This is a genomic window from Lamprobacter modestohalophilus (genome assembly GCF_016583905.1).
Taxonomy (GTDB): domain Bacteria; phylum Pseudomonadota; class Gammaproteobacteria; order Chromatiales; family Chromatiaceae; genus Lamprobacter; species Lamprobacter modestohalophilus.
Map to the genome: position 1 here is coordinate 281410 of NZ_NRRY01000003.1, position 81526 is coordinate 362935.

The window sequence follows — 81526 nt, forward strand, 5'->3', positions numbered from 1 at the left end:
ACGACCGCTTCCTCAAGGGCTTGTTGATCGGTGCCGCGGCCGCCTATCTGCTCACCAATGAGAGCGTCCAACGCACCGCGATCAAGGGCGTCGTCAAGCTCTGGGGCGGTCTACAGGGCGGGGTCGAGGAGATCAAGGAGCGCTTCCACGATGCCGAGGCCGAGATCCAGGCCTCGGAGTCGCACAAGGACGCCTGAGCCCGCGCTCAACGCCGAAACCCTGAAGCTGCTCTCATCGCGTCCGTGGCGCTCACCAACTACCGAATCATCCATGAGGTGCCAGGCCGCCTGCGCCTGCGCATCCCAGCCCTGGGCGAGCCCGGCTATGAGGCCTCGGCGCTCGAGGATTGGATCGACGCCGCGGCGCCGACCCTGGAGGTGCGCGCCAATCGGTCCGCGCGCACGCTGATCATCCACTACCAGGGCGGTGCGGAGGCGCGGCGCTCGCTCTTGCGTCGGCTCGAGCACTTCTCCGGCGAGCTGATCCCCGGCTACAGCGAGGATGGCATGCGCGACGCCGAGATCGCGCCGATGATCACGACCCTGTTCACGCTGGCGGCGCTGCCCTTCTTGACGCCCAGAATGCGGGTCGTGCTCACCTTCGCCAACGTCGGCTCCACCCTCGCCAAGGGCGCCGACACCCTGATCCATGAAGGCATCAAGGTCGAGGTACTGGATGCACTCGCGGTCGGCCTCGCCGCCGCCAACGGCAAGCTGTTCACCGCCAATCTGACCGATCTGCTGCTCGATCTCGGCGCGTTCCTGGAGCGCCGCACCCAGCGCCAGTCCGATCGGTTGTTGCGTCGGTTGTTGCGACCCGACCCGGCCATGGCCTGGGTCGAGCGTGACGGCGAGCTGGTGCAGGTCTCCGGCGACGAGGTCGGCCTCGGCGAGACGGTGGTGGTCGGTGTCGGCGAGACCATCCCGGTCGACGGCCATGTCATCGATGGCTTGGCGCTGGTCAATCAGGCCGGCGTCACCGGCGAGGATGTGCCGGTGCGTAAGGAGGCGCCGGCGCGGGTCATCGCCGGCTCGGTGCTGGTGGAAGGGCGCCTGCGGCTCGAAGCCACGCGCGTCGGCGAGGACACCACCACCGCCCGCGTCTCGCGCTTCATCCAGGCCTCCCTGGCCGAGCAGGCGGCAACGCAACGCCTGGCCGATGAGCTGGCCGATAAGCGCGTCTATCTCACCCTCGGCACCGGCGCGGCTGTCTATGCGCTGACCCGCGATCTGGCGCGGCTGCAATCGGTGTTCCTGGTCGATTATTCCTGCGCGCTGAAGCTCGGCACGCCGGTCGCGTTCAAATCCGGGATGTCGCGCGCCGCTGAGCATGGCGTGCTGATGAAGGGCGGCGAGGCGATCGAGACCCTGGCCGAGATCGATACCCTGGTGTTCGACAAGACCGGCACCCTGACCCACAGCGATCTGCTGGTCACCGATGTCGTGGTGCTGCCCGGCAGCTGTGCCTGCACCGAGACCGAGCTGCTGGCGATGGTGGCCTCGGTCGAGGAGCATGCCAGCCATCCGATTGCCCAGGCCGTGGTCGAGGCCGCGCGCGAGCGCGATCTGGCGCATATCTCCCACGGCGAGGTCGACTATCTGGTTGCCCATGGCCTGCAGGCCGAGCTTGACGGCGGGCGCATCGTGGTCGGCAGCCGGCATTATCTGGAAGCGCACATGGCGATTGACTTCCAGATTCATCAGGCGCAGATCGACGCGTTGCAAGCGGAAGGCAAGACCTTGCTGTTCGTCGGCAACGCCGACGGGGCGGTGGGGCTGATCGCGCTGCGCGATACGTTGCGCGAGGAGGCCCCAGCGGCGCTCGAGCGGCTGCGCGCGCTGGGCATCAAGCAATTGATCATGATCACCGGCGATCGGCGCGAGAAGGGCGAGGCGCTAGCCGCCGAGCTGGGGCTCGATGCCGTGCATGCTGAGATGGCCCCCGAGGACAAGGCGAGCGTGATCGAAGGCCTGCAGCGAGCCGGACACAAGGTCGGCTTTGTCGGCGATGGCGTCAACGACGGGCCGGCGTTAGCAGTAGCCGATGTCGGCATCGCCATGCCGCGTGGCGCCGACATCGCCCGCGCGACCGCCGATGTGGTGCTGATGGATGATCGGCTGCAGGCCGTGGCCGATGCTCGTGAGATCGCGGCCAAGACCATGCGCCTGATCCAGCACAACTTCACCGCCGCGGTTGGCATCAACACGGCGGTGCTCGGCGGCGCCGTGATGGGATGGCTGTCACCAGTGGCCAGCGCGCTGCTGCACAATGGCTCGACCATCGGCATTCTGGTCAATGCTCTGAAGGGGGTCTCGCTGGAGGTTGAGTCGCAAGGTCAAGGTTCGACGCAAACGCCGCCATTGGCGCTCACGCACAAGGTCGATTAAGTATCCTGGACCCTATGTCCAGGACAGCTTAGCGATGCATTTAAGTTGGCCTACTCGCCTTGTGCAGCTCATCGAACACCAGCAGGGACGCTGTGGGAACCCAGCTTTGTGCCAGCATCACTCGACGGTCGGCGAGGACGTCCCAGTTAAACAGCTGAGCAGTTGAGCAGCTGAGCATCGGGAAACTGGCCGGCCATCATCTGGGCCAGCGTGGTTTTGCCCGCCTGCCGGGGACCGGTGAGAAACACCATCTTGCGGGCGAGATCCCGCTGCACCATCGGTTTGATCAGTCGTTCCATGGCGACTATTTTTCTGTCGACTGGAAAAAAGTCAAGACTCTTTCCGCTTACGCTGGAAGATAGTCGCCTTCACGCTGCGCCGGCTTGCCTGTCCATGTCCAACAGCGGATAAGTTCAACAGCGTACCGAGAGGCTGGCTGGCAGCCGCCGGTCGCCGATCAGCACCGACTTGGTCCGGCAAGGCCGGACATTCCACCCGATCTCCGCTATGCTCGCCTAACCAACCCTGTCCAACAGGCGACAGCGATGCAGCCTGCCTACAAGCCAACGCTTCCACTTTGATGCGCTGACCCTCGAGCTTAGCAAGCTCTTGAGCTAACAACGAAATTGACCTCCCCATGCGCTTCTTCAACACCGAAGGACCCGTTCGCGCCGACGATCACTACAGCCTGCCACCCTTGCAGCGCTGGGACCTGGAGGCCGTGCTGACCCTGATCGAGCAGAAGAAATACTTCCTGCTGCATGCCCCTCGGCAGACTGGAAAAACATCCTGCCTGCTGGCCTTGGCGGCGTCTTTGAACCAGGAAGGCCGCTATCGGACACTGTATGCCAATCTGGAGCCGGCCCAACCCTATCGAGAGCAGCTGGACCCCGGCATGGCTGTAGTCGTGGAGCAGATGTCCCGTGCCGCACGCGACCAACTCGGTGACGTCGCGGCCACGGACCTGGGGCGAGCGGTGATCGCCGAGTCCACCGGCGGCACACGGGTCGAGGAGTTCCTGACCCGCTGGTGTGCGCGCTCGTCGGTACCGACCGTGCTGCTGCTGGATGAAGTCGACACCCTGATCGGCGACACCCTGATTTCCTTGCTCCGTCAGTTGCGGGCCGGTTATCCGAAACGTCCCAGCCAGTTCCCGAGCACCGTGATTCTGTGCGGGGTGCGCGATCTGCGTGACTATCGGATTCACGCCAGTTCCGAGAAGGCCGCGATCACCGGCGGCAGTGCCTTCAACATCAAGGCCCAATCGCTGCGTCTGGGGGATTTCGATCGGGTCGAGGTCGCCACCCTGCTCCAGCAACACACGACGGAGACCGGCCAGCGCTTCACCGCGGAGGCGTTGGAGCGCGTGTGGGATCTGACGCAGGGCCAGCCCTGGTTGGTCAATGCGTTGGCCTATGAAACCTGTTTCGAGAGACGGGACAGCCGGGATCGGACCCGACCGATCACCATCGAGCAGATCGAGCAGGCCAAGGAGGCGCTGATCCAGCGTCGGGTGACGCACCTGGATCAACTGGCCGACAAACTGCGCGAGGACCGGGTACGGCGGGTCATCGAGCCGATGCTCGCCGGCACGGCGCTTGGCGAAGTGTCCGAGGATGATCGCCAATATTTGGTGGATTTAGGCCTGCTGCGCCGTGCCAACGGCGGCGGGCTCGTGGTGGCCAATCCCATTTACCGGGAAGTGCTACCACGCGCCTTGGCGAGCGGTCCACAGGACTCCTTGCCACAGATCGCGCCGACCTGGCTGCATGCTGACGGTCGTCTCAACCCGGACCAGCTGCTGCTGGCCTTTCTGGCGTTCTGGCGCCAGCACGGTCAGCCCCTGTTGGGCAGCGCTCCCTATCATGAGATCGCTCCGCACCTGGTCCTGATGGCCTTCTTGCATCGCGTGGTCAACGGCGGCGGGACCTTGGAGCGAGAATACGCCATCGGTTGGGGACGGATGGATCTGTGCCTGCGCTATGGTTCCCTGACCCTGGGTATCGAGCTCAAGGTCTGGCGCGATGGGGAGCCGGACCCCTTGAACGAGGGCCTGGTGCAACTGGACGGCTATCTGGCCGGCTTGGGGCTGGACAGCGGCTGGCTGGTGATCTTCGATCGCCGCAGCGGCCAACCGCCGATCAGAGAACGCACCGACAGTCGTGAACAACCCAGTCCGCAAGGACGGCACGTGACCCTGATCCGGGCGTAAAGAGTGTTGCTTGGTTGCCTGGTCTCCTGATCACACCCGGTGCTCAGGTCGGCATGCTCTTGCGTAGTCCTAGGGAGCGCCCTAGCTTGTTGATCCCGGTCACGCGGAGTACCAACGGTCTTTTTCTCGCGGACTGGCTCGATCCGGTGACGGGCGAGCGCGGTACCACCAAGGCCGCGTTGAAAGTCTGTAAGTATTGCCTCCGTGCGCTCAATTGGCGGGGGTACAGCAATCCGCGTGATCGACTGATGTTGGCAGACGGTTTGCTCCAGACTGGGCCAGCAATCTGGGAGCAGTTCTCGATTTCTGAGTTCCTGATGGAATACTCGACGTTCTTCAGAAGCCGACCGAGCCGGAGAGATACGACAGCGCCTTTGAATGTGTATGTGGATGACTGGCCGCGGATCTCAGAGGCCAGGCGACGGGCGGCAGGATGGCGCTGTGAGCAATGCGGAGTTCATCTCTCAAGTCAACCGAGCTTGCTCCACTGCCATCATAGAAGTGGCGTCGTAACGGATAACTCGAACTCTAACCTGACAGTGCTCTGTGCCTTGTGCCATGCGAGCCAGCCCGATCACGAGCACATGAGCGTGCCGGCGTCTCATCGCACACAGATCAATCGCCTGAGAATCGCCCAAGGCATTCGCCCCAAGTGACATGGAGAGCGTCGCATCGCACTAGGACGATAGTCCTCTAAACCGCAGATGACGAAACGCCTAATCTGCGGTTCAACGACGCCTTCTCAGAACTCCACTGCAAGCTGAGCGACGAAGGCGTTGGAGTTGTTGCCGGTGCCGCCATCGCGGGTGCTGTAATCCTTGTCATGCGCGTATTCAAAGGACAGTGCCGTGCCATCGAAGATGCCGATCGACCAGCCAAACGCCCAGCGCGTCTCCGGCAGCTCGAGATTGACCGCCTCGCTGCTGCCCTGATAAGCGACTGCGGCGACCGATTCCTTGCCGAAGACCTCAAAGCTGTAGCCCAGCTCGATATTCCAGGCCGCAGGCTCGGCGCCCTTGTCCTTGAAGCTCAGGCTGTCCGGGTCGAAACGTTCGGTGGCCGATAGATACTCGCCGATCAGATTGAAGTTGCGATAGACCAGCCCGAGGTTCGCGGTCCAGCCGCCAGTGCGCTCGGTGGGGTCCAGGCTGAATTGCTCTGCTTCTGCGGGGCGTAGTTCCGCGATCTCGAGCTGACGCGCGGCGCGGTTATCGGCGACGCTGTCCTGCAGGGTGTCGGAGTCGCTGAGGTCATTGATGTAGCCAGCGCCGACCGTCCAGACCAGGTCTTCGCGCTCCTGGGCAAAGGCCAGGTTCGCGCCCCAGCTGTTGATGTTGTCATCACCATCAACCTTGTTATCGCCATTGAAGGCGTAGAGGCTGCCGCTGAAGCCTTGATAGACGAAGCCAAGCTGGGCTGCGGTCTGGCGCGTCTCGCCGATCTCGAGCGTGAGCGGATCGGAGACCAGGTTGGTCTCATAGGCGCCGAAGGGCAGGTAGAACTGACCGGCCGTGAAGAACACCGGTGTGACATCGGGATTGGCGATGGTGATCATCGCTAGATCCACCTCGAGATCGGTGTCGTCCTCTTCGTAGAGCAGGGAGGCCATGGCCTCGACCCAGTCCGTGACCTGAGCGGCGATGCCGAGCTCGAAGGTCGCGAGCACCAGATCCGATTCGCTCGAGCCCTCGTAGGGATCGACATAGACGCCTTCGACCTCGATTAGGGCTCCGATCTCGATGTTCTCGAACCAGCCACCGAGGCCGGTGCCGGCGTCGCGCTTTGTCTCCAGGGTCTCTTCCAGCCGCTCGACCCGTTGCGGTGACCCTTCGAGCTGCTGTTTTTGCTGGGCGATGGTGCGCTGCTGCTGATCGATCGCGACGGCCTGCTCACGATTCTCTTGTTCGAGGCGTCGGACGCGCTCCTCTAAAGTTTGTGCCGTCGCCTGGCCTGCGGTGCTAGCACCCAGGACCATGGCGATGGCCCAACTCAGTCGTCTGGTCTTCATGTGTTGTCGCGCTCCGATTGTAGGTTCAACGAGGTAGCGGTTTGCACCGGCAACCATGGGCCGGAAGGGGCTAGCAACGGGCTATGATCTTACTTTTATAAAAAAAGTATTACAAAGCGCCTGAAATTAACCGCTGAGACTATTTTAACGAACAATACACTAAATGAGAAGTGTTTTTATTCGCATAAAACCAACCGCAGAACTTGGTGATTCAGCATGCTACTGTTGCCGACGCAGTCGGCATCGGGCCGGCTGCTGAACACCAAACGCCAAGACCTTAAGGGTCAGCAGGCACCGGAGGAGTCTCTTGATGAGAATGACAACACTCTTAGTCGCGCTGTGGTTTGGAGCAACGAGCCTAGCCGCCGTCGCAGACGATGCGGCCTTACGTGATCAGTCAACCTCGGCTGGATTGAAGCCAGTGCCCTACGGACTGCAACCGGTCTCGGACAACCCGTTGACGCGCGAGAAGATCGAGCTTGGGCGCATGCTGTTCTTCGATCCGCGCTTGTCTGCCAGTGGCTTCATTAGCTGCAACAGCTGCCACAACCTGGGCACCGGCGGCGATGACAATATGCCAACCTCAGTCGGTCATGGCTGGCAGACCGGGCCGCGTAACTCACCGACCGTACTCAATGCCGTGTTCAACGCCGCCCAGTTCTGGGATGGCCGCGCCGCGGACCTGAAAGAGCAGGCGAAGGGGCCGGTCCAGGCAGGGGTCGAGATGGCCAATACGCCCGAGGCGGTGGTTGTCACCCTGAACAGCATGCCGGAGTACGTGGAGCGCTTTGGTCGGGCCTTTCCCGGCGAGGATGACCCGGTGAGCTTCGATAACATGGCGAAGGCCATCGAGGCCTTCGAGGTCACCTTGGTGACGCCGAATGCGCCCTTCGATCAGTGGCTGGAGGGTAACGACGGCGCGCTGAGCGACAAGCAGAAGGCAGGCCTTGGGCTGTTCCTAGACAAGGGCTGTGCCGCCTGCCATAGCGGGATCAATTTTGGCGGCCAGGACTACTATCCCTTCGGCCTGATCAAGCGACCGGGCGCGGACATCCTGCCGCCAGAAGACAAGGGGCGTTTCCAAGTGACCGAGACCGCCTCGGATGAGTACGTGTTTCGGGCTGCGCCGCTGCGTAACATCGCGCTGACCGCGCCGTACTTCCATTCCGGCCAGATCTGGGATCTGGAGCAGGCCGTCGCGGTGATGGGCACGGCGCAGCTCGGTACCGAGCTGACCGATGAAGAGGCCGCGACCATCGCCGAGTTCCTGCGCAGCCTGACCGGTGAGCAGCCAGTGGTGGAATATCCGTTGCTGCCGGTCGAGACCGCGGCAACGCCGAAGCCGCAGCTCTAGGGGCGAAGACGCTCGATCAAGATGACCCTGTGGGTCGTGTAAGCTCCTGCAGCTGCTAGCACGATGTGCATATTGTTAGAGGTTCTCAGTGTTAAGGCAGCGCTCGTCGCGACACTGTTGGACCTCGATGGTCAGGTGATCGAGGCCCGGAATCGACCGCAGCCGTTGCTTGTACTCCTCGACTGGACGTGGCTCATGCGTCACTAGGGAGAGGATGCAAGCGCGGCTGGCTGCGCCAATGCGCCAAAGATGCAGATCGGCGATCGCAAGATCTGGATCTGACTCGAGCGTGGTACGAATGCGGGCGGCGATCTCGCTATGGTCCTCGGCGTCGAGCAGGGACCGGGCGCTGTCGCGGGCCAGGCTCCAAGACCAACTGCCGATCAAGGCGGCGCCGACCATCCCCATGACCGGATCGAGGAAAACCCAGCCGAACAGCATGCCTGCCCCGAGCGCGGTGATCGCCAGCAAGGAGGTCATGGCATCGGCGAGCACATGCAGGTAGGCAGCGCGCAGGTTGTGGTCCTTGTGCTCGGCACCACGCGAATGAGGGGGCGCGTGATGATGGTCTTTATCAGGATCATGGCCATGTCCATGTCCATGTCCATGTCCGTGATGATGTCCGTGGCCATGATCATGGCCACCACCCTGCGCCAAGATCCAAGCACTGGCCAGATTCACCAACAGCCCGAGGCAGGCGACCAGCATCGCATCGGCATAGCGGATCTCGATCGGTTGGAACAGCCGACTGATGGATTCGACCAGCATCCAGACGGCACCCAGCCCGAGCAGCAGGGCGCTGCTGTAGCCGGCGAGGGTCGGAATCTTGCCCGTGCCGAAGGTGAAGCTCGGACGTTTGGCCCAACGCCGCGCGAGACCATAGGCGAAGACACTCAAGCCAAGCGCCGCCGCATGGCTGCCCATGTGCCAGCCGTCGGCGAGCAGCGCCATCGAGCCGGTCAGCCAGCCAGCGGTGAGTTCCACTATCATGGTCACCAGCGTCAGATAGACGACCCAGCGCGTTCTTCGCTCGGCCTTGAGCTCCGCGCTGGTGCTGAAATCGTGCTGGTGCTGCCAGGCGTCGACACTGTGGAATGGCATCATGGGGTCTCGTCAGCGTTCGATCGGTTCGTAGAGCTCCGGCGGGCTGAGGCCGCACTTGCTGCAGCCGCTGCTGCTGCAGAGCCCGCCAACGGGTAGCTTACGCACCCGGCCTTTGCGCTCCAAGACCTCAAGCATCGCCCGCAGCGCATCGGTATCAGCATCGAAGTGGTGCGCCATATCCTGCACAGAGACCCGCCGATGCTCGGTGATGTATTGACTGAGCTGGGAGAGGATCATCAGGCTGCGTCGGCGGCCATCGCTCGGAACAGACGCCGCTTCTCGCGCATGCCCCACCAACGCAGCGCCAAGATCACGCTGACGAACAGGGCCAACATGGCGCCGATCCAACTCGCTGAGAGCGCCGGGTTGCGGGCAAAGATCGCGGCCTGATAGAAGACCGTCGCCGCGATGTAGGCGATGCCCGTGGTCCAGCCGGCGACAAACAGGGTCCAGCCGAGGTTGGTCTCGCGGTAGACCGCAGCCAGTGCGGCCGTGCAGGGGAAGTACAGCAGGATGAACAGCAGATAGGCGAAGGCCCCTGCGGCACCATCGAAGCGCGACTGCATGGCGCCGAAGATGCCTGTGGAGACGGCCTGCTCCTCCGCGGCCAGCGCTGGATCGCCCAGATCACCGACGGCGAGCCCAAGCGGATCACCCCAGCTGCCGATTGCATCGCTCAGATTAGCGGGGATGGTCGCCAGCGAAGCGCTGATACCGCTCCAGAGGTCGAAGGGTTCGACCGGGGCCTCGGCCTCACCGGCGGCAGCGGCGTCGGCTTGTGCCATCGCGGTGTACATCGAGTCCAGGGTGCCAACCACCGCCTCCTTCGCCAGCACGCCGGTGAAGATACCAACGGTCGCCGGCCAGTTCTCGGCGTCGAGCCCCATGGGCGCGAAGGCCGGCGCAATACCACGCCCGACCTCGCTGAGCACCGATTGATCGCTGTCTTCGTTGCCGAAGCTGCCATCGGTGCCGAGCGCGTTGAGGAAGTTCAACACCAGGACCATCGGCACGATGATCTTGCCAGCACGGAAGACGAAACTGTTGGTGCGCTCCCAGGTGCGCAGGCTAACACCCTTAATTGTTGGCAGGTGATAGGGAGGCAGCTCCATGACGAAGGGCGTGGTCTGGCCTTGCAACAAGGTGTTCTTCATGATCAGCCCGGTCAGCACGGCGATGGCGATGCCGATCAGATAGAGCCCGAAGACCACGTTTTGGCCGCCGATCGGGAAGAACGCGGCCGCGAACAGGGCGTAGACCGGCAGCCGGGCGCCGCAGGACATGAACGGGGCCATGACGATGGTCATGATGCGATCACGCTGTTGCTCGAGGGTGCGGGTGGCCATGATCGCCGGCACATTGCAGCCGAAGCCGACGATCAGCGGCACGAAGGATTTGCCGGGCAACCCGACCGCGCGCATCGCGCGATCCATGACAAAGGCCGCGCGTGCCATGTAGCCGCTGTCCTCGAGCATCGAGAGGAACAGATAGAGCGCCGCGATCACCGGGATGAAGGTGGCGACCACTTGGATGCCGCCGCCGACGCCGTTGGCGAGGACCACAATCAGCCACTCCGGTGCGCCGATGGCTGCCAGCCCCTCGGCAACGCCATCCACGAACAGAGTGCCAGCGAGGCCGTCGAAGAAGTCGATGAAGGCACCACCGATGTTGATGGTGAACATGAACATCAGATACATCGCGGCGAGGAAGATCGGAATCCCCAGCGCACGATTGAGCATGACCCGATCGATGCGATCGGAGAGACTGCGCGAGACCTGCGCCTTGCGCTTCACCGCCGCGCTGCTGACGCGGTGGGCGAAGCCGTAGCGGCCGTCGGCGAGCAGGATGTCGACATCGTCTGGTAGCGCCTCACGCAGGGCATCCAGCTCCGCCGCGTTGACGCAATCGGCGCCGATCGCCAGCGCAAGATCGTCAGCTTCGAGCAGTCGCGAGGCGAGCCACCGGGGATCAGCGCCAGCCGCCTGCGCGGCGCTCTCGAGCTTGGGCCGCAGTGCGGTGATGGCTTGCTCGAGTGCGCCGTCGTAGCGCAGTTCGGCGCCAGACAGCGGCTTCTCCACCACGGCCTTGGCCAGTGCCTGCTTTAAGGCCTTGATGCCCTCGCGCTTGACCGCAACCACCGGCACAACCGGGCAGCCAAGCTGCTCGGCAAGACGCTCGACGTCGATACGCAGGCCGGCCGCCTCGGCGGCATCCATCATGTTGAGCGCCACCAGCATCGGCCGGCGCATCTCCAACAGCTGTGATGTCAGGTAGAGATTGCGCTCCAGATTGGAGGCATCGACGATGTTGAGGATCAGGTCGGCCTCGCCGCTATGCACATAGTCGCGGGCGATCTTCTCGTCCAACGAGACGTCTTCGCTGGTCACATCCAGTGCATAGGTGCCCGGTAGGTCGACCAGCTCAAAGGCCGCATCCTCGAGCTGATAGCGGCCGATCTTGCGCTCGACTGTCACCCCGGGCCAGTTGCCGACCCGTTGCTTGGCGCCGGTGAGCGCATTGAAGAGGGTGGTCTTGCCGCAGTTGGGGTTGCCAACCACGCCGATCCGATACGGCTCGCTCATCATCGTAGCTCCACTTGAACAGTCTCGGCCTCACCGCGGCGCAAGCTGAGCTTGAAGCCACGCAACTTGATCTCGACCGGATCACCCATGGGCGCGACCCGGGTAATACTGAATTCAGTGCCTGGGGTCAGGCCCATCGACAGGAGCTTCTTACGGTACGGGCGGCCACCTTCGGCGAAACCGGCAACGATGCCGGTCTCACCCACGGCCATGTCTTTCAGGGTCATTGTGTTGCGCTCCTGAGTGCTGCCCCGCGTGGCGGAGTGAATCGGGGTTGGGAGGAAAATGGGGTTACGGCTTAGGAACCGCTTCAGGCCGGGGCGACGATGATCTTGGTCGCCATGCCGCCACCGAGTGCGATCCGCGCCTGATCGCGCAAGACCACCAGGCCGCCACCCTGGCGCTGCAGTACGCAGAGCTCACTGCCGATATTCAGCCCCAGGTCCGTCAGCCGACGGTCGAGCCCTCGGCCCGCTCGCAGGCCGACGACCCGCACGCGCTGACCTTCATCGGCCATTGCAAGGGCGAAGGAGGCCGGTCGTTGGTCTTTCATCTCGGCAAGTCCGGTGGGGCGCTTTGGTCAGTGACATGGTGATCGATACTATAGTGCAAACGCGAACGAATCGCAATAGTAATGTCTGCTCTGGACCTTGCTCCTGCTCGGAGGGCACCTCGCTCGATACCCAAGCAGCTCTTGGCATCAAAAACCAGATCGATGGCGCACTGGGGCGCCAAAAAAGACGAGGACGCTGAGGTCCTCCTCGATATCGAAGAAGGCGTGATCACAGGCGGTGCGCACGTACATCATGGTGCCTTTTTCGACATGATGATCCTCGTCTTCGACCCTTAGCCGAGCGCGTCCTTCGAGCACCAGGTAGAGCTCGTCTTCTTCATGCGCACTCTGCATCTCCTTGGAGCCAGCCGGGATGTGGTAGAGCGAGCAGCTCAATGAGGGCGTTCGCAGTAGCTCCTTGAACCGGGTGGCGTTCGCGTCTTGCTGAGACATCAGTTCGGGCAGTTGGAAGACTAACCAGTTGGGATTGCTCATCGGTGGTGGGCCTCTGGGTTGGCGATCTAACGACACACAAATTACAGGGATTAAAAAGCGATGCGAATGATTTGCATCAGCTATCGATCTGAGAATACAATGCGAACCGTTCCCGTTGCGAATCTTCCTTGCAAGCTAACCCTTAGATGTTGGAGTCCCTGCCAAGATGAGCCAGTACATCCATCACGTTCCCGGTCGTATTCGTGTCCGTTCGAAGGCGTTTCAGTGTCATGGCGAGCGTGCGCAGCAGGCGCAGATCCGGTTGCTGGCCATGGACGGTGTTCGCGATGTTAAGATCAATCCGCGGGCCTCGAGCATCCTGGTCCAGTATGATCCGGAGTGCCTATCGCGGGTCGAGCTGTTTGCCGCGCTTGAAGAACTTGGCTGCATGGCCCCCGCGCGCCGGGATCAGGGTCATTTCAGCTCCCCCGGCGAGACCTTTGGTAAGGCGTTGGTGGGTGCGGCCGTACAGAAGGTGCTCGAGCACTCGGCGCGCTCGCTGGTGGGGGCCTTCGTATGATACTGGTGGAACTATGCCCAACCCCGATCAGCACGACAATCCAGCGGAGACGTCAGCCGATCCGCAGACCGTTTGGCAGGCCGACGAGATCGACAAGGTCAGCACGCTGTCATGCCGCACTGTTGCCGCCATTCGTGCCGTAGACGCAGAAGATGCGACGGTTCCCTACGAGGAGCCACTGGCTGCCTGGCTTGCTGGTGACGACTGGCTCGGGCGTATCCGCCAGATCAAGCAGGCGAGCGATCAGTATCACAAGGGACTCATCAACGATGTCTCTTTGCGCTGCATCGCGATTGACGCCGCCGTGCTAGACGCCTGTCACGGCAGCGCTGGCATCAAACAGGTCGTACTCCTCGGCGCCGGCATGGACACGCGGCCCTACCGCCTCGAGTTCCCCGATGTCGCTTGGTTCGAGGTTGACGTGCCGGCCATGTCTGACCTCAAACGGCGGCTGATCGAGCAGGTTCCCGAGCCTCTTCGGCCGTGCACCCTGCTGCGCACAAGGCGCCTCGAACGCGTGCCCCTAGACTTGGCAACGTCGCTGGACGAGCTGCTGCCGCTGTTGATCGCACGTGGCTTCGACGCGCATGCCCCGGCGCTCTGCGTCATGGAGGGCTTGGTGTATTACCTCTCCAGCGACGAGAACCGCGAGCTGTTCCGCCAGCTGCCGGCGTCGCCGGGCTCACAGGCATTGGTGACCTGTATCCCGGCCGCGCTGAAGACCATGGTCAACGACCCCGCCGTGCAGGAGAAGATGCCGCACTATCGGATGATCGCGCCGGCATGGAAGACGGATTTGGACGAGTTCCGGGGAACGGTCGGCAGCCGGTGGACCATCACTCAGGAGGTCAATCTCTTCGACTACGCAGAGCGCAGCGGCAGGCTATTAGCCGTGGACAAGGGGATTGAGCTTGATCACCGTGATGTGGCCGAGCGTTATCTCGTGATGAACGCCACCTGAGCCGAGCGGGCTGATGGTCTAGACTTTGGAATCAGGATTGACTCATGTCGGCCCATGCTGTCAGTTCGCAGCAACGGGCGCGATTCCGGAGACGCCGATGATGGGGTTTGGTCAGAAACAAGCACTCGCGCTCGCGGAGCCCGCCGGTCGCTATGACGCTAGCGACAGCCCGGGCGCATCACCGGGCCAGCGCCGGGACCAGCGCCGGCATCAGCGCCTCAGCTACCGCGATCCGGTCCAGGCGCGGCTGATCGGTCTGCCCGGCGCGATGGGCGCGACGCAGCTATGGGCGCTGCTCGCGCATGACCTCAGCGAAACGGGTTCGATGCTGTCCTCGCCGGAGCTGTTTCCGGTGCATTCTCGCCTGCTGCTCGTGATCAGCCCGGCCGAAGTGAGTGAGCCGATTCGCGTCGTTGGGCGGGTCATTTGGGTGGCCCGCGAAGACCTTCAGGAACGCTATCAGTTGGGTGTCCACTTCGAGGAAGCGAGCGATCTGGCACGGGTGCGGCTGCAACAGTTGGTGGCTAAGCGTGCTCGGTCAGCAGCTGGCGCTAGATCGGATCGAGACTGAGATCAATCGAGATGATCATTCGAGATGTTGCTGCGTTGAGCGCGTATCATCGGGCCACACCCGATCTCGCTCTCAGGCCAGGCCTTGAAGTTTATCCACAGCGCTGATGTTCACCTTGATAGTCCGCTGCGCGGTCTCGAGCGCTATGAAGGCGCGCCGGTCGACGAGATCCGCGGCGCCTCGCGTCGGGCGTTCCAGAACCTGATCCAGTTTGCAATCGACGAGGAGGTGGCCTTCGTCCTCCTCGCCGGCGACCTGTTCGATGGCGACTGGCGGGATTACAACACCGGCCTGTTCTTCATTCGGCAGATCGCCCGCCTGCACGACGCCGGTATTCGAGCGTTTTTTGCGGCGGGGAATCATGACGCGGCGAGCCAGATGACAAAGACGCTCCGACCGCCGCCGAATCTACACTTGTTCGCGACTCGGGCCGCAGAAAGCGTCCTGCTCGAGGACCTTGGCGTGCTGATCCACGGACAAGGATTCGCCTCCCGCGCCGTGACCGAAGACCTGTCGGCCGGATACCCACTCGCTGACCCGGCCCTGTTCAACATCGGCCTGCTACATACCGCGTTGGACGGCCGATCTGGGCACGAGACCTATGCGCCCTGCACGCTGGATGGGCTGCGTTCGCGCGGCTACCAATACTGGGCGCTTGGCCATGTGCATCGTCGGGAGGTCGTCGCCGAGGACCCTTGGGTGGTCTTCCCGGGCAATCTACAAGGCCGCCATGCGCGCGAGACCGGGGCCAAAGGCTGCTCGCTGGTGCGGGTCGAGGCTGGACAGGTTGCGTCCGTCGAGCACCGTGCGCTGGACGTGGTGCGCTGGTCGCTGTGTGAGCTGGATGTCAGTGAGGCACAGACGCTGGACGAGGTCTATGACCTGGTGATGCCGGCGCTCGCCGATGCGCTCCATGCGGCCGAGGGTCGCCTGGTCGCGGCACGGGTGCGGCTGCATGGGGCCTGCTGCATCCACCGGCGGCTGCGCGCAGAACGCGAGCGGGTGACCAATGAGTGCCGTTCGCTCGCGCAGACGATCGGTTCTGGCGCCATCTGGATCGAGAGGCTGCTGCTGGAGACGCGACCATCGGTGTCGGAGGCGTCCGCGCTGGCTCGTGATGATGCGTTCAGCGGTCTACTGCGATCGATTCGTGACCTGGATCTGGACTCGGATCGCCTAGCGATGCTGGCGGCGGATTTCGCGGACCTGAGCACGAAGCTTCCCGTCGATCTGCGCTCAGGGCCTGACCCTATCGATCCATCAGAGCCCGAGCAGATTCGTGCCCGCTTAGAAGACGCCAAGGCCCTGTTGTTGGAGCGGCTGTTGCGCGAGGGGCATCATCGGTGAAGATCCTCGACCTCCATCTTCTCGCCTATGGACCGTTTACCGACCGGACGCTGGATCTCAGCGACGGCAGTGAGGGGCTACATCTGGTCTACGGCGCAAACGAAGCCGGAAAAAGCTCAGCGCTGCGCGCATTGCGAGCGCTTCTCTACGGCGTGCCGGAACGCACACAGGACGACTTTCGGCATGCAAGAACCGAGTTGAGGGTCGGCGGTCGGCTGCGCGGCGCTGCCGGCGACGAGCTTCACTGTTATCGGCGCAAGGGGCGCAAGAACACGCTGCTCGATGCGGAAGGCAGCCCGCTTGCCGAAGACCGCCTGCAGCAACTGCTTGGTGGGGTGGCGGAGCCGCTGTTTGAACGTTTGTTCGGGATCGATCATCAGGCGTTGGTGAGCGGCGGACAGGCACTCCTGGTTGAGCGCGGGCGCGAGGCCGAGGCGCTGTTCGGGACCGGCCTCGGCAGTACCTCGGTCCACGCCCTGCTAGCCAGTTTTGAGCAAGAGGCGCAGTCACTGTTTGCTCCGCGGGCGTCGAAACCGGCGCTCAACGCTGGCTTGAGTCAATTGTCAGAGCTCAAGCAGCAACAGCGCGAGCTGTCGCTCTCGGCCCGGCATTGGGACGAGTCGCGTCAGGCGGTTGACGAGGCCATCGGGCGATTAACCGAGATTGATCGCGAGCTGGCCGAAGCCGCCAGGCACCGAAACACCTTGGAGCGTATCAGGCGTGCGTTACCCGGCCTGGCCAAACGCCGTCACCTTCGCGAGCAGCTCGGTGGCCTCGGTGAAGTGCCTTCGCTTGAAGAGGATTTCGGACAACGGCGGGAAGCCGCGTTGACCAAGCGCAGGGTTGCGCTCGAAGGTCGTTCCAAGGCTGAGGGACGGCTCAAAGGGCTGAGAGCAGATGCAGCCAGCTTGCAGATCTCACCGGAACTGCTGGCCGAGTCAGAAGGGATCGACGAGCTGCGCGATCGGCTCGGCGGCTACCTCAAGGCCAGTCGTGACCGGCCCGGCCTGCTCGAGCGACGGTCGACACTGATCGAGCAGGCCCGGCAGCGATTTGCCGAGATTCGTGCCGATCTGGCCTTTGATGAGGTCGAGCAGTTGCGGCCGATGCTCGGTCGTCGGCGTCGGGCGACCGAGCTCGGCGGGCGGCGCGAAGCCCTGGAGTCTGCGGTCAAGCAGGCTACCGAGAGCTTGGAGGCAGCAGCAGACAAGCTCAACCAGAAGCAGGGGCAGCTGAACGGTTTAGCGGCGCCGATTGCTGATGATGCGCTGAGGCAGGCCGTCAGCGATGCCCGTCGAGCGGGCGATCTCGACCATGCGGTCGTCGAGGCGACGGCAAGGTCCGCCCAACATCAGGCGGTCTGCGAGCGCGAGCTTCAGGCTTTGGGACTCTGGCGCGGTGACCTTGCAGGGCTGGCCTGCGTGGCAGTGCCTAACGCGCAGACGCTAGCGCGATACAGCGATCAATTCCAAGCGCTCGAGGACGAGGAGCGCCGCTTAAACGCGAGCATCGCCGACCTGCATAAAGAGCAGCGCCAGACCGAGTCGGCGCTGCAGGCGCTGCGCCTTGCGGGGGAGGTGCCCACTGAAGGTCAGCTTCAGAGCGCGCGCGCGCGACGCGATCTGGGCTGGCAGCTGTTGAAGCGGCAGTGGATCGATCAGGAAGACGTCAGCGCCGAGGCTGAAGGCTACGACCGGGAGGCGCCGCTGCCGGAAGCGTTTGAGCAAGGCATCGCGATCGCCGATGAGGTTGCAGACCGGCTGCGGCGCGAGTCACAGCGTGTCCATGAACAGGCGACCGCGCAAGCAAGGCTCGAACAGTGCCGTCAGCTCAACGCCGATGCGCTGGCCGCATTGCAACGGATTGAACAACAGCGGCGGGAGCTCGAGGCGTCATGGCAAGCCCTCTGGAAGTACATGGACCTCGCGCCGCTGCCGCCGCGCGAGATGTCGGCATGGGTCGAGCAGCTGTTACGGCTGCGCGAGAAGACCGGGCAGGGTGAGGAACTGCGCGAGACGGCGAATGCACTCGCGCTGAACCGGGATGCTCAACGCCAGCATCTGATCCGTGCGCTGACGGTTTGTGGGCAACCGCAACCGAAAATCGAGCCGACGCCGACGCCGACGCCGACGCCGACGCTAAGGCCCTTGCTCGAGCATGCCGAGTCTTGTCTCAGCGCCATCGAACGCAGCGCGAGTCTGCGGGCAGGGTTGGAGAAAGATGTCGCAGAGCTTGAAGAGACAACGCGGTTGCTCGGCCGGGAGCTCGCGCGTACTGAAAAGGCGCTTGCTGCCTGGACGTCCGAGTGGGCGGTGCTCATGCGCGAACTTGGGCTGGACGACCAGACCACGCCCGGTGAGGTCTCGGACCATCTGCAATCGATCGCCGATGGCTTGCGCTTGGTGGACGACGCGAAGCAGATCGAGATCCGTATCCAGGCGATCGAGCGCGAGGCGGAGGACTTCGAGCGCGATGTCCAGGCCTTGCTGCTGCGGCTGGCTCCGAACCTCTCCGGTCGACCGGTGGACGAGGCGATGCATCAGCTCTCCTCCCATCTCACCGAGCAGCGCGCGGCAAAGAGCCGGCTCGACGAGCTCAACAAACAGCTTCGCCAGGCTGAGAAAGAGGCGCGCGACGCCGATGCGGAGCTGCACGCGGCCGATGCGGTGCTGGGTGAGCTCTGCCGGCAGGCGGGGTGCGACAGCGTGGATCAGCTCGAGGTCATCGAGCGACGTTTCTTGGAACAGCGAGCGCTGACCGAGGAGCTGCGCGAGGTCGAGCGCGAGCTGATCGATAGCGGCGATGGACTGAGCCTGGAAGGATTAGAAACCGAGGCCGCGGAAGTGGATCGCGACCAGGTGCTCGCCGAGATCAACGCGCTCGACCAGCGCATTGACCGCGAGCTCAATCCACAACGCGGGGTGATCTTCGAGCAAAAACTGGTTGCGGAACAGCAGTTCCAGGCGATGGCCGGGTCGGATGAGGCATCCGCGTTGGCAGAACAGGCCCAGCAGACCCTGTCGGAGGTGCGCGCTCATGCTGAGCGCTACATCCGTTTGCGGCTTGCGGCGCGCCTGCTGCGCGACGAGATCGAGGCCTTTCGGCGCAAGCATCGCGATCCCATCCTGACCCAAGCCAGCCGCTACTTCAGCAAGCTCACCTGCGCCTCGCTCAGCGGCGTGGAGACCGACTTCGACGAATCGGATCAGCCGGTTTTGGTGGGCGTTCGACCCAATGGCGAACGGTTGCGCGTGGAGGCCATGAGCACCGGCACCCGAGATCAGCTCTATCTGGCGCTCCGGCTAGCGGCGCTAGACCACTACGCCGAAAGCGCAGAGCCGTTGCCGCTGATCGTCGACGATATCCTGATCCAGTTCGATGACGATCGATCGCGCGCGACGCTCGACGCCCTCGCCGAATTTTCGAGCAAGACCCAGGTCATCCTGTTCACCCACCATGAGCGGGTTGCCGATGAGGCGAGGCGGCTAGAGCGCGCGAGCGAGCGCGTCTTCGTTCATGCGCTTGCGTAGGCGGCGTAGGCGATTGCTGTCCGAGCTTTTCCGGCAATCGACTTAACTCTGGCTAGCACTCGTGGTTGGCCGATAGAATAGGTGGCGGCCGATCTGGGCGGTGCGTTGGAACGATCGTGACCATTTCGGGGAGACGTAGGTCGCGTGGTAAAACAGCGCGCCGTCGGTTGGGTCTGATACCTGTTCTGCCAAGACGCGTCGACCCAGGTCTAGCGATTTCCGCCAAGCCTTCATTTCCGTCGGCTGGTCCGACTTACCGTCACACCACCAGGAGAACTGGCAGCGATTGCGTTTCTGGCCACCTTGCTTCACGACCTCGCACACCGAATGCGGGAAGGACTTGGACGCGACCCGGTTCAGGGTCACCTGAGCAACCGCGAGCTGACCGGACAGCGGTTCTGACCGGGCCTCGTGATAGATGTTGAGCGCTAGACAATGGAGGTCTTCATCAATAGGGATTGAAGCTTGAGCGGCCCGAGCCGTCGGTGCCTCAGGAGGAAGCGCAGATGCAATCGGCACTGCGGACGTCGTCTTGGTGACGGCAAGTGCTGGAGAAATTGGGGTGATAGGCTCAAGCTCTAGCTTGGCTGGGTAGAGCCGCGGCGTTTCGCGCGGTTCTGGTACCGAAGACAAGAGCAGTGGGGGGAAAAGAGTGGCCACAAACGCAGTCATGGAGAGGGTTCGCATAAGCTAAGACCTAGTTATTCTTGATCATCTGGCGACATTAGAGCCTTATGATATTCGAATTCCCCGCATAAGGGAAATCCCTAAGGTCCAGCCGCGTCTCCTCGCGGCCTTGCGCACAGCAAAGAATAAGGTTAGATCGTCCAACGAGCGTCTGAACTGAACCGGACGCTCGCATCCCTGCAGAAGTTTAGGGTATGCTAATAAAGTTTTTGTCAAGCTGTACCCACACTGAAAAAGGCGCTAGCCATCGGCTTGGCGTGAAAGCTAGGAGAGATTCGTTGTGAGCCCTGTCAAATCGAAGCGTCAAGACGGCCAGACCGTCTCACTTGTCGTTCTTTTCATGCTAGCGGTCATCATTGCCGTTGGTGTTTTCCTGCGCGGGCAGGCCTTTCTAGCGACCGAGGTCGTCGAGCCGCTACAGGCTGGCTCAGCGGATGCCTACGCCTTGGCGCAAACGCTGAGTAGCCAAGGCGCTTATAAGGTCTTGACAGCACCGATCGAGGCCGGTTCGGACGCGGACTCAGCACAGACATTCGGCAGTCTCGGTTATCCGTTGTTCCTGTCGCTGTTTGCGACCCCGGAGGCGGGCGCGAGCAGCATCAATGCCGCTGTCATCGCGCAGCTCGTGCTCGGTGCCTTGGCGATCCTCTTGGTGTTCATGTTGACCAGCCGGCTGATGGACCCGCAATGGGCGCTGACCGTCGCCTTCCTGACTGCGGTGAGTCCGTCGCTGGTCAACATCAGCCTCTATCTGGTCAGCGCCACACTGTTGATGATCGCAATGCTCCTGTACCTCGTGACAGCGGCGAAGATCAGCGACCGCTGGGCGATCATCCGCAGCTTCATCGCGGCCGCTTTGCTTGGCATCGTGGCCTGGGTCGACCCGACCTACGAGTTCCTGATCCTGCCTTGGCTGGTGGTCTTGTTTATGTCCAGCAAGGGCGTCTCGAAGCTGTTCACGCCGGTTGCCGCCATCCTCGGCTTCACGTTGGTGTTTGGTCCCTTTATGGCGCGCAATCAAGAGGCTATCGAAATTCCGATCGCCACAGCGCCTATCGCGGCCAGCATTCAGCAGGGCCTGCCGCCCGCCCAAACGAGTGATGCAGCCGTGCAGGCGGGGGAGACGACGAGTCCCGCCGCTGCGATCGGCCAACTTGGCGGCAGCTTCATCGACGACCCGCGTGGCTTCTTGAAGTGGTACTTCGTCGAAAAGCCGAAAGTGCTCTGGTCCCTGGGCGAGCCTGCCGGCGTTGAGCAGACCTTTGTCTATCCGGTCGCGGCGACGCCCTATACAGAGAACCCCATCTTCCTCACCAGCGAGGAATTCATGCAACTGCTGTATGGTCCTGTAGCGTTGATCGGGGTGCTGGGCGCGATTCTCGTCTGGCTGCCGATCGCCGGCCGCCGGCTAACACCGAAACAGCGCATCGGCCTGCGCAGCGTGAGCTTAGTCCTGATCTACGCCACCCTCGCCAAGGTCTTTGGGACCGCGGCCCCGCAATACGCGACACCACTGATGCCGCTGCTGTTCGTGATGGCGTTAACGCCGCTGTACCTCATCACCGCGCCTCGGCTTGAGGCTGCGCCGAAGAAGGAGTCGAAATCGAAGGCGAAAGCCAACGAGGCTAAGGAAGAGGCCGGCGAGGCGCAGCCTGAAGCCGCCTAGGCTTCTCGAGGCCGCATGACGAGTTAAGGTCGGGTCGCGAAAGGAATCGCGCGGCCTTGCTTTTAGCTTATCCCCCCGCGCGCTATCCTATGATGCGCCGATCCTCTCCGTTTTGCGCCGAGCGTCGTTCTCAGCTCTGGTGCAGCTGTACATCAATGCATTGATCAGGGCCAAGACAGCGTCAAGCGTTGCGTCGATGGTTGGCGCGCATCAACTGAGCCTGCTCTTGAAGCCAAACAGCTAGCAAGTGCCGCAAAGCGTCATTTTTTGACAGGATGCGTCACTTCTTTTCATCTTTGCTTGCGCGCCGCCGAAACGACAGCGGGACACCCAGCCAAGCAAGATAGGCGTTATCGAGCCACCGCCCGAGAGCAAAATGACAAAACGCAATGTTTAGTCATCGCTGGCGCCTGTTTGGGTTCGTCCCAGATGCCAAAATCGCGACTTGCATCACAGATTTCTGTGACATCTTCCGAACGTTTTCTCGCGGCTACCACTCTCGTCATCGAGCCGTCTAAGCGCATAAGCATCTGGCCTCGATGTTGCTCATTAACGTCCGAGGCGAGAAGCATGGGCGCGGTCTTCTTGAAGCGAGGACGCTGAACGAAACCGGCCCCGGTACCATCACTCCGCAGAGAGAGCACAGCCATGAAGAAACGCCAGTCCGGCTTTACACTTATTGAGCTCATGATCGTCGTGGCGATCATCGGTATTTTGGCAGCGATTGCCTTACCGGCCTATCAGGATTACACGAACCGGGCGAAGGTCTCGGAACTCGTGCTCGCGGCAAGCTCCGCTCGTACTTGTGTCAGCGAAATCTATCAGTCCACTGGTGAACTGGGGGACGCTGATTCTTGCGGCGATGACTTTACCAGCACGAAATATGCCGAAACTTTAGAGGTTGCAGATGGTGTGGTTACCGTCACCGGTTCAGATGAATTCCCTGGCGAGGACACGGTAGAAATAGAGCTTGAGCCAACCGTAGATGAGACGAGCGGAGCGATTACAGCATGGGTTTGTACTGGCAGCCCCGCAAAGTGGATGCCTGGTTCTTGCCGTGGCGCAGGTGGCGGCGAAGAGGCAGGTGGCGACGAAGAGTAAGGTTGATAATAGATAAAAAACGACAATGAACCCCGGTTTTGCACCGGGGTTTTTCTTAATGAGGCATGCCCTGTGAGGGGGCAGCATTCTCGACTCTTAACCCGGCATCATCGGCGCAAGGCGCGCCCCGCTCGTTTCTGAACCGTTCCTGGCGAAAATCGATTCCATGCCACTGCATGATTAAGGATTGTTTTCAAAGTCGGGCCATTACCCTGGGGCTCAACTCGCGTTCCCCGCGAACAGGTGCAGCCGGCTCGAGAAGACAACGTTTGAAGCGACCTGTGGTAGGTGCTTACAACACCGGCCCAAGCATCGCAACAGTGTTGTTGACCAACCGCCGGTGGCGGGGCCAGGCGGCGACTTGCTCGGCGTCGACGAGCACAGCGCTGTCGAGATAGTGCTGCTGGCGCGCTCGAATCTGCTTGGTCAGGTCCGGATCGTAGAGCAGGATGTTGTTTTCGTAGTTGAGGTCGAAGCTGCGGCGGTCCATGTTGGCGGAGCCGATGAGGCTGATCTCGCCGTCGAGGGTGAGGGATTTGGTGTGCAGCAGGCCGCCGACGTATTCGTAGATGCGCACGCCGGCGGCGAGGAGGTCGGCGTAGTAGCTGCGGCTGGCGGCGGCGACGATGCGGCTGTCGTTGCGTTGCGGGAAGACGATGAGGGTTTCGACGCCGCGACGGGCGCTGGCGCAGAGCGCGGCCTGCATGGATTCGTCCGGTACATAGTAGGGCGTGGTGATGACCAGGCTGCGGCGGGCGCTGTAGATCAGGGCTTCGAACAGCTCGGGCATGGCCGAGTAGCGTACCGTTGGACCGGTGCCGACCACCTGGGCGCTGATGCGGGTTCCGGCCGCGGAGGTGTTGGTGGATTCAGCGGTGCTGCTAGGAATGGGGCGGCGCAGTAGCGCGTCGATGTCATCCTCGACATGTGCCATCCAGTCGCCGGCGAACAGGTGCTGGTTCTGGCGCGCGATCGGTCCCTCGAAGCGGATCATCATGTCGACCCAGGGGGCGTATTTGGCCTTGACGCGAAACTCGGGGTCGGCGCAGTTCTGGCTGCCACAGTAGGTGATCCAGTCGTCGATGACGACGATCTTGCGGTGGTTGCGCAGGTCGATGCGGCCGCCGAGCATGCGCAGGAGTGGGTTGCCGATGGGCAGGGCGCGGGCCAGCTTGACGCCGGCGGCCTGCATCGATCGCCAGTGCTCGGAGTGGATCATGGCGCGCGAGCCGAGATCGTCGGCCATGGCGCGGCAGGTGACGCCGCGCTGGGCCGCGCGCATCAGGGCCTGGGCGACCTCGAGGCCGTTGTTGTCGGCGAGCCAGATGTAAAAGAGAACATGGACATGATCTTGGGCGGCGTCGATGTCGGCGACCAGTGACTCGACGACGGCGTTAGAGTCGGGCGGGAGGTGGGCGCGGTTGCCGCCGATCGGATGGAAGCTGCTGATGGATTGTCCGACCTGGAACAGGTGCGCGTGGCGCTCCGGGATCGAGGGCCTGAGCTTGAGGGCGTCGATGCCGGGCGCGGCGCTGACGTGGGGCATCTGTTCGAGCACGCGACGCATGCGCTCGGCGCGCTTGCGGCCAATGTTGGTCTCGCCGAGTAGCAGATAGGCGATGATGCCGGCGATGGGCAGGGCGATGACCACCACCACCCAGGTCAGCCGGGCGGTGGGGTCGCGGTGCGGTTTGAGCAGTACCCGGATGATCAACAGCACCTGAATCACCAGATGCAGTGCGACGCCGAGCGTGGTGAAGAGGACGGAGTCGCTGATGCCGTTCATTCGTTGGTGCCGCCTGATGTCGAGACTGCTGGGAAATCATCTGTATGCTTGGGTTTGCCTAGTGCGGCTGCTGTGTAGCCGCTGCCGCGCTCAATGCGCGCATCTGGGTGTCGGCGGTGAAGGCTGCCCGCCATCGCCGATTAGGGCGCGATGGAGGTCGCGATCGGCTATCAGCCGAGCTCGAAGCTGGTGACCCCAAAGATCTGTTGATGGGCAATGTCAGGGACCGCTCCGAGGTACATGCGCGCGCAGCCGAAGACCTCGACCATGCCGTGGCGCTGCACGAGCGCGAGTGCGGCTGGATTGTTCTCCGGTGCATCGATGAAGATCGGATGATCGCCGGCGAAGGCCGCGAGCGGGGTAAACAGGGTCTGCGCGGCCTCGGCATCGTCGGCGAACAAGGGGCCGATCTTGTAGCCTTCGACGCAGCGGCGTGTGACACCAAAGCCGCTCAACGCGCCATCGCGCAGTAGGCCGAGCGCGAGTCCGTCTTGCTGGGTGATCCAGCCTTTGAGGAAGCCAGGGCGCGGGGCCGGGAAGCAGGTGCGGTCGTAGGCGAGGAGGCTGTCGAAGGGGATCTCGGTCAGCGGCATCAGGGTGCTGCTGTGCGAGTCGTCCTGGACGTGGCTTGCGGCCTTAGCGCTGGCGGCGCCCACTTGCGCGCCGCCCGATTCGCCAATCAGGTCGTCGCCCAACTGCTGGCCTAACTTGGCGCCGAATTCGCCTCGAAAGCGGATGTTGCGATGCGAGAAGACGAAGCCCCCGCGAGCATAGTAGTCCTGCATATTGAAGACACCATCGAGACCGATGGCCGCACCCTGCCGCAGCCGGACGGGCAAGCGCTCACAGAGGGCTTGCCAGAGCTGATGGCCGAGCCTAAGGCCGCGGAATTCAGGGCGCAGGATGAAGAGGCCCATGAAGCCGAACTCGCCCGAGTAGGAGGTGATGACGCCACCGCCGATCAGCTCGCCATTGAGATCCGCGGCGATGAAGGCGTCGGGATCGGTGGTCCAGAACAGCTCCGCATCGTGCAGGCCTGGGTTCCATCCTTCCAATTGAGCCCAGTGGATCAGCTCATTGACCTCGGCGTGAGTCATCTGGCGAATGTTCAGCGCGTTTGTCATGGTGCGGCGGTATCTGGTTATTGTTGATAAAAAGTGACCTCAGCTCAGTTGGTCGGTCATGGCGTTAACCTGCTGAAGCCGTGCATCCAGCATTCGGCGATGGTAGTCGGTTTCCAGACGCTGATCTTCATGCGCGGCCCAGGCTTGTTTGCCTACATAATGCGCTCGTGCTGCCTCAAGGTCATCGCGCGCCTTGGAAATCTTGTTCAAACCGATTGTCGTCCTCGCGATGTTGAGCGGACTCAGACTATTGGCGCTGGCCTTGGCGAGTGGATTGGCGGGCCGGTCCGATGTCGGCGTCGCCGTTGACCAGGCTGGGTCATGCGCCGGCAAACCGAGTGCTTGCCGCGCGCGCGCTAGGTGCAGGTCACCGCGCATCAGCGGGTCATCGCCAATCCCTGGGTAGTCGAGCCAGGTCTCGACGCTGAGCCAGTCACCCTCGCGCAGCAGCACCCGCATGGCGTCGCGCGCAAAGTCCTCGCGATGGCCGTCGATCTCCTCGAGCCAGCGGAGTACGCGGCGGGCCGTGGTGACCGCGTCACCGCGCGCACCGGCTGGCTCTGGGATGCCGGCGCGATAGCAGAGTAGCCGCACCTGCTCGGCGCGCAGCCGATCGCCTTCGAGCGTCTTAGGTGCAGCATTGATCTCGCGGCACCAGTGGCTCAGCGCCTTGGCGTCACCAAACATGAAGCTCACCTCGGCAAGCTTGATCTGGTAGGAGGCGAGGGTGAAGCATAGCGAGCCGGTATCGACTTGCTGGTGCTCGTAGGCCGCGCGATAGTGCTGCAGTGCTGCTTGCCAGTCACCCCGACGCGCGGCCAGATCGCCCTCGCTCAGGTCGAGCATGTGGCGTGAGCGCTGCTGGTCATGTTGCTCCAGGTGTGCGCGCCCCCGCGCAATGAGTGCCTTGGCCTCGGCCAGCGGGCGCTCAAGGATGCTGATGTTCAGTAGCGTTGAGATGGCATTGAACACATCGCTCGGGTCGGCCGGCGGCTCGGCTTTAGCGGCGCGACTCAGCGCCGCGACAGCCTGCTCTGTCTGCTTGAGCTGCCAGTGGCTCTCGCCCAGCCAGACGAGCATCAAGGTCTGGGTTGCGATGTCATGGCTAGCTTCGGTTAGATGCAGACCTTCGGTCGCTAAGTGGATGCAAGCCGCCAAGTCGCGGGCGCGATAGGCGTCGCTAAATCGGCGTCGAATCTGGTTCAGCTCGGTCTCGCTCATCGGGGCTCGTGATGACTGTTCGAACCGCGAATGCTATACCAATAGCATCACTCAGTGCTCATGGTCAGCTGGCTCATCCATGGCGACGGCATCCAGCACCGGCTGATTGACCTGTTCGGGCGGGGGCATTTTTTCAACCTCAGGGCCGAGCAGGATGGCGATCGGGCGCGTGGTCGGGCTTGCATCCAGCGCGATGACCAAGGTCACCGTGAGCGGGACGGCGAGGAACATCCCCACGCTGCCGAACAGCCAGCCCCAGAACAACAACGCTAAGAATACCGCTAGGGTCGAGATGCCGAGTCCCTTACCCATGATGCGCGGCTCGATGATGTTGCCGATGGCGGTATTAATGACTAAGTAGCCGATGATGACCATCAGTGCAGTCGAGAGGTCGGCCTGCACCAGCGCGAGCAGCGCCGGCGGGATCATCATGATGACGTTGCCGACCACCGGTATGAAGTTCAGGAAGAACGCCAGGATGGCCCAGAAGATGGCAAAGTCGATACCGAGGAGCCAAAGCAGGAAATAGGCACAGACGCCCGTCGCGAAGCTGGTTGCCGCCTTGATCTGCATGTAGCGATTGATCGAGCCGAACAGCCGACGGATGCGCTCTTCGCCCTCGGGCGTCAGGGAGAAGGCCGCGTGTAGCTTGGCCCAGAGCGTTGGCGCCTCGAGCAGGATGAAGATGACCGTCAGCAGTACGAGCAGGCCATTGGCGAAGATGCCGCTGGCATTCGATAACAGCAAGCGCACGCCAATCATTAGTTTGCTCGGGTCGAGCAGATTGGGGACTGCGTCGCCTGAGTTGTCCATGCCGGCAGCCTCCAGCCAGTTGCCGAACTGACCCGCAAGCAAGGTCAGGCGCTCCTGATAGGACGGGATACTCTCGCGAAAACCCTCAACGGCCCCGGTCGTGACCAGTGCTAGGAGGCTGCCAACGTCAAGGAGCACGAAACCGATGACGACCAGCGCGGCCCATTTCGGCACTCCCTTGCGCCGCATCCAACCTAACGCGGGGGTGACGACGATGGCGATGAACACCGCCAACAGGATCGGCGCCAGCAGCGAGGATGCCATTTTGAGGACAGTGACGACCAAGGCGAAGGCGGCCGCGACGATCAGGCCACGCGCGGGAGCACTGAAGTCTGAGAGTGCGTTCATGAACCGTTGGTCCTCTTGATAGGAAGCTGTGCAGAATGGGAAGCTGTGCAGAGTAGCCGAAACCGGAGCCTTTGGAAGTAGTTGACCAAGGGGTCGGTTATTTAGTATTTTCGACGGTTTACCGCTGCGGCTTGGCGGCTGGGCTCGTGGTAACGCTCGCTCGGTCAAGCGGCTCACAGAATTTCCAGCGTCTGTCGGCGTGCGGTACCTTGTCAAGCCTTTCGCAGCCCCTCAGATACGGTCGCTGGGCCGGGCGTTGCGCGAGCCTCTGCTTGGCATACTTGACATCTCACCGGTCGCTGCGTCGGTGGCTGCGAGCGCGATGATGCGCATCCAGGCCGCCGAGTCGATCCGTACGGAGGACGCCTGCGTGCATTCTAATCTGGCCGATCGGCCTGCCCCCACAAAGACCGCTGAAACGGGCGTGCCTGACGGCGCTGGTGCCAATGTTGCCGCTGCGGCACCTATGCTCAGCGGCGCTGAGATCACTATCCAGGCGCTGATTGACGAAGGTGTTGAATACGTCTTCGGTTATCCTGGCGGCGCTGTGCTGCATATTTACGATGCGTTATTTCAGCGCGGCGATGCCATCAAGCATGTCTTGGTACGCCACGAGCAAGGGGCGACGCACGCGGCAGACGGCTACGCGCGCGCGACCGGAAAATGTGGTGTCTGCCTCGTGACCTCGGGCCCTGGGGCCACGAACGCGGTGACGGGCATCGCCACGGCGCATCTGGATTCGATCCCGATGGTGGTGATTACCGGACAGGTGCCAACGCCTGTCATTGGCAGCGACGCCTTCCAGGAGGTCGATACCGTCGGTATCACACGCCCCTGCGTGAAGCACAATTTTCTGGTCAAGCGACTCGAGGACTTGGCCCTGACCATCCGCAAGGCCTTCTTCATTGCGCAGTCCGGTCGTCCTGGGCCGGTGGTGGTCGACATCCCTAAGGATGTCACTGATCCGAACATCAAGGTTCCTTACGTCTATCCGCGCGACCTCAGCATCCGCTCCTACAATCCGGCGAAGCGGGGCCATCTAGGCCAGATTCGCAAGGCGGTCGAGGCCATGCTCGATGCCAAGCGGCCGATCTTCTACACCGGCGGTGGCGCGATCCTGGACGATGCCGCGGCACCGCTGACCGAATTGGTGCGCGCCCTCGGCTTCCCGATCACCAGCACCCTGATGGGGCTGGGCGCCTACCCGATGACCGACAAGCAGTTCGTCGGCATGCTCGGGATGCACGGCACCTACGAGGCCAATATGGCCATGCACGAGACCGATTGCCTGATCGCGATCGGTGCGCGCTTCGATGATCGCGTCACCGGTAAGATCGAGCACTTCTGCCCGCATGCCGAGATCATCCATGTCGATGTCGACCCGTCCTCGATCTCGAAGAATGTCAAGGTCCAGGTGCCGATCGTTGGCCCGGTCGGCAGTGTCGTCACCGATATGCTCGGTGTCTTGCGCGAAAGCGGTGGACGGCCGGATCAGACCGCGCTCGCGGCCTGGTGGAAACAGATCGATGAGTGGCGCAGTATCGACTGCATGCGCTACGACCGGTCGAGCCCGATGATCAAGCCGCAGTTTGCCGTTGAGACGCTCTACAAGGTGACCGATGGCGACCTGTTTCTGACCTCGGATGTCGGCCAGCATCAGATGTTCGCGGCCCAGTTCTATCCGTTTGACAAGCCGCGGCGTTGGATCAACTCGGGCGGGCTCGGCACCATGGGCTTCGGCCTGCCGGCGGCCATGGGCGTACAGCTCGGTCATCCGGACGCGCAGGTGGCCTGTATCTCAGGCGAGGCCAGCATCCTGATGTGCATCCAGGAGATGGCGACCTGCAAGCAGTACAGTCTGCCGATCAAGGTCGTGCTCTTGAACAACGGCTACATGGGCATGGTGCGCCAGTGGCAGGAGTTCTTCTACGAGAGCCGCTACGCACATTCCTATGTCGATGCCTTACCTGACTTCGTCGCGCTGGCGCAGAGCTTCGGCCATGTTGGCATGCGGGTTGAGAAGCCAGATCAACTCGAGGCGGCGATGCGCGAGGCTTTCGCGATGAAGGATCGGTTTGTGTTCCTCGATGTCATCGTTGACCCGTCCGAGAACGTCTATCCGATGATTTGTGCAGGCAAGGGCCATCACGAGATGGAACTGCCGCCGACCATGTCCGAGCGGGAGCTGGCCTAAGGCCTGAGAGCAGGTATGAGACACATCATTTCGATGCTGGTTGAGAACGAGTCGGGTGCGCTATCGCGCATTGCTGGTCTGTTCTCGGCCCGCGGCTACAACATCGAATCCCTCACCGTCGCGGCGACCGATGAGCCTTCGCTCTCGCGCATGACCCTGGTGACGCGCGGCAATGACGATATCGTTGAGCAGATCAAGAAGCAGCTCAACAAGCTCATTGATGTCGTCAAGCTGCAAGACCTCTCCGAGGGCGAGCACATCGAGCGCGAGATGATGCTGATCAAGCTCAAGGCGGCAGGGCCAGACCGGGAGGAGCTTAAGCGCCTGACCGAGATCTTCCGCGCCAAGATCATCGACGTGACTGAGGCGAGCTACATCGTCGAGCTGACGGGGGCGTCGCGCAAGCTCGACGCCTTCATCGAGGCCGCGCCCGAGGGGCTGATTACCGAAGTCGTCCGCTCCGGGCCGACCGGTATCCTGCGCGGTGCCAAGGGCTTGACGCTCTGACAGCAATCCCAAAGGCCCGTCAGGGGCAACCCTGAGGCCTGCAACCTATAAGCCGCAGATGACGCGGATTTGACCGGGTCGATAAAGGATCTTGGTTAGGATCTCAACGTCATTTTCTTCTGTGCTGATCTGCGAAACCTGCGGTTCAACAACTCTTTTCGGGCCCAAGGCCCATTGATTCAAAGGGGCTTACCGATCCAGGTGCCCTCAATCAACTTAGGAGCCATCATGGCCATCAATGTTTACTACGACAAAGACGCCGACCTCTCGCTGATTCAGGGCAAGAAGGTCGCGATCATCGGTTACGGCTCGCAAGGACATGCCCACGCAAACAATCTCAAGGAATCCGGTGTCGATGTCGTTGTCGGCCTGCGCGCGGGCTCCAATTCGGCCGCCAAGGCTGCTGACGCAGGGCTTGCGGTCAAGGACATCCCGGACGCCGTCAGCGGTGCCGATGTGGTGATGATCCTGGCACCCGATGAGCACCAGGCGAAGCTCTACCGCGATCAGGTCGCTCCGAATATCAAGCAGGGCGCGGCACTGGCCTTCGCGCACGGCTTCAATATCCACTTCGGCCAGATCGAGCCGCGCGCGGATCTCGACGTCATCATGATCGCGCCCAAGGGACCGGGTCATCTGGTGCGCTCGACCTACACCCAGGGCGGCGGCGTGCCTAGCCTGATCGCGGTGCATCAGGACGCGACTGGTAAGGCGCGGGATATCGCGATGGCCTACGCGTCAGCCAACGGTGGCGGCCGTGCTGGCATCATCGAGACCAGCTTCCGCCAGGAGTGCGAGACCGATCTGTTTGGCGAGCAGGTGGTGCTCTGTGGTGGCCTCACCGCGCTGATCCAGATGGGCTTCGAGACCCTGGTCGAGGCCGGCTACGAGCCTGAGATGGCCTACTTCGAGTGCCTACACGAGGTTAAGCTGATCGTCGACCTGATCTACGAGGGCGGCATTGCCAACATGCGATACTCGATCAGCAACACCGCCGAGTACGGCGACCTGACCCGCGGCCCGCGCATCATCACTGAAGAGACCCGTGACGAGATGCGCAAGATCCTGCGCGAGATCCAGAACGGTCAGTTCGCCAAGGAATTCACGCTCGAGAATCAGGCTGGTGCGCCGTCGATGAAAGCGATGCGCAAGCTCTCGCAGGAGCATCAGATCGAGCAGGTCGGCAGCCGGCTGCGCGAGATGATGCCCTGGATTCGCGAGAAGCAGCTGGTCGATAAGTCGCGGAACTAAGTGCGGAACTAAGTGCAGAACTAAGCGCGAAAGGCGCAAGTACTCAGCAAAAAGGCCCCGTTTTGGGGCCTTTTTGCTGTCTGGTATTCGTTGATTATTGGGCTCGGAAGACTTTGACGCTAGAGGCAGGCTCTTGCTCGACTCGTGTGAGCTCAAGCTCACCTGTGAACGGCTGAATGACGCGCGCGCTTAGCGAATCTGCTCCGGCTCATCCTTGCGCAGATAGGCCTCTTCTTCTGGCGTGAGATCCACCTCGTCGAAGCCGGTGACCATCGGCATGACATGTTCGCGGAATGAGTGCCCGGTGGTCAGCATGTAAACGTGGATGAACACAAAGGTGAGGATCGCGAAGGCGGCAGCGGTATGCACTAGCGCAACACCTTCGAGCCAAGCCGGTGCGTCTGGGAGATCGCGCCAGGCGAAATAGAACAGATAGGCGAGGCCGCTGATCCAGATCGCCGGGAACAGTACGATCTTGAGCATCAGATAGGCCAGCGCCTGCAGCGGATTGTGCTTGCGCCAATAGGCCTTGCGGTAGGGATGGCGCTCGCCCTTGAAGATGCCATAGGCATAGTAGCGCAGCACGCCCCAGAGGCCGGTGATGGTCGGGATGAAGTGGCGCCAGGTGCGGGTGGTGAAGAGCCAGAAGATACTGAAGGCCCAGAGCAGCAGCAATGCCAGCGCCGCACCAGTGTGCCAGGTGACGGCGGTCTCGAAGCTGAGCAGGTTGTGGAATCCGTGCAACCCGAAACCGGTAATCAGCAGGATGACGATCAGCAGCATCTGCGACCAGTGCCAGAAGCGCTCGAAACCACTAAAGATTTTGACGTGATGCAGGGCCATCAGTGGTGGCTCCCCTTAGGCGAAAAGAAGCGAATACCGGCATGGATGAGGATGCCGCCGAAGGTGCCGGCGACGATCAGGGTGCCGATGATGTCGAGCCAGCGGTTACGATCGCGACCGGGCAGATAGACGCCTTTGACCTCGGCGAGGCGGCTATCCTTGGGCGTATGGCAATCGCCACAGGCCAGCGCCTGCTCCTTGGGCGTGACCATGTGTGTGATCGGCCACCAAGAGAGTGTCTCGATAAAGCCGAACTCGCCGGAGTAGTCGAGGCCGAAGTCGGCCATGCCCTTCTCGATTGCGGCGCCCATGTCGTAGTTGCCCCAGTAGGCGGTATCGTCTTCACCCCAGAGATGGGTGTAGACCAAGGTGCCGTTGCCTTTGTCGTAGGGCTGCCAGGTGTGCATGCGCTTGAAGGGCCAGATGCGTGAGCGCTTATCCTCGCGCGAGCCGCTGAAGCCGTTGATCTCGATCTCTTTGGCGTTGGGATCGAATTGGGTGTCGATGGTGGTGTAGACCATCTGGCCATCGAACCAGTCGTACTCAGGGATGATGTTCTCGTCGTAGACGAAGTCGCCCTTGATCGACTTATAGGTATAGCGGTGGTCGCCGTTACCTTGGATATAGCCCTCTTCATGATAGCCCTCGCCATCGCGGGTCTTGCCGGCGGTACGCCAATCCCAGTCGATCACGGTGGCGACGCCGCCACGGGCGAATTCGGGGATATGGCAGGTTTGGCAGGCGATGCTTTGGACATGGTCGTTGAGCTTGAATCCAGCCAGCGAGTCGACCGGGTGGGGTGCCAGCCCATGGCAGGATTCACAGGTGGCGACATCGGTGCGTTGGCCGGGGAGGCCAGTGCCCTCGGTGTCTTTGGAGACGATCTGATAACGGCTGCCGGCCCAGACATGCTTGTTGGTCACATGGCAGGCGGTACAGGCGAAGTTGAGCCCATCGACGCCCATGTGCACATCAAGCGAGCGCGGTGGCTGCGTCAGCGCGGTCGAGAGGTCGCCATGCTTGACGTTATCGCCTCCGCCGCCATTGAAATGGCAGAAGCCACAGTTGGCACGCTGCGGCAGGTCGACACTCTGCGCGGCAGCGGCGAAGTCGATCGGCGGCTTGCCTTCGAACATCACCGAGCAGGCCGGGCTGCCTTCGGAGTTGGGTTTTTTGTAATAGGTGCCCGTGGTCTCGTGGCAGACCAGGCAGTCGATCTTGGTCTCATCGGTGAAGTCGAAGCCCTCGTCTTTCCAGCCATAGCCGGCGTGGCATTGGGCGCACATGCCCTCGTTGCCGCGCGAGTTGGTGCAGAAATTGTTGATCAGGTAGCGCTTGCCGAGCTGCTGGCCGGTGTTCTTGTCCTGATACGACCAGGTCCAGTGGATGTTCTTCATGAAATGCTGGCCGGTCTCGGTGTGGCAGCTGAGACAGGCCTGGGTCACTTGCGAGCCGTTTTCGAACGGTCCCTTAAGCTCGGCGAATTTGGTGTGATCGGCGGTCCCGCCTTGCAACGGACCTGAGATCTGGGGTGGTGGCGGTGTGCTGGCGGCCGGTGGCGTTGGCCAGCTGCTTGCGCCGGCATTGACCACCTGGGTAAAGCCGCTGAAGGCGCATGCAAGCAGGCCTGCGCAAGCATATCGGCCGATGATCCGCAGAGATGAAAGGCGACGGTGACCGCGCATGAATGGCTCTCCTGTCGGTGATCGGTTGCACAAGCCCAGCCTTTGGGGCTCGCACAGAATCGCTAAGCATGCGGGGCAACCTGAACTTCGTCCGTGATATGCCGCAAGAGACTGGCGCGATGGGCGGTTGGCCTGCGCCGGATCAATCAAGAAAAAACCCGCCGGGTAGCGGGTTTCGAGAACGGCGTGCTCCGCCGGGGTTGGCGGAGCGCGCCGAAAGCGCTCAGCGCTTAGCCGAGTTCGTCGGCGCCGATCTGCTTCATCAGGTTGAAGCTCTTGACGAAAGGCCCAGCCATACGCGGGTCCTTGACCATGGCTGAGTAGTCACCGGTCTTGAACTTGAGCTTACCGGTGGCGTAGGCGGTGCCCATGCCGACCATGCCGATGCCTTTCTCGACCCATTTCAGCCAGTCTTTCATGTCGGCGCGCATGTCCCAATCGGGGCTCTCGCCTGACCAATCTCCAGCGCGTACACAAACGCCGTTCTCGACCACGAAGACGCCTCGTGGGTCCGTCTCATCCTTGAATCCACAGGAGATAATGGAGTTGAAGCCGATCTCAGCGAGCTTGCCGCTGACCTCGGGATCGTTGTTCCATGCGTCTTTGAGCTGGTTCATCCAGTCTGCGGAAAAGAGTTTGGCCATGATTGCGTGTCCTCCGTTATTCGGTGTCTGGGGCGGCGTTTTTTGGATGGCGGAAGGTTACCGTAAAACAAACGCTTCATCGTCCGCGGTGGCGATGTGCGATGTCCGTTAGCCGAGCTTGTGGCGGGGTTCGCCTCGACCTCGGTGCTGCAGGCGGAAACCTCGCCCGCCAGGATTCTACCAGCAAGCAGGCTCGGGTTGGGTTAATCCGTCAGGCTTGCGGCACCTCGGACGACCTGTGATCACGGCCTGTGATCACGGCCCGCGATCGCGGCCTAATGATCGCGACCTGTGATCAACCGACATCCAGCGTGATGCCGGCGGCGGCGAGACGCGCTCCCTCTTCCTCGAATTCCAGTCGAGTCAACGGATGGTCATCAAGCCAATGCGTCGGAAAACGCAGTCGCAGCGTCTCGCCATCCGCCTCCAACTGGGGGTTGGGCTCGGCGCTGGCGGAGCGGCCGCGGTGCATCAGCACAGCGAGCCGCAGCAGGATCGTCAGCCGCCGACCACACTCGCGAACAGGGCGCGGCAAGGCCATGAAGACGTCGATCGGGAATTTGCGCCGATGCCCGAGGACCAGGGCCGCGAGCGCATCCTGCTCTTGGCGCGTGAAGCCGGAGAGATCAGCGTTGCGCAGCAAATAGGCGCCATGTTTCTGGTACTGGCTATGCGAGACCGCGAGCCCAATCTCGTGCAGCTCAGCGGCCCAGCCGAGCATCTTCGGATGATTGTCGTGGCTCAGTGCCCAGACCTCGCGCACTTGCTTGTAGAGTTCGAGCGCCGTGTCGCGCACCCGCCCGGCATGCTCCGGATCGGTATCGAAGCGGCGGCAGAGGGTCGCGACGGTGCGCTCACGCACGTCCTCATGGTGGACACGTCCGACCATCTCGTAGATCAGCCCCTCGCGCAGCGCCTCGTCTGAGGCCCGCATCTTGTCGATCGCCAGGTTCTGGAACACCGCCCGTAACACGGCTACACCGCCGGCGAAGACCGGTCGGCGCTCATCGCTGAGCCCCTTGAGCTCAAGCGCCGAGACCTTGCCACAGTCGATCATGGCTGCGCGCAGTTTGGCGAGTCCGTCGGCGGTAATGCCGTCGTCGCTCCAGCCCTCGGCCGCCATCACCGCCGCGATGGCCTTGATGGTGCCCGAGCTTCCGGTCGCCGTGGTCCAGCCTGCTTGGCGAAACAGCTCGCGCACCGGGCGAATCTCCAGCGCACAGGCCAGCTCAGCCCGATCCATCAGCTTGGTGCTGATCTTGTCGCCAGCGAAGTAGCGTCGCGAGATGCTGACACAGCCCATGTGCAGGCTCTCGCGCAGCGTGGCACGAAAGCCTTGGCCGACGATGAGCTCGGTGCTGCCGCCGCCGATATCGACCACCAGACGCCTCTCGTCGCCGATGGCGAGTCCATGCGCAACCCCCAGATAGACCAGTCGGGCCTCCTCACGCCCGGCAATCACCTCGATAGGGTGCTGAAGGACGGCTTCGGCGGCTTCAACGAAGTGCGTCTCCGGTCGTAATTGCCGCAAGGTGTTGGTGCCGACGATGCGCACATTGGCTGGATCGACGCCGCGCAGGCGCTGGCCAATACGCTCCAGGCAGGCTAGGGCGCGCTCGGCGACTTCGGGATCGAGGTACTTGTCTTCGGTCAGCCCCTCGCCGAGGCGCACCATCTCCTTGTAGCGGTCGATGACCTGAAGGCTGCCGCCGTCGACGCGCGCGACCAGCAGGTGAAATGAGTTCGAGCCCAGGTCCACGGCGGCAAAGCTGTCGGGCGGCGCGGAAGGGAGGCGGTCGGCGGATGGGGCGACGGAGACGGCGGCGTCGGCCATGCGATCCTCGGTAGCGTTGGCGGCATCGGGGCCTGAGTATAGTCGCCTTTGGCGTCGATAGGGGCGGGATGCCGGCGCTTCATGGTGCCGCAGGTCCGCGAGTCAGGGCAAACAGCGATAGCATCAAGGCGCTGGTGCTGGTGCTGGTGCTGGTGCTGGTGCTGGTGCTGGTGCTGGTGCTGGCTCGCTGTGTGCGGAGTCAGCAGGGTGGGTTGGCGGGCGACGCATCATGATCTCAATCGGCTCGGCCGAGCGCAGATGGATGTCACGCTGCGGGAAGGCGATGCCGATACCGGCTGCGCGGAACTTGTCGTCGATCGCCTGATGCAGCTCGGTCATCACCGTCAACCTGAACTCGAGCGTCTCGAGATAGCAGCGCAGCACGAGGTTGAGCGCATTATCACCGAAGCCTTCAAAGGTGATCATGGGCGCTGGATCATCGAGAATCCTCGGATGCTCAGCGGCGACCTCGCTCAGCAGGGCAAGCGCCTTGCGCGTATCACTGCCGTATTCGATGCCGACCGGAATCACCATTCGGTTCAGCTGATCGGTCAGGGTCCAGTTCAGTAAGCGCCCAGTAATGAACTCCTTATTGGGCACCAGCAGTTCCTGCTTGTCCCAATTGCGAATGGTGGTCGCGCGGATCTGAATCCGCGTGACCGTGCCGGTGACGTCGCCGATGGTCACCGTGTCACCAACCCGCACCGGGCGCTCAAAGAGGATGATCAAGCCACTGATAAAGTTGGCAACGATCTCCTGCAGCCCGAAGCCGATACCGACGCTGAGTGCCGCTACCAGCCATTGCACCTGCGACCACTGCAGGCCGAGGGTGCTGACGATCAGCAGCAGACCCACCGCAGTGATCGTATAGCGCGTCAGGGTGACCAGCGTATAGCGCCCGCTGGTGCTGACCTCGGTGTTCTTCAGCAGCAGGATCTCGAGCAGTGCCGGCAGGTTCTTGACCGCAATCAGCGCCGCCGTGGCGATCACCAGGATCAGGCCGAGATCAGCCAGGGTCACCGGAACCAGCTCCTTGGCGCCGTCAACCATCGCCGTATAGCTCCAGAGCGTGATCCCTTCGAATAGGTTCAGCGCTGGTAAGACATCTGACCAAATCACCCAGATGCCAACGGCCGCGATGATGACGATGCTGCTGTTGAGCAGTTTCCGGGTCTGGCTATCGAGCGCGGCTAGGTCGACCGAGTCCTCAGTCAGCTCGACCCGCTGCGCGCCTTGTTGCAGCGCTTCACGCTGAGCCTCGCGCTGTGCGCGCCGCTCCAGGGCGGCCTCAAGCGCAAGACCACGGCGGGTGAGGATCAGCCAGCGCACGATCAGCTGATGCAGGACGACGAGGGCCAGGGCGAGCCAAAGCTGAGCCGCCACCGAAGCCAGCAGGGTGCCCGCCGTGTAGACATACCCGGCGAGCGCGAGGACCGCGAGTGCGGCGGGCATGAGCACCGAGAGCGGGTACCAGATGAACCGCAGCCGGTTGAGCAAGCCCGCTGGCTGCTCGGCAAGCAGCGCTTTGAAGACGCCGCGCTCCGGGTGGATCAGCCAGGCCGTGAGTGCCGCGAGCCCAAGGCAGAGCAGCACCAGCGCGAGCCGAACCAGGGTGCCGTCGAAGGCCGGGTCTTCGGCGAAGCCACTGGTCTCAGCGGCGAACCCGATCGGTAGCAGCAGCAGCGCGGCGATCTGGAAGCCACGCCGCAGCTTGATGAGCGTCTCCGAGCCCCAGCGGAAGTGCCGCGCGGCGACGCCGCCGGGCATGCACAGCAGTCGAAATGCCCGCAGATAGTAGAACGGGAGCACAATCGCGAGCAGACCGTTGCCAACGGCGAGGGCGAACGGATGCGTCTGCGGGGCGATGCTCAGCTGCCATCCGAGCAGGGCGCTGAGTAATGGCCAGGGCAACGCAACCAAGAGCGTCAGACCGAGCGCGGAGACGGTGTAAACGAAACGGTCGGTGCTGATGCGGCGCATCGGCTCGGCAGAACTGCGAATCCGTCGACGTATCGATGGCCCGAGCACCAAAAGCCCGATGACGACCGCAATGCCAAGCCAGAAGAGGGCCGATGAAACGGCGGTTTGGACCAAGATATCGACAACGCTCGCCCACTGCTCTGGGGCGATCAACCACCAGACCGCTTTCGGAAGTGCTGCGAATGGTTGCTGCGTGATCGGGGTCGCGCTTCGCACCCACAGCAGGTTCTCGGCCAAGAAATCGCGGTATCGATTGACCAGATCGCTGTACTGGTCGGCGGTGAAATCGAGGTCGCCGAGCGCGCGTTGATAGCTTTCCTGGAGTCGCAACGCACGCTGCAACAGGTCACGCTGCCTCAGCAATTGCTTCCTCAGCTGCGTTTGCAGCTGCTCTTGCTGCTGAGGTGTCAGGTCGCCGGTACCTTGGTTGGCACTCTCACTGGGACCCTCGTCAGTACTCTGGCCGACAACCTCAGGGGTTGCTTCGGCTAGCGCTCGAGCAACGGCAGCATCGATGTTCTCGAGCCCACGGAGCGCCTCGCTGAGGCGCAATTGGCTCAGCGTCAGCTCGGCGATTGTCTCGGCGCGGCGCGCGGCCTGTTCACGCAAGCTGCTCGCGTCCGGCAGATCGGTTCGCTCGTCGACCAGGATCTGCCCAACCGCTTGGCTCAAGCCCGCGGCGCTGATGCGTGCTCGGGCGTCCTTGAGATCTGTCTGGGTCTCGCGCAGCCTCTGCTCCAGCTCCGCCTGCTGCTCATCGAGCCGGCTCAGCGCCTCAGTCACCGTGCTGATGGTATGACTGACCTCTCGGTTCTTCTCTGCGAGGCTGCGCAGAATCGGATCTGCATCGCCAAGCTCACGCGCAGCGGATTCGGTTTCTTTGCGTGCGCGTTCGGCCTCGATGGAGCGTAGCCGGTCTGCTTCATTCTCGAGATAGGCACGACGCAGCCGCAGCCGCTGCAGTGCCGAGGTGCGTTGCTCGCGTTGGGCTTCGGCGAGCTGCCGGCGCGCGTCGGCGCTGAGGATCTGCTGGTCGAGCATCATCATCTCAGCGCGCAGCGCATCGCGCTCGGTCTCGAGATCCCAGAGGCGGGCTTGGCGGTCCCCCTCGCTCTGCCCGTTGGGCTGCGGGCGCGCGATCTCCTCGTCGATTTGGGACAGCTCCTGAGGCGCTTCGGTCAGGCGTCGGCGCACGTTGTCGAGCTGCTCGGATTGACCGCTTAGGGTTTCGTTGAGCTTGTTCAATTGGGCTTCGATCGAGGCCGCTTCGGCCTGCTCGCGCGCCAGCATTTGTTCGATCTCGGCGACGGTCACCGTTTCTGCAAGCTCAACCGGTGGGTCGCTCGGCGCCTTCAACGCGTCGAGCTCAGTGCGCAGCGCGGCCGCCTCGATCGGCGCCGTCTCCAGCGCCTCGAAGTAACTCCTGGCTTGTGCTTGGAAGCTGTTCAGTCGCTCCAGGTTGCTCAGTGTGCTGCGATAGCGTTCGGTGAGGCTTTTCTTGGCGTCTTCGGTCAGATCGGTGTTCTCCGCCAGCGCATCGAGCTTGGCCTCGACCTGCTCGCGCGTGACCGTTGGCTGGAGGCTCAACGCGGCTCCTGGTTGCTGCTCGGCCTGAGCGCTAGCCGTGCCGATGCAGCCTAGCGTGAGCTGAAGCAGTGCGGTTAGAAGTACCAGCGTCGCGAGCCAGTAGGCAGCCTTGACCTGGCGCGGCGCGCGCCGAGATTGATCATGTGGCAGTAGGAAACGAACGGGCGTCATGGGGTCCCTTGGATCTGCAATGGTCAGCGCTGCGCCAGGAGTGGCTTGATATAGATCTGCGAGTTGCGTGCTTCGTTGTACTGACGCCGCCGCTCCTCGGGGAGGTCCTCGACACTCCCTGGTAGGAAGCCGCGCTCGCGAAACCAGTGCGCCGTCTGCGTCGTGAGAACGAACAGCCGCTCGAGGCCATGCGCGCGCGCTTGCGCTTCCATGTGCGTGAGCAGCCGATCGCCACGGCCCTGGGCGCGATACGCCGGGTGCACGGCGACGCAGGCGAGCTCGCCGATCTGCGCATGCGGAAAGTCGAGCAACGAGGCGCAGGCGATGATGGTGCCGTCCATCTCGGTGACCTGAAAACGGTCAATCACCAACTCCAGCTCTTCGGCCGAGCGAGGGACTAAGATGCCAGCGCGTTCCATGGGTTCCAGCAGCCTTCGGATACCGGGAATATCGGTGCTCTGGGCAGCGCGCAGCCGTTCAAAAGGCTCGCCGGTCATCAGGGTGCCGGCGCCATCGCGTGTGAACAGCTCGCGCAGCAGCGCCGAGGGATCGTTGCGGCCAACCAGGTGGACCCGTGCGATGCCGTGCTCACAGGCCTCGGCACCCGCTCGCAGCGCTTGCGCGAGGTCCTCGCCGAGCGTTTGATGTTGGCCTTGGGCTTGGGCCTGAGCGAGCAGGGCTGCGACCTCTGCCCCGAGCAGGTGAGAGCGTATCTTGCGCTCTTGTGTTGCGGGTTCGTGCGCTTGGGTTGTGGATTCATCTGGGGTTGAGGGGGCGGGTCCGTCTACTAGGCCGTCACCTTCGACCAAGAAGATCAGCTTGTCGGCCTCGAGCGCGATCGCCACCGACCGCGCAACATCGGCGGCGGTGAGATTGAAGACCTCGCCGGTCGGCGAGTAGCCGATTGGCGGGATGAGCGCGACCGCGCCCTGATCCAGCCGCTGCGTCAGGGATACACGGTCGATACGGCGCACCGCACCGGTGTGCTGATAGTCGACGCCGTTGAGCACCCCGATCGGCCGCGCAAAGACAAAGTTGCCCGAGGCCACCGGGATGCGCACCCCGGCCATCGGCGAGTTGGCGAGGCCAAAGGAGAGCAGGGCCTCGATCTCGACCCGCGCGGCGCCAGTCGCCTCCTTGACACAGGTGAGGGCGGCATCATCGGTGACGCGCAGTCCGTCGACGTACTGAAACGCGGTGCCGCGCTCCGCCAGACGGCGCTCGATCTGCGGCCGCGCGCCATGCACCAAGACCAGCCGGATGCCGAGCCCATGCAGCAGCGCGATGTCGTGCACCAGCTCCGGCAGACGTGCGTCATCCAACGCCTCGCCGCCGAACGCGATGACGAAGGTGCGACCGCGATGGGCATGGATGTAAGGCGTACAGTGGCGGAACCAGTCGAGAAACGGGTCTTCCGTTTTTTGTTCGTGCGAGGCCTTGGGGCTCTCAGCTGCCGAGCTGAAGCGAGCCGAAGTGAAGGTGTTGGCAGGAGCCGGTTTCGCCGTTGATCCAGGTGTTTGGGGGGGCATCAGGATGTGATCTTCTTAGGAGGCTTGTTTCAGGGGCAACGACTCAGGAGAGCCGATTCAGGAGAGCCGATTCAGGAGAGCCCCAGCTTGCTCAGCCGATAGCGGAGCGAGCGCGTCGTCATGCCCAATTGCTTGGCTGCCGCGGTGCGATTCCAGTGCGTCGCGTCCAACGCCTCGAGGATCGCGCGACGCTCGATCTCGTCGAGCTGATCGCCGAGCGGCTGCCGATCGATCTCCTCAGCCTGCACCGGCTTGGCTCGCGCCGGGAGCGGGCGATTCGCCGGCAGATACAGATCCTCGGGGCCGAGCTCGACGTCGTCGGTCAGCGCGGTCGCGCGCTCGAGCAGATTTTGCAGCTCCCGCACGTTGCCTGGGAACGGATGTGCCGCCAGTCTGCACAGGGCGGCGTCGCTCAGATACCTTTTTGGAGTTCCGCTGGCCTCGGCGATCTGACCGAGGATGTGATCGGCCAGCGGCGGTATATCCTCCGGGCGGCTGCGCAGCGCTGGCATCAGCAACTCGATGACATCGATGCGGTAATAGAGATCGCGGCGAAAGTTGCCGCGCTCGACCTCGTCATCGAGGTTGCGGTGGCTGGCGCTGATGATGCGTACGTCGACCTCGACCTCGGTCTCGCTGCCGACGGGACGGACGCTCTTCTGTTGGATCGCGCGCAGCAGCTTGACCTGCATCGGCAGCGGCAGATCGGCGATCTCGTCGAGGAATAGGGTGCCGCCCTGCGTGGCCTGGAACAGCCCGGCCTTGTCGCAGACGGCGCCGGTAAAACTGCCTTTGCGATGCCCGAACAGCTCGCTCTCCATTAGATCGGCAGGAATGGCGCCACAGTTGACCGGCACGAAGGGATGCTCACGCCGCGGGCCTTGGAGATGGATCAGTCTTGCCGCGAGCTCCTTGCCGGTGCCGCTCTCGCCGGTGATGAAGACTGGTGCCTGATTACGCGCCAGCTTTGCGATCAGCGCCCGTGTCTCGCGAATCGGGAGGGAGTCTCCGATCAGCGCTTGGCTCGGTTGTTCAGGTGTCGCCGACGAGGATGGCGGCGCGCTCAGCTTCAGGGCGGCCCCGATCAGGTTACGCAAGACCTGGAGATCGACCGGCTTGGAGACGAAGTCGAAGGCGCCGGCCTTCATCGCCGCGACGGCCGAATCCATGCTGCCGTAGGCGGTGAGCATGGCCACCGGCAAGTTCGGGTACTGTTTGGCGATCAGTCGCACCAGGTCGATGCCATTGCCGTCCGGTAGGCGCATGTCGGTCAGACAGAGGTCGAAGGTTTCCTGTTCCAGGTGGTGGTAGGCCTCGGCGAGGGTTTGCGCGCGCTGGGTGCCGACACCCATGCGCGCGCAGGTGATGGTCACCAGCTCGAGGATGTCTGGCTCGTCGTCGACGATGAGGAGATGCGCCTTGCTCATGACACTCGCCAATGGGCCGATCAGCCCTCGAAAATCAGGCTGAAGCAGCTGCCGCCTTGCGGGCCATCACTATACTCCAGCCGCGCCCCAATGGCTTCGGCAAGCGCCTGCGCCGCGTAGAGCCCGAGGCCGGTGCCGCTGGCCGCGGTGGTAAAGAATGGCTCGAAGATGGTCTCGCGCTGATCAGCGCGAATCCCGGGTCCGCGGTCGCAGAGGCGCATCTCGACGGTCTTGGCGTCTGGGTCTTGCTCGAGCGTCCAGTGCATGCGGCAGCGTCCCTGCCGGTCTTTGCCGTGTGTGCGTGCGTTGTCACAGAGATTGTTAAAGATCTGGCGCAAATGGCGCGGATCGGACTCGACCCAGCAGGCCGGCTTGGGCAGCCCTAAGGACAACTCTTGGGGTGTGAGCTGGTGTTGGTCGCGGTATTCGTCACAGGCCTCTTCTAGCCAGCGGTCGAGTGCGATGCGGCTGAGCTCGGCGCGATGCCGATGAGACAGCTCGAGCACGCTGTTGACGATCTCATCCAGGCGGCTGGCGTTGCGGCGGATGATGTCGAGCAACTTCTGATCTTCCGCTCCCAGCTGCGGCGATTCAGCAAGCAGCTGGCTGGCATGCGTCACCGCCGAGAGTGGGTTGCGAATGTTGTGGGCGATGCTTGCCGAGAGCCGCCCGAGTGATGCCAGATTGACCTCTTGGGCCTGCCGCAACAACTCTTGTTCATCGTGAAGATAGATGAGGGCGCCATGGGGTCGGTTGACGCCAAGGAGCTGCAGTGCCGGCCGCAGGTCGCGTTGGTTCAGGCGCAGGCTGAGCCCGTATCCCGGCCCACCGGCGAGGCTGCGCGCGAACCAGTCGAACAGCGCCGGTGCGACCTGCTTGAGTTCAACTCCACGCTGCGCGCGAGGATCATTCAGCAGCCGCTGCGCGGCGGCGTTGAGGAGTCGGATGCGGCGCTCGCCGTCGATCACCAGGACCCCCGTGCTGAGTTGCTGAATGACGTATTCATTGAGCTTGGAGAGGTCGGCGATATCGAGCTGGCGCAGTGCGGCAAGCCGCTCGGTGGCATGCAAGCGTTGTGAGAGCAGATGCGCGAGTGCGGCGACCGAGAAGTAGACCAGCCCGAGCAGTCCTGCCTCCAGATAGCTGCCGTGAACGCTGTCCTGGTAGAGGTCGGCGTAAAACTGTTGGCTGATTACCCCCAGTGAGGCGAGTGCGGCGAACAGCAGAGACTGCCGACCTTCGAGCAGGATGGCGCCCCAGATGACAGCCACGACTGGTAACAGCCCGAAGCCGGCCGCGATACCGCCGCTGAGATGAATCAGCAGGATAGAGAAGCCGATGTCGAGATAGACGGCCAACTGAACCTGCTGATCGCGCCTTGGCCAGCCGGCGAGCATCATGGGCCCACTGAGCAGGATCAGAGCGGTCTGTATCAGCAGGAGTCGGCGGGCGTGCCAGGGATCAGCGACCTGTGGCAGCCAGCTCGCGGTATCGGCGAACGAGAGCACCAAAAGCAAGACCAGAACCAGCAGCAGCCGCGATAAGAACAGCCAGGGCAGGCTGTCGCGCCCATCGAAACTGGGCCGTTGTGCCGGACCCTGGCGGGTCAGTATTCGGGTGAAGCGAGGGTGCATGGGTCGCTCTTCTACAGCATCGTGCTCGGGTCCGTGGGACGCGGCACTTGGTCGTTGCTCGCGAATCCCGCAGAATACGCGATCATCCCGCATAGCAGCGCGAGCCACGAGCGGCTGCGCTGTGAGCCTGCGGGCAACGCCCACAGTTCGATTGAGTGCCGATGAACCTGCACGAGTATCAAGCCAAACAGCTGTTCACCCAATTTGGTATCCCGGTCCCGGTGTCGTGCGTTGCCGAGACGCTGGATGAGGCGCGCGCGGGGGCGACCTCCGTTGGCCTGCCGGTGATGCTCAAGGCCCAGGTGCACGCGGGTGGCCGCGGCAAGGCCGGCGGCGTGCGCCGCTGCGCATCGGACGCTGAGCTTGAGAGCGCGGCCCGGGAGCTGCTGGGCAAGCGGTTGGTGACGGCACAGACAACGCCCACGGGGCTACCGGTGTCGCGACTGCTGCTGGAGGCGCCAGTTGAGGTCGACCGCGAGCTCTATCTGGCGCTGTTGGTGGATCGTGCTGCCGAGCGTGTCGTGATCATGGCCTCGGCGGCTGGCGGTATGGACATCGAACAGGTCGCGGCCAGTCATCCTGATGCGCTGCTGGTCTCGCGCATCGAGCCTGTGCTTGGGCTGCGGCCCTGGCAGAGTCGGCAGATCGGGCTGCACTTCGGCCTAACGTCCGATCAGCAGCGCGCCTTCGATAAGCTCTTGGGCGGCCTTTACCAGCTGTTCACGGAATGCGATGCGAGCCTGGTCGAGATCAACCCGCTGGTGCTCACCAGCGACGGCGATCTGATCGCGCTTGATGCGAAGATCGAACTCGATGACAACGCGTTGTATCGGCACCCGCGGCTGGCTGCGCTGCATGACCCCAGCCAGGAAGACGCCCGTGAGGTCGCGGCCCGCGCCGAGGGGCTGAATTATATCAGTCTCGATGGCGACATTGGCTGTATGGTCAATGGCGCCGGGCTGGCCATGGCGACCATGGATCTGATCGCCTTGCATAGTGGCGCACCGGCCAACTTTCTCGACGTCGGCGGCGGCGCGACCGCGGAGCGGGTTGCTCGCGCCTTCCAGTTGGTGCTCAGTGATGAGAAGGTCGCCGCCGTGCTGGTGAACATCTTTGGTGGCATCGTGCGCTGTGATCTGATCGCCGAGGGTATCCTCGCCGCGGTGAAGGAGGTTGGGGTGACGGTGCCGGTGGTGGTTCGACTGGAGGGTACCAACGCCGAGTTCGGCCTGCAGCGGCTGGCACAGAGCGGGCTCGCGATCGAGACCGCGGCGACGCTGACGGATGCTGCGAACAAGGTCGTCGCCGCGGCGGCCGCGACGCGAGCCGGGCTCCAGGCCGAGGTGGCGGCCCATCAGCCAGCGCATGTGATGGCGAGTGCCGGAGAACAGTCAAGTGCCGGAGAACAATCATGAGTGTGCTGGTCGATGCATCGACGCGGGTCATCTGCCAGGGCTTCACCGGTCGCCAAGGCAGCTTTCACAGCGAGCAGGCCATGGCCTATGGCACCCGCATGGTCGGCGGCGTCACGCCGGGGAAGGGCGGTCAGCAGCATCTCGGGCTGCCGGTGTTTGACACCGTGCACGCGGCGGTTCGCGAGACCGGCGCCGAGGCGACGATGATCTATGTGCCAGCGGCCTATGCCGCCGATGCGATCCTTGAGGCGGCCGATGCGGGTATCCATGTCATCGTCTGCATCACCGAGGGCATCCCGGTACTGGACATGCTCAAGGTGAAGGCCGCCCTGGCGCGCAGTGCGTCGGTGCTGATCGGGCCGAACTGCCCGGGCGTCATCACCCCCGGTGCCTGCAAGATCGGCATCATGCCGGGCGCCATCCACACGCCAGGGCGGGTTGGTATCGTCTCGCGTTCCGGTACGCTCACCTATGAGGCGGTTGAGCAAACCTCTGCCGAGGGTCTCGGCCAGAGCACCTGCGTCGGCATCGGCGGCGATCCGATCCACGGTCTCGACTTCATCGACTGCTTGGCGCTGTTCGAGGATGATCCTGACACCGATGCGGTGCTGATGGTGGGCGAGATCGGTGGCGATGCCGAAGAGGCTGCTGCGGCCTTCGTGCAGCAGCGGATGACAAAGCCCGTTGTTGCTTACATTGCTGGCGTGACGGCGCCGCCTGGTAAGCGGATGGGGCACGCTGGTGCGATCGTCAGCGGTGGCGGTGGCACTGCTGAGGCCAAATACGCGGCGTTGCAGGCGGCGGGTGTGTTCATCGTGCGCTCGCCTGCGCTGCTTGGGCGCAGTGTCGCCGAGCAGCTCGCGGACCCAGTGCGTCGCTCACCCGGACGATGAGGCACTTGTTGCCTCGTGAGGCGCCCCTCGCATCCAGTGACAAGTCGACTTGACGAGTTGACTTGCAGATCGCCTTGCAGATCGACAGATCGTCGCTATCGATGCAGGTTCTTGTCATGCCTGGAGAACCCTGCGTGCATCGGGATGGTCAATCCCCGGACAGGCTCTTATACTCACCCGCAACCCAGCCAAGAGGTTGAAAGGAGATTCGCATGAAGAAGGTCGAAGCCATCATCAAGCCGTTTAAGCTCGACGACGTCCGCGAGGCGCTGTCGCAGGCCGGTATCTCCGGCATGACCGCGATCGAAGTCAAGGGTTTTGGCCGCCAAAAGGGGCACACCGAGCTCTATCGGGGCGCCGAGTACGTGGTCGATTTCTTACCCAAGGTCAAGGTCGAGCTAGTGGTGGCCGACGACCAGCTCGACGTCTGCGTCGAAGCCATCACCAAGGCCGCCCGCACCGGCAAGATCGGCGATGGCAAGATCTTTGTGAGCCCGGTCGATCGCGTTGTGCGCATCCGCACCGGTGAGGAGAACGAAGCCGCGATTTAACCTGAATCTCACGCGATTCATGTTCCGGGGTGGCGCTGCGCCATGAGCGTTAAGCCGTTGCTTGACCTGGGAGGATGCGTCGCCGGCTTGGGCGTGCTCTCGCCGCGAGACGTCTAAACCTATCTGCGAGCTAGTTGCGAGCAGCGGTTGCCGGCCCTTGGGCCGGCCGCTCAATACCGGATCAGTTTTCGTCTAGGCTTAGATAATCCCAGACCCGCCGTGCAAGACTCACCTCGCCGGGCTCTGGGTCGTCGTTGATAAATCGACCCGCCTCTCGGTTCATCACCAGCACACGGCGAGCGTCCGTGGCCAGATCTTCCTTACCCAGTCTCTGATAGCCTTGGGCCATCAGCTCCAGCGCATCCTCGACAGCGGTCGTCCGCTGGAACCGCTCGACGACGTATTGAGCGCGGGCAACCGCCGCGACATAGGCGCCGCGCTCCATGTAATAGCGCGCGACATGGAGCTCGCCCTCAGCCAGATTGTTACGTAGGTGTAACATGCGCTGGCGTGCATCTGCGGCATATTTGCTGTCTGGATAGAGACGCACCAGTTCGGCGAAGTCGTTGAAGGCGTCCAGTGCCGAGCCGGGGTCGCGCTGAGCGGTATCGATTGGCACAAACCGGTCAAGGAAGCCGATGCTTCGGTTGTAGTTGACGATGCCCTTGAGGTAGTAGGCGTAATCGACAAAGGGATTTTGCGGGTAGAGCTTGATGAAGCGGTCCGCAGCGGCGATCGCTTGCTCCGGCTCGTCGCCCTTGTAATAGGCATAGGCGATATCGAGCTGGCCTTGCATCGCGTAGCGGCCAAACGGGTAGCGCGCCTCGAGCTTCTTGTAGAGCTCGATGGCGCGTTTGTAGTTGGCGGCGTCCAGCTCGCGCGCCGCCTTGTTATAGAGCTCGTTCGCCGACCAGCCCTCGGTCTCGTCGAATTCCTTGCCGAGGATGCCGCAGCCGCTCAGTAGGGCAACGGCAATGAGGGTTATCACTAGGGTTCGGATCATGTGGATGCCTGCCGATAATCGCCGAGAACGCCGTCGGCGTCACAATCTCGCCAGTATACTGAATCGCCGTGACTGTCACAGAACCCGCCCAAGCCATTCATCCGCGCGTGCCTGATCCGCTTGGGTCTGCTCGGTTGCAGCAGGCCCGGCTGGAGGAAGCCGAGACACAGCACCTGCGGTTGCAGCCCGAGCATGCCGGGCGGCGGCTTGATCAGGTGCTCGCTGAGCTGTTACCGGCGTTCTCGCGTAGTCGCCTGCAGGCCTGGATCGAGCAAGGACGGGTGCTGCTTGACGGGCATAGATCGCGGCCGAAGGATCGTGTGCGCGGGGCCGAGCAGGTGCTGGTGCAGCCATTGCTCGAGCGCGTTGGTGATTGTCTGCCGCAGGCGATCCCGCTGCAAATCGAGTTTGAAGATGAGCACCTGATCGTGGTCAACAAGCCGGCGGGCCTGGTCGTGCATCCGGCGGCGGGTCATCCGGATGGTACGCTGCAGAATGCGCTCTTGCACCATGCTCCGGGTCTCGCTGAGCTGCCTCGTTGCGGTATTGTTCACCGACTCGACAAAGACACGACCGGGCTGATGGTTGTTGCTCGCAGCCTGCTCGCACATCGCTCTCTGGTCGATCAGCTTAAGGCGCGCAGCGTGAAACGCGATTATCGGGCCTTGGTGGTCGGTGCGCCCAGCGTCAGTGGTCGTGTCGATGCCCCGATCGGGCGCCATCCGACGAGACGCACGGCGATGGCGGTGGTGGCCAGTGGTCGGCCAGCGGTGAGCGACTACCGTGTGTTGGTGCGTTATCGTCGGCACAGCTTGGTCGCAGTGCAGCTACAGACCGGGCGCACGCATCAGATTCGGGTGCACATGGCGCATCTGGGCTTTCCGTTAGTGGGTGATCCTGTTTACGGAGGGCGGTCGCGCGCAGCCGCGGAGGCCGTTCGTCCCGAGTTGGCCTCCGCCCTAGGCGCTTTTCCACGCCAGGCCTTACATGCCATCGGGCTTGGCCTGATCCATCCGGCCAGCGGTCAGCCGATGCACTGGCAGATACCAATGGCGGCGGATATCGCCGCGCTCTGCGCGCTTTTACAACAGGATATGGATGGCGAAGCCCGATGACGCTGTTTTTCACGCCCGACTGGACAGCGCCTGCTAAGGTGCAGGCGATTAGCACGACGCGCCAAGGCGGCGTTAGCCTGGGTGCCTATGCCAGTCTGAATCTCGCCGAGCATGTCGGCGATGATCCGGTTGCGGTTCAGTGCAACCGGGCGCTGCTCTGCGAACAGGCGAGGGTGCAGGTCGAGCCCACCTGGCTGAACCAGGTTCATGGCTGCGCTGTCTATGAGCACGGGGCGAGGGTGCAGGCGGGGCGCGATGCCGATGCCTCGGTTGCCTTCGGACCGGGCGCGGTCTGCGCGGTGATGACGGCAGACTGCTTGCCGGTCTTGCTCTGTGATGAGGCCGGTACGGTGGTCGCAGCGGCCCATGCGGGCTGGCGCGGGCTCGCTGCTGGTGTGATTGAGGCGACGGTGCAGCGGATGGGTCGCCCGGCTGCCCGGTTACAAGCCTGGCTCGGACCCGCCATCGGGCCGGACTACTTTGAGGTTGGCGACGAGGTGCGGGCTCGCTTTTGCGAGATTGATCCCGATGCCGCAGCCGCCTTTCGCGCGACGCGGAAGGGCCACTGGCTCGCCGACCTGCCGATGCTCGCCAGGCTAAGGCTCGAGCGACTGGGTGTTACAGCGATCAGCGGTGGCAGCGACTGCACATATGCCGACCGCGAGCGGTTCTTCTCGTACCGTCGCGATGGTGTTTGCGGACGCATGGCGAGCCTGATATGGCTGCGGTAGGGATGCCGTCTGCAGCGGCTCGGTGGATCTGCTTGTCGCCTCTGTTCGGGATTGCAGCCAGGGCCAGAGCCGAGGCAGGTAAGCCTGTCCAACATCTGTTTGATTGATCTCGGCACGCCCTGCCGCTACTCTGTTTTCAATTCGATCATCGTACTCGATAAGCGCTAGATCATGAGCATAAGACGCGTTCACATCGCCGTAACCATAGAGGGCTTGATAGGGGGCTTGATCCAGGCCTGCCGGGATCGTCGTCCACTCAGCGGGCAGCCATCGCTTCGTCTTACGCAGTGGCGACGCGCTATGGACGCGAGCACGCTAGCGGTTGCGCGCGCTGCCTCGAAGCCAAGAGGCCATGTCCCTTGGTGGCGTCCCGCGATGAGCCTGAGTGTTGCGCTCTTGATCGCGCTGGTCGCCTTTGGCGCTAGCGCCAAGACCCAAGAGGTCGGCCTCGCCGAGCTGTTCCCGGATGAGCGCCAAGCCCGCACCATGGTTGTCATCAACAAGGTACTGGAGCGGTTCCACTATCGTGACTTCCAGCTCAGCGACGCCTTTGCTGCTGATGTCATCGACAACTACTTCACCGATCTCGACCCTGGGCGGCTGTTCTTTCTGGAGCGCGACGTGGAGCGCTTTGGTCGTACCGCGGGTCGCCTCGATGACGACCTCGCCAAGGGCAAGATCGACACGGCATTCGACATCTTTCGCGTCTACCGCATGCGGGTCGACTCGCGCATCGACTATGCGCTCGGGTTGCTGCAACAGCCGTTCGATTTCACCCGTAAGGAAAGCTATCTGTTCAAGCGTGATGAGGCGGAATGGGCCACAAGCGAGGCTGAGCTGAACGAGATCTGGCGCAAGCGGGTGAAGAACGACTACCTGCTACTGAAGCTGGCCGAGAAGACGGACGACGAGATCCGTGAGCAGCTCCGCGAGCGCTACACCGGCATCACCCGGCGTATCCATCAGTTCACGCCGGATGATGTCTATCAGGCCTTCGTCAACGCCTACACGCGCACGCTCGAGCCGCACACCAGCTACATGTCGCCGAGCACCTCGGAGAACTTCGACATCAGCATGCGCCTCTCACTCGAAGGCATCGGCGCCGTGCTGCGGGCCGACAACGAGTACACCGTGATCCAGCGGACGATTCCGGGCGGCCCGGCACGCCAATCTGGCCAAGTCCAGACCGGAGATCGGATCATCGGCGTTGGCCAGGGGCTCGATGGCGAGATGGTCGACGTGGTGGGCTGGCGGCTCCAGGATGTCGTGGACAAGATCCGCGGCCCTAAAGGCTCGGTCGTTCGGCTGCAGACGCTGCCTAAGTCAGAGGCCTCCGGCGGCCGCATGCGTGAAGTCTCGCTGGTGCGTAATGAGATCAAGCTCGAAGATCAGGCCGCGCAATATTTCGTCATCGATGAGCTGGGCAATGCGCCCTCGTTGCGCGTTGGCGTCATCGAGGTGCCGGCCTTCTATCGCGACTTTCGAGCCGAGTCGGCGGGACAGCGGGATTTCCGCAGCACGACCCGCGACGTTCGCGCACTGATCAAGGATTTGAAGGCAGATGGCGTCAATGGACTGATCATCGACCTGCGCGGCAACGGCGGTGGCTCGCTGACGGAAGCCTTGGAGCTGACCGGTCTGTTCATCGAGGAAGGGCCTGTGGTGCAGGTGAAGGACTCGTTCGGCAAGGTCGAAGTCGAGGTTGATCCTGACCCAGCGATCGTCTACACCGGCCCACTCGCGGTGCTGGTCGATCGCAACAGTGCCTCGGCTTCTGAGATCTTCGCTGGGGCCATTCAAGACTATGGTCGAGGCATCATCATTGGAGAGCCGACCTTCGGCAAGGGTACAGTGCAAACCCTGATCGATCTTGATCGCTATGTGCCTGGTGATGATACCCAGCTTGGCCGTTTACGCCTGACGATGGCCGAGTTCTATCGCATTAGCGGGGGTAGCACACAGCTCAAAGGCGTTGAGCCCGACATCCGCTTCGAGCTTGGCCTGCAGGGCGTCGATCATGGCGAGCGCTCACTCGACAACGCACTACCCTGGGGGCAGATTCGGCCGGCGCGGTTCGAAGCTAAGACCGTGTTCGACCTCGACACCCTGAAACAGCGTTCGGCGCAGCGCATCATCAAAGACGATGGCTTCGGAATGCTGTTTGATCAGGCGCGCATCTTGAGTGAGATCGAGGCCCAGGATGAGGTCTCATTGAGTGCGAGCGAGCGGCGCGCCGAGTCCGATCGGCGTGATCAGGTTTTGAAGGAAAAGAAGGCCGGTTTCCTTCGCGCGCGTGGCATCGAGCCGGTTGACGAAGACGCCGATGAAGTGGATGAGGAAGCGCTCGAGAAGCAGCAAGAGGTGATCGATCGTATCCTGACCCAGGAGGCGGCGCGCATCTTGGCCGATATGATCGTTCTGCGAGGCGCTGATGAGCGGCCGCGTGCGGCGATGCGAGACTGAACGCCTTGATGTCAAAACAACGTTTGACTGCCGAGCTGCCGGCTCGGCGGCTAAAGATGGTGTCCGATCCTGCGATCCGTCCGCTGATCACTCAGGGGCTGGTCGGATTGGAGAAAGAGACCCTGCGCGTCACCCCCGACGGGCGTGTGTCGCTATCGCCGCATCCGCCAGCGTTGGGCTCGGCCTTGACCCATCCGCATATCACCACCGACTTTTCCGAGGCCCTGCTCGAACTGGTGACCCCGGCGTTGTCCGATCCGCGGGCCGTGCTCGACTTCCTGCGCGATCTGCATCTCTTCGTCTACCAGCATATCGGCGATGAGCGGCTGTGGGCTGGGAGCATGCCTTGCGTGATCGGCGGCGGCACGGATATCCCGCTCGCCGAATACGGCACCTCCAATGCTGCGCAGATGAAGACCGCCTATCGGCGAGGTCTGGGCAACCGCTATGGCCGGGTGATGCAGATCATCGCCGGAGTGCACTTCAACTTTTCGCTGCCCGAGGCCTTCTGGGACTGCGTCCATTCGGAATTTGCGGCTGACCGAAGCGCTGATCAAACCACGGTGCTCGGCACCCGCGACACGGCCTACATGGGCATGGTGCGCAACCTACAGCGCTTAGGCTGGGTGGTGCCTTATCTGTTCGGCGCTTCGCCTGCGGTCTGCAAGAGCTTTGTCCAGGATGCGAATGCCGATCTCGATGCGTTCGACGACAAGACCCTCTTCTACCCCTTCGCAACCTCGTTGCGCATGGGCGATATTGGTTACCAAAACCGGCAGGAGGAAGGCACCGGGCTCAAAGCCAACTACGACAGCCTCGATGCCTATACGCGCAGCCTCACCTGGGCGATCCGAACCCCTTGTCCGCACTACGAGCCGCTCGGGGTCAAGGTCAACGGGCGTTGGGAGCAGCTGAACGATCATGTGCTGCAGATCGAGAATGAGTACTACAGTACTGTCCGTCCGAAGCAGCTGACCGACTGGATGGAGTTTCCGACTCTGGCGCTGCGGCGGCGGGGCATTCGGTATGTCGAGCTGCGCTCAGTCGACGTTAACCTATTCGAGCCACTCGGTATCGAGCTTGAGCAGATGCGGTTCCTGTCATTGTTTATGCTCTACTGCCTGTTGATGCCGAGCCCAACGATCTCGCCGCGTGAGCGGCGTTGGATCGACGCCAACGAGGTGCTGGCAGCGCACCGCGGACGCGAGCCGGGCCTGATGCTGCAGCGTGCGGACGGCCAGATCGCGCTGCGTGATTGGGGCCAGCAGGTGCTGAGCGCGATGGAGCCCTTGGCGGCGCTGATGGATGGCCAGGCTGGGGATCAGGATGGGAACCAGGTTGGGGGCGAGGTGAGTGCCGCGCTCAAGGCGCAACAGTTCAAGATGGCCGAGCCGGAGGCGACGCCATCGGCGCGTGTGCTCGCTGAGATGCGGGCCAGCGGCGAGGGTTTTGCTGAGTTTGCGCGCCGCTTGACCGAGCGTCATCGCGACGACTTCCGGCGACTCGAGCTGGACCCGGCTCGGGCGGCACTGTTTCAGAGGATGGCGGTCGAATCACTTGATCGGCAGGCGCAGATCGAGGCCGGTGACGATTGCGATTTCGATACCTTCCTGGCGCGCTATTTCGCCCAGACTGAGTCCCAGCCGGTGGCGCTGCGCTCGCCGCTGGCGGAAGCGCCCGCCGTCCAAACCGCGGCAACGAACAAGGAACCGGTCTAGCCGCGGCCGCCGCGTGAGGCCTGCCGCAGGACCCAGTCCATCGCGCGGCTTGGCAGCAAGCGGCGCAGCGTGCCCAGCAGATGGGTGGGAAAGGTCACGTAATAGCGCGGTTTCGGGCGCGGGCTCTCGAGGGCATGCAACACCTTGCGCAGCACCGCCTCGGGCGGCAGGGTGAAAGGCTGCGCAGCGCCCTCCTTGCGCAACCGCTCTTCCATCAGCCGATAGGTCTCCCGGTGTGGGCTGTTGCTTGCATCGATATGGCGCTGGTAGGCACTAAAGGCGTTATCGCGAAAGCGGCTCAAGATCGGGCCTGGCTCAATCAGTACCACCTCGATGCCACTGCCGCGCAGTTCCAAGCGCAAGGTGTCGGTGAGCCCCTCGAGCGCAAACTTACTGGCGACATAGGCGCCGCGAAACGGCAGCGCCGCAAAGCCAAGCACCGAGCTGTTCTGCACGATGCGCCCCTGGCCTTGGGCCCGCATCAACGGGATCACGCGCCGGGTCAGGTCGTGCCAACCGAACAGATTGGTCTCGAACTGCGCCCGCAGTGCCTCGGGAGTCAGATCCTCGACCGCGCCGGGCTGACCATAGGCGCCGTTGTTGAACAGCGCATCAAGACGCTGATCGGTCAGTGCCAATGCCTCTTGCAGCCCGGTAGCGATGCTGTCGGGGTTGCTCAGGTCGAGCCGGACGGCGGTCAATCCCTCCTCGGTCCGCAGTCGTTCGACATCGGCCGGTTGACGGGCGGACGCGATCACCCGCCAGCCACGCCTCATCAGCCCCTTTGCACAGGAGAGGCCGATGCCACTCGAGCAGCCTGTGATGAGGATGCTGCGTTGATGATCCATGATTGCAGGCTCCGTCATGTTCGGAAAAGGGCGGCTACTGGTCTTTGCCGCTATGGCCCCAATGGCAGGCCGTATGCTGTGTCTGATAGCGCTGCTGATGGCGTACGATATCGCGTGCGATATCGCGTGTCATATCGCGTGCTACATGGTATGCCAGATTGTCGGGTAAGGTCTGCTTGGCGTTCCCGCTGCCATTGTCCGCCGGTGCGGTTGCGGTGCCGCAGCCCCCGGCCTCGCAACCCGGCTCGCGACCGGTGGGACCAATGGGCTGGCGGCTGTGCTGGCCGCCAAGCCGTAGACTGTTCTTGCGAGCGCTGGTCATTAGGATCGCTTGTGTCTCATTGGGGGAGCCTTGGCGGCGATCAATGGCTGACCAACCATGGTGGCTGACGCCGGTCGGCCGCAATGGCTCTCGGTGCCTGCAGCACCTGATCCGGCGCTTGTAGTGCTGGCGCGAGCGGGGCGCGGCCAGCTGCTCACGATCACTGCCGATCATGGTGTCGCGCGGTTGCCGCCTCGCGTCGGATCTGGCGGCTCAGCCAGACCGGTTGGCGCTGGCGCAGCGATTCGGCTCGGCCTGGCTCAGCAAAAAGAGCGCGTTGCTCGCGCTGATCGCCGAACGACAGCAGCCGAGCAATGGCCATGGGCCGGCAACTCGTCATCTCCCGGATTCAGCGCGAATGACGATCTTGAGAGGACTGCCGGACGCGAGCCGCGAGCCGGGGGTCGAGATGATTGGGTGAGCGAGGTGATGATCGATCTCGGGCGCCACGATCCCGCTGCGGCTGATCCTTCGATTCAGCGTTTCGATCTCGGGCCTGGTACGGCCGATGGTCGCCTCGATGCGGCGATGGATGGCCATCAGTTGGACTTGGCGCTGAGTGCTGGGCGCCATGCCGTTGAGCGCGCCAAGCTCGATGGCTTGGCTTTGATCTGGGCTCAGGGGCAGGGGATCGGTGCGGCAACGACCAACCAGGCTTGGCGGCAACTCCTGATGCCTGCTACCACGGCCTGTGCTTGCGATAGCCAGCAGTGCCGTGGAGATGCGTTCTTCATGCCGGATGCACTTGAGCTGGCGCCGTTAGCGCAGCCTGAGGTAGCCCAGACGCAGTGCCGTTGGTGCGAAGATGCGGACGAGGATGCCTGTCGTCTTATCAGACGTCATGCCCGCACGCTGGCTGATCCCTACGCAGCACTGCGCTGCCTAGGCGGTTTTGAGCATGCAGCGCTGGTTGGATCGGCGCTCGCGGCGGCTCAGCTCGGGCTGGCATGGCGGGCGTTGGGCGCGAGCGCCTGTATCGCGCTGCTGCTGGCGCTGCGACTGAATCCGTCGGTACGGCCTTGGCTGCATCCTGCCTCCGCAGTGGCTGCCAGTGGCTGGACGTGACCATCGCAGTTGTGCGCCTTGACGTCCGGATCTGCCCCGACGTCTGGATCTGCGGCTTTTGTCTACAATACCCAGCCTAGTTGGTATCAATGGAGACCTGACACAGATTCATGGGCGCGATTATTCCCGTTATCTCGCAAGAGCTCGGCTGCCATCCACGGCAGGTCCAGGCGGCTGTCGATCTGCTCGATGATGGCGCCACGGTGCCTTTCATCGCGCGTTATCGGAAGGAGGCCACTGGCGGACTCGACGATATTCAGTTGCGCCACTTGGCGCAGCGTTTGGTCTATCTGCGCGAACTCGAGGAACGCCGCGCGGCTGTGCTCGCCAGCATCGACGAGCAGGGCAAGCTGAGCGATGAACTGCGCGCTGATCTCGAGGCCGCTGAGACCAAGCAGCGACTCGAGGATCTGTATCTGCCGTTCAAGCCGAAGCGCCGGACCAAGGCGCAGATCGCGCGCGAGGCTGGCCTGGAGCCGCTGGCGGATGCGCTGCTCGCGGACCGGACGCAAGTCCCAGAACAGCAGGCTGCCGCCTATGTCGATGTTGGCAAGGGGGTTGCTGATGTCAGCGCAGCGCTTGAAGGTGCGCGCCAGATCCTGATGGAGCGCTTTGCTGAGGATGCTGAGCTGGCTGGTCAGTTGCGCGAGCGGCTGTGGGAGGTTGGCATCCTGGTGTCACGGGTGATTGCGGGCAAGGAGGCGGAGGGTGCTAAGTTCTCCGATTACTTCGACTACGCCGAGCCGATCGCCAAGGTGCCGTCGCATCGCGCGCTTGCGCTGTTTCGCGGCCGTAACCAAGGCATCTTGGCGCTGGAGCTGCTGGCCGGTGAGGGCGAGGACCCGGATGCGGCTTTCCGTGGTCGCATCGCTCAGTGCTTCGGTATTCGCGAGCAGGGTCTAGCAGGGGATACCTGGCTGATCGAGACGGTCCGCAAGACCTGGCGGATCAAGCTTATGACGCGTTTGGATCTGGACCTCAAGCATCGTCTGCTGGAGGCCGCCGAGACCGAGGCGATCCGCGTCTTCGCCAAGAATTTGAAGGCGTTGCTGCTGGCTGCACCCGCTGGCCGCTTACCGACCATCGGGCTCGATCCGGGGTTACGCACCGGCGTGAAGGTGGCGGTGGTGGATGCGACCGGACGCGTGGTCGATACCGCGACCCTGTATCCGCATGTGCCTAAGAATCAATGGGATGCATCGATTGCTGCGCTGGCGAAGCTAGCGGCTGCTCACGGTGTCAAGCTAATCAGTATCGGCAACGGCACCGCCTCGCGTGAGACCGATAAGCTGGCGCGGGAGCTGATCCGCCGCCATCCCGAGTTGGGTCTACAGTCGCTGGTGGTGAGCGAGGCGGGCGCCTCGGTCTATTCGGCGTCTGAGTATGCGTCGCGCGAGCTGCCGGAGCTGGATGTGTCGCTGCGCGGGGCGGTGTCGATTGCGCGCCGGCTGCAAGATCCGCTCGCCGAGCTGGTGAAGATCGAGCCGAAGGCGATCGGTGTCGGCCAGTATCAACACGATGTGAATCAGTCCGGGCTGGCACGTACCCTCGATGCTGTGGTTGAGGACTGCGTGAACGCGGTCGGAGTGGACCTGAACACGGCCTCGGCGCCCTTGTTGACGCAGGTCTCGGGTCTGACGCAAACGCTGGCCGAGAACGTCGTGCGCTTCCGCGAGGATCAGGGGGCCTTTCGCAGTCGTGCGCAGTTGAAGAAGGTACCGCGCCTGGGTGAGAAGACCTTCCAGCAATGCGCGGGCTTCTTGCGCATCAACGATGGCGATGAGCCGCTGGATGGTTCGGCGGTGCATCCGGAGGCCTATCCGGTGGTGCGGCGGATTCTCAAGGAGGTTGGGCGGGATATTCGGGCCTTGATCGGTGATCGCGCGACCTTGAGCGGGCTGCAGCCGGCGCGGTTTGCCGATGAGCGTTTTGGCGAGCCGACGGTGCGCGACATCATCGCCGAATTGGAGAAGCCGGGGCGTGATCCGCGGCCGGAGTTCAAGGCGGCGAGCTTCATGGAGGGGGTTGAGACGCTGTCTGATCTGCGGCCGGGGATGGTGCTGGAGGGCGCGGTGACCAATGTGACCAACTTCGGCGCCTTCGTCGATATTGGTGTGCATCAGGATGGGCTGGTGCATATCTCGCGCTTGGCGGATCGGTTTGTGAAGGACCCTTATGAGGTGGTGAGCACCGGGCAGTTGGTGAAGGTGAAGGTGCTGGATGTTGATCTGCCGCGCAAGCGGGTGTCGCTGAGTATGCGGTTGGATGATGTGCCTGAGGGTGAAGGCCAGGGCGGTGCTGGACGTGCTGGTGCCAGTTCTGGAGTCGGTGCTGGGCGTTCGGGCGGTGGTCAGCGGGGTGCGGTCGAGGCTGGTCGACGCGGTGGTGGGGGTTCTGGCGCTGGTCCTGTTGGTGCTGGCGGTTCGGGGCGGTCTGGCTCAAAGTCGAAGTCTGGCAGCGAGGAGTCGGCGTTGGCTGATGGTGCGATGGCGGAGGCCTTTGCTAAGGCTCGACGGAGGTGACTAGCGGCTGGTGACTGGTGACAGAGTGCTGGGGTGCAGCAGTGCCTGGTTTTGGCTCGTCGCTCGTGCCGGCATCGGGTAGCGCCCGTCGGGGGACGCCGTGAATCCGTCCTTGGAGGCTCGACGATCGCCGTCCGGGCGATCGACGCCCCCGCCGGTCGCCACCCGATACCGACACCTCTGGCCTTGTCGTTGTCGGTTTTGTCCATGAACCTGTGTTTGGCTTTGCAGTTTTAATGCGGGCGTTACCGCTGCCGGGCTTCAGCGCACGAGCATGATCAGCACGATGACGAGGCCGACCACGGCGGCGAGCGGTAGGATGGCGGCTTGCCAGTCGCCCTTCTCGGCCTTGGGTCCGTTCTCTTGCCAGGCCTTGTAGGCCGGCCAGAGGAAGAACAGCATCATGATCATGACGCCGGCGGCAGCGATCTTGAGGAAGAGTTCCATGGGGGCCTCCGTTACCTTGGAGCGAGCGTTTCGTCGTTCGGGTGTGGCGACGCGCGCTCGTGTTTGTGAGCGCCTTGCCAACAAAAACCCCGGCCGGAGCCGGGGTCGTGTTAGCCAGACTGGCTACCAGTGATCAGATTGACGCCATCGTGATTCAGTCATCGCCCATGATGCCCAGGATCTGGAGCAGGCTGATGAAGATGTTGAAGATGGCGAGGTAAATGCCGTAGGTCGCCATGATGTAGTTGGTCTCGGCACCGCTCTTGATTCGGCTGGTATCAAAGAGGATGAAACCGCTCATGAGCAGGATGATCGCCGCTGACACGGCCAACGCCAGTGCTGGCATGTTGAGGAAGATGTTGGCGATCATGGCGACGACAGCGACCATCATGCCGGCGAACAGGAAGCCGCCGAGGAAGCTGAAATCACGCTTGCTGGTCAAGGCGTAGCCGGATAGGCCGAGAAAGATCACCGCGGTGCCGCCGAATGCGGTGGCGATAATGCTAGGACCGTTCGGCAGGGCCATGTACATGCTCAGGATCGATCCGAGCCCAAAGCCGAGCATGCCGGTAATCAGGAAGATGACGCCAACGCCGCTCGCTGATTGGGCGGCACGTGGCAGCACGAACATGCCAAGCAGCATGGCGCCGATCACCGAGACCAAGTAGACCCAGGACGGCATGGCGAGCGCCATCGACAGCATGGCGGTGAAGGCGCTGAAGCCGAGGGTTGCGGCGAGCAGCAGGTAGGTGTTCTTCAGGACCTTGTTGGTCTCGAGCACCGATCCGGCGCGCGCTGCCGGGACCTCTTGCTGTTTTGACAGGAAGGAATTGGGGTTAGCCATAGTGGTGATGTCTCCGTCTAGAACGAATACTCTGTACAGACTCGACGCTGTCAGATTGGATGGTTGAGTGATCGTAGCGCGATCCTTGAGACCTGTCGTCAGGCCCAAAGGTTTCTGACAGGATCACTTGGGATGCAAGCATACCGACAATGGGGTCATGCTTGCATCCTTGAGAGGCCGATAGCTGTGTACGTTGTGCGGTCTTTGCTGGCGGAAACAAGTGGCCTCGGTGGTTGGTCAACGCCGGATATCGAGGCCCTTGGCTGAAGCGAGTGTTTTCATCTATCGCACGACGGCCCGTTGTTGAGGTATCCTATGTCGCTAGCTTGATCGCATTCGCTCAGCAACCCTGTTCAGGAGAGGTGGCAGAGCGGTTGAATGCACCGGTCTTGAAAACCGGCGACGGTTAATCCCGTCCGTGGGTTCGAATCCCACCCTCTCCGCCAGATCAATGACTTACGCGATTTCTCCAGCGCCCTTCTTGTTCCCGAAATCGGCACTGTGCCATTGATGTGTCACAGATCACTCGATGGCCCGGAGCAGGAACCTTGGCCGCCGCATCTTGCAAATGGCTCTGCGCGAAGCGAGCGTATTTGAGGGCAATCGTGTAAATTGACCACCCACCAAGCTCCATGAGCTGCTGCAAGCTGGTTCCCGCCTGCAAGGGCCAGCTCAGCCATGTCTGTCGGAAGTTGTGCCAATGGAAGTTCTCGATCTTTGCCCTAGCGCAAGCATCCTGCATCGTCTTGCTGGCGATGGTGTCGAACGGTTTGCCGTGACGGGTGAAGACCCGGCCGTCGTGTTGCCCCTCGTGCCGCTTCAGCACCTTGATCGCGGTATCGGATAACGGGATCAGCAACGAGCTGTCCGCCTTGAACGCATCGGGTGGTATCCAGATCGTATGCTGATCGAAACTGACTCACTCCCAGTGCAGCCCGAACACTTTGCTTGTCGTAGCCCGGTCTGCAGCGCTAGCTCGGCTGGACCCTTCAGATGCACGTGTAGCCCCACGATCAACCGATCGGCTTGCTCGCGGGTAATCCAGCGAATGCGCCGATCTGGCTCCTTAGAATAGCTAAAGTGCGGTGGCGCGTCGATACACTTCAACTCGTTGGCCGCTTTGCGAAACAGCGTCCGCACGACGGTCAGGTAGCGGTTGCGCCTGGCGTTGGTGATACCAGGCAACGCCAGTACCCCCTCCTTGATCTCGTTGCTGGTGATCTCGGTCAGCAGTCGCCCGGTGAAGGTCGCGTTCAGCTTGCGCAACCGCTGCCGACCATCATCGGCGCTGCGCTTCTCCAGTTCCTTGATGTAGCGGATGACCGCATCATCCCATGCGTGCTTAGGCCGCTCGCCCAACTCGTTTGCCGTCAGAGTTGGGCTTTTAAGTGTGTCGTGGAGTTCTTGCGCTTGGCGTTTAACGGTCGTGTGAGCAGATCGGCGCACTCGCGCGGGCTCGAGAGCTTGATGTCGATCCAGTAAGTTTCCGAGCCGGGGCGCTGATAGATGGGCATGATTGTTCCTCTGGCGCCGGAGCATAGCGCGTGCGGACCCAAGCAACGACCTCTTCGCACACGAAACGCAGACCCTTGCCGATCTTCGTTATGGGCAGTCCATCGCGTAGTACCAGGCGGCGGATGTTATTGTTCCGCCAGCACTAATCCAGACTGCGGATGCCCTTGTTTTCAGTATCCGATGGCATCTTGGTGTCCGGATATCACGACTCGGGACAATATCCGTGCTTGTGCAGAGCAGTTCTGCGGCGCCTTCCGTGGTTACGATTTCCGGCGTCATTGGCCCGGCCCGCGCTTCTGCTGTTGGCGTTGACGACTGCTTCCAGATCAATGCGCAGCTCGGCTGGCTCATTCGGGTTGACTATCGGGAAGGAGGTGACCAGCAGGGGGGGGAAGGTGGTGCTCGCTGCCGCTTTCACTGCCGACCTAAGGAGCAGGCAAACATTGCGCTTGGTGGTTAGAACGACTCAACCATCAATGAATTGATCACTTGCGCGATAGATTCTCGGGTAGGTTACGTTAGGTTGAGGGTGTTATTTTCTTTGAAATCTTCTGACTCAGTGATCTACCTCGTAGCAACTTACTGAACAAGAATGGGAAACAGTGTGCAAGCAAGGTGAGTCAAGTGTTCGGCGAGCTACGGCTCAGCCCGTTTTCGGTGCCCATGCCTCGCATGTGTCTTCTTCGTAGGGCCCGGCCCGCCGAGCAAACGCAAGCTATCAGCATCATCGAATATTAGAGCTTGTTGATGCGATTGCCCAAGAACTGATTGCGGTTTATCGGCATGACAAGATCATTAGATTAAAGTATGTTTACCTGCATGGGTAAATTTTTCGGAGAAAATTTGACTCGGTTCAGGTATCTTGCTATCAATTATTTGAGGGCCCGTCTAGCAAAAAACTAGTAGGGCATCTCGAAAAATATGAAGTAAATCTGAAGCTTGAAGTTGATTTTTGAGTAAGAAATCGGTCTGTATCACGGTTCGTCGTGCGTTTAATTTCTCCAGCAGATCCTACGTCGCGGCGTACACCCACCAATTACATGGTATTAGCATCAATGAAAACTTCAAACTACTATATTAGTTCGCACATCCTGCGTGCCTTCGCTCTGGGCGGCCTTGCCGCTGTCGGCATCATCGCGCATCAAGCCGCCAGTGCCGATGCCATGCTGTTCCCTGTCATGACTCGGAGTCCATCGGTGACCACCATTGTTTCCGTGGTCAACAAGGATCCAGACGGGGTCGTCAACGTCAACTACTTTACTAAGCCGATCGACCTATCTTCACCCTGTATCGACGAGGGTGTAAAACAGGTCGCGGCTTCGGGCCGCGCCAATGATATGGTCAGCTTTGACGCCGGCGGAGTATTTCTGGCTGGCCAAGGCGGAGGGCCGCTGTTCAATGATCCAGAAAGGCTGGCGCCCTACGGAGCCGTTGATTTTAGTACGACCAGCACTGGCCCTGTTCGTGGTTTCCTGATCGTCGACGATGGTGATGATACGAGCGAGGGTGGCACTGGGGCTGATCTCTATGGCGAAGCAATCATGCTCGAGATGACTGGAGGGGCGGCCTTCGGCTACCGTGCGTTTAATCCGGCACAAGATTCTAACACTCCAGGGCCTATATTTGGCAACGGCGGTGGCTTTGGCTCGTTCTTAGGGGAGGTGCTTGACTTCGGTGCTGGAACGGGTAACGCGGGCGTCACCTTGATGCCGCCAAGCGAGTGGACGACGCGCTTCTTCGTTACGCCAATTGCAGATGGCACGGGCACGGCCGTCAGCCAGCGCGATTGTGAAACTTGCAGTGCCAGTATCTATCTCTCGCCAGATAAGGCCGGAACGCTCGCGGGGATGTACGATCGAGATACGGTGATGCGATCCGAGCCTTTCGCCCCTGCGCCGATACCAACCTCCGCCAGAAACATTGTCTGCACTGGAGCGGTCGACATGACCGAAATTCTCCCGCAGTCAATTGTCAACCAGATCTCGACGCAGGGAGGATGGGGATATGTGCAAATCCGCTCGGGAACGTCTGGGAACATCGAGAACTCGGCTACCGTACTGAAGTTAGAGTACAATCTCACGAGTAGCGGACAGACGTCTACCATCTCGCCGGATGGCGCTGTGAGTTTCACGGGTACGGTGAACAACGGCGTCTTTCTGCGCAACAGCGGTACACCAGGCACCAGCAGCTTCTAGAGTGGGAGTTCGATCCCTGATGATGTGGGCGGCGGGGTTTCTGTTCCCGCCGCTTCTCTTCGCCGATGCGACCGAGTGGCGCATCAATGAAGGTGGTTTCAATCCCGCGCTGACTCCGAGATTGGCCACAACCGCTGGCGGTCAGCCTTATGTCGCATACAGCGATCAGGAGGGCCGCTTATTGGTGGGTCAGCCCGATTTAAATTCCCGAGTACTCTCGGCACCCGGGCACTCCGCCGCTGGTGCGGTTTTGGAATCATTCGGTGATCGCGTCTATGCCGCATGGTTGGATGGCGGAACAGGTGAGCCTCCTGCAATCGTATTTCGCGCGCTCAGTCCGGGCAACGCTTGGTCAGACGCGCTCATCTTAGATTCTACGTCTCGACCACTGCCGCGGATACGACTGAGCGGGGACCAAAGCGGTCAAATCGCCGCCGTTTGGCTCGGCGATGCCCCAGAGACGGATGGTGTCGAACCTGAGGCAGAGAACACCGGCACACCCAATTATCACCTCTACGGTCGTCGCTCGAACGACGGTGGAAAGAGCTGGGGCGACGTCCAGCGCATAACCACCGGCTACGACAGCGGATTCTGGCCTGCGTTAACCATGGCAGGGGGGCGCGTTCATGCTTTTGCCGATGTTCGCCGGGGCAGTGAAACTCTTGTTGTCCATGCGCAGGGCGACGATAAACTTGGCTGGTCGGAAGCGGAATCCATCAAGAGCGTCGGCAGCGTCCTATTGATTGCCGCAACATCGGCGAAAAACGAGCCTCTAGCCGTTTGGTTTGGGTCAGAAGCAGGCAGTTACCGACTTGAGTCGGCGATGCGAAACGGTGATCGCTGGAAGACGTATGTCTTTCCAGGAAGCGATGCCTATGACATCGGTTCGATAGCCCTGGCGGCGCATGAAGGTTTCGTCTATCTAGCGTTTAGTGCCCGCAGCGCGCAGCAAACCGATCAGCCGCGAAAGAACCACATATTTTACACTCGCTCTTCCGACGGCGGACTCAGTTGGGAGCCGATTCAGCCTTTCCGCCGCTACCCCTTCCAGGTGACTCAGGACAACTTTCCTCAGATTGCGCTCGGAAAGGAGGGAAATGTCGTGATCGCTTGGAACGACTACCGTAACCTGCGTGGGGACCTCTTCTACAACATTTCGTTCGATCAGGGTGCGACCTGGCTCGACGAAGACGTGCCGCTGGATGAGCCCGGCGTGGCGGAAGACAGGCTTTTCCCGTTCGTGAGAAATTTCAGCGGCTCGAATGGAACTTTCTACCTACTTGCCTCGCGTTATCGAGACGACGGCCTGGCTGTGGCTGATCTCTATCTGCATGCCTTGTCGATCAAGCCGATCACGAGGCCCCTTGCAAGCTCAAAGCAGTTAGGCTCCTCCGCTCAGGAGAAAGATCTCAGAGCGCGTGTGTCACAGTTCTGGAAAGCTTTAGTGGAAGCGGACTACAAGAGCGCCTATGCGTTGTTTGATCCATACTTCCGCCTACGCATGCCCAAGCAAACCTACATAGCCCAGTCGGGTCGCGTCAAGCAGCTAGATTTCTCGATCAAGGACACCAAGATTGAAGGCAAAGTCGCCCGCGTGGCGATAGAATTTACCTATGAGATCCCGCCCTTGAAAATGTCACTCGGTGGTTCCTACGCTAAGCCGCCGACCATGACTCGGGTAGAAGAGACCTGGATCTACATCGATGGTGATTGGTTCAAGGAGTATCATAATGAAGTAGGTGATTTTGAATTCACTCGGTACTGACGCGAACCTGGCGTTAAATCTATACCCAGCCTAAATATCTGAGGCACAAAAAAGCCCGCAAGAGCGCGGGCTTAGATATCTTTTCGGCTATTTTTTTGTACGCTCAAATGGTGGAGGCGGCGTCCATTAATCCCTGTGCTTCAGAAGACTGATGTGTTCCGCAAGACCTCTGATTTAAAAAGCATTACCATCCTTTAGCGTCTAGAACATTCTTCCCAAAGCCGAGTATACTTTGTGGGTGCATTTGTGGGTACGGTCGTGGGTAGAGGAATAGACGCTTGTGGCGCGAACGCTCCATCGCCTGACCAGCAGGCAAATCAAGGCAGCCAGCAAGCCGATCGGCGACGGTGGGGGGTTATGGCTCTATCCACAGGGTCAGGCGCGGACTTGGATCTTTCGCTACAGCGTCAATGGCCGGCAGCGCGAGATGGGCTTGGGCGGCTATCCAAGCGTCACGCTGGCCGAGGCGCGCGATCGGGCTGCCGAGGCACGAGCATTGCGCAAGCAGGGCATCGACCCGATCGAGCATCGAAAAGCGCAGAAGGTCGCCGAGCAGGGAATTCCGACCTTTACCACGGTTGCAGCGCGCTACATCCGGGCGAAGCGAAGCACTTGGTCCAATCCCCGGCATGCCCGGGAATGGCCCTCAAGCCTGAAACGCTATGCGCGTGCCAAGCTCGGCGCAATGCCCATCGATGAGATCACGACCGCTGATGTGCTTGGCGTTCTCACTTCGATCTGGCATCGGCGTCCAGAAACCGCATCGCGGGTCCAGTCGCGCATCGAGAACATCTTGGATTATGCCGCTGCGATGGGCTGGCGAGATCCTGTCAACGTCGCGCGGTGGAAGGGACACCTCGACCGACTCTTGCCGAGTTCAACCACGGTCAAGCGGCAGCAGAATGGCGGCACCGTGCCGCATTATCCGGCCATGCCCTACCAAGAGGTTCCTGCGTTCCTAATCGAGCTTCGAGCGCTCAAGAGCACGAGTGCGAAGGCCTTGGAGTTCACCATCTTGACGGTGTGTAGAACTTCCGAAGTACTGAAGGCAGAATGGACCGAGATCGATCTCGACAACGCGACATGGACCATCCCTGCGCAGCGCATGAAGGCGCGGGTTGAACATCGGGTTCCGTTGTCCGAGCAGGCGCTCGCCGTGTTGATGTCGTTGCCAAAACTGGCTAACAACCCGTTCGTCTTCCCTGGAGGTAAGATGGGCCGACCACTCTCCGGGATGGCGCTCCTGATGGTGATGCGCGGTCTCGGCCACGGTGTCAACGGCGAAAAGTCCAAGGCGGTACCCCATGCCTTCCGCTCGTCATTCCGAGATTGGGTTGGCGAGGAAACCGGGTTTGCGTCGAACGTCGCCGAGGCTGCGCTGGCGCACCAGATCTCGAACGCCGTGCAGGCCGCTTACGAGAGAGGCGATAAGTTCAAGAAGCGTCGCGAGTTGATGCAGGCCTGGGCTGATTATTGCGACCTCAAGGGAAACCGTCAGTGAGCACCCGGAAGACACCCGACCAGACTCATCAGGCCGCGTCCACGCAGAGCCGCGGAACAGCGCTGCCAACGGGCTACGCCGAGACCCTCACCGTCATCAAGGAACAGGTCGCCGCGTCTCGTACCCGCGCAGTGCAGAGCGTCAACGTCGAGCTGGTCTGCCTCTACTGGCGGATTGGCAGGCTGATCCAGCAGCGCCAACAGGCCCACGGCTGGGGGACCAAGGTCATTGAGCGCCTCTCCGCGGACTTGCGCCACGCCTTCCCGGGCCAGAAGGGTTTCTCCGCGCGCAACCTCGCCTACATGCGCAATTTCGCTGCCGCCTGGCCGGACGAGACAATTTTGCAGCAGCTTGCTGCAAGAATCCCCTGGGGCCATCACCAGCTCCTATTAGACCGTCTGGAGGAGCACGCGCAGCGGTTGTTCTATGTTCAAAAGGTCCAACAGCACGGTTGGAGTCGCAGCGTTCTGGCGGCCCAAATCGATGCTCAGCTGCATGGTCGCGAAGGCAAGCCCATCAGCAACTTTGCCGAACGGCTACCGGCCGCTGACAGCGACCTGGTTCAACAGTCCTTCAAGGACCCTTACCTGCTCGACTTCATCGCCACCGATGCTCCGCTGCGTGAGCGGGAGCTGGAAGATGCCCTGATCACCCACCTGGAGCGCTTCCTGCTGGAGCTCGGTGAGGGTTTCGCCTTCGTTGGCCGACAAGTGGAGCTACGCTTAGAGGGTGAGAGCTGGTTCGTCGACCTACTGTTCTATCATCTGCGCCTGCGCCGCTTTGTCGTCATCGAGCTCAAGGCTGGCCGGTTCCTGCCGGAGCATGCCGGCAAGATGAACTTCTACTTGAACCTGGTGGACGAGACCATGCGCCACCCGGACGACGCCCCGAGCATCGGCTTGATCCTGTGCCGTGAGGGCAAACAACTGGTGGCCGAATACGCCCTGCGCGATATTGATAAACCCATGGCCGTCGCGGAATGGCGCCTACGTCTGACCCGCGAGCTACCGGCGGAGCTAGAAGCTGGGCTACCTTCGATCGAAGAGATTGAACAGGAGTTGGCCGAGAGGAACGACTAAAGGTCGGTGACTGTTACCGTCTTATCCTTGGCCCAGTACATCGGATGCCTGCAGGCTGAACGAGGCGATACGCCAGTCATCCGCACAGGGCCACGACGAAAGACACCGATGTTGGCCACTCTTTCGCGATAGGTGCTTGATCATCATCGAAAATGCTTGCGCTCCAGGCATCCTCGGTGCTAGCGTTTCACCCATACCCGTGCGGCAGGGTGAAGCCGCTGGTCGCTCGCCATCAACGTAGCCACTCGCTGTCTCGTGCAGAAGACTCCCTCGGAGTCACCAACGTCCATCCCAGGCCGATTGGCCTCATCGTCAGGGTTCGCCCCAAATCGATCCTGACTCGGCAACGCCTCCGTGTCCGTCACTCACGCGACACTCGGCGCCAAGACCTCCTCGCGTCTGTTCACTGCAGGCGGCGCTGATCTGTGCGCATCTGTGCTGTGCTTTTCCCTGTCCAAGGGACCGCGCTTGCGCCTTTTGGCGACTCGTTCTCCGCCCCACCGCGGCCTCTTCAACCTCATCAGGTTCCCCGTCCAGACACAGAGACGGGTCAAGATAATGGGCTTCCAGGCCTTGTGCCATCAGCCCTTGGCCAAGCCAAGTCGACATCAAAACTCACGTCAAAACCTATTGCGAGCAGGATCAGGCGTCCATCCCGGACACCAGGGCGGCACCCTGGCAGGCATGATCCACCGCAAGGGCTTCGACAACCCCTTCCTCCATGCGCCACCGCGCCAACTGCCAGCACCACGCCGCGAGTGTCCATCGCGGCCGCATCCCCCGCCCGCCCGAAAGGGTTCAGCGGATGCGGTGCTGACACACCCCGAATCCATGCTCCGGATGGTAGGAGCCGCAACGGCGCTGCGTCAGGCGCCAGTCCCCACGCCGGCAGCGGGCGCAAACGCTGTCAACACTGAACACCGCAAGGGCGGGACCCTGGGGACGACCGGAACCGACCAAGATCATCGGGTGCCGCGCGCGACAGCGCTCGCCCCGGGGTCCCGCCAGCGGTGTGTCGAGGCCGGTCAACTGACGCGTTTCTGTTTGATTGTTGGGTTCGGTTTCGTCCATCCAGCGGGCGGAACCACAGAGGAGTATCTGAGACCATGAGAGATCAAGGCGGCCATCAGGCCCGCAACCAGGGCTGGGGCCGGGATCTGGCCTATGCCGGCAAGCAGATCCTGCAGGCGCGCTTCGGCGGTGGACACTTCGCCAGTGTCGCCAGCCATGCCGAGCGCTGGCGCTGCTTTGCCACCTGGGCCAAGGCTGAGGCCGGCGTGCGCGATCTGCGCCAGGTGACACCGGAGCTGGTGGGCCAGTATGCCGAGGTCATCAAGGGGCAGGGTCGAGCGGTGTCGACGATCCAGAACCGGCTCAGCAGCATCAATGTGATCCTCAGCTATGCGCGCGAAGGCCGCTGGAACCCGGTCTCGCCGCGGGCACTGGCCGGCGCCGCGCGCTCGGCGGTCCGAACCGAGGTGCCAGCCGCGCTGGATCTGGACGCCGTGGCAACGGCACAGACGGCCCTGCGCGATGCGGGTCTGGTTCGCGCTGCGGCGGTGCTCGGGCTTGCGCGCGCCTTCGGAATGCGCTCCGAGGAGGCGGTCAAAGCCAACCTGGATCGCCTGGCCAAGGAGGCTGAGCGACAGCAGGCGATCAACATCCTTGATGGCACCAAGGGCGGTCGGACCCTGCCACGCTGGGTGGCTGTCACCGCATTGGGGCGTCAGGCGCTCGACGCCGCACTGGCCGCACGTCCACCAGGATCGGCGAACCTGCTGCGTGTCGATGAGACCTACCAGGGTTGGCGCCAAGGTGAGCTGCGCGCCGGTCGCCGTCTCCTGAAGGCCGTTGGATTGCGTGGTTATCACGATGCCCGCGCGGCCTTCGCTTGTGAACGCTATCACGCACTGAGCAGTCACCCGGCGCCAGTGGTCGCGGGTGGTCAGCGCGCGGCGGATCGAGAGGCTGATAGCAAGGCCCGGGAGGTCATCGCCGTCGAACTCGGCCATGGCCGCACCGACGTGGTGGCGGCCTATATCGGCAGTGCCCGATGAGCGCGATTCGACGCCTGCTCGAGCGTGCGCAGCCGGGGAGTGCCGGTGGCATCGCGCAGCATATCCGCCGTGGTGAGCGCCTCGCTGTGCTGATCCAGGCGCGCTGGGGTCTTCAGCGTCCCGAGCAATGGCGTGCGAAACATCTGCGCTGGGTGCTGGAGCGGGGACTGATGGATCTGAGTCCGGCATCGCGCTATCACTACTATCGCACTTCGCGTGTCCTGGCCGCGACGCTTGGGCATTGGCCGGCCTGGGAGGCGGCGCTGCGGGGGCCTTGGATGCATCCGGCCGGTCTCGGAACGCCGAAGATGCGCGATGCGACAGTGCGGGGTGGGCGTCCGCCGAAGCTGGCTCATCGTGCGAAGTTGCAGCGTTGATCTGCTCAGACTATTGGTGTGGATTCCTTCGGCTACTGGACTAGCGGATTGATCTGTGGTCTCACGATGATCGACGCTGAGGTGGCTTGCACGACTAGCGAACGACTGCAGCACGACAGCAGGGTAACAACAGGATGTGGCAGCCGTGCTGTTTGGCGGAGATACATGACACTGATGGTGCTTGCACGACATCAGCACGACTGGCCGACGATAGGCCAAGCCAGATCTTGAGTTCGGCGACCCTTCTGGGAAGGCTCATGCGTCGGTTGTGGTCGTGATTTTAAGCCATTTGGCCGGTGTGGGGTAGCACGGTAGCCCTGGAGGTTGCAGACGTAGCACGGCCGAATTGCTTGTCTGATCAGTCCGGTAGCACGGGGAGCACGGGTAGCACGATGCGAAGTGACAACCTCCGGGGATTTGGTGCGCAGCCTTATCCCATCTATTGTCGTCAAACCTTGGTGATTGCAGACCCATTTCGGATCGAGATGTTGTAGCAAGAGCAGTTAACGATGTTGAGGCCGCAGATCGCTTGGTGACGCTGATTCCGGACAACGAACACGGAGCGAAGTGGGTTTGAGGGTCAGGTTTCGACCCGAAGCGGGAGTTAGACTACGAGTAGAGAATCAGACAGTATCGACACTCTACCTGAGGGACATGCGATGGCTATCAGCGGCGAATGCTTCTGCGGAAAAATCAGTTACAGAGTCAACGGTAAGCTCCACGACGCCCGATCCTGTCATTGCTCGCGGTGTCGCAAAGCATTTAGCTCCCAAGCATCCGCATACGCAGAAGTTGCCCTAGGCACATTCGAGTGGGTAGCTGGCGAAGACCTGTTGACTACCTATGAGAGTCACGACGGATTTGGCCTTCAGTTTTGTAGTCTATGTGGCTCCACGCTCTGTGGCATTTACAAAGGTGACATCCATGGGGTGACTTTGGGATGTGTGAACGGTGATCCAGGGATTGAGATAGCAAGGCACATATTCGTTGGCTCTAAAGCGGCCTGGGAAGTGATGCCCGAAGGTGTGATCGAATTCGAGCAAGGACCGCCTGAATAGGTCAGCAAGTCCGAGTCGGCTCTCGACCCACAGCGGACCAACGCAGCATTCAACGGCTTGTCCGTTGCAATGCTTTGTTATGCAAATAGTGCGTTGATGGCAAGAAGTTTCTTGCCTTTCGCCTCAACGGTTGAAGAGTTTTCCCGGGTATAAGCCATATCCCCCAAAAAAGAGACCTCCTTTTGTGCCGGAATTCGAATTCTTATAACTGACAACCCCCTGTAGTCAACATAGTCCACTTGGGTAAGAACCTGATGTTTCAGTGTGTCACTCAAATCTGAATTTCTAAGGAAAGATAGGATTCTGTCGACATAAGATTCATGATCACATTTCAATTTCGAAAGCTCCCGCTCTATGCCTACCACATATCGTGAGCCAACCGTAACACAATCGACCCCGTCTAATTCTTTAATTCGATTAGCATCACTTTTATTGTCTGCAACTCCAATAAATATAAATCCATCAGCGTCAGGCCCTAAGTTTGCAATCCCGCATATGGTTTCTAATATTTTATGCGGCAAATTTTTATCTTCAGATCTTTTCGGTGATAAATCAACGAATCCTTGCTTGCACTCATACCTTCCAGTCTCAACCTTTGACCTTCGAAGCGAATTTTCTAGATCAAGAGCCAAACCTGCTCCATGCCTCAACATTGGAGGGTCCTTTTTAACAAAGTATCTTAAAATTAGCCCCTTTGTTTTGTCAATATTTCTGACCCTGTCTTCAGTTTTTGAGTATTTCGCTGTAGTTTTAATGTCAGATTGTAAATCTTTGAGGGCAGCCATTATATTTTTACTGCTATCAGGTGATAGTTCGTCAATAATGACGAGGTGATGCATAGCCATAAAAAGGGTGTAAAATGCAGTTTTTATAGGGTTTGTCGATCCAGGATTGATAACTGACCTGAGGGCATTATTATCAGAGCTATATTCATCAATTATTTCTCTAAGAACGGAGAGTGTTACTTTTACTTCTTCATAAAGTCGGTCAACGCCGTAAGAAGTCAAAGAGCGTCTAAGTTGTTCGTATTCATCTGTTGACGAGTCATAGTAGGAGTCTAATAACTCCTTGCTTCTTGCAATGGGCTGTCCTAGTGCAAGTGATGCGCAAATATCAGCAATAATCTCCTCGTCTTCGCTTTCTCGCAACTGTCTTGTCCACATTACACCTTGTTTGCACCAAAATATTTCCTCAGCTTTCAACTCATACCCCAGGTCCGCACGCACTGAATCAATGCTAATCTCCGGCATCTCAGAAAGGGGCAATACCTCTTTTGAGGTATCACCTCTGATTTCGGAAGCCAACTTCCTTACAAGCATAGAGAAGTCGTCAACCATTCCTGCCTGCCTTCTTTCTTGAAGGCTTAATTGTCTACCACCGGAGTTTATACGACCAAAAACATCTGTTGTTTTCTCCTCTCCTCCTGCCGGAAATACGGTCACAGCTAGTTGATAGTCAAGGAAATCAGCCACCTCACTTGGTGTTAGAAAAGTATTGGTTCCTTTGCTTGCCGCTGAAAACACACCCTCGGAAGCCAGTTGTTTTGCCCTAGAGAATTCATCCGTATCAAAATATCTACCCTCTATTGGGAAGTGATTCTCTATGAAAGCAAATATGGCGTTAAGCCTTTGCATTCCATCCATTATTTCATACGAATTTTGAGATGAATCTTCCCCGAGCAAAATCAAGGGGATTGGATAGTCTTTCATTATGCTATCCACCAATGATTGCTTCTCAAAAAGGTTCCATACGAGCTTTCGTTGATACTTTCTATTAACGATTAGCTTACCATCACGATAATTTCGGTAGGCTTCTTGTACACTCATACCTCTTGGTGTGATGCTCATATATCTTCCTTTGTTAATCTCTTTGCATAACGAGTGATTCTACGGTTTCCGGATAACACCACGGAAGACGTGTTATCCCGCGATACTCGAGGTATCTGCCGAGCGACAAGGTTCAGTTGGACCCTTGCATGGGTTCGGTAACAAACAGCGGCCGCAAAGGTTGCTCTGCCTCGGGTGTCTGGTCGATTCCTGGCACCGGCGCCCTCCCTGGTCAATGTCCGGTTCTGGCCGATCGCAGACACTCACCGGCATAGGAGGCGAAACAAGACTCGGTTGATTCTGCAGTTTCTGGATATGCCCTCGCGTAGCAGCAGAGGAAGATGAAAAACACCAGCGCAGTCGCCCGATTCAGAGCGTTCCCCATCTGACAATAGCGCAGAGGATCCCTGGCTGCGAAGACCATCACGCATCGCTGCATCGCAAAACGTGCCGAAATCGATGATCTTTCACTGTCGCGGACGAAGCCGGATTGCGTGGATGCTAGCAAGGTCTTCAGAGCCAGGCTGCCCGCCAAAGCATTTCCGACCCTGAACAGCCGTTAGGCCAAGCCCGGTATTGAGCACCGGCGGCGCTTCCTGAGTACTGAAGACAGCACGTTGGGCGCGGGACCGATCCCCGCCCAGCACTGATCTCCACAACCAGGATGCCGCAACGATGCCCCACACCCGCTCCCTCTTACGCCGCCCCGAAGTCGAACGCCGCATCGGCCGTTCCCGCGCCAGTGTCTATGCCGATATCGCCGCTGGCGTGCTGCCACGCCCGGTCAAGATCGGCCAACGCGCCGTCGCTTGGCCCAGCCATGAGATCGACGCCGTCATCAACGCCCTCACAGCCGGCGCGACACCCGAAGAGATGCACGCCCTCGTCAACCAACTGCACGCCGCGCGCGGTCAGTGACGGAGGTGGTCGCCATGACGAAGCCAGCCAGCAATGCTCAGTCGTCGGTCTACACCCCCTGGTTAGGGATCGATCGCAGCCCCGATGTGGACCCTGGCCACGCCTGGTCAGATACCAACGGGGTGACACCATGATGGACTGCCAAGGCTCAGCTCGCACGGACGTGACGCCGTCTGAACAAGCAGCATCGGTCGCCGACGACCAAAGGTCCGTGTTTTTCCGTGCTACCGGTGCTAACCGTGCTACCGCATTGAATGTGCTGAAGATTCCGAGTGCTACCTCGGGAGCACCTGAGAAACGGCTGGTGCTACCCAACCATGAGGGCAGCGCTCGCCCCGAGACCGATGAGCAGGCGCACCGCCTCATCGCCAGCGCACCGCCGAGCCTGGATGCCTGTCCCTGTTGGCGGGTCTACCTCAAGCCCTGGCACGATGGCAAAGGCCTACGCCGCGCCGGGGTCTGGTATCACGCCCTACGAGAGGGCAAGGACGGCCAGCGCAGCCGATCCGATGATTGGATCTGCAGTCCGCTGACCGTCGAGGCCATCTCGGTCGATGCGCGTGGTGAGGCCTTCGGGCGCCTGTTGCGCTTCCCGGATGTCCTTGGACGGATTCGTGAGTGGATCATGCCGATGCCGCTCTTGCGTGGCGAAGGCCTGGAACTGCGCGGCGCCTTATTGGCCAGAGGCCTGCTGTTTGAGCCCACGCAGCGCCAGCGTCTGGTGCAGTACCTGATGCACCAGGTGCCCAAGCGCCAGATCCTGCAGGTACCGACCCTGGGCTGGCATGAGGGGCGCTTCGTCTTGCCGGATACCGTGATCGGTGGCGGCGAGATCCGCTTCGAGTCCGAGGCCACGCAACCGCTCGACTACGCCCAATCCGGGACCTTGGAGCAGTGGCGCGAGCAGGTCGCCGCCGCCGCAGTTGGCAACCTGGTGCTGTTGTTAGCGATCTCGGCCGCATTTGCTGGCCCACTGCTGGCCCTGATCCAAGCCGATCACGCCGGCCTGCATCTCTATGGCGACAGCAGCGGCGGCAAGAGCACCGCCCTCCGCGCGGCTGTCTCGGTCTGGGGCAGTCCGGCCATGCTGCGCAGTTGGCAGGCCACCGCGAACGGTATGGAGGCCGCAGCGGCCGAGTCCAACGATACCCTGCTTGCCCTGGATGAGCTGGGCCAGGCCGATGGACGTGATGTGGGTGCGGTGATCTACCAGCTAGCCAATGGTCGCGGCAAAGGACGCGCCAATGTCCAGGGCGGCACCCGACGACGCGCACACTGGCGTACCGTGATCCTCTCCAGTGGCGAGCGCACCGTCAACGCGCACATGCAGGCCGATGGCGGACGCTATCAGGCGGGTCAGGCCGTGCGTCTGATCAATCTGCCGGCGGGGGAGCGCACCTATGGGGCCTTTGATCAGATCCACGGCGCCGCAGACGGTGCCGCCTTTGCCGATGCCCTGAGTGCCGCGACTCAGCGCCTGCATGGCACGGCCGGACGCGCCTTTTTGCACGGGCTGGTCGGGCAGCAGCAGGAGCAGACCCTGTCCCAGGCCGTGCTGCATCTGATGGCGTGCATGTCGGTCACCCATGGACAGGCGGCACGGGTTGCCAAGCAGCTGGCCCTGATCGGCACCGCCGGAGAGTTGGCGACGGCGGCAGGCATCACCGGCTGGCCGGCGGGAAGCGCGGCTGACGCGGTGCTGGATGCCTACCAGCTGTGGCAGAGCGAGCAGGGCAGCGGACAGACCGAGGATCGGCAGATTCTGGAGTCGGTGCGCAGCTTCATCGAGCGCCATGGCGAGAGCCGCTTCGCACCGCGCCATGCGACCTCGGCGCACCCGATCCGCGAGCGAGCCGGTTACACCGAGGAGGACCCAACGACTGGGCAGGTGACCTATCTCTTTCTGGCCAGTGGCCTGCGCGAGGCACTGAATGGGCAGGATCTGAAGCGAGGCTTGATCGCCCTGGCCAGGGCCGGCTGGCTGGTCAAGGGCCGCGGCGACAAGCATCGGCTGCAGCGCAAGATTCAGGGTAAGAATACCAATGTCTATGCGGTGTCGTTGCCGGATGACGTGCTCGATGACGGAGAAGCGAGCCAAGCATGACAGCGTTGGAGATCATGGAGGCGGACTGTGCGGCCGGTGGCAGGAGGGAAGCCGAGCGTTGCGGTGGGCGATGTCCGCTTGGGCGGCGATTCTTCTAACCTGTTTCCCGCACATGGGGCGACAAAAGCGGATATGTTGGACAGGCTGGTTCTGGACTGCTGGTAGACTACAGCGCTAGCAGTCAGCCGATAGGCATCGAGATCACTGTGCCCATCGGGGGCGACGTTGCGGAGTTGAACCGGGTTCTCGTCCATCTGCACGCCCCTGCGTTGACTAATAAGGGCATCGGGCGGCCTGGGCTGGGACGCAAAGATTTCACGGTTTGCCGCCATTGACGTCCACTTAGCTGGAGGCTACCGGACCCTGATCTTGTACCGTCAGACGCATCGCGCCTTCTTCGTCTACGGATTTGCCAAGAGCCAGCAGGCCAACATCGGCAACGAGGAAGAAACGGCCTTCAAGAAGGCGGCACGGCACGTCCTTGAGCTGACGGACAAGCAACTCGCTGCGCTGATCCAGAACGGGCAATGCTCGGAGGTTGAACAGGATGGCGAAACAGTATCGTAGCGACGCGATGGCCTCGATCCATGAAACCATGGAAGCCCTCCAAGAGGTGGGCGCCATCGACAAGCAGACCATGCGCGAATTCGATGACGCTTGTCTGACGCCGGTTGAGCCCCTCTCTCCCGAAGCCATCCGCGTCCTGCGGGAGCGCGAGCATCTTTCTCAGCCCGTTTTTGCGCGTTACCTCAATGTCAGCAAGAACTTGGTCTCCGACTGGGAACGCGGCGTCAAGCGTCCCGGCGGGCCAGCGCTTCGGCTGCTGACCGTCATCGAGAAGAAGGGGATTCAGTCAATCGCTTGAACGTGCCCCTGAGTCTAAAGGAAGTGCGCGGCGATGATCCCTCTCTGGTCTGGGCGAAGGACGAACGATCGGCAGGAATGCCGTCTTGGTGGCGAGGGCCACAACAACGACTCAATCTTGAGGCCCGCCACAGACGAGCAACGTCCACTGAAGAGGCCATTGCGGTCGCTCGCCGGCGTTTGGCGAGTGTCAGCGACTAGCCGACACCTGCCGAGCGGAGCCCGACCGCCGTAGGGCCGCTTCCTGACCCTTGCCGACGCGCCTCCCGCTGACGTCTAGCGACAGGTCACGACCCAGAGCAGACCTCGCCAAAGTTTCACCTTCTCCACCCCAATTGCGCCCGCTGGCCTGGGAGGATTCCCCCCGAACCGGCTGACCTGCAGCATCGACGTCATAGAGGGTAAAACTGTGCTTGGCCAGATCAAAGCACACGAGCTTGATCTGCTGGTCTTTAGTACGCTCTGCCATGGCGCCGGTCCGCAATTTTATTTCCACGGTGGTTGCTCACCCCATCAGTGTGCACGCACTGAGCGGTTCTCGAGAAGTGGGCCGGAACTAGCCATTACTCCTGAGGCTCAGATGCCAACAGGATTTCAAATACCGGAATAAGGATAAGCATGAGATCAAGGAAAAGCAGCAATCTGCTGGCATCTTCTCTCGTCCAAACCCTATCTCTTTGTCCATGCAGAACCGCGTGCCTGTTTAGTGCCCGAGCATCTTGGTCGCTGGTAGCGTGCCCATAATAAGCCCCTGCGAAGTGCAGGAATGATTCCAAGGCAACCCCAACCAACCGGAGATCTTTATCACTTAAGTCTTGCGCATTAGCTCCAGACTTCTTAGCGAAGTCCCAGGCTCCGGCCCCGGGCCGCAGCGATTCTAGACAAATATTGGCGTCTTGAAAAACTTTATTGATCTGGCCAACACCTTTCCGCAAGTTTTCCGTCTTCAGTAGCTTCCGACAAATATGGTCTAGCAAAGGGAAGATCGCTGTAATGCACGGATACCAGTATCCGTTTAGATATACAGCGCGAATTTCGTCAAGTTCTTGTTGGTGACCAGAAAGAATATCTGTAGATTTCCAGCGACGAAATAGCTTCCCGCAAGAAAGCCGCACCAGTTTGACCATGGCCTCGTCAATGATTTTGGCCGCTGCCGGATTAACCATGGCATCTCCTGCCGAGGGACGTTTCAAAGACACAACCCACATGCGCATATAAAGCCAGATTACTGAGGGGAAGGCTGCTGTCCACAACCAATATTTGCTAGCAGAAAAGGAAAGCACAAAGAACGGGAAAGGCCAAAGAAAAAGTTCTCGGAAGAGATCAGATCCCACTAGAATTAAGTTTACATGACTCGTGGGAGTGTACTTCGAGAGCGAATCGTATATCGATCGCGGGAAATCTTTTTGGGGGGTATAGTTGGTGGGCTTGCGGGCGATCTTTCCGCGAAGGACTTCAAGGTTTGCGACGAGTTCGTGTGGCTTGATCGTGCTGCTATTCAAATTGCGATCCATATATACGTCCAATCATAAGTCGTGCGCATTCTAAAATCGCCTGCCGGCAATCATGCGAACTCTCAGAATTGGAGAAGTACTGCCCCAGCGACAGTTGGTGGCGAAAGCTTGGCGCCGGATGGCACAAGTGTCAACGTCAGCTAATGGCGATCGCAGACACTCACCGGCATAGGAGGCGATACCAGACTCGGTTGATTCTGCAGTTTCTGGATATGCCCCTCGCGTTGCCGCAGAGGAAGATGAGAAACACCAGCGCAGTTGCTCGATTCAGATCGATCCTGATCTGACAAGAGCGGCGCCAATTCCTGGCTGCGGAGACCATCACGCACCGTTGCATCGCAAAACGTGCCGAAATCGATGATCTTTCACTGTCGCGGGCAAAGCCGGATTGCGTGGATGCTAGCAAGGTCTTCAGAGCCAGGCTGCCCGCAAACGGCTTGCGACCCCTGACCAGCCTTTAGGCCAAGCCCGGTATTGAGCACCGGCGGCGCTTCCTGAGTACTGAAGACAGCACGTTGGGCGCGGGATCGACCCCCGCCCAGCACTGATCTCCACACCCAGGATGCCGCAATGATGCCTCACACCACCTCTCTCCTACGCCGCCCCGAAGTCGAACGCCGCATTGGCCGCTCCCGCGCCAGTGTCTATGCGGATATCGCCGCCGGCCTGCTGCCACGCCCGGTCAAGATCGGCCAACGTGCCGTCGCTTGGCCCAGCCACGAGATCGACGCCGTCATCAACGCCCTCACGGCCGGCGCGACACCCGAAGAGATGCATGCCCTCGTCAACCAATTGCACGCCGCGCGCACAGTGACGGAGTCAAGAAACGTCGATGACATCTGCTTCTGAGGTACGCATCTTGAGCCTAACCACACAAGGCCTCCCAAAGCCATGGGGGCAACACCAAGACGCGTCTCAGCGTGCAATCATCAGCCGCGCCGAGCGCGCCCTGCTCAGTGGTTTGATGATCGAGCCCGACGCCGTCTCGCGCGTTGTGGACCTGGTGTCCCCAGCCGACTTTAGCAACGACGATCACGGCAAGGTGTTCGCCGCGATCCTGGCACTGAGCGATGACGGCATTGCACCCGAGCCGGAAGCGCTGATGAACGCGCTCAAGGATCGCCGTCAGCGCGAGCTGATCGTCTCGCTGTTCGCCGATG

Annotated in this window: 68 protein-coding genes and 1 tRNA gene (1 of these 69 cut by a window edge); 37 read left to right on the forward strand and 32 right to left on the reverse strand. The window is 61.6% G+C overall.

Annotated elements, in window-relative coordinates; all coding sequences use genetic code 11:
* Positions 1 to 197, forward strand: partial view of a YtxH domain-containing protein gene (locus tag CKO42_RS27105; protein WP_242479081.1) — the 3' portion only. It extends 343 nt beyond the left edge of the window; 197 of the gene's 540 nt are visible here — the last part of the coding sequence; its start codon lies beyond the left edge, outside the window; the stop codon is at positions 195 to 197.
* A gap of 45 nt (positions 198 to 242) precedes the next feature.
* On the forward strand, positions 243 to 2387 hold the full coding sequence (locus tag CKO42_RS03515) for a heavy metal translocating P-type ATPase (protein ID WP_200238881.1): 2145 nt from the start codon (positions 243 to 245) through the stop codon (positions 2385 to 2387).
* A gap of 146 nt (positions 2388 to 2533) precedes the next feature.
* Here CKO42_RS03515 and CKO42_RS03520 read toward each other — a convergent pair whose 3' ends face one another.
* Positions 2534 to 2686, reverse strand: a complete 153-nt coding sequence (locus CKO42_RS03520) for an ATP-binding protein (RefSeq protein WP_200238885.1) — start codon at positions 2684 to 2686, stop codon at positions 2534 to 2536.
* A gap of 338 nt (positions 2687 to 3024) precedes the next feature.
* Here CKO42_RS03520 and CKO42_RS03525 point away from each other — a divergent pair, with 338 nt between their 5' ends.
* The gene (locus CKO42_RS03525; protein ID WP_200238888.1) at positions 3025 to 4599 is read left to right on the forward strand and encodes an AAA family ATPase; all 1575 of its coding nucleotides are present in this window, start codon (positions 3025 to 3027) and stop codon (positions 4597 to 4599) included.
* A gap of 742 nt (positions 4600 to 5341) precedes the next feature.
* Here the strand turns inward: CKO42_RS03525 and CKO42_RS03530 are convergent.
* Positions 5342 to 6607: an LbtU family siderophore porin gene (locus CKO42_RS03530; protein ID WP_200238890.1), complete on the reverse strand. Its 1266-nt coding sequence runs from the start codon at positions 6605 to 6607 to the stop codon at positions 5342 to 5344.
* A 310-nt stretch (positions 6608 to 6917) separates the two neighbouring features.
* On the opposite strand from CKO42_RS03530, the gene CKO42_RS03535 reads away from it, so the two are divergent.
* The gene (locus tag CKO42_RS03535; protein ID WP_200238893.1) at positions 6918 to 7961 is read left to right on the forward strand and encodes a cytochrome-c peroxidase; all 1044 of its coding nucleotides are present in this window, start codon (positions 6918 to 6920) and stop codon (positions 7959 to 7961) included.
* A gap of 75 nt (positions 7962 to 8036) precedes the next feature.
* Here CKO42_RS03535 and dmeF read toward each other — a convergent pair whose 3' ends face one another.
* The 6 genes from dmeF to CKO42_RS03565 all read right to left on the reverse strand — a co-directional run bounded on the left by dmeF (position 8037) and on the right by CKO42_RS03565 (position 12695).
* On the reverse strand, positions 8037 to 9062 hold the full coding sequence (dmeF, locus tag CKO42_RS03540) for a CDF family Co(II)/Ni(II) efflux transporter DmeF (protein ID WP_200238896.1): 1026 nt from the start codon (positions 9060 to 9062) through the stop codon (positions 8037 to 8039).
* A gap of 12 nt (positions 9063 to 9074) precedes the next feature.
* Entirely contained in the window at positions 9075 to 9302 is a 228-nt protein-coding gene (locus tag CKO42_RS03545) for a FeoC-like transcriptional regulator (RefSeq protein WP_200238899.1), read from the reverse strand.
* Positions 9302 to 11647 carry a Fe(2+) transporter permease subunit FeoB gene (gene feoB, locus CKO42_RS03550; protein ID WP_200238902.1) on the reverse strand — a complete coding sequence of 782 codons (2346 nt, stop codon included), beginning with the start codon at positions 11645 to 11647 and terminating at the stop codon, positions 9302 to 9304. The genes CKO42_RS03545 and feoB overlap by 1 nt, the downstream gene beginning before the upstream one ends.
* Positions 11647 to 11874, reverse strand: coding sequence for a FeoA family protein (locus CKO42_RS03555; protein ID WP_200238905.1), 228 nt, complete (start codon positions 11872 to 11874; stop codon positions 11647 to 11649). The genes feoB and CKO42_RS03555 overlap by 1 nt, the downstream gene beginning before the upstream one ends.
* A gap of 83 nt (positions 11875 to 11957) precedes the next feature.
* The gene (locus CKO42_RS03560) at positions 11958 to 12200 is read right to left on the reverse strand and encodes a FeoA family protein (RefSeq protein ID WP_200238910.1); all 243 of its coding nucleotides are present in this window, start codon (positions 12198 to 12200) and stop codon (positions 11958 to 11960) included.
* 147 nt (positions 12201 to 12347) lie between these two features.
* Positions 12348 to 12695 (reverse strand): cupin domain-containing protein, encoded by a 348-nt coding sequence (locus tag CKO42_RS03565; RefSeq protein ID WP_200238914.1) that lies wholly within the window; start codon positions 12693 to 12695, stop codon positions 12348 to 12350.
* Positions 12696 to 12861: 166 nt separating this feature from the next.
* On the opposite strand from CKO42_RS03565, the gene CKO42_RS03570 reads away from it, so the two are divergent.
* From CKO42_RS03570 to CKO42_RS03590, 5 genes are all read left to right on the forward strand, one after another.
* Positions 12862 to 13215 (forward strand): HMA2 domain-containing protein, encoded by a 354-nt coding sequence (locus CKO42_RS03570; RefSeq protein WP_200238917.1) that lies wholly within the window; start codon positions 12862 to 12864, stop codon positions 13213 to 13215.
* A gap of 13 nt (positions 13216 to 13228) precedes the next feature.
* Positions 13229 to 14176 carry a class I SAM-dependent methyltransferase gene (locus tag CKO42_RS03575; protein ID WP_200238921.1) on the forward strand — a complete coding sequence of 316 codons (948 nt, stop codon included), beginning with the start codon at positions 13229 to 13231 and terminating at the stop codon, positions 14174 to 14176.
* A 100-nt stretch (positions 14177 to 14276) separates the two neighbouring features.
* Positions 14277 to 14747, forward strand: coding sequence for a PilZ domain-containing protein (locus CKO42_RS03580; RefSeq protein WP_200238924.1), 471 nt, complete (start codon positions 14277 to 14279; stop codon positions 14745 to 14747).
* A gap of 84 nt (positions 14748 to 14831) precedes the next feature.
* Positions 14832 to 16094, forward strand: coding sequence for a metallophosphoesterase family protein (locus tag CKO42_RS03585; protein WP_200238928.1), 1263 nt, complete (start codon positions 14832 to 14834; stop codon positions 16092 to 16094).
* Positions 16091 to 19624, forward strand: a complete 3534-nt coding sequence (locus CKO42_RS03590; RefSeq protein WP_200238932.1) for an AAA family ATPase — start codon at positions 16091 to 16093, stop codon at positions 19622 to 19624. Before CKO42_RS03585 ends, CKO42_RS03590 begins: the two co-directional genes overlap by 4 nt.
* A 42-nt stretch (positions 19625 to 19666) precedes the next feature.
* Here the strand turns inward: CKO42_RS03590 and CKO42_RS03595 are convergent, their stop codons facing one another.
* Complete coding sequence (locus tag CKO42_RS03595) at positions 19667 to 20311, reverse strand: cell wall hydrolase (RefSeq protein WP_200238937.1); 645 nt, start codon at positions 20309 to 20311, stop codon at positions 19667 to 19669.
* 280 nt (positions 20312 to 20591) lie between these two features.
* Between CKO42_RS03595 and CKO42_RS03600 the strand changes: the two genes are divergently transcribed.
* Together CKO42_RS03600 and CKO42_RS03605 are read left to right on the forward strand one after the other, a co-directional pair.
* Positions 20592 to 21977: a hypothetical protein gene (locus tag CKO42_RS03600; RefSeq protein WP_200238941.1), complete on the forward strand. Its 1386-nt coding sequence runs from the start codon at positions 20592 to 20594 to the stop codon at positions 21975 to 21977.
* A gap of 648 nt (positions 21978 to 22625) precedes the next feature.
* On the forward strand, positions 22626 to 23078 hold the full coding sequence (locus CKO42_RS03605) for a pilin (protein WP_200238946.1): 453 nt from the start codon (positions 22626 to 22628) through the stop codon (positions 23076 to 23078).
* A gap of 292 nt (positions 23079 to 23370) precedes the next feature.
* Here the strand turns inward: CKO42_RS03605 and cls are convergent, their stop codons facing one another.
* The 4 genes from cls to CKO42_RS03625 all read right to left on the reverse strand — a co-directional run bounded on the left by cls (position 23371) and on the right by CKO42_RS03625 (position 28370).
* Positions 23371 to 24864, reverse strand: a complete 1494-nt coding sequence (gene cls / locus CKO42_RS03610) for a cardiolipin synthase (protein ID WP_200238950.1) — start codon at positions 24862 to 24864, stop codon at positions 23371 to 23373.
* 170 nt (positions 24865 to 25034) lie between these two features.
* Positions 25035 to 25988: a GNAT family N-acetyltransferase gene (locus tag CKO42_RS03615; RefSeq protein WP_242479083.1), complete on the reverse strand. Its 954-nt coding sequence runs from the start codon at positions 25986 to 25988 to the stop codon at positions 25035 to 25037.
* A 39-nt stretch (positions 25989 to 26027) separates the two neighbouring features.
* Positions 26028 to 27209 carry an ATP-binding protein gene (locus CKO42_RS03620; protein WP_200238953.1) on the reverse strand — a complete coding sequence of 394 codons (1182 nt, stop codon included), beginning with the start codon at positions 27207 to 27209 and terminating at the stop codon, positions 26028 to 26030.
* A 51-nt stretch (positions 27210 to 27260) separates the two neighbouring features.
* Positions 27261 to 28370, reverse strand: coding sequence for an AI-2E family transporter (locus tag CKO42_RS03625; protein WP_200238956.1), 1110 nt, complete (start codon positions 28368 to 28370; stop codon positions 27261 to 27263).
* A gap of 466 nt (positions 28371 to 28836) precedes the next feature.
* On the opposite strand from CKO42_RS03625, the gene ilvB reads away from it, so the two are divergent.
* The 3 genes from ilvB to ilvC all read left to right on the forward strand — a co-directional run bounded on the left by ilvB (position 28837) and on the right by ilvC (position 32322).
* On the forward strand, positions 28837 to 30564 hold the full coding sequence (gene ilvB, locus CKO42_RS03630; protein ID WP_200239425.1) for a biosynthetic-type acetolactate synthase large subunit: 1728 nt from the start codon (positions 28837 to 28839) through the stop codon (positions 30562 to 30564).
* A 15-nt stretch (positions 30565 to 30579) separates the two neighbouring features.
* The gene (gene ilvN / locus CKO42_RS03635; RefSeq protein ID WP_200238974.1) at positions 30580 to 31071 is read left to right on the forward strand and encodes an acetolactate synthase small subunit; all 492 of its coding nucleotides are present in this window, start codon (positions 30580 to 30582) and stop codon (positions 31069 to 31071) included.
* A gap of 234 nt (positions 31072 to 31305) precedes the next feature.
* Positions 31306 to 32322, forward strand: a complete 1017-nt coding sequence (gene ilvC / locus CKO42_RS03640; RefSeq protein WP_200239444.1) for a ketol-acid reductoisomerase — start codon at positions 31306 to 31308, stop codon at positions 32320 to 32322.
* Between the two features lie 189 nt (positions 32323 to 32511).
* On the opposite strand, the gene CKO42_RS03645 is transcribed toward ilvC, so the two are convergent.
* The 8 genes from CKO42_RS03645 to CKO42_RS03680 form a co-directional block, all read right to left on the reverse strand.
* The gene (locus CKO42_RS03645) at positions 32512 to 33165 is read right to left on the reverse strand and encodes a cytochrome b/b6 domain-containing protein (protein WP_200238977.1); all 654 of its coding nucleotides are present in this window, start codon (positions 33163 to 33165) and stop codon (positions 32512 to 32514) included.
* On the reverse strand, positions 33165 to 34850 hold the full coding sequence (locus tag CKO42_RS03650) for a tetrathionate reductase family octaheme c-type cytochrome (RefSeq protein WP_200238980.1): 1686 nt from the start codon (positions 34848 to 34850) through the stop codon (positions 33165 to 33167). Before CKO42_RS03650 ends, CKO42_RS03645 begins: the two co-directional genes overlap by 1 nt.
* Positions 34851 to 35080: 230 nt before the next feature.
* Positions 35081 to 35494 carry an SCP2 sterol-binding domain-containing protein gene (locus CKO42_RS03655; RefSeq protein WP_200238985.1) on the reverse strand — a complete coding sequence of 138 codons (414 nt, stop codon included), beginning with the start codon at positions 35492 to 35494 and terminating at the stop codon, positions 35081 to 35083.
* Between the two features lie 295 nt (positions 35495 to 35789).
* Positions 35790 to 37328, reverse strand: a complete 1539-nt coding sequence (gene ppx, locus CKO42_RS03660) for an exopolyphosphatase (protein WP_200238988.1) — start codon at positions 37326 to 37328, stop codon at positions 35790 to 35792.
* A gap of 123 nt (positions 37329 to 37451) precedes the next feature.
* Positions 37452 to 41066 carry a mechanosensitive ion channel domain-containing protein gene (locus CKO42_RS03665; protein WP_200238992.1) on the reverse strand — a complete coding sequence of 1205 codons (3615 nt, stop codon included), beginning with the start codon at positions 41064 to 41066 and terminating at the stop codon, positions 37452 to 37454.
* 23 nt (positions 41067 to 41089) lie between these two features.
* The gene (argA, locus tag CKO42_RS03670) at positions 41090 to 42595 is read right to left on the reverse strand and encodes an amino-acid N-acetyltransferase (protein WP_200238995.1); all 1506 of its coding nucleotides are present in this window, start codon (positions 42593 to 42595) and stop codon (positions 41090 to 41092) included.
* Between the two features lie 71 nt (positions 42596 to 42666).
* Complete coding sequence (locus tag CKO42_RS03675) at positions 42667 to 44022, reverse strand: sigma-54-dependent transcriptional regulator (protein ID WP_200238997.1); 1356 nt, start codon at positions 44020 to 44022, stop codon at positions 42667 to 42669.
* A 20-nt stretch (positions 44023 to 44042) separates the two neighbouring features.
* Positions 44043 to 45656 carry a sensor histidine kinase gene (locus tag CKO42_RS03680; protein WP_200239000.1) on the reverse strand — a complete coding sequence of 538 codons (1614 nt, stop codon included), beginning with the start codon at positions 45654 to 45656 and terminating at the stop codon, positions 44043 to 44045.
* A 161-nt stretch (positions 45657 to 45817) separates the two neighbouring features.
* Here CKO42_RS03680 and sucC point away from each other — a divergent pair, with 161 nt between their 5' ends.
* The 3 genes from sucC to CKO42_RS03695 all read left to right on the forward strand — a co-directional run bounded on the left by sucC (position 45818) and on the right by CKO42_RS03695 (position 48515).
* The gene (sucC, locus tag CKO42_RS03685) at positions 45818 to 47071 is read left to right on the forward strand and encodes an ADP-forming succinate--CoA ligase subunit beta (protein WP_200239003.1); all 1254 of its coding nucleotides are present in this window, start codon (positions 45818 to 45820) and stop codon (positions 47069 to 47071) included.
* A complete protein-coding gene (gene sucD, locus CKO42_RS03690) occupies positions 47068 to 47964 on the forward strand; it encodes a succinate--CoA ligase subunit alpha (RefSeq protein ID WP_200239006.1) in 897 nt (298 codons plus the stop codon). Before sucC ends, sucD begins: the two co-directional genes overlap by 4 nt.
* Positions 47965 to 48176: 212 nt before the next feature.
* On the forward strand, positions 48177 to 48515 hold the full coding sequence (locus CKO42_RS03695) for a P-II family nitrogen regulator (RefSeq protein ID WP_200239009.1): 339 nt from the start codon (positions 48177 to 48179) through the stop codon (positions 48513 to 48515).
* Positions 48516 to 48696: 181 nt separating this feature from the next.
* Here CKO42_RS03695 and CKO42_RS03700 read toward each other — a convergent pair whose 3' ends face one another.
* Entirely contained in the window at positions 48697 to 49518 is an 822-nt protein-coding gene (locus CKO42_RS03700) for an outer membrane protein assembly factor BamD (RefSeq protein WP_200239012.1), read from the reverse strand.
* A gap of 149 nt (positions 49519 to 49667) precedes the next feature.
* Between CKO42_RS03700 and rluD the strand changes: the two genes are divergently transcribed.
* From rluD to gshA, 4 genes are all read left to right on the forward strand, one after another.
* Positions 49668 to 50633: a 23S rRNA pseudouridine(1911/1915/1917) synthase RluD gene (gene rluD / locus CKO42_RS03705; RefSeq protein ID WP_200239459.1), complete on the forward strand. Its 966-nt coding sequence runs from the start codon at positions 49668 to 49670 to the stop codon at positions 50631 to 50633.
* Positions 50630 to 51364, forward strand: a complete 735-nt coding sequence (gene pgeF, locus CKO42_RS03710) for a peptidoglycan editing factor PgeF (protein ID WP_200239015.1) — start codon at positions 50630 to 50632, stop codon at positions 51362 to 51364. The genes rluD and pgeF overlap by 4 nt, the downstream gene beginning before the upstream one ends.
* A gap of 375 nt (positions 51365 to 51739) precedes the next feature.
* A complete protein-coding gene (locus tag CKO42_RS03715; RefSeq protein WP_200239018.1) occupies positions 51740 to 53827 on the forward strand; it encodes a carboxy terminal-processing peptidase in 2088 nt (695 codons plus the stop codon).
* 8 nt (positions 53828 to 53835) lie between these two features.
* Positions 53836 to 55545: a glutamate--cysteine ligase gene (gene gshA / locus CKO42_RS03720; RefSeq protein ID WP_200239021.1), complete on the forward strand. Its 1710-nt coding sequence runs from the start codon at positions 53836 to 53838 to the stop codon at positions 55543 to 55545.
* On the opposite strand, the gene CKO42_RS03725 is transcribed toward gshA, so the two are convergent.
* The 3 genes from CKO42_RS03725 to CKO42_RS03735 all read right to left on the reverse strand — a co-directional run bounded on the left by CKO42_RS03725 (position 55542) and on the right by CKO42_RS03735 (position 57037).
* A complete protein-coding gene (locus CKO42_RS03725; RefSeq protein WP_200239024.1) occupies positions 55542 to 56393 on the reverse strand; it encodes an SDR family oxidoreductase in 852 nt (283 codons plus the stop codon). The genes gshA and CKO42_RS03725 overlap by 4 nt on opposite strands.
* Positions 56394 to 56427: 34 nt before the next feature.
* Entirely contained in the window at positions 56428 to 56715 is a 288-nt protein-coding gene (locus tag CKO42_RS03730; RefSeq protein WP_200239027.1) for a hypothetical protein, read from the reverse strand.
* Between the two features lie 160 nt (positions 56716 to 56875).
* A complete protein-coding gene (locus tag CKO42_RS03735; protein ID WP_200239030.1) occupies positions 56876 to 57037 on the reverse strand; it encodes a hypothetical protein in 162 nt (53 codons plus the stop codon).
* 95 nt (positions 57038 to 57132) lie between these two features.
* On the opposite strand from CKO42_RS03735, the gene CKO42_RS03740 reads away from it, so the two are divergent.
* A complete protein-coding gene (locus CKO42_RS03740) occupies positions 57133 to 57780 on the forward strand; it encodes a nicotinate-nucleotide--dimethylbenzimidazole phosphoribosyltransferase (RefSeq protein WP_200239032.1) in 648 nt (215 codons plus the stop codon).
* A 110-nt stretch (positions 57781 to 57890) separates the two neighbouring features.
* Entirely contained in the window at positions 57891 to 60302 is a 2412-nt protein-coding gene (locus CKO42_RS03745; protein ID WP_200239035.1) for a Tex family protein, read from the forward strand.
* A 261-nt stretch (positions 60303 to 60563) separates the two neighbouring features.
* Here CKO42_RS03745 and CKO42_RS03750 read toward each other — a convergent pair whose 3' ends face one another.
* Entirely contained in the window at positions 60564 to 60749 is a 186-nt protein-coding gene (locus tag CKO42_RS03750; RefSeq protein WP_200239037.1) for a hypothetical protein, read from the reverse strand.
* A 154-nt stretch (positions 60750 to 60903) separates the two neighbouring features.
* Complete coding sequence (locus CKO42_RS03755; protein WP_200239041.1) at positions 60904 to 61593, reverse strand: Bax inhibitor-1/YccA family protein; 690 nt, start codon at positions 61591 to 61593, stop codon at positions 60904 to 60906.
* A gap of 356 nt (positions 61594 to 61949) precedes the next feature.
* Here CKO42_RS03755 and CKO42_RS03760 point away from each other — a divergent pair.
* Positions 61950 to 62039, forward strand: a tRNA-Ser gene (locus CKO42_RS03760).
* 2 nt (positions 62040 to 62041) lie between these two features.
* Here the strand turns inward: CKO42_RS03760 and CKO42_RS03765 are convergent.
* From CKO42_RS03765 to CKO42_RS03775, 3 genes are read right to left on the reverse strand one after another with little or no spacing between them, the layout of a single operon-like run.
* Positions 62042 to 62452 carry a tyrosine-type recombinase/integrase gene (locus CKO42_RS03765; RefSeq protein WP_242479084.1) on the reverse strand — a complete coding sequence of 137 codons (411 nt, stop codon included), beginning with the start codon at positions 62450 to 62452 and terminating at the stop codon, positions 62042 to 62044.
* A complete protein-coding gene (locus tag CKO42_RS03770) occupies positions 62446 to 62952 on the reverse strand; it encodes a hypothetical protein (RefSeq protein ID WP_200239044.1) in 507 nt (168 codons plus the stop codon). Before CKO42_RS03770 ends, CKO42_RS03765 begins: the two co-directional genes overlap by 7 nt.
* An 11-nt stretch (positions 62953 to 62963) precedes the next feature.
* Complete coding sequence (locus CKO42_RS03775; protein WP_200239047.1) at positions 62964 to 63107, reverse strand: hypothetical protein; 144 nt, start codon at positions 63105 to 63107, stop codon at positions 62964 to 62966.
* 1056 nt (positions 63108 to 64163) lie between these two features.
* Between CKO42_RS03775 and CKO42_RS03780 the strand changes: the two genes are divergently transcribed.
* The 7 genes from CKO42_RS03780 to CKO42_RS03810 all read left to right on the forward strand — a co-directional run bounded on the left by CKO42_RS03780 (position 64164) and on the right by CKO42_RS03810 (position 73140).
* Positions 64164 to 65303 carry a hypothetical protein gene (locus tag CKO42_RS03780; RefSeq protein ID WP_200239050.1) on the forward strand — a complete coding sequence of 380 codons (1140 nt, stop codon included), beginning with the start codon at positions 64164 to 64166 and terminating at the stop codon, positions 65301 to 65303.
* 19 nt (positions 65304 to 65322) lie between these two features.
* On the forward strand, positions 65323 to 67068 hold the full coding sequence (locus tag CKO42_RS03785; protein WP_200239053.1) for a sialidase family protein: 1746 nt from the start codon (positions 65323 to 65325) through the stop codon (positions 67066 to 67068).
* Between the two features lie 280 nt (positions 67069 to 67348).
* Positions 67349 to 68569 (forward strand): phage integrase central domain-containing protein, encoded by a 1221-nt coding sequence (locus tag CKO42_RS03790; protein WP_200239055.1) that lies wholly within the window; start codon positions 67349 to 67351, stop codon positions 68567 to 68569.
* The gene (locus CKO42_RS03795; RefSeq protein ID WP_338034838.1) at positions 68566 to 69648 is read left to right on the forward strand and encodes a PDDEXK nuclease domain-containing protein; all 1083 of its coding nucleotides are present in this window, start codon (positions 68566 to 68568) and stop codon (positions 69646 to 69648) included. Before CKO42_RS03790 ends, CKO42_RS03795 begins: the two co-directional genes overlap by 4 nt.
* 1106 nt (positions 69649 to 70754) lie before the next feature.
* Entirely contained in the window at positions 70755 to 71705 is a 951-nt protein-coding gene (locus CKO42_RS03800; protein ID WP_200239058.1) for an integrase domain-containing protein, read from the forward strand.
* Entirely contained in the window at positions 71702 to 72082 is a 381-nt protein-coding gene (locus tag CKO42_RS03805) for a hypothetical protein (protein WP_200239061.1), read from the forward strand. The genes CKO42_RS03800 and CKO42_RS03805 overlap by 4 nt, the downstream gene beginning before the upstream one ends.
* Before the next feature lie 659 nt (positions 72083 to 72741).
* The gene (locus CKO42_RS03810; RefSeq protein WP_200239064.1) at positions 72742 to 73140 is read left to right on the forward strand and encodes a GFA family protein; all 399 of its coding nucleotides are present in this window, start codon (positions 72742 to 72744) and stop codon (positions 73138 to 73140) included.
* 77 nt (positions 73141 to 73217) lie between these two features.
* Here CKO42_RS03810 and CKO42_RS03815 read toward each other — a convergent pair whose 3' ends face one another.
* The gene (locus CKO42_RS03815; RefSeq protein WP_200239066.1) at positions 73218 to 74987 is read right to left on the reverse strand and encodes a GmrSD restriction endonuclease domain-containing protein; all 1770 of its coding nucleotides are present in this window, start codon (positions 74985 to 74987) and stop codon (positions 73218 to 73220) included.
* A 654-nt stretch (positions 74988 to 75641) separates the two neighbouring features.
* On the opposite strand from CKO42_RS03815, the gene CKO42_RS03820 reads away from it, so the two are divergent.
* The 4 genes from CKO42_RS03820 (at position 75642) to CKO42_RS03835 (ending at position 78853) form a co-directional block, all read left to right on the forward strand.
* Positions 75642 to 75884, forward strand: a complete 243-nt coding sequence (locus CKO42_RS03820; protein WP_200239069.1) for a helix-turn-helix transcriptional regulator — start codon at positions 75642 to 75644, stop codon at positions 75882 to 75884.
* A gap of 304 nt (positions 75885 to 76188) precedes the next feature.
* Positions 76189 to 77988, forward strand: a complete 1800-nt coding sequence (locus tag CKO42_RS03825; RefSeq protein WP_200239072.1) for a DUF927 domain-containing protein — start codon at positions 76189 to 76191, stop codon at positions 77986 to 77988.
* Positions 77989 to 78318: 330 nt separating this feature from the next.
* On the forward strand, positions 78319 to 78555 hold the full coding sequence (locus CKO42_RS03830; protein ID WP_338034839.1) for a type II toxin-antitoxin system RelE/ParE family toxin: 237 nt from the start codon (positions 78319 to 78321) through the stop codon (positions 78553 to 78555).
* A complete protein-coding gene (locus CKO42_RS03835; protein WP_200239075.1) occupies positions 78536 to 78853 on the forward strand; it encodes a helix-turn-helix domain-containing protein in 318 nt (105 codons plus the stop codon). Before CKO42_RS03830 ends, CKO42_RS03835 begins: the two co-directional genes overlap by 20 nt.
* Before the next feature lie 562 nt (positions 78854 to 79415).
* Here CKO42_RS03835 and CKO42_RS03840 read toward each other — a convergent pair.
* The gene (locus CKO42_RS03840) at positions 79416 to 80366 is read right to left on the reverse strand and encodes a hypothetical protein (protein ID WP_200239078.1); all 951 of its coding nucleotides are present in this window, start codon (positions 80364 to 80366) and stop codon (positions 79416 to 79418) included.
* Between the two features lie 573 nt (positions 80367 to 80939).
* Here CKO42_RS03840 and CKO42_RS03845 point away from each other — a divergent pair.
* Positions 80940 to 81215: a helix-turn-helix transcriptional regulator gene (locus CKO42_RS03845; protein WP_200239081.1), complete on the forward strand. Its 276-nt coding sequence runs from the start codon at positions 80940 to 80942 to the stop codon at positions 81213 to 81215.
* Positions 81216 to 81225: 10 nt separating this feature from the next.
* Positions 81226 to 81526, forward strand: a 301-nt coding sequence (locus CKO42_RS03850) for a DnaB-like helicase N-terminal domain-containing protein (RefSeq protein WP_242479086.1), incomplete at its 3' end; no start/stop codon positions are given.

Excerpts from the sequence above, each read along its gene's own strand:
- CKO42_RS03520 (WP_200238885.1), bottom strand. The coding sequence starts at position 2,686 with ATGGAACGACTGATCAAACCGATGGTGCAGCGGGATCTCGCCCGCAAG.
- CKO42_RS03525 (WP_200238888.1), top strand. The coding sequence starts at position 3,025 with ATGCGCTTCTTCAACACCGAAGGACCCGTTCGCGCCGACGATCACTAC.
- CKO42_RS03530 (WP_200238890.1), bottom strand. The coding sequence starts at position 6,607 with ATGAAGACCAGACGACTGAGTTGGGCCATCGCCATGGTCCTGGGTGCT.
- CKO42_RS03535 (WP_200238893.1), top strand. The coding sequence starts at position 6,918 with ATGAGAATGACAACACTCTTAGTCGCGCTGTGGTTTGGAGCAACGAGC.
- dmeF (WP_200238896.1), bottom strand. The coding sequence starts at position 9,062 with ATGCCATTCCACAGTGTCGACGCCTGGCAGCACCAGCACGATTTCAGC.
- CKO42_RS03545 (WP_200238899.1), bottom strand. The coding sequence starts at position 9,302 with ATGATCCTCTCCCAGCTCAGTCAATACATCACCGAGCATCGGCGGGTC.
- feoB (WP_200238902.1), bottom strand. The coding sequence starts at position 11,647 with ATGAGCGAGCCGTATCGGATCGGCGTGGTTGGCAACCCCAACTGCGGC.
- CKO42_RS03555 (WP_200238905.1), bottom strand. The coding sequence starts at position 11,874 with ATGACCCTGAAAGACATGGCCGTGGGTGAGACCGGCATCGTTGCCGGT.
- CKO42_RS03560 (WP_200238910.1), bottom strand. The coding sequence starts at position 12,200 with ATGAAAGACCAACGACCGGCCTCCTTCGCCCTTGCAATGGCCGATGAA.
- CKO42_RS03565 (WP_200238914.1), bottom strand. The coding sequence starts at position 12,695 with ATGAGCAATCCCAACTGGTTAGTCTTCCAACTGCCCGAACTGATGTCT.
- CKO42_RS03570 (WP_200238917.1), top strand. The coding sequence starts at position 12,862 with ATGAGCCAGTACATCCATCACGTTCCCGGTCGTATTCGTGTCCGTTCG.
- CKO42_RS03575 (WP_200238921.1), top strand. The coding sequence starts at position 13,229 with ATGCCCAACCCCGATCAGCACGACAATCCAGCGGAGACGTCAGCCGAT.
- CKO42_RS03580 (WP_200238924.1), top strand. The coding sequence starts at position 14,277 with ATGGGGTTTGGTCAGAAACAAGCACTCGCGCTCGCGGAGCCCGCCGGT.
- CKO42_RS03595 (WP_200238937.1), bottom strand. The coding sequence starts at position 20,311 with ATGCGAACCCTCTCCATGACTGCGTTTGTGGCCACTCTTTTCCCCCCA.
- CKO42_RS03605 (WP_200238946.1), top strand. The coding sequence starts at position 22,626 with ATGAAGAAACGCCAGTCCGGCTTTACACTTATTGAGCTCATGATCGTC.
- cls (WP_200238950.1), bottom strand. The coding sequence starts at position 24,864 with ATGAACGGCATCAGCGACTCCGTCCTCTTCACCACGCTCGGCGTCGCA.
- CKO42_RS03615 (WP_242479083.1), bottom strand. The coding sequence starts at position 25,988 with ATGACAAACGCGCTGAACATTCGCCAGATGACTCACGCCGAGGTCAAT.
- CKO42_RS03620 (WP_200238953.1), bottom strand. The coding sequence starts at position 27,209 with ATGAGCGAGACCGAGCTGAACCAGATTCGACGCCGATTTAGCGACGCC.
- CKO42_RS03625 (WP_200238956.1), bottom strand. The coding sequence starts at position 28,370 with ATGAACGCACTCTCAGACTTCAGTGCTCCCGCGCGTGGCCTGATCGTC.
- ilvB (WP_200239425.1), top strand. The coding sequence starts at position 28,837 with ATGCTCAGCGGCGCTGAGATCACTATCCAGGCGCTGATTGACGAAGGT.
- ilvN (WP_200238974.1), top strand. The coding sequence starts at position 30,580 with ATGAGACACATCATTTCGATGCTGGTTGAGAACGAGTCGGGTGCGCTA.
- CKO42_RS03645 (WP_200238977.1), bottom strand. The coding sequence starts at position 33,165 with ATGGCCCTGCATCACGTCAAAATCTTTAGTGGTTTCGAGCGCTTCTGG.
- CKO42_RS03650 (WP_200238980.1), bottom strand. The coding sequence starts at position 34,850 with ATGCGCGGTCACCGTCGCCTTTCATCTCTGCGGATCATCGGCCGATAT.
- CKO42_RS03655 (WP_200238985.1), bottom strand. The coding sequence starts at position 35,494 with ATGGCCAAACTCTTTTCCGCAGACTGGATGAACCAGCTCAAAGACGCA.
- ppx (WP_200238988.1), bottom strand. The coding sequence starts at position 37,328 with ATGGCCGACGCCGCCGTCTCCGTCGCCCCATCCGCCGACCGCCTCCCT.
- CKO42_RS03665 (WP_200238992.1), bottom strand. The coding sequence starts at position 41,066 with ATGACGCCCGTTCGTTTCCTACTGCCACATGATCAATCTCGGCGCGCG.
- argA (WP_200238995.1), bottom strand. The coding sequence starts at position 42,595 with ATGCCCCCCCAAACACCTGGATCAACGGCGAAACCGGCTCCTGCCAAC.
- CKO42_RS03675 (WP_200238997.1), bottom strand. The coding sequence starts at position 44,022 with ATGAGCAAGGCGCATCTCCTCATCGTCGACGACGAGCCAGACATCCTC.
- CKO42_RS03680 (WP_200239000.1), bottom strand. The coding sequence starts at position 45,656 with ATGCACCCTCGCTTCACCCGAATACTGACCCGCCAGGGTCCGGCACAA.
- sucC (WP_200239003.1), top strand. The coding sequence starts at position 45,818 with ATGAACCTGCACGAGTATCAAGCCAAACAGCTGTTCACCCAATTTGGT.
- sucD (WP_200239006.1), top strand. The coding sequence starts at position 47,068 with ATGAGTGTGCTGGTCGATGCATCGACGCGGGTCATCTGCCAGGGCTTC.
- CKO42_RS03695 (WP_200239009.1), top strand. The coding sequence starts at position 48,177 with ATGAAGAAGGTCGAAGCCATCATCAAGCCGTTTAAGCTCGACGACGTC.
- CKO42_RS03700 (WP_200239012.1), bottom strand. The coding sequence starts at position 49,518 with ATGATCCGAACCCTAGTGATAACCCTCATTGCCGTTGCCCTACTGAGC.
- pgeF (WP_200239015.1), top strand. The coding sequence starts at position 50,630 with ATGACGCTGTTTTTCACGCCCGACTGGACAGCGCCTGCTAAGGTGCAG.
- CKO42_RS03715 (WP_200239018.1), top strand. The coding sequence starts at position 51,740 with ATGAGCCTGAGTGTTGCGCTCTTGATCGCGCTGGTCGCCTTTGGCGCT.
- gshA (WP_200239021.1), top strand. The coding sequence starts at position 53,836 with ATGTCAAAACAACGTTTGACTGCCGAGCTGCCGGCTCGGCGGCTAAAG.
- CKO42_RS03725 (WP_200239024.1), bottom strand. The coding sequence starts at position 56,393 with ATGGATCATCAACGCAGCATCCTCATCACAGGCTGCTCGAGTGGCATC.
- CKO42_RS03730 (WP_200239027.1), bottom strand. The coding sequence starts at position 56,715 with ATGACCAGCGCTCGCAAGAACAGTCTACGGCTTGGCGGCCAGCACAGC.
- CKO42_RS03735 (WP_200239030.1), bottom strand. The coding sequence starts at position 57,037 with ATGGCCATTGCTCGGCTGCTGTCGTTCGGCGATCAGCGCGAGCAACGC.
- CKO42_RS03745 (WP_200239035.1), top strand. The coding sequence starts at position 57,891 with ATGGGCGCGATTATTCCCGTTATCTCGCAAGAGCTCGGCTGCCATCCA.
- CKO42_RS03750 (WP_200239037.1), bottom strand. The coding sequence starts at position 60,749 with ATGGAACTCTTCCTCAAGATCGCTGCCGCCGGCGTCATGATCATGATG.
- CKO42_RS03755 (WP_200239041.1), bottom strand. The coding sequence starts at position 61,593 with ATGGCTAACCCCAATTCCTTCCTGTCAAAACAGCAAGAGGTCCCGGCA.
- CKO42_RS03775 (WP_200239047.1), bottom strand. The coding sequence starts at position 63,107 with ATGCCCATCTATCAGCGCCCCGGCTCGGAAACTTACTGGATCGACATC.
- CKO42_RS03780 (WP_200239050.1), top strand. The coding sequence starts at position 64,164 with ATGAAAACTTCAAACTACTATATTAGTTCGCACATCCTGCGTGCCTTC.
- CKO42_RS03785 (WP_200239053.1), top strand. The coding sequence starts at position 65,323 with ATGATGTGGGCGGCGGGGTTTCTGTTCCCGCCGCTTCTCTTCGCCGAT.
- CKO42_RS03800 (WP_200239058.1), top strand. The coding sequence starts at position 70,755 with ATGAGAGATCAAGGCGGCCATCAGGCCCGCAACCAGGGCTGGGGCCGG.
- CKO42_RS03805 (WP_200239061.1), top strand. The coding sequence starts at position 71,702 with ATGAGCGCGATTCGACGCCTGCTCGAGCGTGCGCAGCCGGGGAGTGCC.
- CKO42_RS03810 (WP_200239064.1), top strand. The coding sequence starts at position 72,742 with ATGGCTATCAGCGGCGAATGCTTCTGCGGAAAAATCAGTTACAGAGTC.
- CKO42_RS03815 (WP_200239066.1), bottom strand. The coding sequence starts at position 74,987 with ATGAGCATCACACCAAGAGGTATGAGTGTACAAGAAGCCTACCGAAAT.
- CKO42_RS03820 (WP_200239069.1), top strand. The coding sequence starts at position 75,642 with ATGCCCCACACCCGCTCCCTCTTACGCCGCCCCGAAGTCGAACGCCGC.
- CKO42_RS03835 (WP_200239075.1), top strand. The coding sequence starts at position 78,536 with ATGGCGAAACAGTATCGTAGCGACGCGATGGCCTCGATCCATGAAACC.
- CKO42_RS03840 (WP_200239078.1), bottom strand. The coding sequence starts at position 80,366 with ATGGATCGCAATTTGAATAGCAGCACGATCAAGCCACACGAACTCGTC.
- CKO42_RS03845 (WP_200239081.1), top strand. The coding sequence starts at position 80,940 with ATGCCTCACACCACCTCTCTCCTACGCCGCCCCGAAGTCGAACGCCGC.